This is a genomic window from Aureimonas sp. N4, assembly GCF_001463925.1.
Lineage (GTDB): Bacteria > Pseudomonadota > Alphaproteobacteria > Rhizobiales > Rhizobiaceae > Aureimonas > Aureimonas ureilytica_A.
Genome location: NZ_BBWS01000036.1, coordinates 1 through 115163 on the forward strand (window position 1 = coordinate 1; position 115163 = coordinate 115163).

Sequence of the window (115163 nt, forward strand, 5' to 3'; positions counted from 1 at the left end):
GTCCTGGACCGAGCGGCGCTGGTGCGGCGAGAACTACGGGGCCGAGACCGGCGAGATCGACGACATGCCGGGCAACGACCCGTTCTATACCTGGGGCGCGATGCTGCCGCTGATGGCGGTGGGCGAGATCATGGACATCAACCCCTGGGACGGCTGGGAGCTGGTGAACGACGGGCAACCCGTCCGCCTCGGCCCGCTCGCCAGCCCCGCCGGGCCGGTCAGCGTCGAGGTGGCGGATGGTCGGCTCGCCCTCCATGCCTCGGGCGGCGCGCTCCTCTTCGCGACGGATTATCCGGGGCGTCTTGCCCATGTCTGCGTCGAGGACGCCGTAGTCTCCATCACCTTCGCGGAGGGCTCGACCACGCCCGTCACCTTCCGCCTCGGCCGCGAGGCCTCCGCCCGCCTCGTGCTGGCTCGCCTCGGCGATCAGGAGATCGAAGCATGGCTGGAAGACGGATGCGCGGTCGCGGAGTTCGCCAGCGTCGAGGCCGGCGCGCGGCTCGACTGGCATCTCACCCCCGCGAGCTATTCCTGGCCGCGCCCTGGCCCCGCCGAACCCGCGCGCGCACCCGCGCCGGAAGCCGTCCGGGTGCGGTCCTGGCGGCCTCCGACGCGGTAGGTCTCGGCCGCACCGCGGATGTAGCTCTTCGACCGATAGGCGCGTCCGCTCGAAATCAGCGGATGCGCAACGCGCCGAGCACGGCGTCGGCGATCATGCCCTTGTGCCGGGCGCGGCGCGTGGGCTCCGACAGATTCACATCGAAAATGGCCCCGAACGTGTGCTGGTTCGAGACGCGAAAGAAACAGAACGCGCTGATCATCAGATGCACGTCGATCGGGTCGAGATCGGCGCGAAAAAGACCCGCCGCCCGGCCCCGCTCCAGAATGGCGCCCAGCATTCCCGTCACACGCTCGTTGATCTGCCGGATGGCCGGCACGTCCACGATATGTTCGGCCCGGTGAATGTTCTCGATGGCGACGAGACGGATGAAGTCGCCATGCGCGTCGTCATTCTCGAAGGTCCGGTCGATCAGGGCGCGCAGCGCGCTTTCGGGGTCCAAACCGGCCAGGTCCAGTTCCGCTTCCAGAGCGCGAACCTCGCCATAGGCCTTTTCCAGAACGGCGAGATAGAGGCCCTCCTTGGAGCCGAAATAATAATAGATCATCCGTTTGGAGGTGCGCGTGCGCTCGGCGATCGCGTCCACCCGCGCGCCGGTCAGCCCGTTGGCGGCAAATTCCGCCATGGCGACCTCGATCAGCTCCGCCTTGGTTCGCTCGGGATCGTTGGTGCGCGTACGCTCGAGGCCGGAGCGGCGCGGCAGCTTCTCAGCATCCATGACAATGCCCCGTTCGGCGCTGGCGACCCAGTGCTCTTCCCCCAATCGAACCGGATCGTTCAATCATGTTTAGGCCGATGCGGAAAGCCTCGAATGCCCCTCTCCTATCCATAAGTCTTCGCAACAAACGATAGGAGAAACCGGATATGATCGTAAGTTATTCATAGACACTTATTTCGCCGACTTGCGAACAACTCTCGATCCAGTTTGCCTTACAAGATTTTTTCAAGTCTAATGAGCGATGATGCCGCAGGGACGCATGAGCGCCATCAACCTCATCATGGGAGTGGTGATCGATGCATAGGGCGGGATCAGCGGCGTGACGTTCAAGAGCGGCAATCCGGAGGTATTCCGGCTTCTCGGCGAACATGCCGGCGTCGGCCTTTGGGATTGCCTCGTCGTCGACGGCGATCCGCTCGGGCCCGACTCGTTCTGGAGTTGGTCCTCGGAATATCGACGTCTGACGGGCGTCACGATGGAAGAGATGCCGGACGGGGTTCGCCCGCGCAGCCATCGATATCACCCAGACGACGCTGAGGCCACGACGGCCGCCTTCCTGAACGCCGTCGCCGATTCCGGGCCGATTTCCCGTTACGATATAAACTTTCGGATGTTGCATGGCGACGGAGCCTATCGCTGGTTCCGTGCGATCGGCAACGTCACCCATGACGCGGCCGGCATCGCAACCCGAATCTGCGGGGTGCTGATCGATGTTCACGAAAGTGAAACGGCAGCGGAACTCCAGCGGCACGCGAACCGCGAGGTGAAGCGCCTGGCGCAGGCCCATGCCGCCAGCCAGGAGCGCTTCCGCCAGATCGCCGCAACCTCGCCGGACGCCATCGTCTGCACAGACAAAAACGGGATCATCACCTTCTGGAACGACGCGGCCACACGCGGCCTCGGCTTCACCGCGAGGGAGATGATCGCGCGAAATATCCTGATCCTCGTTCCTCCCGACATGAGAAGCGCAAGCCATCATCTGCGCCGCCAGCTCATGGAGTCCGGCAAGGTGCACGAACTCGACGCCCTGCATCGCGACGGGCGGCGGATCAGCATCGATATCTCCCTTTCGACCTGGCTCGAAGACGACGAGCCCTGTTTCGGCTTCATCGGCCGCGATGCGTCCGAACGTAAAGCCAAAGAAGCCCTTCTGGCCGATCTCGCTCGCCGCGATCCTCTGACGGAGCTGCCCAATCGCGCGGCGCTCGACTATTGGATCGAGGCCCGTCTGGCGGAAGGCTCGCCCTTCTGCGTTCTGATGGTCGATCTCGACGGCTTCAAGGAGGTCAATGACACGTTCGGCCATGAGGCCGGGGACGCGGCGCTGAAAATCGCCGCGGAGCGAATGGCCGCCTGTTTGAGGGACGGCGACCTGCTGGCACGCTTCGGCGGCGACGAATTCGGCATCGTTCTGACCGACGGCGACGAAAGCCGCGCCGCGTCGGTCGCGGGAGCGGTGATCCGAACGGTGTCGCTCCCGATGGAGATCGAGACCATGCAGGTTGCGATCGGCGCAAGTGTCGGCATCGCCGTCGCGCCCAGGGACGGACGCCACGCAGCCGCGCTTCTATCGGCGGCCGATGTGGCGCTCTACGCCTCCAAGAAAGGCGGACGAGGATGTTTCCATCGCTTCACGCCGCAGCTTCGACAGAGGGCCGTCTTCAACGACTCCATCCAATGCCAATTGCGCCGCGCTGTCTCGAATGGCGAATTCGAGCTTTTCTATCAGCCGCAATATCACATATGCGATCACCGGATGATCGGCGCCGAGGCGCTTTTGCGCTGGCGCCATCCCCGCGAAGGACTGGTTGCGCCCAACAGCTTTCTGCCGAGCCTGGAGCGAAGCGTGTTCGTCTCGCATGTCGGGGATATCGTGCTGGAGAAGGCTTGTCGGCAGGCTGCGAACTGGCGCAGGCTCGCGCCCGACTTCCGCATGGCCGTCAACCTGTTCGCCGTGCAGCTGCGCGATCGGAACTTTCCCGGGCGGGTGAGCGCCATCCTGGCCCGGCATGGCTTGCCCGCCGCCGCGCTCGAGCTGGAGCTGCCCGAAACGCTGCGCCTCCACATGACCGCCGATATGACCGCCGTGCTGTCCGAGTTGACGGAGATGGGCGTCGGGATCGCGCTGGATGATTTTGGCACCGGCCACGCCTCCCTTTCCCATCTTCAGCATATTCCGCTGACGCGGCTCAAGATCGACCGCTCCTTCGTGCAGGGCATGATGAGTTCCACGGTGGACGCCGCGGCAGTGGAGGCCATTCTCCTGATCGGCCGACGCCCGGGCGCGAGCGTCGTCGCCGAAGGAATCGAAACGCAAGAGCAGGAAGAACAGCTTTTGATGGAGGGCTGTTCGGTCGGCCAAGGCCATCTCTTCGGTCGTCCGATGCCCGCCTCGGACTTCGCGGCCCGTTTTCTGTCGCAGAGCCTCAAACATAGCCCTTCGGATCGGCCGACCGAGTCTATCCTCGGTGCTGAGGACAACGCCGCTCGCCCGGGCAGCGGGCAGCTGCCCCCCTCCTGTCTCGTCCTCGACGCGCGCTCGCTTTTCCAATGAGACAGGCTGCAGACGGGTGAACCGTTCGGAATCGCACTTCCCCACGCTCGCTGGCAGAGCGGAGCGAAGGCAAGGGCTCCACCGACTCGCCGAGTTTTCCAAGCAAGACCGAATTCTCGGTAAGACTCGGCGTCGGACAGTGAGCGCGCCTCGCCGGGGCAGATGGTGGATTGCCGCTTCCGCCCAACCGGTAGCGTCGCGTGTTTTGAGAATCCGAGACGTTCATCACCGATGCCCTCGCCGCATACGAAAACTAGCGAGGCCGACGCACACGACTTCGGCCTTGCCTGACCGGCATCATGCAGTTCTGACAGGCGCTTGAAAGTTCTCTTTCCCGGTGGCCCGCAAGGGAGGAATGCCGTGATAGAAGCCGGTTGACGCACGTTCGAAAGAGTGGACCGAACCGATGGACGGCTTCGCTTTGCCGCGATGAAGGCGCTCAAAGGGGCACTCCGCTCCGTGGCCTATCCCCTTCCCCGTGATCTCGACCTCGACCGGCCTCTTGCCTCGATCTCCTCCGCCCTCCCTTTCGGAACGCTCGGCGTTTCATTGATCTCGGCAACGAGGCGAAGACGACGCCGATCTCCAGCCCCGCGCCACTGGCCATCCTCAACGCAGCCGGCCTCTCACACCAGAAGCCCGCAGCGGTTGCGAACTCGAGACGCCCAACTCGGCTCGGCGGATCATTTCGCCCTGCGCCACAGCACCGGCCCAGCGCAGCGGCGAGAGCCGCACACGCCCTCAACCGAACCCACACCCCCGCTTGCGTCGCAGCGGGCCGACCGTCCGCTCAGAAACGCGAGCGATGGGACAGCCGTGCTAAAGCCGTACGCGCGGCGGCACCGGCCAGAAATAGACCGGCGAGCGCCCCGACCTTCAGAGCGTCGACTTGGCTGCGCGTCAGAAACTCGTGCCGGACGCGGTGCGCACGTTCGGTGCTCGGACCATCGATCCGCGCCGGCCCGCTTCCCGGCTCAACCAAATTGCCGTCACGCGGCGCCATGGGCTCGCCCAACTGCGCCTGCCGCATTCCGGCGGCCTTTCGATCCGCGAAGCCGGGCGCCAGGCGCTGAGCCAACGCCATCATCCACGTGGAGCGGCCGACCCAGATCTCTCGCTGAGGGTTGCAGACGGCCGAGTAGACCGCCTCGGCGCAGAGGCGCGGATCGAACAGCGGATCGGGGATAACCTGCGCGTGGCCCGTCTTGTTGCGCGCCCAGGTCGGCTGGGGCGTGTTGACGCCGGGAAGATAAATGACACTGAGCGTTACGGGAGACCGCTCCGCGATGAGTTCGGCGCGCAGCGAATCCGTGAAGCCGCCAACGCCCGCCTTCGCCCCGCAATAGGCGGCCTGCAAGGGCGCGGACCGAAAGGCCAGACCGGACGAGACCTGCACGATGGCGCCCCGCCGCGCGGGACGCATGACCCGAAGGGCAGCCAGCGTTCCGTAGACCTGCGAAAGATAGGTGGTGGCGGTCACGCGCGCATATTCGTCCGGCGTGATGTCCCAGGCCGGCGCGACGACGGTGGACATGGCATTGTTGATCCAGGCGTCGATCCCGCCGAACTGCGAAACAATCCGATCGGCCGCCGCATTCACGGCGGCAGCATCGGCCACGTCGGCCGGCAGGATCAGGACCGTCCCGCCCTGCGCTTCCAGTTGCCGCTTCGCGTCCGCTAGTCGTTCGGCCCCTCGGGCGATCAGCGCGACGCGCCAGCCGGCGCGTACGAAGCGCTCGGCGATCGCCAGCCCGATCCCGGCGCTCGCGCCCGTGACAACCGCAGTCTTCATTTCGCATTCCCTTCGCGACGATGGCCTCGGCGTGAGAATGCGCGGCACGGCCGTCCGTTGCGTCCTGTAGGGAGAGACGCGGCAGCGGAGTTCCGGCCTCCCGATTCGCCCGGTCGCCACGGTTGTCAGGTGACAACGGGGAACCGATTCTTTTCTGTTGAGTCGTTGATCGCTCGGTCCGGGATGCCGCATCTTGGCCGAAGATGCGTGTCATCGACGACACGAAGCCCTGTGATTTTGCTGGATTTTCGGCTGTCAAGCCCATCCACAGGGGTGACTTGCGACTCGGAATGAAACATGAGCAAATGCCAGACGGAAAAATGCCGTCTGACGCCGGTATTCCGTCTGAGATCGAGAGAACCATGAAGCCCGCCCGGCCTGCTCCTGTACCGCCGTCCAGCGCGACGCAGCGAATCACTGATCACGCCGAGCTTCTTTCGGCGCAGTTGCGCTCGATGCGCGATGCCATGTTTCCGCCGACAGCGCAGAAGAGTTTGCGCTCTTTCACATCTGGCGAAGTCGCCAAATTCGTCGGCGTGTCAGACGGTTACCTTCGTCAGCTCTCGCTCGATGGCCTCGGACCTGTCCCCAACTTATCCCCGGGTGGCCGGCGCTCTTATAGTCTCGCTCAGATGAACGAGCTTCGAACCTTCCTCTCCCAACATCGCCCCAAGGAAGCCCTCGGCTTCCTGCCGCGCCGTCGCGCGGGCGAGAAGCTGCAGGTCCTGGCCGTCGCCAACTTCAAGGGCGGCTCGGCCAAGACCACGACCTCGCTTTACCTTGCGCAATATCTGGCGCTGGCGGGTTATCGGGTTCTGGCTGTCGATCTCGATCCGCAGGCATCCCTGTCCGCCATGTTCGGATATCAGCCCGAATTCGACATCGGGGAGAACGAAACGCTCTACGGCGCGATCCGCTACGACGACGAGCGCCGTCCGCTGACGGACATCATCCGCCGAACCTATTTCGACGGGATCGATCTCGTGCCCGGCAATCTCGAACTCATGGAGTTCGAGCACGAGACGCCGCGCGCGATGATGCGCGGCGATCGCGGACGCGACATGTTCTTTCGGCGGGTGTCCGGCGTCATCAACGAGGTCGAGGCCGACTATGATGTCGTGGTTATCGACTGCCCGCCGCAGCTCGGCTTCCTGACCGTCGGCGCGCTGAACGCGGCCACGGGGCTGCTGGTGACCATCCATCCGCAAATGGTGGACGTGGCCTCCATGAGCCAGTTCCTGCTGATGACGGCGGATCTGATGAGTGTGGTTGAGGATGCGGGCGGGCGGCTCGATCTCGACTTCGTTCGCTATGTCGTCACGCGCCATGATCCGAACGACGTGCCGGAATCGCAGATCGTGGCGCTGCTGCGCGGTCTCTTCCGAGAGGACGTGCTCGCCGCGACCGCATGGAAATCCACCGCGATCGCCAATGCCGGCCTCACCAAGCAATCGCTCTACGAGCTGGATCGCGGCTCCGTTGGCCGCGCGGCCTATGACCGCGCGCTGGAGAGCGTCAACGCGGTGAACGCCGAAGTGGAATCCTTGATCCAGGGAGCCTGGGGTCGATGAACAAACGCTCCAAATCGATCGCCTCGATCTTCGCCACGCGGCCGGACGCGGCCCCGTTGTCATCTGACAACGAGGCGCGTCTGCCGCGCGTCTCGTCCGGCTCGGTGCGCTCCATGAAGGAGAGCTTCAGCCAGATCGAGCGCGAGAACGAGACGCTGCGCCAGAGCCTGTCGGAAGGCGCGCGCATCGTCGAGATCGATCCGTTCCTGATCGATCCCTCGCCCTATGCCGATCGCTATCCGGACGACGAGAACGCGGAATCCTTCGAGGCGCTCGTAACGTCGATGGCGGAGAACGGGCAGGAAGTGCCGGTGCTCCTGCGCACCCATCCGCTCGATGCCTCGCGGTTTCAGACGGCCTTCGGCCATCGCCGCGTTCGCGCCGCGCGCACGCTCAATCGCCCAGTGCGCGCCATCGTGCGTGAGATGGACGACGAGGCGCTGGCGCTGGCGCAGGGCATCGAAAACTCGGCGCGCCAGGATCTGACTTTCATCGAGCGGGCGGTGTTTGCCGCGCGGCTGGAGGAGGCCGGCCAAAGCCGGGCGGTGATCGGCCGGGCGCTCAGCGTCGACAAGGCCGAAGTGTCCAAGCTGATTGCCGTCGCGCGCTCCGTGCCCGAACCGGTGCTGCGCCAGATCGGCCGCGCGCCCAAGGTCGGGCGCACGCGCTGGCAGGCGCTGGTCGAAGCGCTGAACGGGGAGGGGGCGATCCAGCGAGTCGAACGCCTCCTGTTCGATCCATCGCCTGGCCTCTCGTCCGACGAGCGCTTTGCCGCGGTGCTGGAAGCGGCCAAACGACGGCCGACGCCCGCCCCGGTGGAGCGCAGCATCATCGCCCATTCCGGGCGCCGGCTGGCGCAGCTCTCGGCCAAGGAGCGCGACACGAAGCTGGTGATCGATCGCGATCTCGGCCTCGGCTTTGCGGATTTCATCGCTCGCCACCTGCCCGATCTGTTCGACGCCTATGAGCGCGAGCGGGGCAATAGCGAGAACCCGGCAGACGCCGGCCCCTCGGAGGATCGGTCGTGACGCGGCGGCGCAGCGGGCGGGAGGGCAAGGTGATGTCACCTGCCAACGCGCCCCTGCGCCGCGCGGCGACGGATTCCAGCAAGGGCTGGGCTGACACAGGGATTGCGGCGGGGAGCGTGATGCGCGCCCTGCCGCATCGGATCGTCAACGAGGAGACGCCATAGGCAAAGAAAAAGGCCCCGAAGCGGGAGCCGCCGGAGCCTTCATCTGTATTCGTCGCTGTTTGCAGGTTTAGCTCTCTCCGATCTCATCGTCAAGCAGAAACGCGGCTTCCCGCCACGGGCTCGCTTTGCCTCGCGCAAGGAGAGAGACCATGTCGGAGGAACATTCCCGCACGCCCCTGAGCGTGCGAGGGTCGGCGCTTGCCCTTTTCAAAGGTCGAGCTGTCGAAACGATGGCGCTTGGCCCGATGAATGCTTTCGAGGACGGGGAGGGGGCCGCGCTCCATCCCGACTTCCTCGCTCGTGCTGCGGTTTGGCGCGACCACAAGGCTGGCCTGATCTCGCTGGGTGAAGCACGCCGACGCTCGGAGCTGATCGGGGCGGATCCGCAGCCACGGCGCCTTGCGACGTCAGCCACGGCCCGCATTCAACACCCCCGCGCAAAGCCTACGACTGCGCCTCGCCATGCCCGCTCGGCGCCACGCGAAAGCCGGCAGTATTCCGGCGCGATGGCGACGACCGCCGCGCGCGACGACCGGCTGACGCCCCATGCCAAGGCCTTTCTCCAGGTTCTGCGCGCGCGCTGCGGCAAGTCGCGACAGACAGCCATTACCAAGGGAACGATGGGCGCGGTCATGGCCCGCTCCGCTCGCACGATCCGGCGCTACCTCGCCGACCTCGTGCGCTTCGGCTATATCCAGCTCGCCGTGCGACGCAACGCGCGTGGGCTGCACCTTGGGCTGACCGTCACGCTGACCGATCTCGTGATGCCTTTCTACGAGGACGCCAAGGGCCTCGCGCGTTGGCTCGCTGAGACGCCATCCGCCGCGGCTCTGCCGTTCAAGGCCGTGCTGTCGCCCGCTCAGACAGGGGTGACAGTCCTGTCATCCAATAACCAATCTCAAATGAATCTTTCTCTCATCCTCGGCCAAGGCAGCAAACCGAAGAGCCTGTTGGCCAAAGAAGGGCTCGGGAGAGAAGCAAGAAAGGCGATCTTGCTGGCCAGATAAGCGGTTCATACGTCGCCAGATGGCAGACGACGCCAGGGGAGAGGCATGATGCCTCATCTCATGGATGACTCACGTTTTGCCAAAGCTGAGAGAAAAATCGAGCAAACAGGCAGTCATGCTCGCTTTTACGAGATGACGCCTTGCTGAAGCCTGAAAGCTCTCTATGTTGTAATTTGAGGGAGCCGCATAAGCCTTCACGATCGATCCGCCGAGCTTTCAACGGCCGGGACGATTTCAAGCTCCAGAACCCGCACAGTCTTCGTTCCTGACCTCATGCTCCGGCCGTCACAGGCTTGGCCGATGCTTGTCGTCGTGCCGCCGTGATGCCTTCCAAAACATCAAACCCCTTCGCCGTCGAGCAATCGAGGTCGAGAACGGCAGCAGCGATAAAAAACGTTGCAGTGCCGGCCTTCAGAAAGACCGTCCCATGACCACATCCAACACAGCCCGCGCCAAGGCCAACAGCTTCTTCAAGCAGGACAGCGCAAAACAGCCGGGGGCCACGACGTTCGAGTCCGTCACGCAGGCTGCCCAGGCGACACGGACCAAAGCCGCTCTTCTGCGCGAAGCCCGCCGCGAGCGCGACGATCAGGCCGCCATTCGCCTTCCCGATCTCACGCAGGCGACAAAGCGATGAGCGCGCCCTCGCTGCCCATCGATTTCGGGCTGCAGGCCGATGTCTTCTGGTCGCAATCGGGACGCCGCCTCGCGCCCAAAGGGGCCATTCGGTACCGCCGCTTCGCTTCGTTGACCGAGGCCGTGCGCTTCGTCGTCCTGGATACCAGCGAGAAGCGCTTCCACTGCGCGATCGACACGCCGGATCATCGCTATGATGGGGCAGAGATCGACGCTCTCTATCGCAGCGCAGGATTTCCCAAGACGCAGGTTCTATGAGGATGGCTGGCCGCTGCCATACGGCTGCGCGAGGCTTCTGGGGCGGCTTGTTCTCAGCCGCGAGAAAGCCGCTTCCTCAGCCCTCCCTCTATGAGGTGAGACACGAGGGTGAGAAGAGCTGGGCGGTGATCCTCTCTTCCACCGGAAACATCATGGTGGTGAACCGCAGACGCATGACGCAGATGCGCCGGGAAGACGCCGAACGGATGGTCGCGGTTCTCGACGGGGCCGATGGTGCGGATATGCTGGCGGTTGGGCCCTGACCGAGGCATCGTCGTCAGCCCTCGCTGTGAATGGCTCTGATTTCCGCGGGGGAGGGAGATCACCTTCCAGGAGAAGCAGGCGGCTAAAAAATTGAACTATAACAGATACTTATGGGGAATTAGACGCGCAAACGCCAAGCCCCGGCGGCAAACCGCAACGGCCCGACATTCGCGCGTGAGATAAGACAGAAACGTCCGTGAGCTGAAGTCAGCTCCGCCAGCCCCAACGGTCGGCGAGGTCGAGGCAGGCGCGCCAGGATTCCACCGTGGCCGTGGTGCCGACATCGCGCAGCGAGGCGGCGGCCGTGGCATGGGCGAGGCGCAGCGCATCGCCCACGTCCCAGCCCTCGTGCAGCGCATAGACGAAGCCGGCGGCAAAGGCGTCGCCCGCCCCGTTCGCGCCCTTCACCTCCGATTGCGGCACGGAGACGGAGGGCCGGTGCGTGACCCCGCCGTTCCGCTCGAAGGCCAGCGCGCCGAGCGGGAAGTGGATGGCGAGGGTCTGCATCGAGCCCTGTTCCATGACCCGCGCGCCCGCCGCCCGGCAGGCCTCGACATCCGTCGCGCCCTGATGCGTCGTCACCGTTCCGGTGATCGCGCCGACCTCGAAATCATTGATCACGAGAAGGTCGAGCGCGCCGAGGCACGGCTCGACAATGGCGCGCAGGCGCTCGGGCGCGATCTGCAGAAGCTCCAGATTGGTCTGGAGCCCGGCGCGCCGCGCGGCCTTCAGCACATGGAGCCAGCCATTGGCCTCGCCCTCCCACGGCCCGTCCATCTTCGCATGGATGCCGGGCAGGCCGAGATGCAGGATGCGCGCGGTGGAGGCGTAGAAGTCGAAATGCTCCGGCGAGAGCAAGGCGCTCGTGCCCTGATGGAAGAGATGCGTGCGCCGCCCGGTGGAGCGCACGCTGTAGGCGTCGGTGAAATTGGTGCGCCCGCCCGGCACGACATGGAAGCCGGCAATGCCGATGCCCGCCGCCACCGCCTGTCGGCGCAGGATCTGGCCATTCTCGTCATCCCCCACCACGCCGATCGTATCGACGGGCATGGCGGGGTCGAGGCGGCGAATGTCGATGCCGAAATTGCAGGCCGACCCGCCGCCTTCCACGTTTTCGGACAGGATCTCGACGACCATGTCCTCTTCCGGCCAGCGCTCGACCAGCTTGTTATGGTCGGCGCACCAGGTTCCGGCCGTCAGAAATCCTCGTCTTGCCGCCTCCATAAGAACTCAGGCTCCCATCTTGAGTGAGGGATCGGTCACTTCGAGATCGTCTTCCAGAGACTTCTTGGAGCGGATGCCCTTCTTCTGGAGGGCGTCGTGATAGCGCTTGGTGGCCTCCTCGGAGGAGACGTCCTCTTCGATCACCAGGCGCATATGGCGCACGATCTCTTCGCAATCCTCGGCGAAGAAGATCTTGCGGCCGAAGAGCGCGACGCGCGCGCCGTATTTCTCGGCCTGCTTGACCATTTCCAGCGTGTCGCGCGTCGTGGACGAGGCCCCGCCCAGAATGCCGACGATGAGATTGCCGGGGTCGTAGGAGGCCAGCTCTTCCGTGGCGCGCGGCCCGTTATAGACGACCTTCAGGAATTCCGGCCGGTCGATCGAGGAGACGCCAGCAAGGCACCGGGCGATCGCGTCATTGTTGTAGGTCGCGAAGTCAGAGCCGGAGGTCTTCACCTCGAACTGCGGATTGAAGACTTCGAGAAAGTGGCGCACGCCCGCCGCCTGCGCTTCGTCGCGGAACTGGGCATAAGCATCCAGCGAGCGGCGGTCCTGATCGAGATCGTTGAAGAAGGTGAGGGCGTAGAGGCCGAGATCGGCTACGGGCTTCACCCGGTCGAGCCGCGCGGTGCGGAAGGGCACGGTCGGCAGGTGCTTGTAGTTCGCCCCGCGCCAGTGCCAGATATCGCTGCCGTCGTTGAGGCGCACGGCGGCGGTCACGTCCGAGCCGTTATAGACGCCCTTCCTCGTCAGATATTCGGCCGAGGACAGCGAGGTCAGCATGATGTCGATGAGGCCGGAAGCCAGCATGCGCTCCATGCCGTCGCGATAGACCTGAAGCGGGCGCATCCGCCCGGTGGGCTGCCCGTCGGCATCCAGTTCCGGCCCACCCGTGCCGGTGCCGAGTGCCATGTCGCCATCCTTGGCGTCGGCGATGATGAAGTCCTTCGGGGTATAATTTCCCTGGCGAACGCGGGTGAGCTTTTCGTCCATGCGCTTGGCGGCGAACATCGGAATGCCTTTCTGAGGAGGGGAGGACGTGGGGGCCGTCAGGCGGCCAGGGCGTCCGTGGGAGGGGTGGCCGCGCCGGTCATGAAGGCGACGACGTCGGACATGGTGAAATCTTTGGGCCGGACCACGGCGAGGCGGCGGCCGAGACGGTGAATGTGGATGCGATCGGCCACTTCGAAGATGTGCGGCATGTTGTGGGACACGAGCACGACCGGCAGGCCGCGTCGCTTCACATCCAGAATGAGATCGAGAACCCGGCGGCTTTCCTTGACGCCGAGCGCGGCGGTCGGCTCGTCCATGATGACGACTCGGCCCCCGAATGCACAGGCGCGCGCCACCGCCACGCCCTGCCGCTGGCCGCCCGACAGGGTTTCGACCTTCTGATGGATGTCCTGAACCGTTGTGAGGCCGAGGCCGGCGAGCTGGCGGCGGGCCTCGGCTTCCATATGGGCGAGGTCGAGATGGCCGAAGAGGCGGCCCGCGAGGCCCTTCTGGCGCACCTCGCGCCCGAGAAACAGGTTCTCCGCGATGGAGAGGGCGGGGGAGAGGGCGAGGTTCTGGAACACGCTTTCGATGCCGGCGCGCCGCGCGTCCATCGGCGTGCGGAAGCCGACCGGCTCGCCGTCGATCAGGATGCGACCCGTGTCGGGCCGCACCGCGCCGGCCAGCGCGCGGATCATGGTGGATTTACCCGCGCCATTGTCGCCGATCACGGCGAGGATCTCGTCCGGCTTCAGATCGAAATCCACCCCGTCCATGGCCACGACCCGGCCATAGCGCTTGCGCAACCCTTGCGCTTCGAGGACGAAGCGGCTCATGCCGAAACCCTCCGGATCCACTGGTCGAGACCGACTGCGACGATGATGAGAAGGCCGACGGTGAATTCCTGCCAGAGCGCGTCGAGCCCCGCGAGCGCCAGACCGTTGCGGAACACGCCGACGATCAGCGCGCCGACCAGCGTGCCGACGATGGAGCCGCGCCCGCCGAAAAGCGACGTCCCCCCGATCACGACGGCGGTGATGGAGTCGAGATTGGCCGAGCCGCCCGAGGTCGGGCTGATGGCTCCGATGCGCCCGATCAGCACCCAGGCGCCGAGCGCGCAGATGAGGCCCGAGATCGCATAGACCGAGAGAAGCGTGCGCTTGGCGTCGATGCCGGAGAGGCGCGCCGCTTCCGGGTCGTCGCCCACGGCGTAGACATGGCGGCCGAAAGCGGTGCGGTTCAGCATGTACCAGACGGCGGCCGCGATCACGAGCATGAGCACCGTGCCAACGGTGAAGCGCGCGCCGGCCACGGTCACGGCCGCGCCCGTCCATTGCAGGAGCGGCGCTTCGCTCGCCACGACCTGCGAGCGGATGGTCTGGCTGCCGGAGACGTAGAGGAACAGCGCGCCGAAGACGCTCCAGGTGCCGAGCGTCACGATGAAGGGCGGCAGGCGCAGATAGGTGACGAGCACGCCGTTGATCGCCCCGCAGCCGAAACCGACGAGCAGCGCCGCCGCGAAGGCTGCCTCCTGCGGCATCCCGAGCGAGACGGCCAGATGCCCCATGACGATGGTGCACAGGATCATGATCGCGCCGACCGACAGGTCGATGCCCGCCGTCAGGATCACCAGCGTCTGCGCGATGCCGAGAACCGCGATGATCGTCACCTGCTGGAGGATCAGCGACAGGTTGAAGGGCTGGAAGAAGCGCGAGCCCACGATCAGGCTGAAGACGACAAGCCCGACGCCGAGCACCACGAAGGGCACGATGGTCGGGTAGCGATGCAGGAGATGTTGCAGCCGGCGGAGCGGCGTGCGGCCCGCCTCCTCGAACTGCGCGAAGCCCTCGCTCGCGGCGGCGGGCGCGGGGGAACCCTCGGAAGCACTCATTGGGAAGCACTCATTCGCTCGGGTCTCCTGACGGAGGGGAGGGGAAAGGGCCGGGCGGCACGGGGGCCGCCCGGCGGCCGACGCTTGGGCCTTGGACGCTGGGAGCCGGGCAAGGCGCGCCGGCGAGAGAAGAAAACAGCGCGAGGCGGTGGCGGCTGCGGCGGACTGGCGGTCGGCTCGGCGTCGGACCTTGCGATCCGACGGCCTCACGAGCGACGGTCGAAACCTCGCGGCGGCCGACTCTCGGCGTGTTGGCCGCTGGGCGGACGGGCGAGCCTGGCGCCACGCCGCCCGCCGGGGGCCGGGGGCCTTTACCGAGCGCTCTCTGCGCGATGCTTAGGCAGCGCTCGGGTCGGACGGCGATACGACGCTCTCAGCCCCAGCACTTCTTCAGGGCTTCGGCGGAGGTGATCGAGTCGAGACCCTGAACCGGCTTGTCGGTGACGAGCGTCACGCCCGTGTTGAAGAAGTCGAGACCGGGCGTCGGCGCGGGCTTCGTGCCGGACTTCTTGAACTCCACGATCGCCTCGACGCCCTTGGAGGCCATGAGCAGCGGATATTGCATGGAGGTCGCGCCGATGACGCCGGCCTTGACGTTCTCGACGCCGGGGCAGCCGCCGTCGACGGAGGTGATGAGGACGCCGCTTTCCTTGCCCGCCGCCTTCAGCGCTTCATAGGCGCCGGCAGCCGTCGGCTCGTTGATCGTGTAGACGACGGACAGGTCCGGGTCCTTCTGGAGAAGCGTCTCCATGCCCGTGCGCCCGCCCTCTTCGGAGCCGTTGCCCCAGTAATGGCCGACGATGCGCTTGTCGTCCTCGTCGAGATAGCGGCTGGGGTCCTTCACGTCGATGCCGAAGCCCTTCATGAAGCCCTGATCGCGCGCCACGTCCACGGTCGGCTGGCTTTCGATCGCGTCGAGAAAGGCGACCTGCGCGCTTTTGGGGTCCTTCACGGTCTTGGCCGCCCATTGGCCGATCAGCTCGCCGGCCTTCACGTTGTCGGTCGCGAAGGTCGCGTCGGCGGCATTGGCGGGGTCGAGCGGGGTGTCGAGCGCGATCACCAGAATGCCTGCCTTGCGGGCCTGCTCCACCACCGGAACGATGGCCTTGGTGTCGCTGGCGGCCAGAAGAATGCCGCTGACGCCCGACGAGATCAGGTTCTCGATGGCGGTGACCTGCGTGTCGTTGTCGCCGTCGAACTTGCCGGCGAAGCTTTGCAGCTCGACGCCGAGTTCCTTGGCCTTGGCCTGCGCGCCCTCCTTCATCTTGGCGAAGAATGGGTTGGCGTCGGTCTTGGTGACGATGCCGATCTTGATCGGGTCCGCCGCGCTGGCGCCAGCTGTCAGGCCGAGGCCGAGGCCGATCAGCGCCGCGCCGGCCATGAGACCGACGAGACGGCGCGCGCGCGAAGGGTTCGATCGAAAATGTTTCGATGAAAAGCTCAAGTCTTCCTCCCCAGGATGACGAACGCGCGCCAGGGCCGAGAGGCCCGGATGGACGCGTCCCCGACCTGCCCCTGACCGGCGGGCAGGCATGCCGTCTGCGATGTCGGGGCTTGGCCCGCGCTTGTGTTCGCGCGGGGACAGGCCCTGTCTCTGTGATGTCGCCGCACGGCCGCGAGGCGAGGCGAGCCCGCCGCGTTCGGACATGCTGATGGGGTGGGGCATCCGCCATCGTGGCGGGCGCCCGGCCGTTGGTCCTCCGGCGGCGAGGGGCTCGCCGCCATGCTCCGGCGCTCTTGTCGGGCCGGTTCGCGCGGCCGCCGTCCGAAGACGCCGGCTGGTATAACGAGATGTTAGGATCGGTTGCCGAACGATTGCAAGCGTCTTTTGTCTAGATTCAGACAAAAGCATGTTGCGCCGCACTGGCCGACGGATTGTCACTGGCGCGACGCCGCCTCCGATTGCATAGTCGAGGCTTCAAGGGCGCACGGCCCTGTTTTGGAAAGACGGATTCTGAGCCTCGCAGCCCCACTGTCCGACACATCGCTCGCCAGTCTCACCGCCTGCGGCTCGGTTCTCAGCACGGTCGCGGCGGCCGGGGAGGGGATCTCGCGCGCGGCCTTGGCCGAGGCGACGAACCTTTCTCGCATGACGCTGGCGCAGCGCCTGTCGGTACTTCAAGCCGCTGGTCTCGTGCGCGAGGAGGGAAGCGCCGTGCCGAGCGGCGGGCGGCCGACGCGGCTGCTCGGCCTCGACCCCGGTGCGGGCGTTCTCCTGACCGCCGACATGGGCGAGACGCATATGCGCTTGGCCGTCACCGATCTCGCGCCGGCGGTGCTGATCCAGGAACTGGTGCCCTTCTCTATCGCGGACGGGCCGGAGGCGGCGATGGAGCGGCTCGCCATGGGCTTCGGCCGGCTTCTGGCCAATCTCGGCGGGCGGCGCTTCGTCGCCGCCATCGGCCTCAGCCTGCCCGCGCCGGTGGATCATCGCCTCGGGCGCGTTTATGGCCCCTCGATCCTCACCGGCTGGGACGATTTTCCTTTGGGAGACTGGCTGCGTGTGCGCTACGACGCACCGGTGGCGGCCGAGAACGACGTCAACCTTCTGGCCATCTTCGAGCATCGCCGGCTGCCCGAACGGCCGGACGATTTCCTCTTCGTGAAGATGGGCACGGGCATCGGCTCGGGGATTGTCGCCAATGGCCGGCTTCAGCGTGGCGCGCGCGGCGCGTCGGGCGATATCGGCCATATGCAGTTTCTGGAGCCCGGCGCGCCGCTCTGCCGCTGCGGAAAGATAGGCTGTTTCGAGGCGCGCGCGGCGGGCTGGGCCCTGGCGCGGGACCTGCGCGCCCAAGGGCTGGAGGCGCGCGACGCGCGCGACGTGATCGCCCATGTCGAGGCCGGGCGGCCGGAGGCCCTCGCGCTGGTGCGGGCGGCGGGGGCGGCGGCCGGCGAGGCGCTCGGCCATGTCGTCGCGGTGCTGAACCCCGAACGCATCGTCATCGGCGGCACGCTGGCGCGCGCGGGTGAAGTCCTTCTGCGGCCGATCCGCGAGACGGTGGCCCGGCGCTGCCTGCCGCTCGCCGTGCGCGATCTCACCATCACGGCGGCGCTGCCCGTGCCCGAAGCCTCGCTGATCGGCGCGGCGCATTGCGCGCGCGAGCTGGCGCTGAGTTCTGCCGGGGTCGACCCGTTCCTAGTCCGCTATCGGCAATGGCTGGAAGCGGCCTGACAGGTTTCCCCAGAACGATTTCGTTTCCAGCGAATCGGGTTGGCCGCTGACAACTCGATTCGCTGATGGGTTCGCCCGCGCCCGCTCAATCCTGAAAGAACATCGCCTCCAGCGCGGGATAGAGTTCGGGCGAGGCGACCACGAGCGCGTTGCCGTTCCAGAGGCCGTCATCGGCCAGGAAGTCGTTCGACTGGCCACCCGCCGCCTCGATGACCGCCAGCGCGCCCAAGCAATCCCAGGAATTGATGTGCCGCTCGACATAGCCGACGAGCCGACCCGCCGCGAGATAGGCGAGCGAGAGCGCGCCCGAGCCGTCGCGGTAGAACATGCCGCCGGCCTTCAAGAGGCGCTCGAAGGCGGGAAGGAAGGTTTCGGGCGGAAGGCGGGTGGAATAGCCGGCGGCGACCAGTCCTTCCTTCACCGAGCCCGCGCTTTTGACGCGGATCGGGCGGCCGTTGAGCTGGGCCTCATGGCCCTCGCCGCCGGTGAATAGTTCGTCGCGCGCCGGGGCGTAGACGAAGCCCATGCGGTTCTTGCCGCCTTGCACGAAGGCGATGGAGACGCACCAGCTCGACATGCCGCTCACGAAAGGCTGCGTGCCGTCGATCGGGTCCACCACCCAGATGCCCTGATCCCCGGCGAACTCCGTGCGCCCGGTTTCCTCGCCCAGGAACGCGTCCTGCGGAAAGGCGTCCGCGATGCGCTCGCGGATCATGGTTTCGACGCCGACATCGGCCTCGCTCGCCATGTCCTGCAAGCCCTTGGAGCGGATGGTGAGGCTTTCGAGCCGGCGGAAATAGTCGAGCGCGAGCGCGCCGGCCTCGCGCACCAGAGCTTCGGCGAAGACAAAGCGCGCGTCGAGTTCGGAAGGCGTCATGGAATTCGGGTCCGTTGCGGGAGGATGAGGAGAACGAGACGAAGCGGCGCTCAGCCGTCCTTCCAGAGCCAGGCGGCACCGCGCACACCGCTGGCATCGCCGTGCCGCGATGGGACGACCGGCGTGTGGAAGACGGTGGAGAAGGTATAGCGCGCGATCATGGGCGGCAGTTCGTCGTAGAGTTCGGGCACGTTGGACATGCCCCCGCCCATGACGAAAATATCGGGGTCGAGCGCGTTGACGACGACGGACAAGCCGCGCGCCACGCGGTCCACATAGCGGGTCCAGAGCAGGCCGGCGAGCCGGTCTCCGCCGCGCTTCATCTCCATGATCTCGGCCGCCTTGCGCTCGGTGCCCGTATGGAGAGCGAACTCCGCCTCGAAGGCGCGGCCCGAGACCCAGGTCTCCAGGCAGCCATGCTTGCCGCAATAGCAGGGGCGGCCGGGCAGTTCGGACTGGTTGGGGAAGGGCAGGGGGTTGTGGCCCCATTCGCCGCCCGAATTGTTCGGCCCGTGATGGGCGCGCCCGCCGACCGCGATGCCCGCGCCCGCGCCGCTGCCCAGGATCACCGCGAAGACGACATTGTGCCCCGCGCCCGCGCCGTCCACCGCTTCGGAGGCAGCCAGGCAGTCGGCGTCGTTCTCGACGCGCACCTCGCGCCCCAGCCGCTCGGTCAGGTCCTTCTCCACCGGGCGGCCGAGCAGCCAGGTGGAACTCGCGCCCTTGCCGAGGCGCGATTTGGGCTCCAGCGAGCCGGGAATGCCGATGCCGATCGTGCCGCGCTGGCCGGTCTTGGCCTCCATGTCGGAAATGATCGCGCCGATCATGTCGATGCAGCCGAAATAGTCGTGGCGCGGCGTGTCGCGCCGCTCGCGCGCCAGCTCGGTGCCATCGGGCAGGAGAGCGACGCCCTCGATCTTCGTGCCGCCCCAGTCGATACCGATCAACATGCGCCTGCCCCACCTCCCCGGTTCGAGCCGGCTCCCGCTGATCGGCCGCACCCTCCTCCCGAAGGCGCTCGCCGGGGAATCCGATTCGCCGGGTGGAGCCTAAGCGAGGCATGGCCGCGCGCAAAGCGCCAAACGCGAAGCGTCCAACGGAAAGCGCGCGAGGCCAATGCCCGCGCACGGGATCTCCAGCGCGGTGATGCGAAACGGGGAACCGGATGCCGTCCGGTGGGGACGGACGGCATCCGGGGGGATACGGAGGCCTCAGGCAGCGCGCGAAGCGCACGTGCGATAGACCTCCGATTCGAGTTCGAGATAGAAGCCCACCGAGGCGGGATCGGCGAAGGGCAGGATCTGCGTCGCCCAGAAGCCGCCGATGCCGTTCTTCCGGTCGATCCAGTAATAGAGATTGGCAAGACCCGCCCAGGCGAGCGAGCCGGCGGGGCGTCCGGTCGGGGCGTCCTCGTCGTTGATCATGAAGGTGAGGGCCCAGGATTTGGGCATTCCGGGAAAGAACTCGGCGTCGTTCGACAGGCTTGGGATCACGCCCGGCAGCGCCTTGATCTTCATGTCGCCGAGCCCGTTGCGCTCGGCCATGGCGACCGTCTCGGGTTTCAGGACGCGCCCATGCGGGCCGTCGCCGTCGTTCAGCCACATGCGGATGAACTTGGCGTAGTCGAGCGCGGTCGAATACAGGCCGTGGCCGCCCATGTGGACTTCCGGGTCCTGCGGCAGCTCGAAATCGCCGAGCGGCGTCAGCACGCCCGAACTGTCGCGCTGGTGCATGGTCACGCGACGCTCGCGCATGGCGGGCGTCATGGTGAAGGCCGTATCCTCCATGCCGAGCCGTTCGAAGACGCGCGTCTTCATCACGTCGCCGAGGCGATAGCCGGTGATGCCTTCGATCACCTGCCCCGCCCAGTCGATATTGGTGCCGTATTCCCAAGCCTCGCCGGGGTCGAACAGAAGCGGCGTGCGCAGCGAAGCGAAGGAGGAGGTGATGACGCTGGGTTGGCCCTGTTCCCTGGCGAGGCGGTGATAGGTCTCGTTGAAGAAGTCGTAGGCGAAGCCCGCCGTGTGAAGCAGGAGCATCCTCGTCGTGATGTCGCGCTCGGGCGCGCGCAGCCGGGGCGTGCCGTCGGCCTCGAACCCTTCGATCACCCGAAGCTCGCCGATGGCGGGCGCATAGGCCCTGGCCGGAGCGTCGAGGTCGAGCCGTCCCTCTTCCACGAGCTGAAGCGCCACAGTGCCGGTGATCGCCTTGGTGGTCGAGAAGATCGCGAAGACGCTGTCGGGCGTCATGTCGGCCTCGCCGCCCAGCGCCCGCTTGCCCGCCGCGCCCTGAAACAGATTGCCCGCGCGATCGGTCACGACGGCAGCAACGCCCGGCACGCCCGGCTTGGAGGCGACGGCACTGGTGAGCACGGTCCCAACGGCTTTCTGCAATTCGGTCATGATCATTCTCCCTTCATGCCGATCGTCGAGGACCGCCGCCCGACGCCCGCTCGGCGTCCTGGGAAACGGCTTCGACAGAGCGCTTACGCTTACGTCAGTCGTGCGCACCGCTCTGTCGGAAACCGGCAGATCCTGTCGATGATCGGCAAAAGATGCCTCTCCGGCTGATCGTCCGGACAACCCTGCCGGTTTGTTAAATACGCTTTCAAGCCGGAGTTGCCGCAGAACCCGTTCGTCCGTTAGCCTGCAAACGATCGAGGTTCGGATTGGAGAAAGGACAGTCCATGTTGCGCGATGCCCTTCTGTTCGACGCGCATGGGCGGGCGATCCGCCAGCACCATAAGGTCTTCTCGAAGGACTGGGACGAGATCGGCGAGTGGTCGCGGCGGGTCTATATGCCCTACGACGTCTCGCCCACCGGAAAGCTGATCCGCCCCCAATCCACCATGCATTCGGCCATGGTCGGCCGCATCATCGTCACGCGCTTCGCCTATGGTATTCCCGTCGGGATCCGTGACTGGTCGCAGGAGGCCGGCAACGCGGTGGTGCTGACCACGATCGGCGGCAATGCCAGCCATCGGCTGGACGATGGCGGCGCGGTGAACACGGGCTACGGCGAAAGCTTCGTGGTGGATTGCAGCCGCACCGACTATCACGTCGATTTCGACCCCGCCCATCTCCAGCTCAACCTCACCATTCCGCACGCCGTTCTGGAACAGGTCTGCCACGACTGGTTCGGCTTCGTCCCGGGCGATGCGCTGTGGCGCTTCAAATGCGGGCTGGGCGGGCAGGGGTCGAGCTGGCTGATATTGATGGACTATGTGATGCGCTGCATCGCCGAAGCGCCGGACCGGCTGGCGCACGATCGCGTGGGGCGCCACCTCGAACAAACGATCTGCGTCCATCTTCTCAACGAATGGGCGTCGCGTGCCGGGCTCGACCTGTCCGACCCCCGCCATGCGCTGGCGCCCCGCGTGGTGCGGGCGGCCGAAGCCTATATGTCCGAGCACGCGGCCGACCTTCCGACCATGGCCGAGGTCGCGCGCGCGGCCGGCACCAGTCTGCGAAGCCTGACGGAAGCCTTTCGCCGGTTTCGCGGCACGACGCCCAGCCAATTCCTGCGCGAGCAGCGGCTCCAGCGCGTCCGGCGCGATCTCGAAACCGCCCTGCCGGGCCAGACCGTGGCCGAGATCGCCGCCGCCTGGGGCTATATCAACAAGGGCGACTTCGCGCGCGCCTATCGCCAGCGCTTCGGCGAAACACCCTCCACTACGCTGCGGCGCTGACGGGATCAACGTCAGGCGGTCACAATCTCCAGCCCGGCGGCGCGCAAGGGGGCGAGTTTCTCATCGCAGACGCTCGCCTGCGTGACGAGGCTTGTGATCTCATGGATCGGCACGATGCGATAGGGCGAGGCCGCGCCGAGCTTTTCCCCCGTGGCGAGCACGATCGTCTCGGCCGATTGGCGCGCGATCAGCCGCTTGATCGATGCTTCTTCGCTGTCGCCCGTGGTCGCGCCCGCCTCAGGGTGCAGGCCCGTGACGCCCATGACATAGACATCGGCGCGAATGCGGGAGATGGCCTCGGCGCAGGTCGCGCCGACCGCGACGATCGAATGCTTGAACAAGCGTCCGCCGATCAGCTCGACCTCCACGAGCGGATGCTGAACCAGCTCGACCGCGATGCTCGGGCTATGGGTGACGATCGTGGCGCTGAGATCGCGCGGCAAGTGGCGCGCCAGCTGCACATTCGTCGTGCCGCCATCCAGAAACACGATCTGCCCCGGCCGGATCAGAGCGGCCGCCGCGCGCGCCAGCGCCAGCTTGGCGGCCGAGCCGCTTTCCTCGCGCCGGGCGAAATCGGCGACGGCCGGCGAGGCCGGCAACGCCCCGCCATGCACGCGCTGCAACAGTCCCTCGCTCGCCAGTTCGCGCAGGTCGCGCCGGATCGTGTCCTCCGACAGGCCGAGTTCCTGCGCGAGGCTCTTGGCCACCACACGACCGTCCCGCAGCAAAACCGCCTGGATCAGCGCCTTGCGTTCGCTCGTCAGCATCGCATCCGCTCGTTGCACGAAATTTCTTGACTCCGCACGATATTGCACGAAACATCGCGCCATTCCAGAGGGCGAGGCGTCCCGCTTTCGCCGCAGCCGGAGACCCGAGCCCCATGAGCATCGCCCATCGTGTCCGCGTGGAGGACGTCACGCTCCTGTCGGACGACTGGTTCGTTCTGAAGAAAACCGTCCTGTCCTACCAGCGCGGCGACGGCAGCTGGCAGCGCATGGCGCGCGAGACCTACGACCGGGGCAATGGCGCGACGATCCTTCTCTACGACCCGGAGCGGCGCACCGTGATCCTGGTCCGGCAGTTCCGCTACCCAGCCTTCGTCAACGGGCACGACGATTTTCTGATCGAGACTCCCGCCGGGCTTCTGGATCAGGCCTCGCCGGAAGAGCGCATCCGCACTGAGACCGAGGAGGAAACGGGTTTTCGGGTGCGCGATGTCAGAGAAGTCTTCGACGCCTTCATGAGCCCCGGCTCGGTGACGGAGCGCCTGCATTTCTTCGTGGCGCGCTACGAGGCAGGCGACCGCGCGTCCGAGGGCGGCGGCCTCCTGGAGGAAGGCGAGGATATCGACGTTCTGGAACTCACCATCGAGGAGGCGATGGGCCTGATCGCGGCGGGCGCGATCCGCGACGGCAAGACGATCATGCTTCTGCAATATGCCGCGCTGAACCTTTTTTCCGCCACGGCGCAGGCCGCGTAATAGCGGGTGGTCACGGGCGGCCCTGGCTCGCCCGTGTCCCTTGGTTTTTGGTGCGCGATCGAAGCGACGCCTACATCATCTCCGGCCGCTTCACCGCCGAACCATCGGAAAAGCGGTTGAAGCGATAGGCGTCGATCTCGATGAAGGGCGTCTCGTTCGTCACCATCTCGCTGGCGAGCCGCCCCGCGCCGGGTCCGAGGGCGAAGCCATGGCCGCTGAAGCCGGTGGCGATGGTGAGGCCGCGGATCGCGTCCGAGTTGGAGACGACGGGCACGAGATCGGGCGAAGTATCGATGAGGCCCGCCCAGGCCGAGGCGACGCCGACGCCCTGCACCGAGGGGAAGTCGGCCACGAAAGCCCGGATCGCCTCCTCCACCAGATGCTTCTGGGGCGCGGGGTCCATGACGCGGGTCTTCTCGAAGGGCGAGATCTTGTCGAAATCCCAGCGGCCCCAGGCATCCGGGCCGTTGAAGAACTGGCCGTTGAGCCGATACTCGATCTTCTTGGCGATCTTGGCCTTCATCATTTCGCGGAATTTCGTGGCGTAGCGAATGCCCTGCGGGGCCAGATTGACGACGCCGTGGCCGGGCACCGCGATCGTGTAGCCGCCGTCGAGGCGGCGGCGCAGCGCGTATCCCGCGCCCGTGATGCAGCCGGCATCGGCCACCTCGGGGATCGGCGTCGTCCAGACCGCCGTGCCTTCGATATTGGCGACGGGCAGGTCGATGCCGTGGCGGCGCAGAAAACGCGAACTCCACGCGCCGCCCGCCAGCACCACCGCGTCCGCCTGGATCAGCCCGCGCTCGGTCCAAACGCCCTTGATCTGTCCATTGGCGATGTCGAGCCCGCGCACGGCGCAGGATTGATGCAGGAACGCGCCCTTGGCCTTGGCGCCCTCGGCAATCGCCGGCGCGGCCATGCCCGGCTCGGCGCGGCCGTCCGTATCGGTCCAGATGCCGCCGATCCAGGCATTGGTGCTGCCCCTCATGCGCTCGCGCACCTCGGCCTGGCTCAGCATCCGGTTGGTGAAGCCGAGGCCCTTGGCGTCGGCGCTCCACTTTTCCCAGCGGGCGTATTCGTTCGGGTCCTTGGTGGCGTAAAGCGAGCCGGTGCGGCGGAAGCCCAGATCCGCCCCGATCTCCTCGCCCAACTCGCCCCAGCGCCGGAGGCTGTACATGGCCAGCGGCAATTCGTGCAGGGCGCGGTTCTGCTGACGCACCCAGCCCCAGTTGCGCCCCGACTGCTCGCCGGCCACCATGCCCTTTTCCAGAAGCGCGACCGAGATTCCCTTGCGCGCCAGTTCATAGGCGGTGGACGCGCCGACAATGCCCGCGCCGATCACCACGACATCGACGCGAGCGGGAAACTCTGCGCTGTTGTGAACCCGTTGAACGTCAATCGGCATGGCTGGTTCTTTCGATCGTCATGGCTATCGCGGCAGCCGCAATGCGGATGGCTCAGTTTGGCCCGCCCATGCCGCTGGATGAGGCCGAATGCTTCTCGAGAACGGCAGGAAATGCCGAAGCGGGGCGTCTAGCTGGCGTCTCGCCCCGCGGCCCCTCGGGGAACGCGCCACGCAAGACCCGCCCACGCGCTTGCCGGGCCTGCGGGCGGACGATCGCAGGGCCTGCGTTCTCCCGAAACAAGTCGCCTTGCGACATGCGACAAAACACAGCGCCGACTGTCCCCCGATGGTTTGCTCAATGCAGCAAACTTTAAGCTCTGCGTTACGTCTCACCCAATATATCGTCGGCAAACTGTTCGCAGGCGGCAAAACCGCCGACGACTCGAGATTCCAAACTCAACCCGGAATGTTCAAGAGCTGATCGCAGCATGATGACCGTCATCGGATGTATATACTATCAGCATAACCTTTGGTTGGTGTTGATAGCTGCTGTCATCTGCGGCTCCGGCTCCTGGGCCATGGTGCGTCTGTTCCTGCGCGCGGCCACGGCGCGATCGATGGAGAAGGTCGCCTGGATCATGCTGGCCGCCTTCGTGACCGGCGCGTCCATCTGGTGCACGCATTTCGTCGCGATGCTCGGCTACGAGCCCAGGCTGCCGATCAGCTTCGACCCGGTTCTCACCATCGTGTCCCTTCTGATCGCCATGGCGGGCTCGGCCCTCGGCTTCCTCGCAGCGACGGGGCGGGGCGGGGCCGCGCCGGCCTTCGGCGGGGCGATCGTCGGCCTGTCGATCGTCTTGATGCACTATATCGGGATGCTCGCCTACCGGGTTCAGGGGATCGTGACCTGGGACCGATCCTTCATGATCGCTTCGATTATCCTGGCCTGCGTCCTGGCAGCTGCGGCGCTCGATACGGCGCGCCGGCTGGAGCGCGAGAGCATGGGGTCGCATGGGGCGACCGCCCTGTTCTTCCTCTCCATCATCAGCCTGCATTTCACCGGGATGACAGCGTTCCAGGTGACGCCCATGCTGGTGGACGGTTCCTTCTCCGATCCCGACGCCATGCGCGCGCTGGCCGTTTCGGTCGCCAGCGTCGGTCTCATCATCGTCTGTTCCGGCTTTGCCTGCAGCTTCATCGACACCAAGGCGCGCGCCACGGCCGCCGATGCGCTCGCCAATATGTCGAACGGGCTCGCCATGCTCTCGCCCGGCGGCGTCCTGACGCTGGTCAACGAGCGCGTCGGCCAGCTCTTCGGCCTGACCCCAGGAGCGCTCAAGACCGGCATGTCGCTGCGCGACTTCCTCTCCACGATCGGAGAGCGCAGCGGCTGGGACGAGGAGCGCCTCGCACGCGTCATCGAGAACCATCATGCCTGGATGCGCAAGGACACGGTGACGCGCCTCGAACAGAATCTGGCGAGCGGCGTCGTGCTTAGCATCGTTTGCCAACCCGTGCCGCGCGGCGGGGCGATCCTGACCTACGAAGACGTGACGCAGATGCGCAACGGGCAGAAGACCATCGCCCATATGGCCTTCCACGACGCGCTGACCGGCCTCAAGAACCGGCGCATGTTTGCCGAAAGCGTCGTGGACTTCTTGGAGCGTGGGGAGGTCACCATGCTTTCGATCGACCTCGATCGTTTCAAGAAGGTGAACGATCTGCTGGGCCATACGGTCGGAGACGAGCTCCTGCACAAGCTGTCGGCCCGGCTGGAATCCTGCCTGCGGCCCGACGAACTGGCCTTCCGGCTGGGCGGGGACGAACTCGCCGTGCTCCTCAGGGCACCATCGGAGCGGATCGCGGCGCTGGCGCAGGACATTATCATCCAGGCGGCGCTTCCCTTCGACATCGCGGGCCATGCCGTCACGGTCGGCTGCACGATCGGCATCGCGACGGCCGCGCCGGGCGACGATGCGATGGTCCTCCAGCAGAAGGCCGATCTCGCGCTCTACTCCGCCAAGACGGCGGGCCGCAACCGCTTCGAAGTCTATCAGGACGGAATGCGCGAGCAGGAGGTCGACAAGCGGGCGCTGGAACAGGACCTGTCGCTCGCCGTCTCGCTCGGTCAGTTCGAGCTCTGGTATCAGCCGCTCTACAGCCTGCCCGGCCGGATGCTGTGCGGCTTCGAGTCCTTGATCCGCTGGCGTCATCCCGTGCGAGGGCTGGTGCCGCCCGTCGACTTCATTCCGCTCGCCGAGCGCTCCGGGCTGATCGCGGAGATCGGCGCCTGGGTGATCGAGGAGGCGTGCCGGCAGGCCGCGCTCTGGCCGGCCCCGCTTTATGTCTCGGTCAATGTCTCGGCGTTGCAACTGCGCTCCGCCACGCTTCCCGCCGAGTTCGCGCAGGCGCTGGCGCGCCACCGCCTGTCGCCCTCGCGCATCGAGATCGAGATCACCGAAACCGCCATGGTGGAGCATAGCGACCAGATCGCCATGACGCTCACCAGCCTTCGCGCGCTCGGTCTGCGCATCGCCATGGACGATTTCGGCACCGGCTATTCCTCGCTCGCCCATTTGCGCGAGTTCAAGATCGACCGCCTCAAGATTGACCGCAGCTTCGTCGCCGCGTCCGGCGAGGATGCCGGGGAGGATGTGGGTTCCGCGGCCATCGTGCGCGCCGTTCTGTCCATGGCGCGAGAGCTCGGCATCGACACGACGGCCGAGGGCATCGAGGACGAAACGCAGCTCCAGCGCCTGACCGAGCTTGGCTGCGGCACCGCGCAGGGCTATCTCCTCGGCCGGCCCCTGGACGAGCGCGCCGTCGAGGCGCTCCTGCGCGAGCATGTCGAGGCGACAGCGCCCCTGCCGATCGCCGTCTGACCCGCCGCCATATGACCTGCCGACGAACGCGCCTTTCGTCAGGCGTTCTCTTGCGCGGCGCTCATGGCGCGCGGGCCGAGGCCGCTTTCACAGACCAGGCTTCGCGATCTGAATTGCCCGCACGACCCGAGGCGAAGCCTGTCCGCCGGCATGGGACGGGCTGATAGCGACGCCGCCGCGAGGCACCGGCTACCGGCCCAGCAGCCCATCGCGGCGCCGCGCAGGTAGCGCCTCTTCTGTGATCGCCGGATCGTCTTTCGCGTCCAGGCCATTCCCCCTCGCCAGAACACGGAGCCGGACGCTGCGACGTCCTGTGCGCTGATCCGCTTCCAAGGCCCCGCCCAAACGGGGAGCCGGGCCGGGACAGCACAGGCCACTGCGGCTTTGCCCCTCGCATCGCCCAAAGCGGCGACCCCGCCCCCCAGAATCCCGCAGGATCCCGGCCGGCGCGCCGCCGGTCTCTCAGTCGGCCCGCCCTTGCGCCCTGTTCCCGGCGCATGGGCGCGGCGCGAAGCGCGCGTCCCTCTCTCCCTCTTGTCCCGTCGTTTGCCGCCGCCCCGAGGCCGGAGCAGCCGTTTGCGCGAAAATCAAATCTTAACAAGGGGTTAAAGTTTCTGTCCCGTGAGACGGCGTGCGAGTTTTCTGAGACGCCATGAGTGTAAATATAAAATTAAAGTCAAGTATAAAATTAGGATTTGAGCAAGTTTTTGAAGTGAATATGGCGTCAGAAGCAGATGAAACCCGAGCAACAGCATGATGCTGCCAAGTATTGCTTCATGTCCTTTCCCTGTTCGGAACTTTAGGACATTCTCATGACCAGCGTGAATACCAACATTGCCGCAATGACCGCTCTGCGTAACCTGCAGGCGACGCAGTCCCTGCTGGAGGGAACGCAGAACCGCATCTCGACCGGCTTCAAGATCAACGACGCCAAGGACAACGCCGCCTACTGGTCGATCGCCACGACGCTGCGCTCGGACAACAAGTCGCTCTCGACCGTGAAGGACGCGCTGGGCCTCGGCTCCGCGACCGTGGACACGGCCTATCAGGGTCTCAATAAGGCCAAGGACGTTCTCGACGAGATCAAGTCCAAGCTGACCGCCGCGAGTCAGGACGGTGTGGATCGCTCCAAGATCCAGGCCGAAATCGCCGAGCTGCAGAAGCAGCTGAAGTCGATCGCGGCGTCCTCGACCTTTTCGGGCGAGAACTGGCTGTCGGTCGACTCGGCATCCCCGAGCTACAACGCCAACAAGAGCGTCGTCGCCTCGATGTCGCGCGACCAGAAGGGCGCTGTCACCATCGGCACGATCGATGTAGACACCAGCGCGGTGAAGCTGTTCGACGCGAATGCCAACGCGGACGGTATCGCCGACAGCAGGTTGAGCCTGACGACGGCGACCGGCGCGGCGCTCAATGTCGGCGGTTTCGTTTCAGCAGCCCCTCCGTCGATCGCCGGCCTCGGCTTCACCGGCACCGCGACGGGTTCGGCCGGCACGACGGCCGCAGGCGCCGTAGCGACGCTCGGAACGCTGAATATGGCTGCCGTGACCAAGGGCGACGTGATCACCTTCAGCCTGACGGTTGATGGCACGAATAATACGGTGCGTCTCAAGACCTCCGATCTCGCCGCCGACGGCAGCGATTTCGTCTCCAAGCTTCAGCTTGCCGTCACGTCAGCGGTTGGTGCCGGCAAGGTCACGGTCAGTGCACCGTCGAATGTCGTCACTCTGACGGCCGGCAGCGTCGGTACGGCCTCCCAGATCACGGTCGGGGCTGTGACCACGGTCAACGGCGACGGCGCCGTCACCGACACGGCCGGCATTCTGACGGCTGGCGCGCTTCCTGCTCCCGCCTTCGGTTCGTCCTTCGGTGCTGTGGCGAAGATGAACACGACAGCCTACACCGCCCCAACCGCAGCGGGTGGTGCCATCGCCTCCACTGCGATCGGCACGGTCACCTCCGTCGGCTCCGACGGAACGATGACCTTCGACATCACGTATAACGGCGTGACGAAGACCGGCATCACGACGGGTACAATCACCAAGGATGCGTCGGCCGCTACTCAGGCTGGCAACATGAAACTCGCCATGCAGACGGCGATCGACACCGCCTTCGCCAACACGGTCTCAACCCAGAACGGCCGGGTGTATACGGCGGGCGATATCACGGTCGGCGGCACCGGCGCTAACCTGACGATCACGACGGCCAACAAGGGTTCGGCCGAAACGGTGAAGATCGGCAACCTGTCCGGCACCGGCGGCTTCGCTGCCGCGAGCAATGCGGTTGCGGGCCTGGCCGTGGCGGGCGTGACGGCGACGGGTACGGGGCAGGGCGCAGGTATCGTCGCGGGCGACACCTACTCCTTCAATGTCCAGTACGGCTCGACGGTCAAACAGATCTCGCACACGTTCGCGGCGTCCGACTTCGTCGTCAGCGGTGGCGTCGCCGGTATCGCATCGGGCTGGACGACCAAGGGGCAGCCGACGGCCGCCGAATGGGCCACCTTCCTGCAGACGAAGATCGACACGGCTTTCACCGGGACAGGCTTCAACGGCAATGATGCCAGTGGCAACCCGATCGGCACCGTTTATAGCGCCTCCAACCATGACATTACCGTCACGCAGACCGGCGGTATGTTCGAACTCTCGACCCGTAACAAGGGCGCCAATATGGCGGTCGGCATCAGCAGCGTGTCCGGCTCGATCTATGGCGTGACGACCGGAGCGGGCAGCCGGCTGGGTCTCGATGCGAATTCGACATCGTACTACTACGATGCGACCAACACGAAGACGTTGGGCTCCGGCACTGTGGGCTACGGCAAGGACTCGCAGCCGCTGCTCGACATCGGCACGTTCTCCGACACCAACCTGCTGGCGAACGACACGATCTCTTTGTCGGTCAATCTCGGCGGCACGCAGAAGACGATCTCCATCTCGACCGCCGGAATGCTGGCGGCCGGAAACACGAATGCCAACGCGGCGACGTTCCAGACGAAGGTCCAGAACGCTCTCGATAGCGCCTTCGGCACGGGCCCCAACAACACCAAGCTGGTGACGTTCCTCGCGCAGGACTCCAACAACTCCAACCACATGACGATCAAGGCCACGGCGGCCGGCTCCACCAGCTACATCGCCGTGTCGAACGTCACCGCGCAGGATGGAGACAATGTCACGTCCTCCACCGCCGGCCTGACCGCCGGAGCAACGAATACCGGTCTGACGGCCAACGGGACGAATGTCGCGGCCGCGAGCACGGCAGTCCTCGCCAGCACCGGCGCCTTCACGGGGCCGCTGACCTTCGGCGTCAACGACTCCATCACGCTGAACCTCTCGGTCGATGGCAACGCCAAGTCCGTGACGATCGCGCAAAGCGATGTGAAGGCGGCGCTGTCGGGTGCGGCGACCATCAACACGGCGACCGATTACGCCGCCGTGCTGAACGCAGCCTTTACGGCAGGCAATGTCGGCGTCACCGTGACGGCTCCGTCAAACGTCCTCACCTTCACCCGTGCGGGCGGCGCGGGCGCGGGCTCCGTTCAGGTGACGAGCGTCACACCCAGCGGCGGTGCGAGCACCATGTCGGTCGATAAGATCGATGTCTCGGACGCAACGCTCTCGACCTTGAACGTCACCAGCGCCAACCGCAAGGACGTGCTGTCGGCCTATATCTCGCTCGTCAACACGGCGATCAACAAGGTCAGCTCTGCCGCCTCATCGCTGGGCTCGGTCGCCTCGCGCATTCAGATGCAGCAGTCCTTCGTGAACACGCTGATGGACACGATCGACAAGGGCGTCTCCAACCTGGTGGACGCCGATCTGTCGGAAGAGTCCACCAAGCTCCAGGCTCTGCAGACCAAGTCCCAGCTCGGTATGCAGGCGCTCTCGATCGCCAACCAGTCGGCCCAGAGCATTCTGGCGCTCTTCCGCGGCTAAGCGGTTGAACATCTGAGACCGGGTCGCCGCGGCGTCACGCTGCGGCGGCCCTTTTCGTGATGCGAGTGGGTGATCGAAGCCGCGCCGTTCGGTTCAAACCCGTAACGAGAAGATATGCGCAGTTTTTGTCAACGGACCACCATTGTGCCGTGTGACCCTGCGACTTAAGCCTAGTTAACAGATGATTGTCGTAAGTAAGGCTGAGTAGAAGCGTTCTTCGGCAGTATTACGCAACGTAATGTCACTGGTGAATGTGGTGGGTCCATTGATCGATTGCGTCGAAATGCACCATAATGGAGCGCAACAGGATCGGGATTCGGCAAGGCTTTGGGATGAATGGCGCACACATGTTTCGCCTTTCTTCGATCTGGCGGAGCGGGACGAAACCGATCTGTCCCAACCTGTCGCGATGAAGACCTTCCATCTCGGCGCGTTGCTGGTGGGAAATGTCGTGGCGCCGGCACAGGATCTGGTACGTGAGGCGCGCAAATCCGCCCGGCAGGGCGTCGACCACTTGCTCATCCAGTTCTACACCAAAGGCCGCAGCCGCATCGAAACGCGTCAAGAGCGGCTTGCCACAGGCGGCGGCGCGGTGATCTACGATCTGTCGCAGCCCGTCACGGTGCGATCCGATCAGGCGGTGGACGCGGTGAACATCCTCTTGCCGCGCGTGCTGCTTTCCAGCGAGCCCCTGCGTGTCGAGGCCCTGCATGGCCAAGTGGCGGATTTCCGCGCGGATGCGGCCGGGCAGATCGCCTTCACCACAATCCAGGGTATTATGAGCTGCGCCGATCGCCTGACGCCGCAACACCTGCCGGCGCTGACGGCGGCGGCCGCGCGACTTTGCTCCGGCTTCCTGAGCGGCGCGCAGGCGCAGGGCGAGGAGGTGGAGTGGCGCGCGCGGCTCGAAATCCGCCATTTCATCCGCAGCCATCTGCACAACCCCGACCTAGGCGTCGAGCTTCTGCAACGCCGCTTCGGCCTGTCGCGCGCCGCGCTCTACCGGGAATTCGCGGGGGAGGGCGGGGTGCAGACCTTCATCCGTGAGCGGCGTCTGGCCGCCGCGCTCCGCCTGCTGACGCGTCCGAGCGCCCGAGGGGGCCGCCCGCGCGTGTCGAGCGTCGCCTATGCCACGGGCTTCATCGAAGACAAGAGCTTCAGCCGCGCGTTCAAAACCAAGTTCGGCTTTCTGCCGAGCGAGGTCCGCGCGGGCGAAATGCCTGCGATGGCGGGCGACGACAAGGCGGGACGGCTTCTGGCCTGGCTGCGCGATCTCACCGGCGAGCCGGCGCCGGAGGCGAGACTGGCCGGATGAAGAAGTTTCATCATGACGACCTGACAGCAACTGACGCCTCGCAGGGTCCGTGCGAACCGGCCGATCGCGATCGCGCGGCTTTGGCCTCGACCTCCGACACCACTGACGACGAAACGATCCCGCTTCGCTCGGCCGAGGAGGTGTTGCACCATCCCTTGTTTCCGGAGGTGCGCGCGGCTCTCAACCGTGGAACGCTCGACCTCTACACGACGCAGAACTTTCCCGGCGGTTTCGCGGTGGATGCCTGGAGGGTCATTCTGCTCGGGCAGATCATGGGACTGGACGGCGACGATATCGAAGGGGGAACCGCCGCGACACCGACCGAACTGAAGCAGCGCATGGCCACGTACGGTCTCTACAGCGCCCGCCAGATCGACGCCTATCTCAGTCGTCTCATTCAGACAGGCCATCTGGAGGTCGTGGTTCATCCGCGCGATAGACGCGTGCGGCTTCTGCGTCCCTTGCCGCCGCTCGTGTATTGGCACTGGTGCTTCGTGAAGCTGTATTGCGACGCGTGTCATGCGCTCTTTCCCGAAGAGAATTTCGACCTGATCCTTCGTCGCGAGGACAAGTTCCTCCCTTTCGTGGCCCGTGTCGGCGCGGGCAAGATCGCCATGGCGACGGCTATGGAACTCTTGATGCGCGACCCTGACCTTGCGGCCTTCTTCGGTCGCGGCGGCGCCACGCTCGTGCTGCATGCGGCGATGCATGAGACCTCGGCCGATCCCACGCGCCCTTTGCGCGAATCCGACCTGGTCTCCTACGCCGAGATGTTCGGCCGCTCGCGCTCGCATATGCGCAATCTCATCGCCCTCGCCATCGAGAGGGGCTTTTTCGAAGAGGTCGGCCGTCGTCCGCAGACGCTGCGCGTCACGCCCCGGCTCATCGAAACGCTCAGTCGTTACCTCGCCGATACGATCCGATCGAGCGAGCGAACCTATCGCCGCGCCGAGCGGGCCTACGGTGAAAGCTCAGCGCCTCGATAAGTCATGTATAGCTTACGAATTATCTTGGCGGACAAGAAACGATACACGTCTCGATCGATCACGTTTCTGTGAGAAAAAGTTTATTTACTCTCGAAGGATGGTCGGGAACTGCGGCGACAAGCCCCACTTGCCGTGTGACGCACCGGAATGGCCGCTGGGACAAACCTAAAATTCACGACGCGAGGCTGTTTGTTCGTTAATCTTAAACTGATCGATGATGAAATGTTCGAAAGGTTGCCGTAGGGGAGCATCGGAACATGCGACTGTCGATCAGATTGAAACTCACAGTCGCGTTCGCGGGAATTCTGGGGGTCATGGGCGCGTCGGGCTATTATGCCGTTCGCAGCCTGCAATCGACCAACGAGAACATGAAGTCCTTCGTCGCCCGTCCCTTCACGCAGACCAAGCGGGTCAGCGATGCGGCGCGTGGGATGCAGGATCTCGGGCGCACCATCAATCGGATGCTCGCCTCCACCAACGACGCGGAAATGGCCAAGCTTCGCGAGGATATCGAGGCGGGCGTCGTGCGCGAGCTTCAGGTCATGGCGCAGTATCGCGCGGACCTCGCCCCCGATATGACCGAAGCCCTCGCCACCGTGGACAAGATCGTCGCCGCTATCGAAGTGTGGCACGGCATGGCCGTCAAGACGATGGACCTCGTCCAGCAGAACACGACCACGCGCGCCAACGAGCTTTACTCGCACGACGCCGTTCCACTGATCGACGAAATGACCGACGACTTCACCAAGGTGCGTGAAGCGTTGGGCGCGTCCGGCGTTTCGGGGCCGCTGCGAGACACCGCCTCAACTGTGCGGCTCGCCCTGCCGCAGATGATGTATCGACTGATGGCGGCAACAGCCGAGTCGGATCAAGCGCGGTCGATGGAATTGCTCAAGGTCTTCGAGCAACGCAAGTCGGTTCTCGATCAAGGCATGACGGCTTATCGGGATGTCGCGGCCGGCACGTCCATGGCCGAGGCGGTGAACGAGCAGTTCGAGGACTGGACGCGCCTCAAGCCGATCGTCGATAAGATTGCGACGCTCGGCACCACGAACGCGGCTGAGACGGCCAACAAAAACTATTCCGCTGAAGGGCGGCCCTATCTTCTCGATCTGATCCGGCAACTCGACGAGCTGATCGCGGCCGAAACGCGTGTGGCGGAAGGGCTGGCGGGCAGCACCCAGGCCGAATACGAATCCACGCGCGACCGGATGATGATCCTCGTCGTGCTGGCGGTTCTGGCGGGCGCGTTCGCGGCCTTCTGGCTGGCGCGCTCCATCGCGCGAGGTCTCGATCTCGCCCAGCACCACGCCCGCCGGATCGGCGAGGGCGATATTTCCCAGCCCATTCTGGTGGCGCGCAACGACGAGATCGGCGATCTCCTCACCACGCTCTCCCAGATGCAGTCCAAGCTGAACGACACGATCGCCTCGATCCGCGATTCCTCCGCGCAGGTCGCCTCGGGTTCCTCGCAATCGGCCGCGACGGCCGAGCAGCTCTCCTCGGGCGCGACGGAGCAGGCTGCGGCGTCCGAGCAGGCGTCCGCCGCGATCGAACAGATGGCGGCCAATGTCCGGCAGAATTCCGAGAACGCCAACACGACCGAGAAGATCGCCGCCCAAGCCTCCGCCAACGCGCAGAAGAGCGGCAAGGCGGTCGGGGCCTCCGTCGAGGCCATGCGCACGATCGCCGAGAAGATCGCGGTGATCCAGGAAATCGCGCGCCAGACCGATCTTCTGGCGCTGAACGCGGCGATCGAGGCGGCGCGCGCCGGGCATCATGGCAAGGGCTTCGCGGTGGTCGCCTCCGAGGTGCGCAAGCTCGCCGAGCGCTCTCAGGTCGCCGCGCAGGAAATCGGCGAATTGTCGGCCGAGACCTTGCTGACCTCAGAAGAAGCGGGCCGGATGCTGGACGCGCTCGTTCCCGACATCGAGCGCACGGCGGAACTGATCACCGAGATTTCGGCGGCCTGCCGCGAACAGTCCATCGGTGTCGAGCAGATCAATCAGGCGATCCAGCAGCTCGATCAGGTCACGCAGTCCAACGCCGGCGCGGCCAACGAGATGGCGGCGACCGCCAGCCAGCTTTCGGCCGAGGCGATGCGGTTGGACGAGAACGCGCGCTTCTTCAAACTACAGGGCCGCGCGGGCGCCGCCCCGGTGCCCAAGCAGGCGCGCGAGGCGACGATTGCCGAGTTGCGCTCCAAGGTGAAGGATTTCGGCGACACCTACAGCCAGCGCCCGGCCTCCGCCGCGCCGGCCCGCGCCTCCGCGCCAAACCCGGCGCCCGCTCCCGCGCGCCCGGCAGCGAGTGGCCTCGACCTCGATCTCGACGGCGGTTTCGAACGCCTGAGCGCCTGATCGGGCGTCGGAACGATCTGACATAGGGCGCGGTGGGCTCGCAGTTCGGCGGGCCCCTTTCGCATGGGCGAAGCGCTAGGGCGCGAACGGCTGCGCATGGTGCAGCGGAAGCGTGCCGGGAGCCTTCGCCGGGCCAGCCCCCCGCTCGCCTCATTCTTTTGGCAGCGCCGATGCCTCCTCTCGCATAGACACGGCTTCGCTCTGCGGGAGGGCGCGAAAATCCGGCGTGTCGTCCGTGGCCGGACGTCTTCGACGCGCGAAAGGGGGATGGCCGCGAAGAACTTGGCTGTCTCACCTTGCCCTTCGGCGCTGCGAAGACAGATCGTCGCATGGTCCGCTTTGCACGCGCCGAGAGATCGGCTGTAAGGGCGGGCGCTCGGTTCGACGCTGCCCAGGAGCCTTTCGTGATCTCGCCTCGTCTTGTCGCCCTGCCGCGCCGGCTGTCTGACGCCTCATGGGCCAAGCGCCCATGAGCGCCGAAATCTTCGACACCGAAGAGGGCCGGCGGCTGCGCGAGGCCGAAAGCGCCGGCTGGCGGCGCTGGGGACCGTATCTCAGCGAGCGGCAATGGGGCACGGTGCGCGAGGATTACAGCGCAGACGGCGATGCCTGGGCCTCCTTTCCGCACGACCACGCCCGCTCGCGCGCCTATCGCTGGGGCGAGGACGGGATCGGCGGTTTCTGCGACGCGCACCAGCACTGGTGCCTGTCGCTCGGGCTCTGGAACGGGGCCGACCCGATCCTGAAAGAACGCATGTTCGGCCTCACCAATGCGGAAGGGAACCATGGCGAGGACGTGAAGGAGGTCTGGTGGTATCTCGACGCCACGCCGACGCACTCTTTCCAGCGGATGGTCTATCGCTACCCGCAGCGCGCTTTTCCCTATGCCGAGCTTCTGGCCGAGAACGCGCGGCGGCGCGGCACGCCTGCGCCGGAATACGAGTTGGCCGATACCGGCATTCTAGCCGAGCGGCGCTATTTCGATGTCGAGATCGCCTATGCCAAGGCGGGACCGGACGATATCCTGATGCGCGTCGCCGTGCACAATCGCGGGCCGGAAGAAGCCGCGCTCCATGTCCTGCCGCAGCTCGTCGCGCGCAATATCTGGAGCTGGGGCGACGGCGTGGAGAAGCCGCGCCTCGCCCAATGGCAAGCAGGGCAGGGCGTGCGGGCCGAGCATCCGGGCTTCGCGCCGCGCCGCTTCGCCAGCCTCCAGCCGGCGCGGGTTCTCTTGTGCGAAAACGAGACCAACCATCGCCGCCTCTATGGCGAGGGGCCGGACGGCGCGTTCAAGGACGCAATCGGCGAGCATGTGCTGGGCGGCGGCGCGTCGACCCTGCCCGAGGCCGGCACCAAATGCGCACTCTGGTCGGAGCATCGCATCGGCCCCGGCGAGGCGCTGACCTTGCGCTATCGCTGGTCGGCGGACGGCGCGGCCGAGATGGACGAGGCGGCGTTCGACGCGCTCTTCGCGCAGCGTCTCAGCGAAGCCGACGTCTTCTACGCCGCCCTTCAGAAGGACGTGCCGGACGCGGATGCGCGCCTCGTGCAGCGCCAGGCGCTCGGCAGTCTTCTCTGGTCGAAGCAGGTCTATCATTACGACGTCAAACGCTGGCTGGACGGCGACCCCGGCGCGCCCCCGCCGCCGCGCGAGCGCCTGTCGGGCCGCAACGCGGACTGGACGCATCTTTCCAACGCCGACATCATCCTGATGCCGGACAAGTGGGAATATCCTTGGTACGCCTCCTGGGACCTCGCCTTCCATGCCATGTCGGTGGCGATGATCGACCCCGCCTTCGCCAAGAGCCAGCTCCTGCTTCTGACGCGCGAATGGTACATGCATCCGAGCGGCCAGCTGCCGGCCTATGAATGGTCGTTCGGGGACGCGAACCCGCCGATCCAGGCCTTCGCGGCGCTGCGCGTCTATCGCATGGACGAGGCGCTGACGGGCCGGGCCGACCGCGACTTCCTGGAGCGCGTCTTCCACAAGCTGATGATCAACTTCACCTGGTGGGTGAACCGCAAGGACGCGACCGACCGCAACCTCTTCCAGGGCGGATTTCTCGGGCTCGACAATATCGGCGTGTTCGACCGTTCCGCGCCGGTGCCGGGCGGGGCGAAGATCGAGCAGTCGGATGGCACGGCCTGGATGGCCATGTATGCGCTCAATCTCATGCGCATGGCGCTGGAGCTCGCGCGCGAAAACAAGGTCTACGAGGATGTCGCCAGCAAGTTCTTCGAGCATTTCCTCGCCATCGCCTCGGCCATGACGCATGTCGGCGGCAGCGAGGCCGAGAAGGGCGGGCGCGGTCTCTGGGACGAGGAGGACGGTTTCTTCTACGACGCGCTGGTTCTGCCCGACGGCGGCGAGACCACGCTGCGCGTGCGCTCGCTGGTCGGGCTCATTCCGCTTTGCGCGGTGGAGGTTCTGGACGCCGGGACCGCCGAACTCTTCCCGGCCTTCGCCGAACGCCTGCGCTGGATGCTGCACCATCGCCCTGATCTGACGGGGCAGGTCTCGCGCTATGGCGAGACCGGCCAGGACGCTCGCCTGCTCCTCTCGCTCCTGCGCCGCCAGCGCATGACGGCGCTTCTGAAGCGCATGTTGAATGAGGGCGAGTTCCTGTCGCCGCATGGGCTGCGCTCGCTCTCCAAGGCCCATGATGCCGACCCGTTCGAGTTCGACTGGGCCGGCCAGCGCTACGAGGTGCGCTACGAGCCGGGCACGTCGGACGCCGGCATTTTCGGCGGCAATTCCAACTGGCGCGGCCCGGTCTGGATGCCGCTGAACTTCATGCTGGTGGAAGCGCTGCTGGAGTTCGAGCGCTTCTACGGCGAGGATTTCGCGGTGGAATGCCCGACCGGCTCGGGCCGGATGACCGGCTTGCGGGATGTCGCTGACGACATCTCCCGCCGCCTCTGCGCCCTGTTCCTGAAGGACGCCTCCGGCACCCGGCCCGCCATGGCGGGCGATGGCGCACGAGACGAGGCGGACGACGACCGGATCAGCTTCAACGAGTTCTTCCACGGCGAGACGGGCCAGGGGCTCGGCGCGTCGCACCAGACCGGCTGGACCGCGCTCGTCGCCCTCCTGCTCCAACCCCGCCACACCGTGCGCGGACAGGCGCTGCCGGTTTCGAAGCCCTGAGAAAAGCTTGGCATTCCCGGCTCGGGCGGACTGGCGCTCGCCGCCCGGAATCGTAAACTAGCTCCCGCGTCGCAATAAAACCGGCGCGGCGAGATTCTGTTCGAAAGGAGCGTCCGATGGCCTATCATTTCGATCGCGGCGGCCGACGCCATATCTTCGCGGACCTCAAGACCCTGCTCGCCAAGGCGACGCCGGAGCGCTCGGGCGATACGCTGGCCGGCGTTGCGGCTGTCGACATGGAAGAGCGCGCGGCGGCCCAACTCACGCTGGCCGATGTTCCCCTGAAGACCTTTCTTCAGGAGGTCGTCGTTCCCTATGAGAGCGACGAGATCACCCGGCTGATCATCGACACGCACGATCTCGCCGCCTTCGCGCCCGTCTCGCACATGACGGTCGGCGAGTTCCGAAACTGGCTCCTGTCGGACGCGGCGGACGAGGCCGCGCTGACGAAGCTCGCCCCCGGCCTGACGCCCGAAATGGTGGCCGCCGTCTCGAAGATCTGCCGCAATCAGGACCTGATCCTGATCGCCCGCAAGTGCCGGGTGGTCACGAAATTCCGCAACACGATCGGCCTGCCCGGCCGACTTTCGACGCGCCTTCAGCCCAACCACCCGACCGACGATGCCGCCGGCATCGCGGCGTCCATCCTCGACGGGCTGATGTACGGCTCGGGCGATGCGACCATCGGCATCAACCCGGCCACCGACAGCGTGTCGGCGGTCACCACCCTGGTGCAGATGCTGGACGAGATCATCCAGCGCTATCGCATTCCGACGCAAAGCTGCGTGCTGACCCATGTCACGACCTCGATCGAACTGATCGACCGGGGCGTGCCGGTCGATCTCGTGTTCCAGTCGATCGCCGGTACGGAAGCCGCCAACCGCTCCTTCGGCATCGGGCTCTCGACCCTGCGCGAGGGCTATGCGGCCGCCGCCAGCCTGAGGCGCGGCACGATCGGCGACAACGCCATGTATTTCGAAACCGGGCAGGGCTCGTGCCTGTCGGCCGGCGCGCATCACGGCGTGGACCAGCAGACGCTGGAAGCGCGGGCCTATGGCGTGGCGCGCGTTTTCCGTCCGCTTCTGGTCAACACCGTGGTCGGCTTCATCGGGCCGGAATATCTCTATGACGGGCGGCAGATCATCCGCGCCGGGCTGGAAGACCATTTCTGCGGCAAGCTGCTCGGCCTGCCGATGGGCTGCGACATCTGCTACACCAACCATGCCGAAGCCGACCAGAACGACATGGACACGCTGCTGACACTCCTGGGCGTCGCCGGCATCAGCTTCATCATGGGCATTCCGGGCTCGGACGACATCATGCTGAACTATCAGACGACCTCGTTCCACGATGCGCTCTATGCGCGAAAGGCGCTGGGCCTCGAAGCCGCGCCGGAGTTTCAGGCCTGGCTGGAAGAGGCCGGCATCGTGGAGCGCGGCGCGCCCTTCCGGCTCGGCGCCGATCTGCCGCCCGCCTTTGCGCGGGCGCTGAGCGTCGCGAAGGGTTGAGGTTTCCATGTCGTCCGACGATCAGCCCGCCACCCCCGTCGTTTCCAACCCCTGGGCCGAGCTGCGCCGTCACACGGCGGCGCGCATCGCGCTCGGTCGCGCGGGCACGAGCCTGCCGACCGCGCCGCATCTCGAATTCCAGTTCGCCCATGCCAAGGCGCGCAACGCCGTGCAGCGCGAGCTGGACGCGGAGGCGCTGGCGCGCGCCATCGCTGGCCTCGGCCAGAAGACGCTGCCGCTCGCCAGCCGCGCGGGCGACCGCGTGACCTATCTTCAGCGCCCCGATGCCGGGCGCAGCCTCGACGACGCCTCGCGCGAGATGCTGCTCGCCCATGCGAGAGCGGCCGAGCCGGTGGATGTCGCGCTGGTGGTAGGCGATGGGCTGTCGGCCCATGCGATCGAGGAAAACGCCGTGAGCCTTCTGGCCGAGCTTCTGCCTCTGCTCGCCCGCCATGGCCTGACCGTCGCGCCCGTTGCGATCGTGCGTCAGGCGCGCGTGGCGGTGGGCGACGAGATCGGCCATCTCCTTGGCGCGCGCATGGTGGTGGTGCTGATCGGCGAGCGGCCGGGCCTGTCCTCGCCCGACAGTATGGGCCTTTACCTGACGCTCGACCCCAGGCCGGGCCTCACCGACGAATCCCGCAACTGCATCTCGAACGTGCGGGCTGAGGGCATCCAGCCGCCGCGCGCGGCACAGAAGCTCGTCTATCTCATGCAGGAGGCCTTCCGCCGCAATCTTTCGGGCGTTCTCCTGAAGGACGAGGAAGACGCCCCCGCCAGCCTCGCCGCGCCCAGCGGCCGGAATTTTCTGACGGCGGGGGATTAGAAGCCGGCAAGGAACGGCGCACGGTCGGCCCGCCGACTCGTTCCGCCGATCGGCGTCGTTGCTGCTTGCGCTGGCATCGGCTCCGCTCACAGAACGGGCATGGCGCCTCATGGCGCCTGTCTCCGGTTCGCAGGCTTCCCGGTTGCCGCGTGCAGATCGCGCCCTGCGACCAGCCGCCGCAACGGCCCGTCGGGCTAGGGTAGGCAATTGTTAACAATGTTCGTCATCGAACTGCGTCAACTTAGACGAGTTTAACGCCCGGCTGCGATGCTCCTTTCATCCGATTTCTCAGATCGCTGGAAGGAGTTCCCCCATGCGATGGTCCGTGACCGCGAAGCTCCTGATCGCTGCCGGCATCAGCATTGCGCTGACCGTCGGCGCGACGATGACCTATCTCGCCCTGATCTCGAAAGAGCAGACCCAGGCGATGGTCGCCGCCTCCATTCGTTCGGAGGCGCGGGCCGTGGCCGGGTTGGTGACGGCACCCATCATGGAACTGGCCGGTGCGGCCCGGTCCATGGCCGGGGCGATCGGAGAGAGGCATGCGTTGGGCGACCGGGATCGCAAGGGGGTCATTCAAAGCCTCAAGCCCAATCTCATGGACAATCCGCTCACGGTTGGAAGTTGGTTCGGGGAAGACGCCAGCCGGCCCTTCGATGGGCAGAATCTCGCCAATGTGCCGGAGCTCGCCGGCGACTCTCAAGGCCACTTCAATCCGACCTGGACGCGCGCGCCGGACGGCACGATTGCCTTCGGATCCTTCGAGAATTCGTACCAAGAGGCGTTCTGGACCCTCACGGCCAAGAGCCGCAAGGGCGCGATGACTCCGCCCTATCTTGATACGTCGACGGCTGTGCATCAGTCCATGGTCAGCGTCACCTTCCCGGTCGTGTCGAACGGAACGTTCCTGGGCGTGTCGGGCATCGATATCGGCCTCGGCAGGATTTTGGAGTCGCTGGCAAGCCTGCGGCCCTTCGGCGGCCGGGTCACGCTCCTGTCGGGCGAGGGCAAGTGGATCGCCCACCCCGATGCGGCCCACCTGAACCAACCCTATACCAGCGCGGTCGGCAGAAAGGCCTTGGAAGACGCCCTTGCGACGGGGCAGCCGCAGCAGGCGTCCGGCACCTTCACGACGCTGAGCGAGCCCGCCGAGCGCATCTTCCTGCCCTTCGATCTGCCGGGTCTCGATGCTCGCTGGATCGCGGTGGTGGATGTGCCCGCGACGGTGATTTCGGGCCCCGCGCGCGAACAGGCCAAGATGATGCTGCTCGGAGGCGGCGCTATTCTGGTGGCGACGCTGGCGCTTCTGGCTGTCATCGTCGATCGCGTTGTGCGCCGTCCGATCGCGCGCTCGGTGGAACTGGCTGAAGCCATCGGGGCGGGCGACGTGACGCAGCGCGCCGAGGTGCGCTCGCGCGACGAAGTGGGCGTGCTGCTTCAAAGCATGAATCAGACGGGCGAGCGTCTGACCTCCATTGTCGGCGGCGTTCTGAACTCCGCCCGGCAGGTCTCGTCCAATGCGGCGTTGACCTCCGAGGCCGCCGAGCGTCTGTCTTCGGGCGCGACCGAACAGGCTGCCGCGTCAGAGCAGGCCTCCGCCGCAGTGGAGGAAATGAGTGCCAATATCCGCCAGAACGCCGGAAACGCCGCCGAAACCAATGCCATCGCCCGCGCGGCCAGCGCCAGCACGGAACGCACGGCCGAAGCCGTATCCCGCTCCGTCGAGACCATGCGCACCATCGCGGACAAGATTCGCGTGGTGCAGGACATCGCCCGCCAGACCGACCTTCTGGCGCTGAACGCCGCGATCGAGGCCGCGCGCGCCGGCTCGGCCGGCAAGGGTTTCGCGGTGGTGGCTTCCGAAGTGCGCAAGCTCGCCGAGCGCTCGCGGGTGGCCGCCGAGGAGATCGCCGGCTTGTCGGACGAGACGCTGAACGTCGCCGACGAGGCGGGCCGGATGCTGGATCGGCTCGTGCCCGACATCAAGCGCACCTCCGATCTGGTGGCCGAGATCGCCGCCGCCTGTCAGGAACAGTCGGTCGGCATCACGCAGATCAGCCAGGCCATCGTGCAGCTCGATCAGGTGACACAGGCCAATGCCGGCGCGGCCGGCGAGATGGCGGCGACGGCGGAGCAATTGTCGGACGAGGGTCGGGTGCTGAACGAGCGGGTCGGCTTCTTCAAGCTCTCGGAGGCGCCGCGCGGGGCCGAGGATCCCGAGCCGGCCTCCGCCGTCGCCTCGGATGGCGTTGAGTTCCAGACGGCCCCGCTGCGCAAGGCCGCCTGATCGGGTTCTGTCAGCGGCGTCTGACGCGCCGCCGCCAGCTGAGATTGGCGGCGGACACGGCGAAGACGGCGAGCAGCACCAGCGCGCTCGCCGGCACCAGAACCGCGAAGGGCGCGCGTTCGAGATAGGGCATCCCTTCGGCCAGAACGAGGCCCCATTCGGGCGCGGGCGGGCGGGCGCCGAGGCCCAGAAACCCGAGCGCGGCGAGTGCCAGCGCGATGCCGGGCAGGCGCAGCATGGCATGGCGCAGCGCCGGGCCGGCCACCGCCGGCAGGACATAGCGCAGCGTCAGGCGCAGCGGGCCGACGCCGAGCAGCGGGGCCATGCGCACATGCGGCTGGGCGCGCGACTGCCGCGACAGGGCGGCGACATGGGCCGCGAGCGGCGCCCAGGCGACCGCGAGCACGGCCAGCATCGCGCCGCTGGAGCTTGCACCCAGGATCGCGGCAACGAAAAGGCCGGAAATGACCGGCGGCGTCGCCTTGGTGATCTCGATCGGCCCGGCCATGAGGCGCGGGAAGCTGCCCGCCACCAGCGCGATCAGGAAGGCCAGAAGCGTGGTGACGAAGGCAAGGCCGATCGTCGTCGCCGCGCCGTGCGAGACGCGCGCCAGAAGATCGCGGCCCGTCCCGTCCGCGCCGAGCGGCAGGGCGAGACTGGGCGCTTCCAAGCGCAGATAGGCCGAGGTGAAGGGATCGCGCCCGAGCCCGGCCAGCACCAGCACCACCAGAAGCGACAGGGCGAGCCCCGGCACGACGAACCCGCCGCGTGGGGTCTCCGGCTCCTGCGCCACCGGAAGCGAGCCGCTGCGGATCGCAGGCCGCAGAAGCCATGCGCCGGCGAGCGTCGCCAGACTGCCGATCATGATCGCGAGGGTGAGAAGGATCAGGAGGCCCATACGCAGCGTCGGCAGATCCTGCGCCGAGGCCGCGCCGAGCGTCGCGCGCCCGAGGCCCGGAATGGAGAAGACCTTTTCGACGGCGACCGCCCCGCCTGTCAGTGCGATCAGCACCATGCCAACCTGCGGCAGAAGGCCAGGCAGCGTGCGCGCGATCACCGCCCCCGCGATGCGCGCGTTCGAGAAGCCCGCGACGCTCCAGGTCGTGACCCAGCGCTCGCTGAACGTCGTGGCGAGCCCATCGGCAAACAGGCGGCCGAGCAGGCCGCCGGCGGGCAGACCGAGGGCGAGCGCGGGCAGAACCGCGTGGGTCCAGCTCGTCCAGCCATAGGGCGGAAAGGCGCGCAGCCACACCGAAAACACCACGAGGAGCACGGTGGCGAGCACGAATTCCGGCAGCGCCGTCAGCGCGGCGGGCACGGCGCCCGAGCCGCGACGCGCCTCTCCCCGCAACCCCGCGCGCAGGACCGGCGCGCAGATCAGGCCGATCACCGGCAGAACCACGAGGAGCGCGGCGGCCATGAGTGTCAGCGACACGCCCGTCGCCTGCACCATGCCCGGCAGGACCGGCGCGCCCGATACCCACGAAACACCTGCATCCCCCTTCAAGAGACCGTCGGCCCAGACGAGAAGCGAGGTCCATGGCCCGTCCCCAAGCCCCAGCTGCGCGCGGATGGCGTTCAGTGCTTCAGTGGTCGCCTCCTGCTCGCCGGAGCGCGCGCGCAGAATGCTGAGCGCGGGATCGCGGCCCGAAAGCCAGGGCAGGAGGCCCGCCAGAACCAGAACCGCCAGCAGCGTGACCAGCCGCGACAGCGCCGGCAGCAAGAGTGCGAGGCGCGCGACGGCGCTCCCGCCCCTTGCGCTGCTCTTCGCAGGGACGCGCGATGGCTTCCCGGCGAGGTTGGGCGAGGCGTCCGGTGTCACTGACCCGCGCTCGCCAGGGTCGTGGCGGGGCGCACCAGCTCACGCTCGCGCGGGTCGCGCGCGGCGGCGTTGACGCCATCAGCCTCGCCCTGCATCACCCGCTCGTGCAGCATGGGAACCGCCGCGCCTGTGGCCAGGATCGCGGCTTCCGCCGCCATCACCGCGCGATGGCGCTCGTCCCCGGCGGGCGCGGCTGCGGCGCGGCGGAGCGCTTCGTCCACGCCCTCGTCGCAGAGCTGCGCGATATTGAAGGAGCCCTTGCAGGAGAAATCCGACACCATGTAGCTGACCGGATCACCGGAATCGAGAACGGTGGCGCGCGACAGGATGAAGGCGTCGAAACGCCCGGCCAACGCATCGGCTTCGATATGGGCGTATTGGCGCACGTCCTGGCGCACGCGGAAGCCGGCGGCGGTCAGCTGCTGCTCCAGAAGCACGGCGACCTCCGGCAGTTCGGCCCGGTCGGTGAAGGTGCCGAGCACGATCTCGGCCCCATCGGCCTTGCCCTCGGGCGCGAGCGCGGCGGGCTCGCCGCGCAGCGCGGCGGCCCAGGGGAGGGCCGGGCCGAGAAGGCCCTTGGCCGCGTCCGCCCGGCCCTCATAGACGGTGCGCACCAGCGCGGCGCGGTCGATCGCGGCGGCCGCGATGCGGCGCAGGCGCGCGTCGGCAAAGGGGCCGCGCCGGGTGTTGAGATAAAGCGTGTTGGTGCGCGGCATCGGCACTTCGTGGATCAGCTGGGGGTCGAGAAGCGCGGCCTGCGACACCGGGATCGCCTCCACCACGTCGGCCGTCCCGGTGCGCAGCGCCGCCGCGCGGGCCGTGCCGTCGGGCACATAATCGGCGTCGATGCCGGCAAGCCGGGCGCGCTCGCCCCAATAGGCGTCGAACCGGTCGAGCCGGGCGCTGGTCGTGCCGTTGATCTCCTTCAGGACGAAAGGCCCGGTGCCGGCCTCGATCGGGTTGACGCGCCCGTCCGCGCCATAGGCCCGCGCGGCGAAAATCGCGAGCTGCGGGCTCGACAGGCGGTTGGGCAGGAGCGGATCGCTGACGGCGCTGCGCACGAGGACCGCGCGCTCGCCATCCGTCTCGATCTCCAACTGCACGCCATCGAGAATGCGCGGCTTGGGCACGGCCTTGGTGGCCGCCGTCAGCGAGGCGGCGACACGCTCGGCGGTGAGCGGCGTGCCATCATGAAACAGCACGTTGTCGCGAATGTCGAAGCGCCAGGTCCTCTCGTCCACGCGTGTCCAGCCTGTGGAAAGAAGGGGCTGCGGCGTGCCGTCGGTATCGAGCCGCACCAGCGTCTCGGCCGCGCTCCAGCGCGACAGCTTGAAGGCGTCGTCGGTCAGAGGGTTCAGCCCCGAGCGCGGCGGCTGGAGCATGGCGAGGCGAAGGCGCTGTCCCGCTGTCGCTCCCTCCTGCGCCATCGCGCCGGAGGGCAAAACAGCGGCGAGGGCGAGAAGGCCGGCGAGAATGGGGCGGGGCGAGAGACGGATGCGAGACATGGAGGGCGTCCTTGACGGTCAAGCGGCGCGCGGCCGGGGAGGGGAAGGGATCACGGTTGGAAAACGGAGAAGCGCTGGTCGGCGGCGTCACAGCCGCTCGCAGCACCAGGGCGCGGGGGAGAGGCCGGGCTGCGTCGCCCGCGCCGCCTCCACCAGGGCTCGCGTCGCGGGGTGGCGGGGCGCGGCGATCAGCTCGCGCGTCGGCCGGTCCTCCACGATGCGCCCCTCGCTCATCACCAGAATGCGCGAGCAGAGAAGCGCCACGGCGGCGAGATCGTGCGAGACGAGAAGCAGCGCGGTTCCCTCCGCTTCGGAGAGATGGCGCAGCACTTCGCCCACCTGTCGGCGGATCGGCAGGTCGAGCCCGCTCATCGGCTCGTCGGCGATCACGAGCTGCGGCCGGGGCGCGATGGCGCGCGCGATCGTCACACGCTGCGCCTGCCCACCCGACAATTCGCCGCGCCGTCGATCGTGAAACTCCAGCCCGAGCCCCACAAGCGCAAGAGCCTCACATGCGCGCGCTGCCGGAGCGCGCTCGTCGCACAGGCGCAGGAGCGGCTCGCAGATCTGCCGAAGAACGCTCATGCGCGGGTCGAGCGAGGCGGCGGGGTCCTGCGGAATATATTGCACCGCGCGCCTGTACCAGCGCAGCGCCGCCGTGCTGCCGGGGTAAACCCGGCGCGACTGGCATTCGATCTCGCCATCATCCAGCGCCTCGATCGCCAGGAGCGCGCGGAGCAGGCTCGTCTTGCCCGAACCGGAGCGCCCGACCAGCGCCACGCGCTCGCCCGGCGCGATGGAAAGATTCACATCGGACAGGGCGCCCTGCCGTTCGGCCCGACGCCACAAGCCGACCGGCGCGCCATAGCTCAGCGCCAAGGCGCGCGCGCTGAGGAGCGATCCGTCCGGGTTGAGCGGAGGCTGTGCCATCGGGCGTTACGCCGCCTCGAGTTCGGCCGGGGCGAAGGGGCGGGCCTCGGCCAGCGCGCAGGCGACCAGCTCGCGCGTGAAATCGTGGCGCGGCGCCGCGAAGAGGTCGTCCATCGGCCGGTCCTCCATGATGCGCCCTTCGGCCAGAACCAGAACGCGCTCGCAGGCCATGCGCGCGGCCGACAGATCGTGCGTCACGAGCAGCAGCGCCGGCCCCTGGTCGCCCGTGCGCTCGCCGAGCAGGCGCAGAACCTTGGCTTGCGTGACGAGATCCAGCGCGGTGGTGGGTTCGTCGGCGACGATCAGGCCCGTGCGGCAGGCGAGCGCCAAGGCGATGCACACGCGCTGGCGCTGGCCGCCCGACAGATCCGCGGGGCTGGTTTCGAGAAAGGCGGGGGTGGCCGGCAGATCGACCGAGCGCAACAGCGCCAGCGCCGCGTCCCTGGCCGCCTCGCGCCCGAGCCCGCCGTGCCGGCGCAGCGGCTCCACCAGCTGCGCGCCGATCGACACCAGCGGATTGAGCGCCGATTGCGTGTCCTGCGAGACCAGGGCGACGCGTGCATCCTTGGGTCTTTGGGGCGCGCGCTGGCGCAGAACCTCGTGCCCGGCCACGCGCACCGAGCCCTCGCTGTGGAAGCCGGCCGGCAGAATGCCGGTGATGGCGGCGGCCGTCAGCGACTTGCCGGAGCCCGACGCGCCGAGCAGGCACACCCGCTCGCCCGCGCGAAGCGAAAAGCCGATCCCATCCAGAAGAACGCGCCCACCCATGGCAACGCGCAAGCTTTCGATCTCCAGCATGGCCCATCGCACCGCACTCGTTTCCTGAGGGCGGTCCATAGCGCGATCGTTATAACATTACAAATCCTTCATGCTGATAGGAACGGGTTGATTCTGGGCGTGCGGAGGAGCGCGCTTGCGCGAAGGGGCTTTCGGCGCGACCATCCGGCGAGCCCTCATGACGCGGGCGGGAGGTTCGAATGCCGGTTCTCGGTCTCGATCACGTTCAACTGGCCATGCCCGTCGGCGAAGAAGCAAGAGCGGTCGCTTTCTACGCGGGCATCCTCGGCATTCCCGAAGTCCCCAAGCCGCGTCATCTCGCGGCAAGGGGCGGATGCTGGTTCGAGAGCGGCCATCTCAAAATTCACCTGGGCGTCGAGACGCCCTTTCGGCCGGCGGGCAAGGCGCACCCCGCTTTCATCGTGGATGATCTGGCCCCGCTGATCGCTCGATTGGAAGCGGGCGGCTATCCCTGCCTCGAAGACCAACCGCTCGATGGCTACCACCGATGTTATGTCCATGACCCGTTCGGAAACCGGATCGAACTGATGCAAAAGTCTTATGGCCCGGTGGCCGGCGCGTCTTAAACGGATAGGCGAACTGACGATGGACCGATATGCGGGCGGGTGTTTGTGCGGCGATCTCCGCTTCGTGGCGACGGGGCGACCCCATCGCGTCGGCCTGTGCCATTGCCTCGACTGCCGCAAGTTCCATGGCGCGCTGTTCCACGCCTCGGCCGTCTTCGACCAGGCAGCCGTCACGGTCACGGGCGAGGCGAAGGACTATCAGGGCCGATGCTTCTGCCCCCGTTGCGGATCGTCGGTCTTTTCGCGCAGCGGGGACGAGATCAATATCGATCTGGGAAGCCTCGATGCCCCGGATCAGCTTCGTCCGACCTACGAACTCTGGACCGTACGCCGCGAAGCCTGGCTTCCGGCGTTTCCGGTCAAGCATCAATATGAGCGGGACAGAACTGGGACCGACCGCAGGGAGGACTGAGCGCTTCGGGGCTGCCTCCGGCGATCTCGGTTGGAGGAGCAGCTTCAACCAGCCGACAGCCGCTTCTCGCCCATCTTGAACCAGGCTTTCACGATCTTGCCGTTCTCGATCTCGTAGAGGCAGACGACGTCCACCTCGCCGACGCCTTCGGGAAAGCTGCGCCGTACCGTTTCGTGATCGATCACGAGGTTGCCGACCGTCAGGCGGTGCAGCAGGCGTCCCTGCAGATCCGGCTCGCGGAAGCGCTCCACGTGGCGTCGGCGGATCGCCTGCGCCCCGTCCGCCAGCAACGTGTCCGGGAAGGCATAGTAGCGGCAGTCCTCGGACCACCACATCATGAAAGCTTCGATATCGCGCGCGTTATAGGCCTCGAGCTGCATCTGCACGGGATAGGCGGGGTCGAGGGTCTCGCTCATCGGACGCACCATGGGTTCGCGAGAGGGAACGCCCGTCTGTGGCTGCGCAGCCGGCTTGGGTCAAGCATCGCCCCATCCGGCCGCCCCCGCCCACCATCTCGACGCAATGGGCTGCTAATCGGTGCGAACGGGGCCGAACCGTGGCGGCTTTCCGGCGTGAGGCCTGAGCCAAACCGACGCGGCCGGGAACGCGCGGTGGGCACTGGTGCTTGCGGGGAGGGAACCGGATGGTTCGCTTCGCGCCGGAGGATGAGAGTTTGACATTGGGGAGTCTGATCATGGCGGCTTCACTGGGTCTGGCGACCCTTTCGGCGCTGGGGCCGACATCGACGGGTCCCGACGGGTTCGTGCATGTCGCCGTCTATCGCGGGCCGGCCGGCTGCGAGGGCTGCTCGGAAGCGGCCCAGCGCGCCATCGAGGGCAGCGACGCGCGCTACCGCGTCGATCTCGTCGGCCCCGACGAGGCCATCGACATCTCGGCCGAGACGCTGGCGCGCTACGATCTCTATGTGCAGCCGGGCGGCGGGCAGGACATGGACGCGTCCTTTCACAGCTTCGGCGACGAGCGCGTGAACGCGATCCGCGATTTCGTGGCAGGGGGCGGTGGTTATCTCGGCCTTTGTATGGGCGCCTATCTCGCGGGCGGTTCGCATCTCGGCCTCGTGCCGCATGAAATGGACAGCGAAGTCGGCCGGCCGGGTTTCCCGATCCAGACGATCGAGGATGCCGCGATCGACCTTACCTGGGCAGGCCGCGCCAACACGATATTCTTTCAGGACGGCGCTTATCTCCTTCGCTCCGACGACGACCCCGAGTTCCGCACCATCGCGACCTACGAGAACGGCGACATCGCTGCCGCGCGCTACGGGTTCGGCCGGGGAATCGTGGTTCTGAGCGGTCCGCACCCGGAGGCCGATGCCGGCTGGTTCGAGGGCGCGCATCTGCCGCTCGAACGCATGCACCAGGGCCGGCCGATGGACGATCTCCTCGCCGCCTTCCGGCGGAACAGTCTTCAGGCCGCAGCCACCCGCTAGGCGGAGCGTGACACCGAGGCGAGACGGCAAACGCCGACGAAGCCGGGGAAAATTCGCCAGGATGGACCACGAAGCGGATCGACGAACCGCAGCCAATGCGCCAGCCGCTTCTCGTTGCCGGACCTGAGCGCGGCGAGCCTGTGCGTCTTGACGGCGAGGTGGTCGGGGTCGAACCGGGTTTCGAGCGAGAGTGCATAGCTCCCCATCGGATCGAGCGGGGAGAGGCTGCGTCGGAGATCGCATCCATGCAGTCCGATGATGGCCTCATGGGTCGCGTCGTCGACGCGCATCTTCCTCAAGGCCGCGCCCTGAACGCCCATGGCCACGGGAGGTTCGAACAATCCGATGGAATGCGAAGGCCACTTTCCCTCGTTCATCCTTGGCGCGGTTTGAGAACCGGGGACGGACCCATCGGGCGGAGGGCGGGCGAGAGATTGTGTCTGCCGGCAACGATGCTCGATGGGAACAAACCCCGGTCGGTCGACCCGAAGAAGTCATCCCCATGTCTTGAGGACTTGCCTGGGAAGGGCGCTTTCGGCGTCGAAGCCTGCCATGGGGCGTGCTGCAGACCCTGGGTACACCCATAGATCGATGCGCCGGCCGCGACCGTTTCGGTCGGGCCGGCGCTGTGTCGAGGATGGCTCGCTCAGCCGTTCGGGGCGAAGCGGTAGAGACTGCGGTCGGTGCCGACCACCACGAGCCAGCGGGCGCTGGGGGCTGCGACTTGGAGGCCCTTGCCCATCGCCTTGGTCCAGGTCCCGTTGTTGTCGTCCGTTGTCTTGCGCCAGATCTCTCGTGTTGTCGTGTTGACAACGCTGATGGAGCCATCGGCCGAGGCGGCGATGTCGGAGATCGTGACGCCCACCTTGTTCCAGTTGCCGTTGCCGTCGTACCGGTAGACCTTGCCGTCCGCGCCCATCGACCAGAAGCGGTTGGCGGCGATGGCGACGACCTTGGCGCTGGTGCCGTTGACGCGCGTCCAGCCGTCGTTGAAATCGTCGGCGTTCTTGCGCCAGATCTCGTTCTTGTCGTTGGTGATGACGACCGTGCCGTCCGACGCGGCCGAGATCGTGCGGCCCCAGCCGCCAACGCGGGTCCAGGCCGTGCCGGTCCAGCGATAGATCGCGCTGTCGGTGCCGATGCCGTAGATCCGGTTGGCGCCGCCCGCCGCGACCTCCTTCATGGCCTGTCCGTTCAGCGCCACCCAATTGTTGTCGCTCTGGTAGCGCCAGACGGTGCCGTCGCCCGAGTTGACCGTCAGCGTCGTGCCGTCGGCGGCCGAGGCGATCTTGGCGCCCTGCGTGCCGATCTGGGTCCACTGGGTCGGCGCGTTGGCCGTGACATCGCCCGAGGTCGCGCCGCCGCCGGTATTGCCGTTGGCGGTATTGCCGTTGCCGGCCGCCGTGCCTGTCGTCCAGGCTTGGTTGGCTTGTCCATTGCAGGTCCACTGGAAGACCTGCGCGCCGGACTGCATGGAGACGCCTGCAACATCCACGCATTTGCCGGTCTGCTTGGACATGAGCGTCAGGCCCTGGGCGGTCTGGGTCGGCTTCCAGATTTGGTTGTCCCCGCCCCAGCAACCCCATTGAACCAGCGCGGCGCCGTCGTCGGTCTTGAAATTATAGACGTCGAGGCACTTGTTGGTTTGACTGTTGACCAGGGTGTAGCCGCCATTGGCCTGCTTCCACGTCCATTTCTGGATCGCGCTGCCATTGCAGGTTTCCTGCAGAACCTGTGCACCTTCCGTATCGCCCCCGCCCTGAACGGAGAGGCAGAGGTTGGAATGGGACGCGATCAGCGGTGTCGCGTTTCCGTCAGCGGGCATGGCCGCGCCGCCGGCATTGGTGCCGCCGGCATTGCCCGCGTTGCCGCCCGTGTCTGCGACGACGGGGCCGAGGCCGCCGGTCTCGCCGTTCTGGGCCGGCGGCGGCGTGTCGCCATTGTCGGCCGTGGGCGAGGGCAGGCGCATCATCTTGCCGATCGAAGGCACGCCCTGATCGTCCAGAGCGAACAGCATGTAGTAACCGGGCGTCGCCTCCAGCGCATTGCCGGTCAGCGTCAGCGCATAGCCGTCGCCCGACTTCGTGAAGGGCACCTCCAGAAAGCGCTGGTCGGTGTTGAAACTATGCGTGACCGCGCCGGTCTTGACCATGGTGAAACGCGCGATGGGCCGGTTGCCGGTGGCCGAAACCTGGATCGTCTGGCCGAGCCGCACCGTACCGGGCTCGCTCGAGATCACCGGGCGCGTGGCCAGATTGCCGTCCGCGCCGAAGAGATAGGGCGGCGAATAGACCTCCACATTGTTGCCGGTGACCGGGCCCGGCGCACCGCCGCCGCCCACGAGAACGCGCCCGTCCGGCAGCAGAAGCGCTGTGGAATGATACAGGCGCGGAACCTTCATCGAGGCTCCCGTGCGCCATTGGCCGCTCTGCGGATTCCAGATTTCGGCGGCATAGGCCACGTTCTGGAGCGTGTTGTTGCCCTCCGCCCCGCCGGTGGCCAGGACCTCGCCCGTCGGCAGGACGGTGCCCGTCACCCAATGGCGGCCATAGGCCATCTGGCCGGTGTCCGAGACCTTGTAGGGGAAGGTCGAGAAGTCGATGATGCTGGCATTGCGCGAGCCGGCGGGGGCCGACTGGTCCTCGTTGAAGGTGATGCCGCCGCCGAACTGGAGAATCTTGTTGGGCGCGAACAGCACGGTCGAGGCGGTGCCGCCCCAGTTCGGCCCGTCGAAGGGTTGCACATCGCCGAACGAGCCGTTTCCGTCATAGCCGATCCGGTACATGATCTTGCCGGCCAGCACGAAAATCTTGTTGTTCGCGGTCGGGAAGACACGCGGATACCAGTAGCGGCGCTCGTGGTCGTCCGCCCCCTGCCGGGCCTGCGTGGTTCCGGTGAGCGCGCGCCAGCCCTGGCCGGGCGTGAACAGCTCGGCCGTCGTGCTGGCGTCGGCCGAGTTCGAATAGGGCTTCACGCCCCCGTTCACGATGATGCGCCCGTCCGGCAGCGTCGTGGTGGTGGCGTACCAGCGGGGATAGGCGACCCGCTGCAGGGCGGTCAGCGCGCGGGTCTTGTAGGAAAAGCTCGAGGTCTTGTAGGTGTTGTCGTCGTCCGCATTGTTCGATCCGCCCACCATCAGCAGCTCGCCGCTCCAGGCCTCTATGACCTGACCGGTGCAGAAACTATCGACGTTGATGCTGTTGGGCAGGGTCACATGCGCATCGTCCCCCAGGCCCAGCTTGGGGTCCCAGATGTCGATGTCGAGCCCGCCTTGATTGTTCTGCGGGGTCGCGCCGAAGGTCACGACCTTGCCGTCCGGCGTCAGCGCGGAATGAATGGGAATGCGCGGCCAGGCGGACACGTCGCTCCAGCGCCCCTCCATATTGGGCGCGCCCGCCAGAACCGGAGAGGCGCAACCCAGCGCCAGCGCGATGGCCGCCGTCGCCAGCAGGGTCTCGCGGCGCCAGCGGATGTTGGGAGCGGCAGGGAGGAAAGAGCGTGCCATGGAAGCCACCATTCATCGGGTGAAAACGGGAAAGAGCGTCGAGAGGGCGGTCGGGCTCAGCCGCCGGGAGCGCGAGCGGGCGCTGCGGCCATATGCGCGGCCATGCGGCGCGCGACCTCGTGAAAGTCCATCTCATAGGGGAAGCGCTCGACCTCCCGGCCATCCGGGCCGAAGAGAAGCACCGAACTCGTATGATCCACCGAATAGTTCGCGCCCTGATGCACGTTGCGCACGGCCACGATCCGGTGCCGGAAGGCGAAGCGATCCACCGAGGTCTCGTCGCCGCTGACGGTCACGAAGCCGTGGCCCAGCGGCTGAACATAGCGCGCCATGACTTCGGCCGTGTCGCGCGCCGGATCGAGCGTGACGAAGACAGGCGTAATTTCGGCGCGGCTCGCCTCCGGCAGAAGATCGAGCGCGGCCGTCATCTCGAACAGCGATGTCGGGCAGATGTCCGGGCAGTTGGTGTAGCCGAAATAAACGAGATGCCAGCGGCCCCCGAGCGCGGCCTCATCGAAGGCACGCCCGGTCTGGTCCACGAGCCCGGCGGCTGCGGCGGGCAACGCCGCCCAAAGCCCGAGCACGGCGACGAGCGGTGCCAGCGCGCGCGCGATGGTTCGTAGCGTCCTGCAACAGGGCTTCATGATCGGCCAAAGCCTCCAACTGAAATTCCGGCCCAGCTAACGTAGCGGAAGCTAAAAAAGGCTTGAGATCGGCCCACCACGACGGACTGGCGCGAGCGAGGCTGAATCAAGTGTGTGCGAACTCGCAGAAAGGCGCTCGGATGCCTTTGGCACCCGTCCCCGCGCAGAAGATGCGCAAAGCCCGGCGCAGGCCGCGAGGACCTGCGCCGGGCTGATCCGAAACGATCGTCGTCGGTTATGTGCGGGCGGCGCGGGCCAGTTCGCGGGTCACGTCCTGCTGGTCGAGGAAGGCTCCGACATCGGCCTCGCGCATGGGCTTGGAATAGAAATAGCCCTGGATCAGCGAGCAGCCGATCCCTTGCAGGATGTCGAGCTGTTCGCGCGTTTCGACGCCTTCCACCACGCAGGCCAGCGCCAGATCGCGCGACAGGGCGCTGACGGAGCTGACGATCTTGCGGCTGGCCTCGTTGCTTTCGAGATCGCGCACGAAACTGCCATCCACCTTGATCTTGTCGAGCGGCAGCTTCTGGATCTGGCTGAGTGAGGAATAGCCGGTGCCGAAATCATCCAGCGAGATGCGCGCGCCCGTGTTCTTGAGGAGGTGGAGGTTGGCGAGCGCCTGATCGAGATTCATCATGATGGCGGTTTCCGTCACCTCGAACTCGACGCGGCGGGGCGAGATGCCGCTGCGCATCAGGATCGCGATGAGGTTCAGGACCTTTTCGGGCGCCACGATGTCGTGGCCCGACAGGTTGAAGGAGATGCCGACCTCTTCCGGCCATTGCTTGGCGGCCCGAAGCGCCTTTTCCAGAAGCACGGGGGTGAGCGTCGAGATGAAGCCCGACTGCTCGGCCACCACGATGAACTGGCCGGGCGAGACGAAACCGAGCGTCGGGCTCTGCCAGCGCGCCAAGCATTCGAGAAGCATCGTCCGGTCCTGGTGGGAATCCACGATCGGCTGGAAGGTCAGGAAGAATTCCGCCTCCAGATCGGCCGAGCGCAGCGAGCGCTCGATCAGTGCCGTCTGGCGCACGCTGCGCTCGTGCTCCTCGTCGAACACCACGGTCTTCAGGCGGCCCGTGCGCTTGGCGTGGAACAGGGCGTAGTCGGCCCTGTCGTAGAGATCCTCGGCATTGTCGGCATTGCGCGGGCAGCTGGCAAAGCCGATCGAGCCGCCGAGCAGGAGGCGCAACTCACCCACCTGAATGGGGGAATGAACGCTGGCGATGAGGTCGTTGCCGATCTGGAGGAGATACTCCGGCGCGTCCTCCCCGACGATGATGAAGGCGAATTCGTCGCCGCCGAGGCGATACACATGGCCGCGACTGCCCAGCGTCGTGCGAACGCGCGCCGCCATGGCATGAAGGAGCCGGTCGCCCACGACATGCCCGTTGCTGTCGTTAACGGCCTTGAACCCGTCGAGATCGAGAATGCCGAAGGCCAGCGGCCGGCCTGTCCTGGCGGAGGTTTCCCAGCGCCTTTTCCAGATCGTGGAAACAGCTGCGCCGGTTGCCGATGTCGGTCAACACATCGGTGTTGGCGAGCGCGAAGTTCTTTTCGCTGAGGGCCTGGATTTCCTCCGCCTTGGCTTCCAGCGTCAGGCGCGAGGACACGAGGCTGCTGAAGTCGCTGAAATAGGCACGGGCGACGAGCGCCAGACCGGCGAAGCCGAGGGTGAGGACGGCCGCGATCGCCAGAGCCCCCTGCAGGGAGCCGATGGTGGAGCCCAGATACATGAGGCCGAGGGCGCAGAAGGCGCCGGAGACCAACGAGGCTCCCCGAAGCTGAAGCAGACCGAACAGGATGAACACCATCTGGCCGGCCATGCAGAGCATGAGCACCACCAGTGTTTCCGTATTGCCCCATTGGGAGATATAGGCTTCCCAGCCGACGATCACCGCTATCCAGGCCCCGATCTCCCACCCGAGAAATCGCAGGGCCTTGGTGCAGTCCTCGTCCGACGGGATGATGTTGCGCTTGCGATACCACATGACGGCCCAGATCAGGGCCTTGGGAACGAGAACGCTCGGCAGGATGAAGCAGGCCCACCACGGCGCGGATGCGGCGTGGACCAGAGCCACGGCCAGCATGTCGCCGACCAGGGCGACATAGAGCGCGGGCCAGATCCGCGCCAGCGCATGGAACCGCGCCTGCTCGACGGAGCCTGCTCCCTTGAAATGATCGCCACTCAAGAACGCCTCCCTTCGGTCTCCGACCGCAACCGGCCTTGGCGACCCGTTCGCCCGAACACCTCGCCCCTTCCGCGACGGATCGTCGATCGGCAGAACAGGAGAAACCGGACAGACTCGATGACGCGGAGCGTCGATCGTCCGCCTCTATGGTGATCTGATGGAGCGTAGCGTCCGTTCGTAAATAACATTCTAACAACGAAAATTATAAAGGAAAAAAGGGAGGTAAATTAGGACTGGATACTTATCTTATTTAAGATGATGTCGTAGAATTTCGTGATTTTTATATTGAAATTTCTACCGGATTCGCGAACGTTTCGTTTGTCTACGGTATCGATCCTTCTGGTCGCGCGCTGGGTGGCATCGTCGATCTCTCGACCCGGCGGCTGAACCAGTCCTTGAGTCAGCGCACGGTCGATGCCGCTTCGATGGCCGTCGCGAAGGCGCTGGAATGGGGTATCGAGGACGATGCGCGCACGGCGATCCACGCCTGTGCCAAGTCAATCTTCCCCCGACTTTCGCCCCGTTGGCCGCCGTCGGCACCATCCGTGAGAAGGCCGGTCTGGACCATCTTCTTTTGCTTTCGGACGAGACCAATCTCCGGCCCCGTTACAGTATCGAGGTGGCTTCGACTGGCTGCGACCCGGTACCAGAGGGTACATTATAAGGCATTCGTATCGTCTTTGAGATTGGCGCAAGCTCCGGTTGTTAGCTCTGGGAGAACCGGGAGTCCCGGCACCTGTCGAGTGCAACTGGCGATCTTGATGATGAAAGCAGCTGATTGGCCGAACTCTGGGCCCCGCCTTGCCGGCGCTCGGTCTCGCCTGAGAGCTTTCCGGTCCGGCATCGCGAGCAAGCCGATAGGGGGCGGGCTGCTTGCACTCGCGCTTCTGTCGGGCTGCGCCGCGCGCGGCGAGATCGATCGCTTTTCCACCGTGCGGGACGTGGCGCCGCGCGAGGCCTTCGTCTTGCCGGCGGCTGGCGGCCCCTCCATCGTCGGCGTGCTGGAGCAGCGATACAGCAACGGTGTCGAGCAGGAGATCGTCCTGTCGGGCGGGGGCGGCGCGGCCGGGCAGAACCGGATGCGCGTCCAGTTCATCGGCCCGGTGGACGCGTCGACCTCCGGGCGCACGGCGCTCTCGGAGCGCTCGCTGGCGCGCGCCGACATCGCGGGCGAATTGCGGCAGGAGTTTCCCGGCGTCGCGATGCGCCGCTCGGCGCTCTATGTGCAGAACCGCTACGGCCCCTTCGGCTATGCCACGGGACAGGTCGGCGGCACGACCTGCCTCTATGCTTGGCAGCGGCTGAGCGGCACGGACCACGCGACGCTGATCCTGCGCCCGCGCGGTATCATCAATCTGCGCCTGCGCCAATGCGAGGCGGGGGCGAGCGAGGCGCAGCTTCTGGCGACGCTCTACGGGCTCGGGGTCAACGCCTTCCTCAACCATTTCTCCTGGATGCCCTATGGCGATCCGCCCTCGCCCTCGCCGACGCTGGGACAGGGCGGCGCGCCTGTTTATCCCGAGCCGCTCCTGCCTGCGAGCGCCGGCACAGCGCCGGCCGCGCCCGTGAGCGAACCCGCCCCGCCGCCTCGCGCGCACCGCGCCGCGCCCCGGGCGGCCGTGCGGTCCGTGCCGAGGCTTCAGCCTGCGCCGCCCGCCGCACTTGAGCCCTTGCCGCAGCCCGTCGGCCCCCCGGTGCCCCCGCCTCCGGGCGTCACCTCGCTCGACGCTGCAGGGGTCAGCGCCGCCCTCGTTCCCGCGCCCCCCGGCACCGCGTCACCCGCCGCCACGCCGGCGCGTCCCGTGGTGGCTCCGCCGGCGATCTGCGCCGACGGTCGCCTGATGGGAGCAAGCGGCTGCTGACGCGCGGGTGCGACGATTGCGCGCAATGCGGGTGAGGATGATATAACCCTGAATTTTATTCGGACTTCATTAACGCCGCGCGCGATGTTCTGGTGACGGGCAGAGGGGGGGACGTTTCGCCTCGGGCGGCTCGCCTTCGATGAAGCGTAAGATGACCTGGGGTTGCGGGCCTGCCTGGGGTCCGCTCCAGAGCATGTCCAGCGAAAGCCGGGTCGGCTTTCGCGTCCGGACAATGCGAGACGCCAAAATCCTAGAGCCCATCCCTCGAACCGGTGTTCGAGGGATGGGCTCCAGATCGGGAGAGTGCATGTTGCGAGTGGGAATGACGCTTCTGTGGATCCTGGCCTCGATCCTGGCGATCGGGGTGATCACGCTGCCCGTCAGCCTTCAGGCGCAGCTCTTCGCGGTGCTCTTCGTGCTCGGCGTCATGGTGATCCTGAAGACGCTGGATCTGGGCGGCGTCTGGCGTCTCGTGGCGCTCGCGCTCGGAACCTCGATCGTCCTGCGCTACGTCTATTGGCGTACGACCTCGACCCTGCCGCCGGTCAACCAGCTCGAAAACTTCATTCCGGGTTTTCTCCTGTATCTTGCCGAGATGTACAGCGTCTTCATGCTGGCGCTCAGCCTCTTCGTGGTGGCCGCGCCCGTGCCGCCGCGCCCCTCGCGCACGCTCACGCCGGGCCGCAAGCCGCCGAGCGTGGACGTCTTCGTGCCGACCTATAACGAGCCGACCAAGCTGCTCGCCAATACGCTCGCCTCCGCGCTCGCCATGAACTACCCCGCCGACCGCTTCACGGTCTGGCTGCTGGACGATGGCGGCACGGACCAGAAGCGCCAGTCCGACGACATGGTCTCGGCGGAGGCCGCCGAGCGCCGCCACGCCGAGCTGAACGTGCTCTGCGAGGCGCTGGGCGCGCGCTATCTCACGCGCGCGCGCAACACCTCCGCCAAGGCCGGCAATCTCAATCACGGGATGACCCGGTCCACCGGCGAGCTGATCGCGGTGTTCGACGCCGACCACGCGCCCGCGCGCGATTTCCTGGCCGAAACGGTCGGCTATTTCGAGGACGATCCGCGCCTGTTCCTGGTGCAGACGCCGCATTTCTTTCTCAATCCCGACCCGCTGGAGCGCAATCTGCGCACCTTCGACAAGATGCCCTCCGAGAACGAGATGTTCTACGGCATCATCCAGCGCGGGCTCGACAAGTGGAACGCCGCCTTCTTCTGCGGCTCGGCCGCGCTTCTGCGTCGCGAGGCGCTGATGGAAACGAGCGGCTTCTCGGGCATTTCCATCACCGAGGATTGCGAGACGGCGGTCGAGCTGCATTCGCGCGGCTGGAACAGTCTCTATCTCGACAAGCCGCTGATCGCGGGCCTGCAACCGGCGACCTTCGCCTCCTTCATCGGCCAGCGCTCGCGATGGGCGCAGGGCATGATGCAGATTTTGCTGCTGCGCGCGCCGCTCTTCAAGCGCGGGCTCTCCTTCCCGCAGCGCCTTTGCTACACGTCCTCGACGCTGTTCTGGCTGTTTCCCTTTCCGCGCCTGATGTTCCTGATCGCGCCGCTCTTCTATCTCTTCTTCGGCCTGCAGATCTTCACGGCGTCGTCCGGCGAGTTCGTCGCCTATACGCTGACCTACATGGCCGTGAACTTGATGATGCAGAATTCCATGTATGGCTCGTTCCGCTGGCCGTGGATTTCCGAGCTCTACGAATATGTGCAGAGCGTCCATCTCCTGCCCGCCGTCGTTTCCACCATGCTGCATCCGCGCAAGCCGACCTTCAACGTGACCGCCAAGGACGGGTCGATTGCCGAAAGCCGCGTGTCGGAAATCGGCCTGCCCTTCTATGTGATCTTCGCCGTCCTGCTTCTGGGGCTGGTGGCCACCGTCTGGCGCGTGATCGACGAGCCCTACCGCGCCGATCTGACCATGGTGGTCGGCGCGTGGAATGTCCTGAACCTCGTGATCGCGGGCTGCGCGCTCGGCGTCGTGTCGGAACTTGGCACGCCGACGGCCAACCGACGCATCGCGGTGAAGCGGCGCTGCGACATCCAGATCGAGGGAACACTCTTAGCCGGCACGATCGAGGATGTTTCGGTTTCGGGTGTCTCGGTGCGCGTCACCGGCGCGCTGCCGCCCGAGGTCGAGCGCGGCACGAGCGCGACGCTGCGGGTGCGCACCGAGCTGGAAAGCGGACGCGACACGATTCCGCTCGTGTTCAAGCGCATTCAGCGCGGCGAGGGCAGCACGGTGCTCGGCTGCGCCTTTGCCGCCGACAGCGCGCATCACAACCGGCTGATCGCGGATCTGATCTTTGCCGATTCCGGGCAGTGGCAGCAGCTTCAGCGCGCGCGCCGGCGCAATCCCGGCATTCTGCGCGGATCGTTCTGGTTCTTCGGCGTGTGCCTCTACCAGACGTTCCGAGGGCTGGGCTATCTCCTGCGCGGTATCGGCAGCAAGCCAGCCGCGAAAGCCAAGCCGGCGGAGGCGCGCGGATGAAACGCACCGCCGCATCCGCCCTCGCGCTTCTGGCCGCCGCCATCGCTTGGCCGGGCTCCGCCGCCGCGCAGCCTGCGCCCTTCGACATGAGCGGCGAGAGACCCGCCGCGCCCGCCCAGCCGCAGCCGCAGCCGCAGCCGCAGCCGCAGCCGCAGCGCCCGGCCGGCCCGCCAAGCGCCTCGGCCACGCCGAGCCCCGTAAGGACCGAGGCGCCCGCAAGTGCCGCGCCTCCATCCGCGCCACCGGCATCCGCATCGAATGCGAACGCCGCACCCGCCCCCTCCACCGGCTGGCGTCGCCACCTCATCGCCGGGCCGGAGCTGGCTCTGTCGGGCGAGATCGATCGGCGGCGCTGGTCGATCACTTTGACGCGCGAGGAAGCGGAAGCCGCCGCCCGGCTCAACATCGCCTATCAGAACGCCATTCTGGTGTCTCCCGAAGCGTCGCGCCTGCGCCTGCTCGTCAACGACATGCCGCTGATCGACGCGCCCGTCGCCTCGTCGGACGGGTTGAGCGATCTCACGGTCGCCGTGCCGGCCGGCCTGCTGCGCCCCGGCCTCAACACGATCGGTGTCGAAAGCACTCTGCGGCACAGGACGGACTGCACCGTCGCCTCCACCTACGAACTCTGGACGACGCTGGCTTCGGGCCGCACCTTTCTCGAATTCGCCGGAAGCGCCGCCGATTTCGCGCCGCGCCGTCTGGAGGACGTGCGCGCCACCGGTCTCGACGGCGAGGGGCTGACGCTGATCCGCCTCGCGCTGCCCGCCGGAGACCTCAGCGACGCCGCCCCGGCCCTCATGCGCCTGTCGCAGGGGCTGGCGCTTCTCACCGCCATGCCCAACCAGAGCGTCGAGATCGTGCAGGGCAGCGTGCCGCCGGCCCGCGCCGGGACGCTCGACGTCGTGATCGCCCCGGCCGACGCCTTCGGCGCGCTAGCGGGGGCCTTGAGCGCAAGCCCGAGCGGGGGCGCGAGCTTCCTGCGCCGCGCCGATGGATCGAGCGTTCTGACTCTTACGGGCTCCAACTGGGACGAGGTGGCGGCGGGCGCCGAGCGCATCGTCTCCTTCGTGGACCGCGAGGGAGCCGCCCCGCGCCCGGCGATCCTCAACCCCGCGCTGCGCACGCCAGACGCGCCCTTGATGCGCGAGGGCGGGGCGCTGAGTTTCCGCGAACTGGGCGTCGTCTCGCAGGAGTTCGCCGGGCGGCGTTTCCGAACCGAGTTCGCCGTCGCGGTGCCCGGCGATTTCTTCGCCGAAGCCTATGGCGAGACCGTGGTTCGGCTGGACGCGGCCTATAGCGGCGAGGTTCTGCCGGGCAGCCTCGTCAATCTCTATGTGAACGGCAATATCGCGACGACCCTGCCGATCGGCGGCGGGGGCAGCGGCGCGCTGGACGGCTTTCCCTTGCGCATGACGATGCGCCATCTCAGGCCCGGCGTGAACACGATCGCGCTGGAGGCCAATCTTCTGACAGAGGCCGACCGGAGCTGCCGGCCGGGCACCTCCACCGGCGGCGCGCCGCGCTTCGCTCTGTTCGATACCTCGCGGCTCGAAGTGCCCGATTTCGCCCGCATCGCGCGGGTGCCCGATCTCTCGGCCTTTCAGGGCGTCGGCTTTCCCTACAATGTCACGCGCGATCCCGTGGATGTCGTGCTGCCGGACGACCGGGCGGAGGGCCTCAGCGCCGCCGCGACCTTTCTCGGCCGCATCGCCTTTTCGGCCGGCCATGCCATTCCCCTGCGGCTCGCGCCTGCGCCGACCGGCGCCCTCGGCTCGCATGCGCTCTTCATCGGGCCGACGCGTCAGCTGCTGCCCGAAGCGCTGACGCGCGCCCATATCGACCCCGCTCGCGCGGCCGAATGGGGCGGGCAGGCGCCCGGGCCGGCCACAGCCCCCGCGCTGACGCTGGAGGGCTGGCAGAAGCAGTTCGGCACGGCTTCCGGCTGGCGCGCGACGCTCGCCGACCTGGAAGGCTGGCTGCGCGAGACCTTCGATATCGAGGCTGGCGGGCTTCGGCTGGTGCCCGCCAGCCAGCAGCCCTTCGCGCCCGGCGAGGATGACGGGCTGGTGGTCGGGCAAGGCGAGGGGCCGGCGGGCGTCTGGACCGTTCTCACCGCGCCGAGCACGGCAGCCTTGAGAGAGAATATCGCGCTGGTCGCGCGCGAGGCGAACTGGGTGCAGCTCGTGGGGCGCGTGTCGGCCTTCGACCCAAAAGAGAGCACAACCGCCAGCCAGCTCGTCGGCGCGGCGTCCTTCGTACCGACGCAGCCCTTTTCCTTTTCCAATATGCGCCTGATCCTCGCCAACTGGCTGTCGGAAAACGTCCTCGCCTATGCCTCGCTGATCGTGGTGGTGGCGCTTCTGCTCGGCATCGCCACCACCGCCTTCGTGCAGACTTTGGGGCATCGCGAATGAGATCGCTGAAGCCTCTCTTGTACGCGCTTCTTCTGGTTTGGGGATCTCCCGCCATGGCCGCGTCCTCGCTTCCAACCGGCGCGTGGGAGAGCTACCGCGCCAGCTTCCTCGACGCGTCGGGGCGCATCGTCGACACCGGCAATCACGGCATCAGCCATAGCGAGGGGCAGGGTTATGGCCTGCTTCTGGCCGTGATGGCGGATGACCCAGCCAATTTCGACCGCATCTGGAGCTTCACGCGCACGCAGCTTCTGGTGCGCGACGACGGGCTGGCCGCGTGGCGCTGGACGCCGGGCTCCGAGCCGCCCGTCACCGATCTCAACGATGCCAGCGACGGCGACATCCTGATCGCGCTCGGCCTCGCGCGGGGCGGGGCCAAATGGCAGAGGTCCGACCTGACAGAGGCCGCCGCGACGCTGGCGGGATCCATCGGCGCTCGCCTCCTCTTCACCCATGACGGGCAGACCTTGCTGCGGCCGGGCGTCTCCGGCTTCGACCGGGGCGAGCGCGCGGACGGGCCGGTGGTGAACCTGTCCTATTGGGTGTTCGAGGCCTTCGGCGAACTCGCCGCGCTCGCGCCCGGCCATGACTGGAGCGGGGCAGAGGCGGGCGGTCGGCACCTTCTCGCCAGCGTCCTCACCGACGCCGCCCTGCCGCCCGAATGGCTCTCGCTCGCCCAGCGGCCCAAGCCCGCCGCCGGCTTCCCGGCGGAGTTCGGCTACAACGCGCTGCGCCTGCCGCTCTATCTCCTGCGCGCAGGGGAGGGCGATCCCGATCTCCTGCGCAAGCTCACCGCGGGCATGAGCGACGCGAACGGCAATTTGCGGATCGTCGATCTTTCGACCGGCGCGACCAAGGAAACGCTCAGCGACCCCGGCTATCGCATCATCCCGGCCGCTGTCGCCTGTGTGCTGGACGGAACGCCGGTGCCGCAGGACCTGCGCGGCTTTAAGCCGACGCTCTACTATCCCTCGACCCTGCACCTTCTCGCCCTCGACGCGCTCAACGAGAGGCATCCCGAATGTCTGCGCTGAAGACCCTTGCCGCGTTCTCCGCGATTGCCGGCCTGTCCGTCACCATGCATGGCTGGCGCGAGGGCTACGACCTGTCGCCGCCTACCGCGCCGAGCACCGCCATGGCAGCCGAGCCGAGCGGCGCGCTCGTCGCGCAGGCGCAGACATCGAACCCGGCGCAGGCTCCGGTTCCGGCGCAGGCCGCGTCGCCACCGCCCGCATCGTCTCAACCGGCCTCCAACGAGCCAGCCGCCGCGCCGCCGCAGGTCGATCTGACGGCGCTGCGCTATTTCGCCCAGCAGGGCGATACGAGGCGTCTGGAAGCGGAAATCGCGCGGCTCAAAAGCCTGTATCCCAACTGGCAGCCGCCCGAGAATCCGTTCGATCTGCCGGCCGCCGCCCCGGCCGGCGACCCCGAGCTGGACCGCATCTGGCAACTCTATGCGCAGGGACGCCTGGGCGAGGTGCGCGAGGCCATCGCGGCGCGGACTGAGAGCCAGCCCGGTTGGCAGCCGCCCGCCGATCTTCTGGAGCGGGTCGCGGTGGCGGAAGCGCGCCTGCAACTCGTCAACGCCTCGAATCTCCAGCAATATGAAAGCGTCATCCGCATCGCGGCCTCGACCCCGAGCCTCCTGACCTGCTCGGAGGTGGACAGCCTCTGGCGCGTGGCGCGCGCCTTTGCCGAAATCAAGCGCCCCGAGCGCGCGAAGGACGCCTATCTCTACGTCCTCACCCATTGCGACAATGCCGGCGAGCGGCTCGCCACGATCCAGATGGCGAGCCAGCGGCTGGCCCGCGCCGATCTCGACCCGCTCTTGGCGGCCGAGCGCATCGGGCCGGACGGGGTCGGCGAGTTCGCCGCGCTGCGCGCCGATCTCGCCCGCGCGAGCCTGGCCAAGGCGGCGGACGATGCATCGGTGCAGGTCTCCGACGCCGATCTCGCGTTGATCCGCAAGCTGGTCGATGCGCCCGAAGGCCGGGCGTCCGATGCCGAGCTTCTGGGCTGGTACGCGCTGCGCCGGGGCGATGCGGCGGGTGCCCTGCCGAATTTCGAGCGCGCCCGGGCCAGAGACGACAGCGCCACGATCTCGCAGGGCTATGCCCTGTCCCTCATTCCGCTCGGCCGTTTCGCCGAGGCCGAAAGCGCGATGGCGCGATGGCGCACGGCGTCGGATGGGGCGCGGGCGGTCTATCTCGCGGCGGCCGCCAATCTGCTGGCGGCGAGCGGGGGCCAAATCATCCAGCCCGATGTGCTCGCGCGCATCACCTCTGCCGTTGGGCAGGCGCGCGACGCGGCAAGCGCGCAGCAGCTCGGCTGGTATGCCTATGGCCTGAACCAGTTCGCGACCGCCGGCCAATGGTTCGCGGCCGCGCTCGACTTCCGGCGCGGCGACGAGCCGTCCGCCTATGGTCTGGCGCTGGTGCGCCAGCGCCTCGGCGATCAGCCGGGCCTCGCCGCCCTCCAGCGCGCCTTCGGCCCCCGCTCGCCGCGCATCGCCGCGATCGGCCGCCCCGATCAAGCAGAGGTCGCAGCCGCCCAGGCCGCGCGCGACGGCGGCACCGTTCCCCCCACGGCCTATGCCGCCGCGCAGCCAGGCGCATCGGCGCAAGCCATGGCCGGGATGGCGGGCGCGGGGGCGTCTTATGCGGGCGCGCCATCCGGCACCTCCGCGCAGCCGGGCGGAGCGATGGTCGGTCCAGCCGGGGCGAATGCGCCCGCTGCCGGTTCTGCCGCCGCGCAGCTGAGTTCCTCCATGAGCGGTGCCCCGCAGATGGCGGGCGCAGAATTGCCTGCCGCGGGTGACGCGGGCTCACAGCCCGGAGCTTCGATGCGGGTGGGACCTGCGGCTGCGATGGCCAGCGAAGCGGGAGCGGGTTCGTTCGTCTCCGCCTATGCGGGCGTGCCGTTCGCGGCAGTGATGGGAGCCGGTGCCGGCTCGCAGGGGATGTCCTCCACCTCGCCGCAGCCGGGCAGCGCCATGGCGCAAAGCCAGACGCCGCCTGCGACACGCCGCGCCCACGTCGCGCCATCCGCCCAATCCGCGCCCGCCGCCAGCGCCCCGCCTGCACGGCGCGCGGCGTCTAGGTCCGCGCCCGCAAGGGGATGCGGCGCCGCTGAGATCGATCCATCGACGCTTTCGCCCGACGCCGCGATGGCACGCGGCTGGTGCCTTCTCGGCCTCAACCGCCCGCTGGAAGCAGCCGGCGCGTTCGAAAGCGCGGCGCGGCGGGGCGAGGGGCGCACGCGCCAGGACGCGTCCTATGGCGAGAGTCTGGCCTATCTGCGCCTCGGCGTCGGAGACCGCGCCGCCATCGCGGCCGCACGCTCGTCCCAGCCCGCCGCGCGCCGCATCGAGCTGGATACCGCGATCCTCTCGGCCCGCGCCACCAGCGCCTTCGAGGCCAAGCGCCCGGTGGAGACCCTGCAGGCGCTGGACGAGCGCGCCCGCATCGCGCCCGAGCGGCTCGACCTCATGGTTCTGCGCGGCTACGCCTATCTGGAACTGCGCCGCTGGGCCGATGCGCGGCAGGTCTTCTCGGCCGTCGCGCGCACCGGCAACCGCGAAGGCGTTCGGGGCCTCGCCGCGCTCGATCAGGCGCGGGGCCGCTTCCCGAACGACGGCTGAGGCGAGGGGCTGTAGCTGATCGCCTTCGGGCGGCGGTGGGGCGCACGGAGGATGGCGGCTGGTGTCATGCCTGCTCGCCAACCGGGTGTTCGGGCCGTGAACCGCGCTCTCCTCGCGGCCGCTTCCACGCCCTTCAGGCAGCACCGGATGAAAGCCGTTCCCGGCCCTCGCTTGCGAGGGCTCGGAACAGGACGTCAGCCCCCAACCGTCTACGCGTCCGTCGCGGCGCTGCCGAGGCGATCGAGCATTCGAATGAGATCGGCCAGGGATTTCGCCTGCATCTTGCGCATGGCATGTCCGCGCCGAACCTTGACGGTGATCTCGCTGAGGCCGAGTTCGCCGGCGATCTGCTTGTTGAGAAGACCGCGACCGACCATCACCATGACCTGACGCTCGCCCGGCGACAGCGACTGCCAGTTGCGATGGAGATCCGCGAGCGCGCCGTCGGCTTCGAGCCGCGCCCGATCCCGCTTCAGCCCCTCCTGGATCGCGTCGATCAGGTCCTGGTCGCGGAAGGGCTTGGTGAGGAATTCGATCGCCCCGTTCTTCATGGCGCGCACCGACATTTCGATGTCGCCATGGCCGGTGATGAAGATGACGGGCATCCGCAGGCCCTTCGCGCCCATATCCTTCTGGAACTCGAGGCCGCTCTGGCCGGGCATTCGGATATCGAGCACGAGACAACTCGGCACGCTCGGCTGCTCGGCGGCGAGGAACTGCGCCACCGAGCCGAAAGAGCGCGCTTCGAGATCGACCGAGGCCAGGAGATCGGCCACCGCCTCGCGCACGCTCGGATCGTCGTCCACGATGAAGACGAGGGGCGCCTGCGGGGGCGGGTTCATGCGTGCTCCTTTTCGGGCAGGGGCAAGGTGCAGCGGAATACGGCGCCCGGTCGCGGCTCGGACGTCACCCAAATGCGCCCACCATGCGCTTCCACGATCGAGCGGCTGATGGTGAGGCCGATGCCCATGCCCCCTTCCTTGGAGGTCCAGAAGGAATCGAACAGATGTTCGAGCGCGTTCGCCCCGAGGCCGACGCCCGTGTCGGTGATGGAAAAGCCCAGATGCCCGAAATCCTCGCGGAAGGAGGCGATGGCGAGTTGGCGCCTGGTGGGGGGCACCGTGCTCATCGCCTCGATGGCGTTGAGAAGCAGATTGGCGGCGACCTGCTGCATCTGCACCTCGTCGGCGAGGATGGGCGGCAGCGCGTCAGTGAGATCGAGCGTCACCGCAATGGCGTTGCGCTCGATCTCGGCTTGCGCCAGATCCAGCGCCGTCAGGAGCATGGCGTTGAGGTCGAGCCGCGTCTTGCGCGGCTTTTCGCCCTTGGCGAGGCCGCGCACGCGCAGGATCACGTCGCTTGCCCGGTTGGCCGCGTCGATGACGCGATGGAGCGCCGCGCGCGCGCGCTCGGGCTCGGGCGGCTCGCGGTCCAGCCAGCGGTGCGCGGCCTGCGCGCTGGTGGTGATGGCGGCGAGCGGCTGATTGACCTCGTGCGCGATCGAGGCGGTGAGTTCGCCGAGCTGCGTCAGCCGCGCCATCTGGCCGAGCTTGGCTTGCGCGGCGAAGACGGCGGCCTTGGCGGCGACGAGTTTCAGCGAGAGATAGGTGGTGACGGCGATGGCGAGAACGCTGATCACGCAGTTGGCGAGGCCCGAATCGAAGGCCCCGGCGCGCGTCAGGAACAGGCTCAGCACCGTCAGAAAGGCGCAGAACCACGCGAGCGCCACGACGCCCCGCACCGACAGCGCATCGACAGCCAGAAGGATCACAGCCGTGTAGAACACCGCGACGGCGATCTCGAAATGCGTGGCCGTGTCGGCGATGAAGATGAGGGCCGTGAGAACAGCCAGCGCGGCCAGACGCCAGCGCGGCCGTCTGGCCGCCTCACGTCTCGTCTCTTCCGCGCCCGTCTGCATCCCGCTCGCCCTCATGCCAGCTTTCGAAACTTCAGACGCGCTCGAACCGCCAGCGCGCGGAGGTGACGAGCGGCTCCAGGCTCAGCCGCCCGATCATCTGCTCCACCAGGCGATCCTGTCGCTGGTCGGCACGCATGATCGCGTTGACCTCCACCCGGTTGGAGTCTTCGATATCGGTGCTTTCGATTTCCTGAATGTGAAGATGGGTCCCCACATCGCGCAGCAGCAGGCCGCGCACATCGGCCTCCCGCTCGCCATGGCAGACGATCGAGATCGTGTAGAGGCTCTTCAAGTCGGGCGCGAGCGGCAGGCGCAGTTCGATGGCGCGCACCAGCGGGCGCAGAAGCAGGTTCACGCAGATAACGAAGAGCGTGCAGACGGCGGCATGGGGATAGAATCCCGCGCCGCACAGCGTGCCGACGCCCGCCGAGCACCAGAGCGTGGCGGCCGTGTTGAGGCCGCGCACGTTCAGCCCTTCCTTGAAGATGATGCCCGCGCCCAGAAAGCCTATCCCTGAGACGACCTGCGCGGCCATGCGCGTCGGGCTGGATTCGCCGGGAAAGAGCGCGGCGAAGGTAACGAAGATCGCCGCGCCGATCGCCACCAGCGTGTTGGTGCGCAGGCCCGCCATGCGCTGGTGCCATTGCCGCTCGAAGCCGATCGCGCAGCCCAGCACCAGAGCCGCGAAGAGATTGAGCGCCGTTTCCGGCAGATGGTCGAACATGGGTGTCGGTCCCGAAGAAGGGGAAGGCGGGATGAAGCTCATGGCAGAGCTTCATCACAGGCGCGTGTCGGGCCCGTTGACGCTTCCCTTCAGCTGGGATTGTCCAAGCTGAAGAGGTCCGCGCCTTCGTCATAGGCGAAGGTCTCGGCATAGCGGCCCCACTGGATGATCGACTTCAGCGTCTGCGCGGCGTCCTCTTCCGTCATCGTGTCCTCCAGCTCGTCGCGGAAGCGGCGGGCCGGTGCGTGGTGGGTCGGCCGGTCGTCCAGCACCCGGCGCACATGGGCCGCCAGCGGCACGTAGCTCAGGAGATGCTGGGCGAAGATCTGCTTGCGCTGGTCCACCTCCGCCTCGACATAGCGCCGCCCGGCGACCAGCAGCCTGATGTCGCCATTGCCGAGTTCGGCAAAGCGCAGGAGCTGGAGCACTTCGGCGATCGGGAACAGATCGTCCGCCTCGTATTGCAGCTCCGCCGCGAGTTTGGGCAGGTCGGCCTCTCCGTGATAGGGCGGGGCGGCGATGGCCTCCATCAACCCGGCGAGCGAGTTGGTGGAGACGCGCGGCAGCGCCATGCCGATGCCCGTGCCGGGGAAGAGCCCTTCCTTGTGATGGTCGGCCTCGTGGCGCGTCGTCATGCGCACATAGATGTCCTCGACCATGGCGCGGAAGCTCGGGTCCTGCCGGTTGCGCGGCTGCGGCAGGTCCACCTTGATCTCGGCGATGACGCAGCCGGGATTGGAGGAGAAGACGCAGATGCGGTCGCACATCAGCACCGCTTCCTCGATATTGTGCGTCACGATCAGGATCGACTGGATCGGCATCCGCCCCTCGCACCAGAGGTCGAGAAGATCGGTGCGCAGCGTTTCGGCGGTCAGCACGTCGAGCGCGGAAAAGGGCTCGTCCATCAGGAGGATCGCCGGATCGACCACGAGGGCGCGGGCAAGGCCGACGCGCTGGCGCATCCCGCCCGAAAGCTCCTTGGGATAGGCGCTCTCGAACCCGTCGAGGCCGATCAGGTCGATCGCGGCGAGCGCGCGCTTGCGCCGCTCCTCGCGTGGCACGCGCTTGGCCTCCAGCCCCGCCTCGACATTTTCCAGAACCGTGAGCCAGGGAAAGAGCGCGAAGCTCTGGAACACCATGCCGACGCTGGTCGGGCCGTTGGCCTTGGGAAAGGTGACGCTGCCCACATTCGGCTGGATCAGCCCGGCGATGGACCGCAAGAGCGTGGACTTACCCGAGCCCGAGCGGCCGAGCAGGCCGACGATCTCGTTGTCGTAAAGAGTGAGGTTCACGTCGTCGAGGACGAGGGTTTCGGCGCCGTTCGCCTTGCCATAGGCATGGCGCACGCCGCGCACTTCGACGAGGGGCTGGGTCTGGATCGCGTTCATGGCGCGCACTCCCGCTTGGAGATCAGTTGAGGCGAAGGTGCCGCTCGGCATAGCGGTACATCGGCCGCCAGACGGTGCGGTTGAAGAGGATGACGAAGAGGCTCATCATGGCGATGCCGAGCGCGACGCGCGGATAGTCGCCGGCCGCCGTGGCATTGGCGATATAGGAGCCGAGGCCCGCCGCCTCGAGCTTGGTGTCGCCCCACGAAACTGTCTCGGCCACGATGCTGGCGTTCCAGGAGCCGCCCGACGCCGTGAGCGCGCCGGTGACGAAATAGGGAAAGATCGCCGGCAGTGCGAGCTGGCGCCACCATTGCCAGCCCCTGATGCCGAAAATGCCGCTGGCTTCCTTCAGGTCGGTCGGGATCGCGGTCGCCCCGGCGATGACGTTGAAGAGAATGTACCATTGCGTGCCCAGCACCATCAGGACCGACAGCCAGATGTTGGGGTCGAGATGCAGCGTCGAGATGGCGACCACGGCGAAGGGAAATAGGACATTGGCGGGGAAGGCCGCGAGAAACTGCGCCGCCGGCTGCACCCGCTCGGCCCATTGCGGGCGCAACCCGACCCAGACGCCGATCGGCACCCAGATCACGCTGGCGATAACCGTGAGCACCGCGACACGGGCGAGCGTGGCAAGGCCCAAGAGAAAGGCTTCGCGGATATCGCCCATCGTCAAACTGTCGGTGATGAAGGACGCGAGTTGCCACAGCCCCCAGGCGCAGCCCAGAAGCACCAGCCCGACCCAGGCCCGGTCGATCGCCCCGGCCGTGGTGCGCCCGATCGCGGGAAGGCGGGGGTGGGGCAGGGACGGCAGGCGGAGGGTTTCGGCCAAGCGGAAGGGCGCGGCGAGCACGAAGGCGAGCTTCTTCACGAGGCGCGTGCGGCGCACGAGATCATAGGCCCAGCTTTTGGGCCGGGTCTGCGAGGCCGTCTGCTCGAAGCGGAACTTGTCGGCCCAGGCGACGATCGGCCGGAACAGGAGCTGGTCGTAGAGAAGGATCACCACCGCCATTGCGCCCACCGCCAGCGCCACCGCGCCGAAATCCTTGCGCTCGATCGCGACCGCCAGCCAGGAGCCGATGCCCGGCAGCGTCACGGTCTTGTCGCCGACCGTGATGGCCTCGGACGCCACCACGAAGAACCAGCCGCCCGACATGGACATCATCATGTTCCAGACGAGACCGGGCATGGCGAAAGGCAGGTCCAGCCGGATGAAGCGCCGCCAGGCCGAGAAGCCGAACTGGCGCGACACCTCGTCGAGATCGGCCGGCACGGTGCGCAGCGACTGGTAGAAGCTGAACGCCATGTTCCAGGCTTGGCCCGTGAAGATCGCGAAGATCGAGGCGCATTCGGCCCCGAGCTGCTGACCGGGAAACAGGCCCATGAAGAAGGTCACCGTGAAGGTGAGAAAGCCTAGCACCGGCACCGATTGGAGAATGTCGAGGGCTGGAACGATGATCAGTTCCGCCTTGCGGCTCTTGGCGGCCAGCGTCGCGACCGTGAAGGTGAAGAGGAGCGAGGCGGCGAGGGCTGCGAACATGCGCAGCGTCGTGCGCAGCGCATAATCGGGCAGGCGGGCGGGATCGAGCGTGATCGGCACCTGTTGCAGCATGTCGAGCGGCTGGCGCGCCTCCTCCGCGCCATGCACCACCATCACCGCCACACCGGCCAGCAGCACGAGCGCGGCGGTATCCGCCCAGATGCTGGCCCTGCCCAGCGACGACACGATGCCCGTCGCACCGCCGACGCGGGAGGGCGCGAGAAAGAAAGCCATGATCCCACCTCCTTTGGGCCCCTCGCGCCCAAACGCCGGCGACCCCGCCAGCCAGCGGCTGGGGGCGTGTCACGTCAGGAATGGACGGTTCGAGCGGTCGATTGGTCGCGAGCGCTCGGACCGCGGGGGCGGCGAGGGCGTTCGCGCATGAAGAGCCCGCAGCGCGCCTTGCGAGGCCGGTTTGCCGGAGCATGGAAGCCCTGTGCGGGCGGCTTCGTCCCTCGGCAACCCCACCCGACAGGCGCGTTGCAGCTGGCGAACGTCTAGCACCGCGTCCGGCCCCGGCCGAGCCGGCATTGGGTCAATCCGACTATACGTCGGTATATCCGGCACGGCATTCAGGCGGAGGGCATCGCGCCCGGACGCCAAGGTCTCCGGCCGGCCATCCGTCCGCGAACGTGCGCTTTCAATTCCCCAGACGGCGCGCCAGGGTCTGAGCGGCCGCGCGAATGTCGGCTCCGAGCTTCTCCAGAGTCGGCGCGTTCGCTTCGCTGCGGATGAGGCTGACGGCGATGCCGACGATGGCGCGGCCGGAATGGTCCCGGATCGACGCGCCCAAGCAGATCATGCCCTCGCGCCGCGGCCATTGTCATCGCATAGCCGCGCTGCCTCGAGAGCTCGGGCTCGCCCGCCATTTGGCTTTGGACCCCCCGCTGCTCTCGGTCCGGCCGAGGAAACCGCTCGCCCAACGCATCTGCCAAGGGCCGGGACGAGACCGCCCGCTCGCAGCCGCGTCGCCAGATCGAACTCAGGGCATGGTTGCAGTCGGCCTATAGGCCGAGCTTTTGATGAGGCCCAGTTCCCACGCAATATCGGTCGCCGCGAGCGGCTTCGACGCGCTTTCCGGGGAGGCCCTGCACCTTGGCTGGGCGTCGAAGCGCCAGCGATTGCCGGGTTGCCGACCTGCGACAAAGCGCGCGACCCCGGCTTGACAATTCCTTTCATGGCAAACAGTATCGGTTCACAGAATGGAGCTTTGTTCCATTAGTCGAACTTGAGTGTCGAGTCAGCCGGAGGTTCCCTTGGTTCAGCTTCGATCTCCGCATCTCTTGCGAGACGCTTGCCTCATCGATGGCGCTTGGTCGAGGGCTTCGAGCGGTGCCACGATCGAGGTGCACGATCCCGCCGATGGGTCGCTGATTGCGCGCGTTCCCTCGCTGAGCGCGGCGGAGGTCAGCCAGGCGGTCGAGGCGGCGGGCAGGGCTTTCAAGTCCTGGGGCGGGCTCGCCGCGCAGGAGCGCGCCAGGATCCTGCGCCGTTGGTTCGAACTGATCGTGGCGAATGCCGACGATCTCGCAGCGCTGATGACGGCCGAACAGGGCAAGCCGCTGGCGGAAGCCAGGGGAGAGGTTCTCTACGCCGCGTCCTTCATCGAATGGTTCGCCGAGGAGGCCAAGCGCGTCTATGGCGAGGTCATTCCCGCGCCGCAGGCCGACAAGCGGCTGATGGTGCTGAAACAGCCGGTCGGCGTTTGCGCGGCCATCACGCCCTGGAACTTCCCCGCCGCCATGATCACCCGCAAGGCCGCCCCCGCGCTCGCGGCGGGCTGCGTCATGATCGTGAAGCCCGCCGAGCAGACGCCGCTGACCGCGCTGGCGCTCGGCGTTCTGGCCGAGGAAGCGGGCATCCCGGCCGGCGTTCTGCAGATCCTCACGGGCGAGTCGCGCACGGTCGGCGGCGTGCTGACGGGCAGCGACACGGTGCGCAAGCTCTCCTTCACGGGCTCGACCGAGGTCGGGCGCATCCTGATGGCCGAGTGCGCGCCAACCATCAAGCGCTTGTCGCTGGAACTGGGCGGCAACGCGCCTTTCATCGTCTTCGACGATGCCGATCTCGACGCCGCCGTGGAAGGCGCGATCGCCTCCAAATACCGCAATGCCGGCCAGACCTGCGTCTGCGCCAACCGGCTCTACGTGCAGGCCGGCGTGTTCGACGTCTTTGCCGAGAAGCTCGCCGCCCGCGTGGCCGCGCTTCCCGTCGGTCGCGGCACCGAGCCGGGCGTCCTGATCGGCCCCTTGATCGACGAAGCGGCGGTAGAAAAGGTCGAGAGCCATTTGGCCGACGCGCTGGCCAAAGGGGCGCGCCTTGTCACCGGCGGCAAACGCCATCCGTTGGGCGGGCTCTTCTTCGAGCCGACCGTGCTCGTGGGCGCGACATCGGAGATGCGTGTCGCGCGCGAGGAAACCTTCGGCCCGGTCGCGCCGCTCTTCCGCTTCGAAACCGAGGAGGAGGTGATCGCGCTCGCCAACGACACCGAGTTCGGCCTTGCCTCCTACTTCTACACCGAGAATGCCAAGCGCGCATGGCGCGTCGCCGAAGCGCTGGAATACGGCATGGTCGGCCACAACACAGGCTTGATCTCCAACGAGGTCGCGCCCTTCGGCGGCGTCAAGCAGTCCGGCCTCGGGCGCGAAGGCTCGCATCACGGCATCGAGGAATATCTCGAGGTGAAATACTGGTGCTCGGCGCTGCGCTGAGACGCGCCGCACCAACATCCGTTTCGAAGCGCTGCCGCCGGCCGAGCGGACGGTCGTGGCCGCGCTGAACCCATCGGTTGGGAGGCCTTGATGACCATCAACAGTTTCGAATTTCGCACCGTGCCGGCTATCCAGGTCGAATGGTCGGGCGCGCAGCATCTCGGCCAGCGACTGGGCGACCGCTTCGCGGCGCGGCGCGCGTTTCTCGTCACCGATGCGGGGCTGGTGAAGGCCGGGCTGATCGCTCCGATCGCGGCCGATCTCCAAGCCGCCGGCTTCACCGTTACGATCTGCGACGCCGTGGTGGCCGATCCGCCGGAAGCCGTTCTGCTGGACGCCGTGGCAAAGGCCAAGGCGGCGGCTTGCGACATCGTGGTGGGGCTCGGCGGCGGCTCCTCGCTGGACGTGGCCAAGCTCGTGGCCGTTCTCGCGGTGTCCGAGCAGCCTCTCTCGGAGCTTTACGGTATCGGCAACGTGAAGGGCTCGCGCCTGCCCCTCGCCTTGGTGCCGACCACGGCGGGCACGGGATCGGAGGTCACCAATATCTCCATCCTGACCACCGGCGAGACAACCAAGATGGGCGTCGTCTCGCCCCAGCTCTATGCCGATTACGTTCTGCTCGACGGCGAATTGACGGTCGGCCTGCCAGCGATCCACACGGCCGCCACCGGCATCGACGCCATGGTCCATGCGATCGAGGCCTATACGAGCCGGCACAAGAAGAACCCGCTCTCCGACGCGCTCGCGCGGGAGGCGCTGCGCCTGCTCGGCGCCAATCTCGTGGCCGTCTGCCGCGACGGCTCCGACCGCGCGGCGCGCGAGGCCATGCTGCTCGGCGCGATGCTGGCGGGGCAGGCCTTCGCCAACTCGCCGGTCGCGGCGGTCCACGCGCTCGCCTATCCGCTGGGCGGCCATTACCATATCCCGCACGGGCTTTCGAACGCGCTGATGCTGGGGCCGGTGCTGCGCTTCAACGCGGCAGCCGCAGCGCCACTTTATGCCGAGCTGGCCGATGTTCTCGGCGTGCCGGGCGCGGGCGATGCCTCCGCGCGCTCCGACGCTTTCGTTGCCGCCATGCAGAGCCTGATGGACGAGAGCGGCGCGCCGCGTCGCCTGCGCGATGTCGGCGTCACGCAAGACAGCCTGCCGCTTCTGGCGTCCGACGCCATGAAGCAGACGCGGCTTCTCGTGAACAATCCGGTCGAGGTCACGCAAGCAGACGCGCTCGCGCTCTACACCGAGGCGTTTTGACGCCTGTCTCCAACACCCATACACCGTCTCCAGGGAGGAAATGAATGACGGACATCCGGCTCTACATGCTTCAGTCGGGAACGCTGAAGTGCAAGGTCCACAACATCAAGATGAACCAGGGCAATGGCGCGGATTACGAGATCCCCGTTCCCTTCTTCCTGATCACCCATCCCAAGGGGCATACGATCATCGACGGCGGCAACGCCATCGAGGTGGCGAGCGACCCGCGCGCCCATTGGGGCGGCATCTGCGATGTCTATTGGCCGGTCTTGGACAAGGACCAGGGCTGCGTCGATCAGGTCAAGGCGCTGGGCTTCGACCCCGCCGACGTCCGCTATGTCGTGCAGTCGCATCTCCATCTCGACCACACCGGCGCGATCGGGCGCTTTCCCAACGCCACGCATATCGTCCAGCGCTCGGAATACGAATATGCCTTCACGCCGGACTGGTTCGCGGCGGGCGGCTATATCCGCAAGGATTTCGACAAGCCCGGCTTGAAATGGCAGTTCCTGAACGGTGAGGCGGACGATTATTACGACATCTATGGCGACGGCACGCTGACCACGGTCTTCACGCCGGGCCATGCGCCGGGACACCAGTCCTTCCTCGTCCGCCTGCCGCAGTCGAAGCCCATGCTGCTCACCATCGACGCCGCCTATACGCTCGACCATTGGGACGAAAAGGCGCTGCCGGGCTTCCTCGCCTCCACCGTGGATACGGTGCGCTCGGTGCAGAAGATGCGCACGCTCGCCGAGCGAACGGGCGCGACGGTTGTGACGGGGCACGACCCGGACGCCTGGCCGACCTTCAAGCACGCGCCCGACTACTACGCCTGACCGGCGAAGCATCGGGCTGACCCGCCGCGTCGCCCTCCCGTTTTGGGGGGCGATGTCGTTTGACGGCAATGACCGTCTCACGGCTGCATTCAGCCAAAGCGGCGTTCCAGTGTGGCGAGGACGCCCGTCTCCGCGATGTCGGACACTGCCTCTCGAAGCGCGGCGGCGAAGCTGTCGTTCTGAATGAGATCACGGCCAAAAACGGCTTCGAAGCCGAGAAAAGCCTTGGCTTCCTCAGGGGGCGCGAGTGGCTGGTTCGGGCGGCCAGCCCAGGCCATCAGCGCGGGATCGCTGACCGGATAGGAGGTGCCCACGTCGTTGACTCCACCGCAGGATCGCACCCAGGCGGCCAGCGCGCAGGTCAGCGCCTCCACGCTTTCGCCCCGCGCCAGCCGCTCGCGCAGGGGCGCAACGAGGCGTTGGGGCACTTTCAGCGAGGCGTCGGTCGCAATCTGCGCGGTGCGATGCGGCAAGGCCGGATTGGAAAAGCGCGGCAGCAGCGCCTCGCGATAGGCCCGCGCGATGGCGGGGTCGATCGAAAGCGTCGGCTCGACCTCCGCCCAGAAGCGCGCGAGGAACGCCTGAACGGCGGGATGCCGCACGGTTTCCGGCACGGTCTCGAAGCCCGCCAGCCGCCCGATCGCGGCAATCGCGGTATGCGCGCCGTTCAGAAGCCGCAGCTTCATATGCTCATAGGGCTCGACATCGCTCACGAAGCGCACGCCGCTCGCCTCGAAGGGCGGGCGCTCGCCGGCGAAGCGATCCTCGATGATCCAGTCGAAGGCCGGCTCGGCCAGAACCGGCCAGGCGTCGTGCAACCCTGTCAGCGCGCCGATCGCCTCGCGGTCGGCCTCTGTCGTCGCGGGCACGATCCGGTCCACCATGGAGGAGGGGCAGGCGATCTCGCGCTCGACATAGCGCCCGAGCGCTTCGTCCTTCTCGGCGGCGAATTCGCGGAGAACGCGGTGCAGCATCTCGCCATTCTTCGGCAGGTTGTCGCAGGAAATGAGGGTGAGGGGCGGCGCGCCGGCCCGCCGACGCCGGTCGAGCCCGGCCGCGAGAAAGCCCAGCACCGTGGAGGGTATGGCGCCGGGGCGAAAATCGGCTGCGATGCCTGCATCCGCCCGGTCGAGCCCGCCGGTCGCGCGGTCGATGCCATAGCCCTTCTCCGTCACGGTCAGCGTGACGATTTTCACATCCGGGTCGGCCAGCGCGGCGACCAGCGCCTCCGGGTCTTCGGGCGCGACGAGGATGCGCAGAAGCGAGCCGATGACGCGCGCCTCGACCTTGGCCCCGTCTCTCAGAGCGAAGGTGTAGAGCCCGTCCTGGGGCGCGAGCGCGTCGCGCGTGTCCGGTGAGCGCAGCGAGGCGGCGACCACGCCCCAGCCCATATCGCCCCGCGCCAGGGCGTCGTCCGCGAAGACGGCCTGATGGCCGCGATGGAACGCGCCGAGGCCGAGATGCACGATGCCCGCCCGCGCCGCGCCCCTCTCATAGGCGACGCGCCCGATGCCGGGCGGCAGAAGCGGCAGCGTGGCATCGGACAGGCGGGGGCGGTCGGTCATGGCGATCTCGGCAGGATGAAGGGAAACGGCGGCAGGCGAGGGTGCTCAGCCGAATTCCATGCCGCCATTCATGTCGATCACCTCGCCGGTGATGAAGCCGGCGAGCGGCGAGACGAGGAAGGAGACGGCATGGGCCACTTCCTCGGGCTGGCACAGGCGGCCGACCGGAATGGCCTTGCGCTGGCGCTCCAGCGCCTCGGGCGTCAGCTGATCGAGGATCATGGGCGAGACGACATAGGCGGGCGCGACGGCATTGGCCGTGATGCCGGAGCCCGCCAGCTCGCGCGCCAGCGAGAAGGTGAGCCCGACCAGCGCCGTCTTGGACACCGAATAGGCCGTGCCGGCGGTGAGCCCGCCCGACTTCCAGGCATAGGACGAGATGTTCACGAGCCGGCCCCAGCTCTTGGCCTTCATGCCTGGCACGAAGGCCTGAGAGAGCAGCAGCGCCGCGTCGAGATTGACCGCCATCAGCGCGTGCCAGTGCTGGAGCGTCACGGCGTCCAGCTTGTCGGGCGAGAGGATGCCCGCATTGTTGACGAGAATGTCCACCGTGCCGAAGCGCTGGAGAATGGACGATGCGCCCGCTTGAACGGCTTGCGGGTCGGCGAGGTCCATGGCGAAGCCCTCGGCCTCGACGGGAAGCTCGGCGCACAAGGCGGCAAGGCTCGCGGCCTCGCGGTCCACCAGCGCCAGACGCACGCCCGAGGTAGCCAGCGCCTGAACGATCGAGCGCCCGATGCCGCCACACGCGCCCGTGACCACCGCCACCTTGCCGTTGAGTTCCATAGGCTCGCGCCCTTCCTGGTTGGATGAGGTCAAGGTTCGAAATGCCGACGTTCCTCGTCGGGCATGTGTTCGAACAGGATGAAGATCTTGTCGAGATGGGCGGTGAGCGCCGCCTCCGCCGCGTCGGCATCTCGCGCGCCGAGCGCCGCGCCGATGCGCCCGTGCTCCTCCACCACGACGGGCAGGCGCTCCGAATTGCCGGAAAAGCGGATGAAGCGCGTGAGCTGCGCCTTGGTCGCCAGAATATGGGGCCAGACGCCCTCGCGCCCGGCCTCCACGGCGATCAGCTGATGGAAGCGTTCGTCCTCGCGGTGGAACCCGTCCACGTCGCCCGCCGCGATCGTCTCTTCCTGCGCGCGCAGGATGGCGCTAAGGCGCGCCCCGGCCTCCGGCGTCCAGCGCCTGGCGGCCTCGCGCACCAGCGCGATTTCCAGCGTGCGGCGCACGAAATGGCTGTCGTGGATGCCGCCGATCTTGATGCGCGACACGAAGCTGCCCTGCTGGGGGAAGACATCCACCAGCCCTTCTTCGGACAGGCGCTGGATCGCCGCGCGAACCGGCGTGCGCGACACCTCGAACTGACGGCAGATCGAGTTCTCGCTGATCGCCGCGCCCGGCGTCAGCGACACGTCGAGAATCGCCTTGCGCAGCGCGGCATGGACCTGATCGGCCACCGAGCCGCGTCGGTCGAGCACGAGCGCGAGCTGGCCCAGGCCGCCATCCTGCGGCGCGCCCGAGGGCCGTTCGGCGACCTGTTGGCCGGCTGTCGAGCGCGTCATGAGAAAATCCCGTTGCAGCTTGGATACAAGGATACTAGGATTGCAGAGTGAGATGCAAGCCGGTTCGGTGGGCTCCGGGAGGCCGGAGTGGAACGGGGCAGCGACCAAGAGACGTCAGGGAGATCGATCATGCGCCATTTCAATCGCTGTCTCATGGGAGCGGCTTTCCTTCTGGGCTGCGGCTCGGCCGCTTTGGCCGCCGACGATAGCCGCATCGGGCTGGTGCCGGGCGGCCCTCATCCGTATTTTTCGGCCTGGGATCAGGCGGCCAAGGACGCGGCGAAGGATTTCGGTCTGGCCGGCGCGGACTACAAGGTTCCCCAGAAATGGGAGCTGAGCCAGCAGAACCAGCTGCTCGAAAGCATGTTGAGCCAGGGCTATAACGGCTTCCTGATCTTCCCCGGCGACAGCGTCGGCACGGCCTCCACCGTGTCGGAACTGGTCGGCAACGGCGCGCCCGTCGTGACCGGCGCGGGCTGCCTGAAGGACCCGTCGGAAGCCGCCTTCTGCCTCGGCACCGACACCGGCAACTCGGCCTATCTCGGCACCAAGGAGCTTCTGAAGGTTCTGGGTCCGGGCAAGCGCATCGCCCATTTCACCGGCTTCCTGGTCGACCCCAACACCCAGCTGCGCATCGACGCGGTGGAAAAGGCGGCCAAGGAAGGCGGCGCGACGGTGGTTCAGGTCATCGCCGATATCGACGCGCCCGAGCCCGCCGAAGAGAAGATCAACGCCTATCTCGCGGCGCACGCGAGCGAGGTGGACGGCATCGTGACCACCGCCTGGGTGCCCGCCGTCGTCGCCTCCAACGCGCTGCGCAAGATCGGCGACAAGCGCATCAAGATGGTCGGCATCGACCATGACGAGGTGGTGCTGAAGGCGATCAAGGACGGGTTCGTGTCGGGCACCATGCTCCAGAATCCCTATGGCCAGGGCTATATCGGCGCCTTCGCGCTCGACAAGCTGCGCAGCGGCTGCACGGTCAAGGCCGACGCGCCCTTCAAGGCCAACGCCCTGACATCGAAGTTCATCGACTCCGGCACGATCTTCGTCGCCGCCGATCAGGTGGACACCTATGTCGACGCCATGCGCGACAAGACCAAGACGCTGCTCGCAGACTTCGCGACCACGTATCTGACCTGTCCCTGAGGTCAGTGCTCCGGCGGGCGGGGGAGGGGCGAATGCACCTGATCCGGCCCGCCGCCTGAAGCGGGCGATGCCAAGCGCTGTTGCCGCCGAGGCATGATCTCGCCTTCGCCGCGAGAGGCGGCGGAGGTTTGATGAACGCGCCTCCGCCCTCCCGCTCCAAAGCTCCCAGCCGCTTTCGCCCCCGCCTTCCGGCGCGGCCCCGCCTCCCATCGGCGCGGGGGCCGCCCGCCGACCGAATTCATCTTTCGCAGGAGCCACGCGATGACTCTCGACGACGCCAAGGCCTTGAGCCCCCCGAGACCGCGAACCGGCCCCGGCCTGCTTCTGTCCAACGAGTTCGGCCTTCTCGTCCTGATCCTCCTGTTCGGCTTAGGGTTCGCGAGTTTCGCCAACGGCTTCCTGTCGCCCTTCAATCTCTTCACCCTGGGGCGCACGGCGGCGGTCGGCATCGTGATCGGCCTGTCCATGATGGCCGTGATCGTGACGGGCGGGCTGAATCTCGCGGTCGGCGCGATCGGCGTCTGCGCGGCCATGAGCTTCGGCTTCGCGGTGGAGCGTCTCGGCCTGCCCTGGCCGCTGGCGGTTCTCGTCGGGCTCGGCACCGGCGCGGCGCTCGGCTTCGTCAATGGCTGGACCGTGGTGCGAACGGGCCTGCATTCCTTCATCATCACGCTGGCGACGATGAGCATCTTCTTCGGCGCGATGATCTATCTCACTCGCGCCGAATCCTTCCGCCAATTGCCGCCGGACTTCCTCGCCCTCGGCCGCGCCAAGATCGCCGGTTCTGTCTCGCCGCTGCTTCTGGTGACGCTCGCGGTCATGCTGACGCTCGTCTATCTCTATCGCTTCACCGCGCTCGGGCGCGAGATGCTGGCGGCCGGCGCGCGGCCGGAAGCCGCCGAGCTGTCGGGCGTGCGGGTCGGGCGCGTCTTCATTCTCTGCCATGTCCTGTCGGGCGTGTTGGCGGCCGCCGCCGCCTTGATGCTGGTCGCGCGCAACGGCGCGGCGATCCCCTCCATGGCCGGCCAGCTCGGGCAGGACTGGCTCCTGCCGGCCTTTCTCGGCCCCGTGCTCGGCGGCACGCTGCTCAACGGTGGCAAGGTCTCGGTCACCGGCACGGCGCTCGGCGCGCTGCTCGTCACGCTTCTCACCAGCGGCCTGCTTCTGCTGCAACTCGGCGAATTCTGGATCCAGTCCTTCCTCGGGCTGCTGCTTCTCTTCGCCGTGCTGATCGACAAGTCCCGCCGCTCCTTCCTCGCGCGGAGGAATCTCGCATGAGCCTGTCTGCTGCCTCACCGCAAACCGCGGCCTCGCGCCTCCTGCGCGCCGACTGGTTCGGTCCCGCCGCGGTGCTCCTTGCGACCATGGCTATCGCCGGCGCGCTGGCCCCGTCCTTCCTGTCGCCGCTCAACATTCAGGTTCTGCTTCTCGCCGTCGCGGTGAACGCGCTGATCGCCTTTTCGCAGATGATCATCATCGCGATCGGCCAGATGAACCTGTCGATCGGCGCGATCGGGGGCCTCGCCGCCATCACCTTCGCCGGGCTGATGGACCAGTTCGGCGTTCCCGCGCCGCTGGCCGCGCTGGCGGCGCTGGCGCTCGGCCTCGGCTGCGGGCTGCTCAACGGGCTTTTCATCAACTGGACCGGCATTTCCGCCTTCGTCATCACGCTGGCGAGCCTCTCCATCTTCAAGGGCATCAATCTCGGCATCACGCGCGCCGAGCCCTTCTATGGCGTGGCCGACAGCGTGAAGAGCTTCGGTCAGGCGCTTCTGATCGGCCCGGTGCCCTGGCTGATGGTGCCGACCATCCTCGCCGCGCTCGGCCTCTGGTATGTGCTCTCGCGCCTGCCGATTGGCCGTTTCATCCTGGCGGTCGGCGGCAACAGCCACGCCGCCGAACTGTCGGGCGTCTCGGTCGGGCTGACGGTGACGGTCGCCCATGCGGCCTCGGGGTTTCTGGCGGCGCTTGCCGGTGTTCTTCTCGTCGCGCGGCTTCAGATCGGCCAGCCGACCATCGGTGACGATTGGCTCATTCTCTCCTTCGCCGCGCCCGTGATCGGCGGCGCGGTGCTCTCGGGCGGGCATGTCAGCGTCGCGGCGACGCTCTTCGGCACGGCCATCGTCGCCGTGATCACGCAGCTTCTCGTTCTCTTCAACTTCGACCCGTTCCTGGTGCAGATCGTGCTCGGCGCGATGATCCTCGCGGCGGTCGGCCTCAATCGCCTGCGCGAAGCGCGCCTTGCACGGGCTTTGAAAGGGGGCGCACGATGAGCGCGGTGTTCGAGGCGCGCGGCGTCGAGAAGTCCTTTCCCGGCGTCAAGGCGCTGAAGGGCGTCTCCCTCTCGCTGGAGACCCATTCGATCCATGCGCTGCTCGGCGAAAACGGCGCGGGCAAATCGACGCTGATCAAGATCATCACCGGCGTTCACCGGCCCGATGGCGGCGCGCTCGTGCTCGACGGACAACCCGTCAGCTTCGGCAATCCGCGCGAGGCGATCGCGAACCGGATCGGCGTCGTGCATCAGGAGCGCAATCTGATCGGGCGTTTCTCGGTGGCCGAGAACATCCATCTGGAACAGATCGCGGGCTTTCTCGTAAAGCCCGTGGACTATGCCGCCCTGAACGCCCAGGCCGAGCGCTGGTTGGAGATGCTCGGCCTCGACATCGACCCGCGCACGCCCGTCTCCCGCCTCAGCGTCGCGCAGATGCAGATGGTGGAGATCGCGAAAGCCCTGTCGTCCCGTTCGCGCGTCCTGCTCCTGGATGAGCCGACGGCTTCGCTCACCTCCAACGAGACCGACCGCTTGTTCTCGTTCCTCAAGAAACTGCGCGATGGCGGCGCGAGCCTCGTCTTCGTCAGCCACAAGCTGGAGGAGGTGCAGGAGATCTGCGACCGCGTGACCGTGCTGCGCGACGGCGAGAATGCCTGCCCCAGCCGTTCCATGGAGGGCATGGGCCGGCAGGACATCGTGCGCCTGATGATCGGGCGCGCCGAGCGCGAAGCGCCGCGCCGCGCGGAAGCCACCCAGCGCCGCACGGACGCTCCGCTCCTGCGCCTTTCGGGCGTGTCCACAGCGCTCGGCCATCGCGACATCGACATGGAGGTTCGGCCGGGCGAGATTGTCGGACTTTACGGGCTGGTCGGCGCGGGTCGCACGGAACTCGCCCATTGCATCATCGGCCAGTCCGCCATTACGGCCGGAACGGTGGAAGTGGCCGGCGCACCCGTCCATATTTCGCATGTCTCGGAAGCGATCCACCAACACGGCATCGGCTATGTCAGCGAGGACCGCAAGGGCAACGGCCTCGTTCTCGCCCATTCGGTTCTGGACAATGCCGGCATCGCGATCTGGCGCCGGCTTGCGGGGCGCTTCGGCTTCCTGACGGATGCCCGCGTGCGCGAGGCCGTCGAGCCCTTCATCACCAAGCTGGAGGTGAAGACGCCGAGCCTGTCGCAGACGGTGGGCAATCTGTCGGGCGGCAACCAGCAGAAAATCAGCGTCGCCAAATGGCTGGCGGCGGGCGTTCGCATCCTGATCGTCGACGAGCCCTCGGTCGGCATCGACATCAAGACCAAGGCCTATCTGCACGATCTCCTGCGCGAACTCGCCGATGCCGGCACGGCCGTGATCGTCATCACCAGCGACATGCCGGAAATGATCGCGCTGGCCGACCGCATCCTCGTCATGGACGCCTATCGTTTGCGCGGCGAGGTGCCGAATGACGGCGATTATTCCAGGATGAGCGAGGCGATCATGGGGCTGATTCACCGCACGGATTCTGTGCCGGGCGTCGCGGCATAGGAGAGCGCGTGGGCCGACCGGGACGACGCGCGACCTATCGCAGCTTGCCCTTGCTGGACCATGTCGGAAGGCCGGATCGGTCCTTGCCGCGCTCGACCTGCGCCGAGCGCACGCCGGGGCGCGTGGCCAGAACGGACGTGCGGCCGCGAATGGCTTGCGGCGCGACACGCACGAGATGCAGGAGGAGATCGTCCTCGCCATCCGGCCCGAGTGTCTGGGTGATGCGCTTGATCTGGCCGTTGCGCACGCGCAGACATGTCTTGATGTCATGCAGCGACAGGGCGCCCCGATCGGCCTGGATATGCACGAAGCAGGCTTGCAGCCTTGTGCGGTACATGTCCTCCAGCGGCTTGATGCCGGCGAGGATGATGAGAATGATGGCGGTCGCCATGAAGGCCGCCACATAAAGACCGCCGCCCGCCGCGAGCCCCAGCGCCGCAACGGCCCAGATGCTGGCCGCCGTGGTCAGGCCGCGAACGACATTCCCTTTCAGAAGGATCGCGCCCGCGCCCAGAAAGCCGACGCCCGAGACGACCTGCGCGGCGATGCGCGAGGGATCGAGCGTGACATGCTCCATCGCGGTGGCGTTCTGGAAGCCATAGGCTGAGACGATCATGATCAGGCAGGCGCCGACGCAGACCAGCATATGCGTTCGGATGCCCGCCGACCATAAAAGGCGCTCGCGCTCCAGTCCGATCAGGCTGCCGAGCGCGGCGGCCGCGAGAAGCCGCAGGAGGATGTCGCCGTTCGAAATCATACCTGGCTAATGGTCGCGGGTTCGTGAGGTTCCGAACTCGGCGCTCAGGGGAAGAGCTTGTGCTTCTCCCACTCTCCCAGCGGGATCGGTGTCTTCGAGATGACGTCGTAATGGAGGTTTTCGACCTGGAGGCGGTCCGGCGTCACCGCGCACCGGAAGCGAAGCCGGAACCACTGCCCTTTGTCCCGGAAGGCTGCGCCGTCGGCGCGCAGCGAACGCCCCTCGATCTCGCCGCGCGAGAAGGCGTCCATCATGACGCGGTCGACATTGCGATAGGCGGTCTCGCGGGAGATGCGGTCTTCGAGCTTCAGAAAGCAGACCTGGATCATGCGGTCGGTGGGGGTCAGCTGCTTCATCTCAGCCAGCTCCCGCGCGCTCAGCGCGTAGGCCGGGGTGAGGCTGATCAAGAGAACGAAGCCAGTCAAAGCGAATGCCGAACGGACGGTTCGGCGGGCAAGAGCGGAGTTTGAAGTCATCCGCTTTAATAAGTTAGGCGAAGCAATAGGGGCAACCCCTCGCCGTTCCAACAAAGCGCGAGAACAGGGCCGCGTCGCCCCGCCAGTCGCGCTGCCGGCCAGGTCGAAGCGAGGACTGGGGCGGTGCGCAGCAGTTGGTTGCTGCGCGACAGTATAGTTTTCCAGAATTCAGACGATCGGAATGTCACTTCTGCAAAGTAACTTTAATGGAATGGTAATGAAACTGCGTTCTCACGCCGATGTTATTCCCTCGAACTCGATGACCACGGAATTTCTGGTCGCAACGGAGTAACCACGGGTTCAAGTCATTCGATAGGAGAAGCACGATGAAAGCGTATCAGGTTGTTGCCGCCGTTTTGCTGGCCAGCACCGCCGTTGGGGGCGCTTATGCCGCCGACCAGGCCGCCAAAGCCGAGCCCGCAGCCGTTGTCGCGGCGGAAAAGACGGCGGACAAGGATGTCGGCAAGCTGTCGGCGGACGGGGCGCAGGCCTTCCGGGATATGCATGACGCGCGGCTGGCCATCTTCAATGCCGATCCGAAGGACGCCAAGACCCTGATCGCCAAGGCCGAGAAAGCCATCGACAAGGCCAAGACCGACGATGCGGTGTTCTGGAAGGCCGAGAACAAGCTCGACGCCAAGCTGAACCAGATCGCCGAAAAGACCAAGGGCTCCGCCAAGACCGCGACCGATGACGTGACGCAGGAGGTCGCCTGGTTGCCGATCGACGGCCAGCTCGTCTTGGGCGAGGATTTCGTGGCGACGCCCGAGAAGGCCGCAGCCATCAAGAAGGCCAACGAAAGCGTCCAGAAGGGCGACCGCAAGGCCGCGCTGGAAACATTGAAGCTGGCCGATGTGAATGTCGGCTTCTCCATGGCGGTGCTGCCGCTGGACAAGACGGCCCATGACATCGGCGAGGCGGCCAAGCTGATCGACGGCGGCAAGTTCTATGAGGCGAACGCCCTTCTGAAGGGGACCGAAGAGCGCATCCGCTTCGATGTTCTGGACGTGAACGCCGTGCCGGTCGCGCATCAGGCCAAGGCGACGACGGCCGACACGAAGGAAACCACGTCTTCGACGGTTGCCACCACCACCAAGTAAAGTTCCGCCTCGCTCCAGGGCGGCTGACAAAGAGGGCGCGTCCGTCGCGCGCTCTCCTGAAAACCGCTCTCGTCAGCCGGTCGCAGTTTCCCCCTGCGGCCGGCTTGCGGCGTTGAGATCGGTTGCAGGCCGCGCTGCCGCCGATGCAGGGGCCTGCGAGTTGGCCTCTGACAACTCGCGCTTCGCTGGCGAGCGCAGCGCGCCTGTCAGGCGCCGGCTATGGCTGTCGCTTCGACCCTTTGGCCGGTCGCGCTGTCGAACAGGTGAGCCCGTGCCGGGTCGCCCGCCACCGACAGGCGCTCGCCCACCTGAACCGAGCTGTCGCGCGGGAACTCGACCGTGATCGGGCGTTCGCCGCCGGCTTCCAGATATCCGAAGGTCTGGCTGCCCAGACGCTCCACCATCGCCAGTTCGCCGGTGAACCAGGCCTCTTCGGGCGAGGACAGGCGGAGGTCTTCCGGGCGGATGCCGAGCGTCAGCCGCTCCGGCGCGGGGAAGGCGAGGGCAAGCGGCAACTGGATTTCGCGCTGGGGAAGACGCAGGCGCAGCGCGCCCGGCCCCACGACCGGCGCGCCGCACTCCAGCGTGTTCATGGTCGGGCTGCCGATGAAGCGGGCGACGAAGAGCGTCTTCGGCCGATGGTAGAGTTCGAGCGGCGGCCCGACCTGCTCCATATGGCCGCCATTCATCACCACGATCCGGTCTGCGAGCGTCATCGCCTCGGTCTGGTCGTGCGTCACGTAAACGGTCGTCGCCTTCATGCGCCGGTGAAGCCGCGCGATCTCGAGGCGCATCTCGACGCGGAGCGCGGCGTCGAGATTGGAGAGAGGCTCGTCGAACAGGAAGGCGTCGGGCTCACGCACGATGGCGCGGCCCATGGCGACGCGCTGCCGCTGGCCGCCCGAAAGCTGTGCCGGGCGCCGATCCAGAAAGGATTCGATCTTCAGGATGCCGGCCGCGCCCTTCACCTTGGCGTCGATCCCGGCCTTGTCCGCGTCCCGCATCTTCAGGCCGAAGCCCATATTCTCCTCGACGCTCATATGCGGGTAGAGCGCGTAATCCTGAAACACCATCGCGATATTGCGCTCGGCCGGGGGCAGATGGCCGACCGCGCGCCCGCCGATGGACAATTGCCCGCCCGAAATCTCTTCCAGCCCCGCGATCATGCGCAGAAGCGTGGACTTGCCGCAGCCGGACGGGCCGACCAGCACCACGAACTCCCCGCTCGCGATCGACAGATCGACGCGGCGGATCACGTTGACCGAGCCGTAATCCTTGCGCAGCCCGTCAAGCACGATAGCGGACATTCGTTTCCTCCCCAGCCTCTCCCAGGCCGCTTGATCTTTCCCCGATTATCAATAATGATATTGATAGTGTGAAGCAAGGAGGTCGATGTGGAAGAGGTGGAACAGAGGGACGCGCGCCCGTCCGGCTCGGCCCGTCGCCCCGCGACAAGCAAATCCGCGCTCGCCTTCACCGCGCTCAAGCGGGAGATCATGCTGGGCGAACTGCCGCCCGGGCGCCTTCTGGTCGAGCTGGAACTCGCGACGCGCTTTGGATGCAGCCAGGGGACGGTGCGCGAGGCCCTGCTTCAGCTCCAGGACGAAGGGCTGGTGCAGCGCAATGGCTATCGCGGCACGCAGGTCTCGCCCTGCACGCCGGAAGAGGCGGTGGAGCTGTTCCGCATTCGCCAGTCGATCGAGTGTCGCGGCATCGTGCATGTGTTGCGCCATCCCAGCCGGACGCTGGTTTCCGATCTGAAGGAGATGCTGGCGGGCATGGTGGACGCGGCGGGGCAGGGCGACGAGTTGCAACTGGCTGCCATCGACCGCGATTTTCACGCCCGCATCTTCGCGGACGCGCGGCTCGACGCGCTGGACCCGATCCTACGCCGCTGCCTGATCCACAATCACCGCTTCAAGATCTCGCGCAGTCTGGAGCCGCGCGACCTGTCGCAGACGGCGCGCCGGCACGAGCCCATCGTCGCCGCGATCGAGGCGCGTGATCTCGAAGCCGCCTCGTCCGCGCTTTTCCACCATATCGCGACGATCGTCGATTTCGGGCCGAACGTCTTCCCGGAGCAGCTGCAGTGAGTGTCCTGTCCACCGACCTCGCGCCCGACATGGCGGTGCTGATGGAGCGCATGGCGCGCGAGGACGGGCCGCAGCCCGACCCGACGACCCTGCCGCCAGCCGAGGGGCGCGCCTTGGCGGAGGCGGGCAACCGCCGCTGGAACGTCGATATGCCCGAGATGGCCGAGCGTGCCGAAGCCTTCGTGCCGGCCGACCCCGCGCTCGGCTCGGCGCGCACGCGGCTTCTGGTTCTCGTGCCGCCCGGCGCGCGTGAGGGCGCAATCCTGTTCGTGCATGGCGGCGGCTTTGCCTTTTGCAGCCCTGAGACGCATGAGCGCTGCGCGCGGGTGCTCGCCGTCGAAACCGGCCTGCCCGTGGTGCTGCCCGATTATCGCCTTGCGCCCGAGCATCCGTTTCCGGCGGGGCTTCTGGATGTGGTCGCCGCCTGGCGCGGATTGTTCGAGGCGACGCGCGCGCTCGGCCTGCGCGAGGGGCCGCTGGTTCTGGCCGGGGATTCCGCCGGGGCCGGGCTCTGCCTGTCGGCGCTCGTGCATGAGGCGGGCCGCACACAGGCCGACGCCGCGCTTCTGTTCTACGGCGTCTATGCCGCCGATTTCGCGACGGAGGCTTACCGGACCTTCGCGGACGGGCCGGGCCTGACGCGCGGCAAGATGCAGCGCTACTGGGACTTCTATCTGAAGGACGAGGCCGCGCGCGCCGATCCGCTGGCATCGCCCGCGCTCGCCAGCGAGGCCGCGCTGAAAGCCCTGCCGCCGCTCCATCTGATGGCGGCGGGCGTCGATCCGCTGCTGGGCGACAGTCTCGACCTGGAGCGCCGCCTGCAAGCGTTGGGCCGCCCGGAGCGGCTGGAGATCGTGCCGGGGGTCGTTCACGGCTTCCTGCAGATGACGAACGAACTGCCCCAGGCTCGGGAGGCGCTGGGGCGGGCCGCGCAATTCGTGCGCGGCCTGATCTGAACGAAAAACGGGAGGAACAATCATGACCAAGCTGAAGGCGCTCGCCAGCGCGCTCGCGCTCATCACCACGCTCGGCGCAACCGGGGCGCAGGCCGAGACGGTGCGCTTCTGGTACCATTTCGACAATCCCGAGAACCCGATGTCGGCGCTCGTGGACAAGTTCCAGAAGGCCAATCCGGGCGTCACGATCGAGGCCGAGAACGTTCCCTGGAACAGCTATTACGACAATCTCTACACGGCGCTGGTCGGCGGCAACGCGCCGGACGCGGCCATGGTGAAGCTCTTCGCCCAGCCGCGCCTTCTGGAAATGGGCGCGCTGGAGCCGCTGGGCGCGCGGATCGACGCCTGGCCCGGCAAGGCCGAGCTTCTCGACAATCTCTTGAAGCTGAACGCCGGGCCGGACGGGCAGAACTACTACCTGCCGATCCAATATGTCGTTCTCTATCTTTATTATCGCACGGACCTGTTCCAAGCCGCCGGCCTCCAGCCGCCCAAGACCTGCGAGGAATTCCGCACCGCCGCCAAGACGCTGACCAAGGCGCCCGAAACCTATGGCTTCGGCTTCCGGGGCGGCAAGGGCGGCTGGGACCAATGGGGTAAGTTCGTCTTCTCGCGCGGGGCCGAGCTCAAGCCCGGCGGGCTCGACAACCCCCAAGCCATCGCCGCCAATCAATGGCTGATCGACATGTTCGCGCAGGACAAGTCGATCCCGCCTTCCTCGCCCAATGACGGGTTCCAGGAGATCATCGGCGCGTTCAAATCCGGCAAGACGGCGATGACGATCCACCATATCGGCTCGTCCAAGGATCTGGTCGCCGCGCTCGGCGACAAGGTGTCGGCCGTGCCCGTGCCGGCCTGCGACGGCAAGGCGTGGACATCCTACGGCGACGAGTCGCTCGCCATCTTCTCGCAGTCCGAGGCCAAGGACGCCGCGTGGAAGTGGATCTCGTTCCTGGCCGAGCCCGAAAACAATGTCGAGTTCGTGAAGGCCACCAACCAGCTTCCGGTGACCAAGACCGGCTCGGCGGGCTGGACAGGCCATGAAAAGCGCTTCGTGGATGCGACGCTCGCCTCGCTGCCCTTCGCGGCCGTTCTGCCGCAATCCTCGGCGACCGCCGACTTCGTCAACACGACCTGGCAGCCGATGATGCAGCAGGCCATGACCGGGCAGATTAGCTCGGCCGAGATGATGAAGCGCCTGCAATCCCTGTTTGCGCAGTAAAGAAGCTGCTCTTCGACGGGGGAGGGCGCATTCTCCGGCTCGCCGCCAAGCGTGAGCCGCAAACATGCCCTCCGCCCGCATCGACCCGTTCGGGTTGCAAGCCTCCGAGGCTCGGCCGCGCCGCCTTCCGTGCGATCCGCGTTCGGGCGGCGGCGCGCCTTTTCTTCGAGTGCCGTAGGTAGACATCCGCCCGGCCAGCGAGGTTTTCCGATGTCCAGTCTTGACGATCTGGCCGCCCTGGAGGGCGCGCCCCGCACCCGCCGAGCCTTCTCGCGGGCGCGGCTCATGCCCTATGCACTTTTGGCTCCGGCGGTTCTCGTGGTGCTCGTCGTCGTCTTCCTGCCGATGATCGAGGCGGTGGTGACGAGCTTTACCGATCTCGTGCTGTTCAAGCCCAATGCTAGCCGGTTTGTCGGGCTCGCCAATTACGTCAAGCTCTTCGCCGATCCCGTCTTCTGGGAAGCGCTCGGCAACACCGCGATCTGGATCGGGCTGACCGTGCCGCTCCAGATGGGGCTCGGGCTGCTGACCGCGCTGCTTCTCAATCAGGAGTTCGCCTGGCGGGGTCTGGCGCGCGCGCTCGTCATCATCCCCTGGGCGCTGCCGAGCGTGGTGATCGCGCTCATGTGGCGCTGGATCTACGATCCCAATATCGGCGTGCTGAACGATCTGCTTCTCTATCTCACCGTCATTACCACGGCTGTTCCCTGGCTGGCCGATCCCGGCGTCGCGCTCTACGCCATCATCGCGACACTGACTTGGCAGGGCTTTCCCTTCTTCGCGGTCATGATCCTTGCCGCGCTCCAGGGCATACCGAAGAGCCAGTACGAGGCGGCCGCGATCGACGGGGCGAGCGCCTGGCGTCAGTTCCGCCACATCACCCTGCCCGGCATCGCGCCGGTTCTGGCGACGGCGGGTCTCCTGCGGGTCATCTGGGTCGCGAACTCGATGGACGTGATCTTCGTCATGACCGGGGGCGGGCCGGGCTATTCTACCACGACCCTGCCGCTCTACGCCTTCGTCAAGGCGCGGCAGAATCTTGACTTCGGCTATGGCTCGTCCATCGCCGTCGCCTTCACTCTCATCCTCGGTTCGATCGTCGCGGTCTATATCGCGCGCACCATGCGGGAGGTGGAACGATGAACCGCTCCAGCTTTCTGAAGCGCCTTCTCACCATTCACATCCCGGCGGCGCTGGTCGTGCTGCTCGCGGTCGGCCCCTTCGCCTGGATGGTGCTGACCTCGCTCACCCCCTCGGCCGAGATCGTCGCCCGGGGCGTGTCGCTGACGCCGGCAGGCTGGAGCGCGGACAATTACGCCCGGCTTCTGGGGCGCACCTCGTTTCTCGCCAATATGGGCCACAGCTTTATCGTGGCGCTCGGCACGGTCGCGCTCGGCCTTCTCGTCTCGGTGTCGGCGGCCTATGCCTTCTCGCGCTTCCGCTTTCCGGGGCGGCGCTTGTTGATGCTGCAATTCCTGCTCGTCAACATGTTCCCGATCGTGCTCCTGATCCTGCCGCTCTTCGTCCTAATGCGCCGGTTCGGCATTCTCGACACGCATCTCGGCCTCATCATCGCCAATGCGACGACCGCCATTCCCTTCGCGGTCTGGATGCTGACGAGCTATGTCGGGGCGATCCCCAAGAGCCTCGACGAGGCGGCGATGATCGACGGCTGCTCGCGCCTGTCGGCCATGCGCCGGGTCGTGCTGCCGCTGGCCCTGCCGGGCATCATCTCGACGGGCATCTACATCTTCATCACCGCATGGAACGAATATCTGTATGCGCTGACGCTGGGCGGGCGAAATGTGCGCACCGTCACGGTCGCAATCCAGACGCTGATCGGCGAGTTCCAGATCGAATGGGGCCTGCTGGCCGCTGGCGGCGTCTTCGGCGCGCTGCCCGTCACCATCCTCTTCCTTCTTGTTCAGCGCCGGCTCGTCGGCGGTCTCACGCAGGGCGCGGTCAAGGGCTGACCCATCCGCACCCCTCCCTTTCACGTCGCAGGAAAGACGCTTCCATGAACCCGGTCGGGTTGATCTCCATGCAATATGCAAGGCCCTTCGGGGCCGAGCATTGCCCGCTCTTCGGCAAGATGAAATCGCTCGGCTTCGACTTCGTCGAGCTGCTGGTCCCTGAGCCGGGCGAACTCGATACGAGAGAAACCGCCAAGGCCTTGGCCGACGCCGGGCTCGGCGTGGTGCTGGCGGCCCGCGTCAATCTCCAGCGCAATCTTTCCTCGGCCGAGAAGCCGAACTGGCAGGGCGGCGTCGACTATCTCCGCTATGCTGTGGATACCGCCGTGGAGCTCGGCGCCACGATCGTCGGCGGCCCGCTGACCGGCAATCCGCTCGTCTTCGCCGGGCGCGCGCCCGCGCCGGTCTCGGAAGACGAGCGCCTGGGCCGCAAGGCGCGCTGCGTCGAAGGGCTCCAGATCGCGGGCGCGCACGCGGCAGGCTCGGGCGTGACGCTTGCCGTCGAGCCGCTGAACCGCTTCGAGAGCGATGTCCTGTGTACCACTCAGCAGGCCATTGAGCTGCTTGACGCGGTGGATCATCCCGCCATTCAGCTCATGCTCGACACGTTCCACATGGCGATGGAAGAAGCCTCCATCGCCGAGGCCATCCGGCTCGCCGGCTCGCGCCTCAAGCATTTCCAGGCCAACGAGAACCATCGCGGCTTTCCCGGCACGGGCTCGGTGGACTGGGTGTCCGTCTGCCGCGCGCTGCACGAGGTCTCCTACACCGGCCCCGTCTCGCTGGAGCCCTTCCGGCGCAATGACGATCGGTTCGGCGTCCCCTTCGCGCAGTGGCGCGCGCCGCACGAGGACGAAAGCGCCCGGCTGGAAGCCAGCGCCGCCTTCATCAAATCCCATCTCGCTTTGACGGAATTCAGACGATGACACTTCGGATCGGTTGGATCGGCTGCGGCATCCACGCGACGCAGATGCTCTTGCCCCAGCTCCTGCGCCACGATGTCGAGATCGCGGCGCTCTGCGACATCGACGGCATCAGGCTCGCCTCCGCCGGGCGGCAGTTCGGCGTTCGCACGCTGACGCAGGACGCCGAAGAGTTGATCGCAACGCCGGGGCTGGATGCCATCGGCATGGCGGTCGGCCCAGACCAGCATCTCGCCTTCGGCCTGAAAGCCCTGGAGCGGGGCCTGCCCGTCTTCATGGAAAAGCCGCCATCGGGCTCGGCCGATGGCGCGCGCCAGCTCGCCGCCGCGTCCGAGCGCGCCGGCAAGCCGCTTCTGGTCGGCTTCATGAAGCGCTATTCGGTCGGCAACAAGATCGCCCACAACGTCCTGAAGTCAGGCCGCTTCGGCGATGTGCTGGGCCTCACCGGCTATTACATGACCGCGCCGGGATACTTCGAAGGCAATATCGATTACACCGGCTTCCTCTTGCATCACTGCGTCCATTACATGGACCTCGTGTCGCATCTCGTCTCGCCGGTGACGAGGATCGCGGCGCGCAAGGTCGAGAAGACGCCGGGCCGCATCCTCTTCCATGTCGGCTTCGACTTCGAATGCGGGGCGATCGGCACGGTGGTCATGGGCACGGTGCAATCACGCGGCACGCCGGTGGAGCGCATCGAGATCATGGGCGATCATCAGCGGCTGGAGGTCGAGGACGTGGTGGAAGTGCGCTGGCACCGCAACCCGCCCTTTAAGGTCGCCGACCCCGCCGCGACGCTTCTCGACAACGAAGACACGCTGACGTGGAAGCCGAACTTCACCGCCGCCGCCAACGAGGACTACAAGGGCTATCACTCGCTCCTGGCCGATGTCGTCCCCGCGCTGCGGGGCAAGGCGACGCCCGCGCCGACCATTCATGACGGCGTGGTGGCGATGGAGCGGCTGGAAGACATGCGCCGGCAGCTCGCCATCTGAGACCGGAAAGGCCGCACGATCGACCCGAGGATCGTGCGGCCGATCTTCAGCCCCGGTGCGGACTGGCCGACGTGACGCCCGGCTGGAAGGGCAGGAACTGCACATGCGGGCGCGAATGGTGCGGCGAGGCTTCGACCCGGGCGTCCACCGCGAAGACATCGCGCAGCAGGCGTTCCGTCATCACCTCGTCCGGCGACCCCGAGGCGACGATACGGCCCTGGTTCATGACGATCAGCCGGTCGCAGAACATGGCCGCATGGTTCAGGTCGTGCAGCGACACGATGCAGGTGAGCGACAGGCTGGAGATCAGCTGGAGCAGGCTGATCTGGTGATGAATGTCGAGATGGTTGGTCGGCTCGTCCAGAAGCAGTTCCGTGGGCGTCTGAGCCAGCGCGCGTGCGATATGAACGCGCTGCCGCTCGCCCCCCGACAGGCTCTGCCAGCGATCATGGCGCTTGTGCTCGAGGCCCGCACGCGAGATCGCCTGGTTCACCGCCGCTTCGTCGGCCGCGCCCCAGCCGGCAAAGGGCGAGCGATGGGGAAAGCGGCCGAGCTTGACCACATCGATCACGCAGAGATCCGCCGTGGTGTTGGCGTGCTGTTCCACGAAGGCGATGCGCTGGGCCAGCGCCCGGCGGCCGATGGTGCGCATCTCCGTGCCGTCGAGGCGCACCGACCCTTCGTGCGGCTGGCGCAGGCCCGACAGAATGCGCAGCAGCGAGGTCTTGCCCGAGCCGTTGGGGCCGAGAAGTCCCAGGACCTTGCCGGGCTCGGCCCGGAGCGACACGCCGTCCACCACGGTCTTCTTGCCGATCCGCCAGGAGATGTTGTCGGCAAGGATGCTCATGAGGGGCGCTGAAACCGATAGAGGATGAGGGAGAAGAAGGGCACGCCGACCAGCGCCGTGACGACGCCCACGGGCAGGACCTGATGCGGGATCAAGGCGCGCGAGGCCGTGTCGGCCAGAACCATGAAGATCGCGCCCGTGATGGCGCAGGCCGGCAGAAGGCGCGTGTGGAGCGGGCCGGCGAGGAAGCGCGCGGCATGGGGCACGACGAGGCCCACGAAGCCGATCGAGCCGACCATGCTGACGATGGTCGCCGCCATCAGCGCCGTTCCCGCGAACAGGATGATCCGGGTGCGGCCGACATGGATGCCGAGCGCGGCGGCGGCGTCATCCCCGAAAGCAAACGCGTCCAAGACGCGCGCATAGAGAAGGCAGAGGACCAGACCGGCCAGCACCACCACCGAGACGAGCTGCACGTCAGGCCAGCGCACGCCGCTGAAATTGCCGAGCAGCCAGAACATGATGTCGCGCGCCTGCTGCGCGTCGGCCGCCGTGGTGACGATATAGGAGGTCAGCGCGTTGAAGAGTTGCGAGGCGGCGACGCCCGACAGGATCGTTCGATCCGTGCCCCCGCGGGTGCCGTTGGACAGGAGCGCCACGAAGAGAAACGCCACGAAGGCTCCGACGAACGCGCCCATGGAGAGCGTCAGCGCCCCCGCGCCCAGCCCGATCACCACGACCGACACCGCGCCCGTCGATGCGCCGGCCGAGATGCCGAGCACATAGGGCTCGGCCAATGCGTTGCGCAGGAGCGATTGCAGCACCGCACCGCACAGCGCCAGCCCCGCCCCGCAGAAGGCCGCCGCGAGCGCCCGGCTGAGGCGGTAATCCATCACCACGCTTTCGTGGATGCGATTGAGCGGAACATGGGTCCAGCCCAGGCTGTTGGTCACGGCATAGAAGGTCGTTTCCGGCGAGATCGGCAGGTCGCCCGTGCGCACGCTCAGCGCGATGGCGGCGAGCGTCAGCACGGCGCAAAACGCAAGAAGCAGGCCGAAACCGGCCTGCTGTCTGAATCCTGCCAAGGCGGATGATATCACTTCGAGTCTGCCGACAGGGCTTCCAACTGCTTCTCGACCTGCTCGGCGCCCCGGATCGTGCGGATCGTGGGGTTCATGGCCTGTCCGTCCATTACTACGATGCGCCCCTTCTGGACCGCGTCGAGCTGGCTGACGGCCGGGTCGGTCTTCAGGAATTCGATCTTGGCGGCCGGTTTGTCCAGCGCCCAGCGGTTGCGATCGAGATCGGCCACGACGATCACGCCCGGATTGGTGGCGATGATGCCCTCCCAGCCCATGGTCGGCCATTCGGCTTCGCTCTCGACGGCGCTATGTCCACCCAGAAGATCGGCGATATAGCCGCCGGGTCCGAGCTTGCCGGTGAGATAGGCGTCGGCCGACGGGGAGGGACTGGAGAACCAGAATAGGTACGAATAGTCCTTACCGCGCGCCTTGGCCTTCTCGCGCAGCGCCGCCTCGCGCTGCTTGAAGTCGGCGATGACGGCCTGTCCCTTGTCTTGAACGTCGAAGATCCGCGAAAGATCGTCGATCTCCTTGTAGACCGCGTCCATGTTCCAGAGTTCGGAACGGCTGCCGTAGATGTCCTTGGTGTCCTGCTTGTTGGCGCAGGTGCTGGGCGAGAGGTAGGTCGGAATGTTCAGCTTGGCATAGTCCTCGCGCTTGGCGACCTTGCTCTCGGGCCCCATCAGAAGCACGGTCTGCGCGGCGATGAAGTCGGGCTCCTCGGCCAGCACGCTCTCGAAGGTCGGGATCTCGACCGTGAGCACCTTCACCTTCTCGTTGGCGGCGGCCAGCTCCGGCATGACCTTGCTCGGCCAGAAGGCGCTGGCGACGAGCTTGTCCTGCACACCGAGAAGGAGCAGGATTTCGGCGCTGTTGGCGCCCAGCGCCACCGTGCGCGTCGGCGCCTTGTCGAACGTGACTTCGACGCCGCAATTCTCGATCTTCAGCGGGTATTGCGTCTGAGCGGCCAGGGCAGGGGACGCGGCGGCGCTCAGAAGCGCAAGCAGGCTCGATACGGCGGCGAGGGACGTCCGGGAGACCAAGGTTCGATTCCTTGAGAAGATGAGGTGCGTCCGCTCCCTAAAGCATAGCCCCGCGCCAAACAAGAGTAGCTGGCTCAGGTTCTTTGTTTGTTTTGGAAGACAGCAAAGGCCCGTGGCGCCTATATTAGAAATCTTCTAATATTTCCTTTTACTATCAGGCTGTGGGAATTTCAGGGACGGGATGGATCGATCATCCGGCCGGTGATCCTCCGTCCGTTCCGGCCCGCGGAAGGGCTGCGGGGGGCCAATCCCTCCGCGCCGAAGCGGCCCCGCTCTTGCCCACTCAGGAAGGGGCGACCCCGTTCGGCTCACGCTCCAGCCACAGGGCGAAGCGCGGGTCGAGCCTGGCTTCGCCGCTGTCGCGGACGCGCGTTCGAAATTCCAGCGGCGAGAGGCTGAAGCGCTGTCGAAACAAGCGCGAGAAATGCGCCGGCGACGCAAAGCCCGACGCGAGCGCGACGTCGGCCACAGCGCGGACCGGGCCCGATGGATCCATGAGAAGCATGACGGCGTGGCGCAGCCGCGCATCCTGCCGCATCGCGCTGACGCCGCCTTCGGACGTGGCCAGGCGATACAGGCCCGTCCGTGACAAGCCGAGCGCCGCCGCCATGCGCCCCGGAGGCCACTCCGCATTGGTGGCGCAAGCGTCCAGAAGCGCCCAGAGATCGGTCAGCCGATCCGGTGCGTCCGGCGGCGGCGCTTGGGCCAGAAGCGCGATCGCATCGATCAAGGCGCAGGCTTCCGTTGGGGACAGGGGGGCCGGACTGTCGGCCAGCAAGCGGATCGGAGGCACGATCAGCCCATTCATCACATCCTCCGCCGGAAGATGCCGGCCATGCGGCGGCAGGCTTTCCAGCGGCGTGCTTCGCGGCAGAAAAAGCAGAACGAGGCTGGCGGGGCGTTGGATGCTGAGCCGAAAGGACCGCGCCATGTCGAACAAGGCGATGTCGCCCGAACGCAGCGGCTGGACGCGCTCCCGCACGATGCTGTCGCAAGACCCGGCCGACACGAGCAGCACGAGGCGATGATCCCAGCCGCCGCGCCGCGCCGCGCCCACGGCGCGCTCGAGTTCAAGCGATCCGGCGTCCAGGCGGACCACAAGCCCGCCGCCCGTGGCGCGCGCGTGGCAGCTTATGGAAACGGGGGCGTCGTGCATCAGGGTGAGGTCGAACAGGGGCGCGAGAAAGGCCCGCAACGCCTCGGCTTCGCCTGGGGTCTCGAATTGTCCCCGACGTTCCATCAAGACGGGATGATTCATGCGCCGTCCCAGGGGACGCACCGAAAAGAACCGTTGGACAAAGGTCTATCGTTCGGCCGGGTTTCCGCAAAGGATCGGCCGTCTCGCTTCGTCTTCACGTTCGGCCTTTCGACGCGCGCTTCCAAGGATCGGCGCAGCCGCTGGAGGCCGACTTCTCCCAGTGAGCATGGAGCCAATCGCGGGAGATGTCGATCACGTCTTTTGATGTGTCGGCCCAGACAAGCGTTGGACGCCTCTGGTTTCGAGAACTGCGCTGGCGACCGAGCGTCCTTGTGCCCTGGAATGACGGGCTCATTCTCTGAACTGGGGGGCTGCGACTGGCCAAGGGGTAGGATAACGTGGTCAGGGCGTCGACACCCGCGTGAGAAACCGCGGGCAGACACATAACGCCGCGCCATGCATGGCTGCGCCGACCGAATGATCGTATCGCGCAACTGGTCAGGGCATCGCCGACAAGGAGTCGCCGATCTATTTTTGAGATCGTGAGGCCACGATCATAGCCACGACAGGCGATGTCGAACGGGAGACCAAGAGAATGCCTCGTTGATCATCGTTGTCATCTACATGATTTTCGTCGTTTCAGCCATGCTGCTCATCGGCATCTGGGCGTGGCGAAATTTTCGCGACAGCAGCATCCCTGTTCCCGACGAAAATGAAGCCGTCGCGATATATGCCGGCGGTTCGATATGGCTTGGTTTCCTGGCGCATGTCATCTTTACCATTATGGTGATCTATGCCGTTGTTTCAAAAATTCATACGAATAGAATTTTCCTCGATTTCGTTCTGTTCTGTGCCCTGATCGCCGCCGTCTGCGCTCTCCATACGCTCCCTCCGGCCAAGGCCTTCTTGAGGGAGTTCCTCTTTTACGTGCAGGGACGGCCGATCCTGTTGATGGGGCAAACGTTCCTCACTGACCTGCGAGATGGCAGAACACTTAATCTTGCGGACTATGATCGATACTATTCGTATCGCTCTCTCTGGAGGTTTCGCTCTTCGAAAGACAATGCTTCGAAGCCGGTTGCCATCCAGATTTACAGTCTCGGCTATCGCGACAGTATGATGATGGTTCGCGTCTTACGCGAGGCTCATATCGAACGGGAGAACGGTCGCCCAACGCGGGCGCGCCGATAAGTTCGACGAGAGCGCGAGATCTCCATCACGCATCGAACAGAGAGCGCTCACGCTTTGAGCGCAAGGCCCGCGCGCTCGAAGTTGGCTTGACGCGACGGGCGGGGCGTCGCGCCAGCCGGCTAGAATTTCCGCGTCTCAGCGAGGTGCCGAGGCACGTTGACGAAGCGGCCCCTGAGGGACCAAAGGTAAGCGTGGCGGACAGATCGCGCGGGGCCAGGGGGCCGGCGCTCTGCCGCCTGGTATCCGAAGAGAGCGATCATGAGCGATATGGCCCTGCCCTCGAAAGCGTCTCCCGATCGGGCGACCTTCTCGATCCTCGTGGCGATGAGCGGCTGCCACATGCTCAACGACATCATGCAGTCGCTGCTGCCCTCGCTTTATCCGCTGCTGAAGCAGAACTACGCGCTCGACTTCGCACAGATCGGGCTCCTCACCATGGCCTTCCAGATCACCGCCTCGCTGATGCAGCCGGTGGTGGGTCTGGTGACGGATCGCTGGCCCATGCCCTATTCGCTGCCTGTGGGCATGACGAGCACGCTCTTCGGCCTCATCCTGCTGGCCCACGCCCACAACTACCCGCTTCTGGTGGTGGCCGCCTGTTTCGTCGGCCTCGGTTCGGCCGTCTTCCACCCGGAATCCTCGCGCGTCGCGCGGCTGGCTTCGGGCGGGCGGCATGGTTTTGCGCAGTCGCTGTTTCAGCTCGGCGGCAATGCGGGCACCGCGATCGGCCCGCTGCTCGCGGCCTTCATCGTTCTGCCCTTCGGCCAGTCGAGCATCGCCTGGTTCGCGGCGATCGCGCTTCTGGGCATCGTCATCCTGTCCTGGTCCGGGCGCTGGTATGCGGCCCATCGCAAGGCTCATGCGGGTCGCCCGGCGGCGAGCCGGACGCTGCCCCTGCCACGCGGCAAGGTGCTCTGGGCCCTGGCGATCTTGATTCTGCTGACGGCGACCAAGAACGTCTATCTGGCGAGCCTGTCGAGCTATTACACGTTCTTCGTCATCGACAAATTCGCCCTGACGGTGCGCGAGGCGCAGCTGATGCTCTTCCTGTTCCTTGGCGCGGCGGCGGTCGGCACCTTCGCGGGCGGGCCGATCGGCGACAAGCTCGGCGCGCGCTTCGTGATCTGGTTTTCGATCCTCGGCGTCATCCCCTTCGCGCTGATGCTGCCCTACGCCAACCTGCCCATGACCGCGCTTCTGACCGTCGTGATCGGTCTCGTTCTGGCCTCGGCCTTTCCGGCCATCGTGGTCTTCGCGCAGGAGCTCCTGCCCGGCCGGGTCGGCCTGGTCGGCGGTATCTTCTTCGGCTTCGCGTTTGGCGCGGGCGGTCTCGGGGCGGCGTTCCTCGGCAATTTCGCCGATACGCGCGGCATCGAATTCGTGTATCGCGTCGCCTCCTATCTCCCGCTTCTGGGCCTTGCCACCATCTTCCTGCCGCGCCTGAAACGCTGACGCGCTTCGGGGTCGACCGGCGCGTCTCCGGGAGGGGCGGGGAAGACGCTTCGCGCTCCCCGACGCACAACGTCGCCCACCCGGAGAAGACCTCTCGCGTCGACCTCGTAAGGTTTTCGTTCGGTTCTGTTCAGTCTCGTCCGCCGTCTCCAGTCCGCTTCGAAACGGTCTTTTAGCGGAAAGGGCATAGGGTTCGGGGCCGGAAGAGGAGGGACTGGCATGGACAATGGGTTGGTGATGTCGTCGGTCCCGGCCGACCCATACGCAGCCGCCACGCGGGCTGGCCCGTCGATGCGGCGCGGCGTCGCCGTATCGCGGCGTTTGGCGCTTCCGCAGTCCGCGCCTTTGTTTCGGGCGCTGGGACCGGACGGGCCCTGCTCGGCACGACCGGCCTCCGCCCGCCGCCCTGATCGCTCATCCGCTCAGTGAGGTCGGGTATGGGCGATAGGGGAACGCGCGGCGCTCGTTCCTTCGTGTCACCTTCGGGCTGCGCCCGAAGGGCCGCGCCTGTCGCCGTCTCGATCCTGGCTGCCATGCCGCCTCGTCCGACCGTCTTGCCGTCGCTTCTGGTCGCCCTCGCGCTCCTGCTCACTGTGGAGGCGGCCGAGGCCGTACCGAGCGGCGCTTGGGATTTGCGCGGCTCGCTTCCGCTCGAAATGGCGGCTCATGGCGGCGGGGCGAGCGCGCTGTCCGACTGGTCGTTGCCGCCCGTCGAACTCCGTTCGCTCCTGCGCATGGTGCATCTGATCGGCCTCTGCCTTGGCTTGGGCACCACGCTTCTCTTGGACGGGAATCTTCTGGGCTGGATGCGCGCCGGGCGCGCGCCCGATTATGCGCCGAGCATCCTCGGCGCAGGCGGGCGTGTGGTGATGGTCGGCTTCGGCCTCCTCTGGGCCTCGGGCGCGGCTTTGACGGCGCTCGCCGTATCGAGCGATCCGGGCTTCCTCGCGAGCCCCAAACTCTGGGCCAAGATCGTGGTGGTGACGACGCTGACCGCCAACGCCTTCGTGCTGCACACCCGTGTCCTGTCGCCCTTTTCCCAGTCCCTTGCCCGCGCCATCGACGGGCGCTGGCGCGGGCGCGAGCGGCGCCTGTTCATCGCGTGCGGGGCCGTGTCCGCGACCTCCTGGCTTGTGGCCTTCGCGCTGGGCGTCCTGCGCGAATGGAACCAGGGCGCGGGGTTCGGCGCGATTCTGCTCGTCTGGTTGATCGGGATGCTGGCGGCCGCCCTCGCGATCCGGCTTCTCCTGCCTGCCCCCTCGGCCGCCGCCCCCTATCGCGGTCCCGATCGCCGGCAGCGATCCGCCTTTTGAGGGCTCGATCCGCGTCAGTTCGGTGGAACGTGGCAAGACCATTTGGCGGACGCCCGACGCTTGTCGTTCGTCACCGCCGCCGCGCCGGCTCTTTCCTGCCGACCGCCCGCGGCGGGTTCGAAACTGCCAATCCTCATAGGGCCGTGGGCCACAGACCGGGAATGTCGCCTCGAATGTGGTCGCGGCCGGACGCCTCCAACGTCGTTGATCCAACACGAGTTTTGCCTCAAGGCCCACAGCAAGCCCAAGCGGTCCGACTGCCGTCTCGCGGATAAGGCTGTTCCAGGCGCGGGCTGGTACGGGAATTTCCAGCGTGTCGTGCCCGCCGACATCCGTTCAAGCAAAGCCCGCTCGATCTGCGTGCAAACCAAAGGCTCCGCTGATCCTCCCCGCGCGTTTCGGCAGAGTCCTTGGCTGTGCATTGTGGAGGATATTTCGTCGCGACCGCACCGCCGATGCGCCGTCGCCTCACGCGCGCCTCGCTTCTCGCCCAGACCCCAAACACATCATCGTTCTCGGCCCGGTGGTTTGGCCGGAAATTCGAGGATCGGCGACGGCGGCGGTAGGCAAGCGCTCGAGCGACGGCTCGGAACGATTGTCGGGACGGGGGCTAACGTTGGAACGCGATCGGTCGAAGCCAAGGCGACGACTGCCGTTCCCGCCCTTCATTGCGAATGAACGGCCTCCGCTCGAATCCGCTTCGGCTCCGCCTATCAAGGCCCCGAAATATCGGCGTCCTCGCCCGTGCCGCCGGGTGCGCCATCGCGGCCGAGCGAGACGATGCGGAAGCCGCCGGGAGACACTTCGTAGGCATAGGGTCGGCCCCATGGGTCGGTCAGGCCGCTCTGGTTCTTGAGATAGGGGCCGTTCCAGCCGGGCGAGCCGTCATTCGTCATGAGGGCGGCCAAGCCCTTGTCGGCTTGCGGATAGGCGCCGGTGTCGAGGTAGTAGAGTTCCACGGCATTGGCGAGATTGTGCACCTGCGTGCGCGCGGTGTCGGCCTTGGCGGTGCCGATATAGCCGAGCACGCGGGGGCCGACGAGCGTCGCAATCATCGCGATGATCGCCAGAACCACGAGAAGCTCGACCAGCGTGAAGCCGGCATCGGCGCGATCGTCCCGCGACAACGCTTCGGCTGTCCGATCCTCGTTGCGTGCCATGACTCGTCCCTCGTCGATCCCGATGTGGCCGACCTTAGGCTCCATCGCTTTGCGATCCGGTAAAGCGCGTTGGCTCAAATCCGCCGGTTCCCCAGATCCGGGATCGGGCAGGGGGACGCACCCCGCCGTCAGGGCGGAGGCAAGCGCTTCCCGTTATGCGATCGCCCCCGGCGCGGCGCGTCAGGCTCTCGCCGCCTCCGCGCTCAGCCTGCCGCCACGAACCGCGTCGGGGCGAGCGGCGGGCGGAGGGCGCGCCCGTCCGCGCCGAAGAAACGCAGCTTGTCCGCGCTGGCGGCAAGGCGCAGGTTCGTGCCGCGCTGAAGGGTGACGCTGCCCGGCAGCTTGGCGACAACAGGCTCGTCCGTCAGTCCGACATCCACATAAACCAGCGTCACCTCACCCAGATCCTCGGTCAGCGCCACCTGGCCTTCGATCAGGGCGTCCTCTCCTGCGCCCGCGAGCGACAGGTCCTCCGGCCGCACGCCGAGATGGAATTCGCCGCCTGCCCCGGCGGGGGCCGAGACGGGCACCCGCAAGCGGCTTCCCTTCAAGACCGAGCCGCCGCTACCATCGGCCGCCAGCGGCAGGATGTTCATGGCGGGCGAGCCGATGAAGCGCGCGACGAAGAGATTGTCGGGATCGTTGTAGAGTTCCAGAGGCGTACCGACCTGCTCGACATGGCCCTTGTTCAGCACCACGATCCGGTCCGCCAGCGTCATCGCCTCGACCTGATCGTGGGTGACGTAGATCATCGTCGTGTTCGGCATCCGCTCGTGCAGGCGCGCGATCTCGATGCGGGTCTGCACGCGAAGGGCGGCGTCGAGATTGGACAGCGGCTCGTCGAACAGGAACACCTTCGGATCGCGCGTGATCGCCCGGCCGATGGCGACACGCTGGCGCTGACCGCCCGACAGGGCCTTGGGCAGGCGGTCGAGATAGGGCTCGATCTGCAGCATCTTCGCTGCTTCCCGCACCCGCCGATCGATCTCGGATTTGGACTGTCCCTTCTCCAGCGACAGGCCGAAGGCCATGTTGTCGTAGACACTCATGTGCGGATAGAGCGCGTAGGACTGGAACACCATGGCGACGCAGCGTTGCTTGGGTGTTTCCTCGTTGACGACGCGCCCGTCGATTTCGAACGTGCCGCCCGAAATCTCTTCCAGCCCCGCGATGGTGCGCAGAAGCGTGGACTTGCCGCAGCCGGACGGGCCGACAAAGACCACGAACTCGCCCGAGGGAATGTCGAGATTGATGTCGTGCAGAACCTCCACCGCGCCATAGCGCTTCTGCACGCCGCTCAGCTTGAGATGGGCCATTGGTCGTCCTCCCCCTGTCGATCAATCCAGCTGCAAGAAGGCGGCGCCATGTCGCGCGAGCGCGAGGCGGCCCGTCTCGTACCGCGCGCCGAACGCGCCCGCTTCGCTCAGGAGACGCGCCCCCGGGAAATCCCCATCCACGTCGATCTCGGCTTCGCGACGCGACAGGTTGAAGACGCAGAGCAGCGCGTCCGATCCTTGCCGGCGCGTGAAGGCGAGGCAGTCCGAGCCGAGATCGTGGAAGGCGATGTCGCCTTTCACCAGCGCCGGGTGGCGGCGGCGGAAGGCGAGGAAGTTGCGATAGGTCTCCATCAGGGAACCCGCCACGCCCTCCTGCGCATCCACCGCCAGCGGCAGATGCTCGGGGGGCACAGGCAGCCAGGGGCGTGCGGCCGTGGTGAAGCCGCCATTCGGCACGGCGGCGGTCCAGACCATGGGCGTGCGGCAGCCGTCGCGGCCCTTGATCGTGGGCCAGAAGCGCTTGCCCCAGGGGTCCACGATATCCTCGAAGGGAATCTCGGCCTCGCTCAAGCCCAGTTCCTCGCCCTGATAGAGGCACACCGAGCCGCGCAGCGAGAGAAGCAGCGCGGCGGCGAGCTTCAGCACGGCGTCCCGGTCGTCCTGCCCGTCCGCCCAGCGCGTGGCGTGGCGCGTCACGTCATGGTTGGAAAAGGCCCAGCAGGCCCAGGCGTCCGTGCCCCCGTCCAAGAACCGCTCGATCACCGGGCGGATATCGTCGATCGCGGGCAGCTCCGTGTTCAGGAAGTCGAAGGCGTAGCTCATATGAAGCCGGTCGCCGCCTTCGGTATATTCGCGCATCAGCTCGACACCGCGAATGAGTTCGCCGACTTCCCCGACCGCCGTGGCCGCCGGATATTCGTCGAGCAGGGCGCGGAAGCGCTTGAGGAAGCCGAGATTTTCCGGCCGGTTCTTGTCGTAGAGATGGTCCTGCCGGTTGTAGGGCCGGTCGCGCGGGGCGGTGCGCTCGTTCCAATTGTCGGGATGGAGAGGCGGGTTGTCGCGAAGCTCGGCGTCGTGAAAGTAGAAATTGACCGTATCCAGCCGAAATCCGTCCACGCCCCGGTCGAGCCAGAAGCGCACGACATCCAGCATCGCGTCCTGAACGTCTGCATTATGGAAGTTGAGGTCGGGCTGCGAGATCAGGAAGTTGTGGAGGTAATATTGCTGACGCCCGGCGTCCCACTCCCAGGACGAGCCGCCAAAATTCGACATCCAGTTGTTGGGCGGCGAGCCGTCGTCCTTGGGCTCGGCCCAGACATACCAGTCCGCCCGTGGGTTGGTGCGGTCCTTGCGGCTTTCCACGAACCAGGGATGGCGGTCGGAGGAATGGGAGAGAACGAGGTCGATCATGACCTTGAGCCCGTGCCGATGGGCTTCCGCCACCAGCATGTCGAAATCCTGAAGCGTGCCGAAGATCGGATCGACGTCGCGATAGTCCGACACGTCGTAGCCGAAATCGTCCATCGGCGAGGTGAAGAAGGGCGAGATCCAGAGCGCGTCCGCCCCGAGCTTGGCGATATGGGGCAGGCGCTGGGTAATGCCGGGCAAGTCGCCCACGCCGTCGCCGTTCGAGTCCTGAAACGAGCGGGGATAGACCTGATAGATCACCGCGCCGCGCCACCAGTCGCGGTCCGGGGCGGTGGCCGAATGGATCGCCGCGCTCTCGGTGGAAGTGTCTTGGGTTCGCGTATCGAGCATCGGGACTAACCCTTCACGCCGCCTGCGGTGAGGCCGGAAATGATCTTGCGTTGGAAGATGAGGACGAGGACGATCAAGGGCACCGTGACGACGACGGAGGCGGCCATGATCGTGCCCCAGGGCGTTTCCTGTTCGGACGCGCCCGACAGAAGCGCGATGGCGACGGGCACGGTGCGCGTGTCGTTGTTGGCCACGAAGGTCAGCGCGAAGAGGAATTCGTTCCAGGCGGCGATGAAGGCGAGAAGCCCGGTCGTCACCAGCGCCGGCCACATCAGCGGCAGGAAGACGCGCCGGATGATGGTGAAGGGCGAGGCGCCGTCCACGATCGCCGCCTCCTCGATCTCGACCGGCAGATCGCGCATGAAGGTGGTCAGCACCCAGACCGTGAAGGGCAGGGTGAAGATCATATAGGCGAAGATCAGCGAGAAGAGCGTGTTGTAGAGGCCCATGGCGCGAACCATCTCGAACAGGCCCGCCAGCACCGCGATCTGCGGGAACATCGACACGGCGAGAATGGTGAGCAGCAGGAGCCCGCGCCCCCGGAACGAGACGCGAGACAGCGCGTAGGCGGCGGTGACGGCCAGAAACAGCGAGATCGCCACCACAGAGACCGCGACGATCAGCGAGTTCAGGATGTTGCGCAGGAACGTGCCGGTGGACAGCACGCCCTCGTAATTGGCGAGCGTGATGGCGCGCGGCCAATAGTCGATGCGGAAGAGATCGGTGCCGCTCTTCAGGCTGGTCAGGATGGCGTAGTAGAACGGGAAGACGGAAAACACGACGATGGCAATGACGAGGGCGTAGAAGCCGACGCGGCCGGCCGCGCGCTGGAGGGTTCGAGCGCTCATCACTGGCCTCCTGCAAGATTGAGCCGGGCGGTCTTGATGTAGAGCAGCGTGATCATCGCGATCACCAGGAAGAGCATGGTCGAGGCGGCCGAGCCTTGCGCAAAATTGTCGAACTGGAAGAGGTTCTCCTGCGCATAGACGCTCATGGTCTTGGTCTGCGGGTTGTTGGGCGTCAGCACGTAGATCAGATCGAAGACGCGCAGCGCATCCAGCGCGCGGAAGATGACGGCGACGAGGATCGCCGGGCGGATCAGCGGCAGCGTCACCTTGAAGAAGACCTTGACCGGGTTCACGCCGTCGATCTTCGCCGCCTCGTAGACGTCGCCCGGCACCATCTGAAGCCCGGCGAGGATCAGCAGCGCCATGAAGGGCGCGGTCTTCCAGACGTCCACGATGATCACGGCGATCATGGCCGTGTCGGGCGAGGCAGTCCAGGCGATGGGCGCGGAGATGAGGCCGAGCTTCACGAGCATGTCGTTGAGGATGCCGAACTGGTCGTTCATCATCCAGGCCCACATCTTGGCCGAGACGATGGTCGGGATGGCCCAGGGGATCAGCACGGCGGCGCGCACGAGGGCGCGGCCCTTGAACTCGGCGTTCAAGACGAGCGCGAAAATGAGACCCAGCACCGTCTCGATCGACACCGAGATGATGGCGTAGCGCACCGTGTTCCAGACCGCCTGCCACCAGATGGGATCGGCGAGCAGGCCGAAGGCTTCACCCTCTCCGCCGCCATAGTCCACCCACTCGTAATAGTTGGCGAAGCCGACGAACTGCGCGCCTTCGAGGTCGGACAGGCGAGCGTTGGTGAAGGAGAACTGGATGCTCTGGAATAGCGGCCAGGCCGCGACCAGCGCCAGAACGAGCAGCATGGGCAGAAGGAAGAGCCAGGCGGCGCGCCGGCGCTGGCGCGTCAGGGCCGAGCGGCCTGCCGGAGCGGATGGCGCGCTCGGGGCGGGCAGGCCGGCTTTGGGCTCGGCCTCGAAGCTTTTCCGGGTGGGGGGTGCGCCGGGTGTGGCGTTGGACATCGCAAGCGCCTCGCAAAGGGGAGAGGTCGAGCCGGCGCGCGGCCGGGGTGGCGGCGCGGCGTCGAAAGGGCTCATGCCATGTGCCTTCGCCTCGGGGGCGAAGGCACCGTTCTCTCAGCGGCGGAAGCTTACCAGGCGTTACGCTTCAGACGGCGCAGCTGGCGTTCGAGGTCCTGAAGGTTGGCCGCACCGTCGCCTTGGCCGGCCAGCGTCTTGTTGGCCGCCGTCCAGAACTGCTGCGAGACTTCGTTATACTTGGCCTTGGTGGGCGCGGAGGGGCGGGGCGTCGCGTTTTCGAAGACGCTCTTCCACTTGGCCACCAGCGGCTGCTGCGCCACGATCTCGGGGTCCTCGTAGAGCGAGGGGATAGTGGGCAGGCGCGCGGTGCCGAGCGCGCGGGACTTCTGCGCCTCGGCCGAGGTCAGGAACTTGACCAGCTCGATCGCGGCGTCCTTGTGCTCGGAATATTGCGAGATGGCGAGGTTCCAGCCGCCGAGGCACGCGGCGGACTGGCCGCCCTCGCCCGCCGGCAGGGGCACGGCGTCGAACTTGCCCTTGATGGGAGAGTCGGCCGCGTTGCCCAGCGGATAGGCATAGGGCCAGTTGCGCATGAAGACGGCGTTGCCGGTCTGCCAGACGCCGCGCGACTCTTCTTCCATGTAGCCGAGCACGCCCTGCGGGGCGATCGTGCCGACCCAGCCATGCGCCATATCGAGCGCGGCGGCGGCTTTCGGGTTGTTGACGGTGATCTCGCCTTCGGGCGAGACGATCTGGCCGCCGCCATTGGAGGCGATCCATTCCAGCGCGTCGCAGGTCAGACCTTCATAGGCCGCGCCCTGGAACACGAAGCCGTTCATCTGCGCGCTGCCGCCCTGTCGCTCGGCGTCCTGCACGAACTTGGCGGTTTCTGTCAGCTCGGCCCAGGTCTTGGGAACTTGGCGCCCGTGCTTCTCCAGAAGATCCTTGCGGTAGTAGAGGGCCGGCGCATCGGCGAAGAGCGGCATGGCGACGAGCTTGCCGTCCACGGTCTGCGACTGAATCACCGCGGGCAGGTGCTGGCCAATCACGTCCTTCATCGGGCCGGACAGGTCCACGAGATTGGCGGCGAGCTGGGGCGCCCAGATGACGTCGGTGCGATAGACGTCCACATCCTTGTTGCCGGCCGAAAGCCAGAGCCGATACTGGCCGAACTGGTCCGTCGTGGAGGCCGGCATGGTGACGATGGTCACCTTGTGGCCCGACGCCTTCTCGAACGCGTCGAGCTGCCCGCGCATCTCGTCCACGTCGCGCCCGACCGATCCGAGCGCGATGCTCAAGGTTTCGGCGTGAGCGCCGGCGCTTCCCAGAATCGTGGCGGCGATGAGCCCTGCGGCGAATGCTTTCAGCATATGATGTCCTCCCGTTTCGTTCCGATCAGCGCCGCCTTCCGCCCCGTCGCCCTCCCTGGCGACGATGCGGCGGCTCAGGGTCTCCGCCGGTTCCGCTCCGGCCCTGCATGATCCCACAAATTTGCGTCCCGGCACTGTTTAAAGCGCTTTCATTGAATTTGAAGCGCTTTAAACTCTGTGTCAACATGGCATGGATTGGTTTGTCGCTTGCAGGTTGCGCTCGGGCGGCGTTGATCGTGGAACGGGATAAGTGGCGGGATGATCCGCAATCTCAAGGACCTCGCAGACTATCTCAGCCTGTCGCCGGCGACGGTGAGCCGCGCGCTGAACGGCTATCCCGAAGTCAACGCGAAGACGCGGCACCGTGTTCTGGACGCGGCCCAGCGGCTGAACTACCGCCCGAACCTCTCGGCCCAGCGCCTCGCCACAGGCCGCGCGGACGCGATCGGTCTCCTGTTCGGCATCGCCGACAATATGCTCGACAATCCGATCGTCACCGATCTCCTGACCGGCATCGCGGAAACGGCGGCGGAGCGAGGCATGGCGATCCATCTCTTTCCGACCAAGAGGGGAGAGGAGCGGGCGGCCTGCGAGCGCATCGTGAGCTCGGGCGCGGTGGATGCGCTGGTGCTTCTGTCGCCCATTCTCGACCGGCCCGACACCGCCGATCTCGCCGAGATCGACTTTCCCGTGGTCTGCCATGGGCGACCGCTGCTCGGCCAAGCCGTCGCCTCGATGAGCGTCGACAATCTCGGCGCGTTCTTCAAGGGCACCGCCCATCTGACGGCACTCGGCCATCGCCGGATCGCGCTCCTCAACGGCGAAGAAATCTATGCCTACGCGGTGGACCGGCGCGAGGGCTATGTCCGCGCCCTGGCCGAAGCCGGACTCGCCCCCGGCCCGGACCTGATGGCACAGGGGCCGCAAACCTTCGCGCAGGGTTTTGCCGCCGCCAGCAGGATGCTCGCCTCGGGCGCGCGGCCGACGGCGTTTCTGTGCTCCTCGGTTCTGATGGCGACGGGCGCGGCCCGCGCCATCGCGGCGGCGGGCCTGCGCGTGCCGGACGACATCTCGCTGATGGCCCATGACGACGTGATCGCCGCCCTGCCGAGCGAGATCGCCGCGCCCGACCTCACGGTTCTGCGCTCCAGCGTGCGCCTGGCGGGGCGGCGTCTTGCGGATATGGCGATCGAGCGCCGTCAGGGCACGCCGGCCGCCGACCTCGTGGAGGTCTGGGATGTGCCGCTGATCGAAGGTCGATCCACGGGGCCGGCTCCCGTGGACGCGGGAGGAGACATCGGATGAACGGACTTGAAATGAACGGACTCGACCGAGGCATCTGGCTGAACGAGCCGCCCGCCCATGCGCTGGAACACGGCGTTCTCGATCTGACCACCGGCCCCTCGACCGACTTCTGGCGCGAAACGCATTACGGGTTCACGCGCGACAGCGGCCATCATCTCGGCCTCGACACATCCGATGGTTTCACCGCACAGGTCCGCGTGCGCGCCCGTTTCGAAAGTCTCTATGATCAGGCCGGTCTCATGGTGCGGCTGGATGCCGAGCGCTGGGTGAAGTTCGGCGTCGAGATGTCGGACGGGCAGGCGATGGCGGGCAGCGTCGTCACCGATGGGCGCTCCGACTGGGCAACCGGCCCGTTCGAGGGGGACGCGTCGGATGTCTGGCTGCGCGTGTCGCTGAAAGCCGGCGTGCTGCGCCTCCAGATTTCGCCCGATGGTGAGCGCTGGCCGCTCCTGCGCCTTTGCCCGTTTCCGCGAGCCGAGCGCTACAGCGTCGGTCCCATGGCCTGCACGCCGGAGCGCGGCGGTCTTCAGGTCCGCTTCTCGGACTGGACGCTCCAGCCGCATCTGGGCAAGGATCTGCACGACCTGTCATAGGCTGGCGGGGCTTGCGGGC

General features: G+C 66.8%; 92 protein-coding genes and 1 pseudogene. 49 read left to right on the forward strand and 44 right to left on the reverse strand.

What is annotated here, in order from left to right; genetic code table 11:
* Nucleotides 1-619, forward strand: a pseudogene (locus tag AUL28_RS23005) (hypothetical protein); the annotation flags it as partial.
* Between the two features lie 55 nt (nt 620-674).
* Here AUL28_RS23005 and AUL28_RS10710 read toward each other — a convergent pair.
* Nucleotides 675-1337 (reverse strand): TetR family transcriptional regulator, encoded by a 663-nt coding sequence (locus tag AUL28_RS10710; protein ID WP_062232307.1) that lies wholly within the window; start codon nt 1335-1337, stop codon nt 675-677.
* Nucleotides 1338-1656: 319 nt separating this feature from the next.
* On the opposite strand from AUL28_RS10710, the gene AUL28_RS10715 reads away from it, so the two are divergent.
* Nucleotides 1657-3891, forward strand: coding sequence for a putative bifunctional diguanylate cyclase/phosphodiesterase (locus tag AUL28_RS10715; protein WP_062232309.1), 2235 nt, complete (start codon nt 1657-1659; stop codon nt 3889-3891).
* A 790-nt stretch (nt 3892-4681) separates the two neighbouring features.
* Here the strand turns inward: AUL28_RS10715 and AUL28_RS10720 are convergent.
* Entirely contained in the window at nt 4682-5683 is a 1002-nt protein-coding gene (locus AUL28_RS10720; RefSeq protein ID WP_062232311.1) for an SDR family oxidoreductase, read from the reverse strand.
* A 362-nt stretch (nt 5684-6045) separates the two neighbouring features.
* On the opposite strand from AUL28_RS10720, the gene repA reads away from it, so the two are divergent.
* From repA to AUL28_RS22635, 7 genes are all read left to right on the forward strand, one after another.
* Nucleotides 6046-7254, forward strand: a complete 1209-nt coding sequence (gene repA / locus AUL28_RS10725; RefSeq protein WP_058633972.1) for a plasmid partitioning protein RepA — start codon at nt 6046-6048, stop codon at nt 7252-7254.
* Nucleotides 7251-8282: a plasmid partitioning protein RepB gene (gene repB, locus AUL28_RS10730; RefSeq protein ID WP_062232313.1), complete on the forward strand. Its 1032-nt coding sequence runs from the start codon at nt 7251-7253 to the stop codon at nt 8280-8282. The genes repA and repB overlap by 4 nt, the downstream gene beginning before the upstream one ends.
* The gene (locus AUL28_RS22630) at nt 8279-8446 is read left to right on the forward strand and encodes a hypothetical protein (RefSeq protein WP_156419962.1); all 168 of its coding nucleotides are present in this window, start codon (nt 8279-8281) and stop codon (nt 8444-8446) included. Before repB ends, AUL28_RS22630 begins: the two co-directional genes overlap by 4 nt.
* A 149-nt stretch (nt 8447-8595) precedes the next feature.
* A complete protein-coding gene (locus tag AUL28_RS10735; protein WP_062232315.1) occupies nt 8596-9453 on the forward strand; it encodes a hypothetical protein in 858 nt (285 codons plus the stop codon).
* 427 nt (nt 9454-9880) lie between these two features.
* The gene (locus AUL28_RS10740; protein ID WP_062232317.1) at nt 9881-10090 is read left to right on the forward strand and encodes a hypothetical protein; all 210 of its coding nucleotides are present in this window, start codon (nt 9881-9883) and stop codon (nt 10088-10090) included.
* Nucleotides 10087-10347 carry a hypothetical protein gene (locus AUL28_RS10745; protein ID WP_062218665.1) on the forward strand — a complete coding sequence of 87 codons (261 nt, stop codon included), beginning with the start codon at nt 10087-10089 and terminating at the stop codon, nt 10345-10347. The genes AUL28_RS10740 and AUL28_RS10745 overlap by 4 nt, the downstream gene beginning before the upstream one ends.
* A 125-nt stretch (nt 10348-10472) precedes the next feature.
* A complete protein-coding gene (locus AUL28_RS22635) occupies nt 10473-10610 on the forward strand; it encodes a hypothetical protein (protein WP_156419963.1) in 138 nt (45 codons plus the stop codon).
* A 208-nt stretch (nt 10611-10818) separates the two neighbouring features.
* On the opposite strand, the gene AUL28_RS10755 is transcribed toward AUL28_RS22635, so the two are convergent.
* The 5 genes from AUL28_RS10755 to AUL28_RS10775 all read right to left on the reverse strand — a co-directional run bounded on the left by AUL28_RS10755 (nt 10819) and on the right by AUL28_RS10775 (nt 16100).
* A complete protein-coding gene (locus AUL28_RS10755) occupies nt 10819-11835 on the reverse strand; it encodes a carbohydrate kinase family protein (RefSeq protein ID WP_062232322.1) in 1017 nt (338 codons plus the stop codon).
* Nucleotides 11836-11841: 6 nt separating this feature from the next.
* Nucleotides 11842-12846 (reverse strand): hypothetical protein, encoded by a 1005-nt coding sequence (locus tag AUL28_RS10760; protein WP_062232325.1) that lies wholly within the window; start codon nt 12844-12846, stop codon nt 11842-11844.
* A gap of 38 nt (nt 12847-12884) precedes the next feature.
* On the reverse strand, nt 12885-13664 hold the full coding sequence (locus tag AUL28_RS10765; RefSeq protein ID WP_058601438.1) for an ATP-binding cassette domain-containing protein: 780 nt from the start codon (nt 13662-13664) through the stop codon (nt 12885-12887).
* Nucleotides 13661-14719 carry an ABC transporter permease gene (locus AUL28_RS10770; RefSeq protein ID WP_062232327.1) on the reverse strand — a complete coding sequence of 353 codons (1059 nt, stop codon included), beginning with the start codon at nt 14717-14719 and terminating at the stop codon, nt 13661-13663. The genes AUL28_RS10765 and AUL28_RS10770 overlap by 4 nt, the downstream gene beginning before the upstream one ends.
* Before the next feature lie 373 nt (nt 14720-15092).
* Nucleotides 15093-16100: a sugar ABC transporter substrate-binding protein gene (locus AUL28_RS10775; RefSeq protein ID WP_062232443.1), complete on the reverse strand. Its 1008-nt coding sequence runs from the start codon at nt 16098-16100 to the stop codon at nt 15093-15095.
* A 558-nt stretch (nt 16101-16658) separates the two neighbouring features.
* On the opposite strand from AUL28_RS10775, the gene AUL28_RS10780 reads away from it, so the two are divergent.
* Nucleotides 16659-17894, forward strand: coding sequence for an ROK family protein (locus AUL28_RS10780; RefSeq protein ID WP_062232329.1), 1236 nt, complete (start codon nt 16659-16661; stop codon nt 17892-17894).
* Between the two features lie 85 nt (nt 17895-17979).
* On the opposite strand, the gene AUL28_RS10785 is transcribed toward AUL28_RS10780, so the two are convergent.
* From AUL28_RS10785 to AUL28_RS10795, 3 genes are all read right to left on the reverse strand, one after another.
* Entirely contained in the window at nt 17980-18771 is a 792-nt protein-coding gene (locus AUL28_RS10785) for an inositol monophosphatase family protein (RefSeq protein ID WP_082640390.1), read from the reverse strand.
* A 50-nt stretch (nt 18772-18821) separates the two neighbouring features.
* Nucleotides 18822-19721 carry an ROK family protein gene (locus AUL28_RS10790; RefSeq protein ID WP_062232331.1) on the reverse strand — a complete coding sequence of 300 codons (900 nt, stop codon included), beginning with the start codon at nt 19719-19721 and terminating at the stop codon, nt 18822-18824.
* A gap of 261 nt (nt 19722-19982) precedes the next feature.
* Nucleotides 19983-21173, reverse strand: coding sequence for a serine hydrolase domain-containing protein (locus tag AUL28_RS10795; protein ID WP_156419964.1), 1191 nt, complete (start codon nt 21171-21173; stop codon nt 19983-19985).
* A 284-nt stretch (nt 21174-21457) separates the two neighbouring features.
* On the opposite strand from AUL28_RS10795, the gene AUL28_RS10800 reads away from it, so the two are divergent.
* A complete protein-coding gene (locus tag AUL28_RS10800; RefSeq protein ID WP_062218654.1) occupies nt 21458-22459 on the forward strand; it encodes an AraC family transcriptional regulator in 1002 nt (333 codons plus the stop codon).
* A gap of 11 nt (nt 22460-22470) precedes the next feature.
* Here AUL28_RS10800 and AUL28_RS10805 read toward each other — a convergent pair whose 3' ends face one another.
* On the reverse strand, nt 22471-23226 hold the full coding sequence (locus AUL28_RS10805; RefSeq protein WP_062232334.1) for a DeoR/GlpR family DNA-binding transcription regulator: 756 nt from the start codon (nt 23224-23226) through the stop codon (nt 22471-22473).
* Nucleotides 23227-23339: 113 nt separating this feature from the next.
* Between AUL28_RS10805 and AUL28_RS10810 the strand changes: the two genes are divergently transcribed.
* The gene (locus tag AUL28_RS10810) at nt 23340-23939 is read left to right on the forward strand and encodes an NUDIX domain-containing protein (protein ID WP_062232337.1); all 600 of its coding nucleotides are present in this window, start codon (nt 23340-23342) and stop codon (nt 23937-23939) included.
* Between the two features lie 70 nt (nt 23940-24009).
* Here the strand turns inward: AUL28_RS10810 and AUL28_RS10815 are convergent, their stop codons facing one another.
* The gene (locus tag AUL28_RS10815) at nt 24010-25344 is read right to left on the reverse strand and encodes an NAD(P)/FAD-dependent oxidoreductase (protein WP_062232340.1); all 1335 of its coding nucleotides are present in this window, start codon (nt 25342-25344) and stop codon (nt 24010-24012) included.
* Nucleotides 25345-25823: 479 nt separating this feature from the next.
* Here AUL28_RS10815 and AUL28_RS10820 point away from each other — a divergent pair, with 479 nt between their 5' ends.
* From AUL28_RS10820 to AUL28_RS10860, 9 genes are all read left to right on the forward strand, one after another.
* Nucleotides 25824-28166 carry a bifunctional diguanylate cyclase/phosphodiesterase gene (locus tag AUL28_RS10820; RefSeq protein ID WP_192843436.1) on the forward strand — a complete coding sequence of 781 codons (2343 nt, stop codon included), beginning with the start codon at nt 25824-25826 and terminating at the stop codon, nt 28164-28166.
* 812 nt (nt 28167-28978) lie between these two features.
* Complete coding sequence (locus tag AUL28_RS23275; protein WP_062232347.1) at nt 28979-32098, forward strand: flagellin N-terminal helical domain-containing protein; 3120 nt, start codon at nt 28979-28981, stop codon at nt 32096-32098.
* 238 nt (nt 32099-32336) lie between these two features.
* Nucleotides 32337-33413 carry a helix-turn-helix domain-containing protein gene (locus AUL28_RS10830; protein ID WP_082640392.1) on the forward strand — a complete coding sequence of 359 codons (1077 nt, stop codon included), beginning with the start codon at nt 32337-32339 and terminating at the stop codon, nt 33411-33413.
* A complete protein-coding gene (locus AUL28_RS10835; protein WP_062232354.1) occupies nt 33410-34399 on the forward strand; it encodes a hypothetical protein in 990 nt (329 codons plus the stop codon). Before AUL28_RS10830 ends, AUL28_RS10835 begins: the two co-directional genes overlap by 4 nt.
* A gap of 257 nt (nt 34400-34656) precedes the next feature.
* A complete protein-coding gene (locus tag AUL28_RS10840) occupies nt 34657-36759 on the forward strand; it encodes a methyl-accepting chemotaxis protein (protein ID WP_082640393.1) in 2103 nt (700 codons plus the stop codon).
* Between the two features lie 469 nt (nt 36760-37228).
* Nucleotides 37229-39907: an MGH1-like glycoside hydrolase domain-containing protein gene (locus AUL28_RS10845; RefSeq protein WP_244493486.1), complete on the forward strand. Its 2679-nt coding sequence runs from the start codon at nt 37229-37231 to the stop codon at nt 39905-39907.
* Between the two features lie 116 nt (nt 39908-40023).
* Complete coding sequence (locus AUL28_RS10850) at nt 40024-41415, forward strand: ethanolamine ammonia-lyase subunit EutB (protein ID WP_062232359.1); 1392 nt, start codon at nt 40024-40026, stop codon at nt 41413-41415.
* Nucleotides 41416-41422: 7 nt separating this feature from the next.
* Nucleotides 41423-42241, forward strand: a complete 819-nt coding sequence (gene eutC / locus AUL28_RS10855; RefSeq protein ID WP_062232361.1) for an ethanolamine ammonia-lyase subunit EutC — start codon at nt 41423-41425, stop codon at nt 42239-42241.
* A gap of 313 nt (nt 42242-42554) precedes the next feature.
* The gene (locus AUL28_RS10860; RefSeq protein ID WP_062232363.1) at nt 42555-44528 is read left to right on the forward strand and encodes a methyl-accepting chemotaxis protein; all 1974 of its coding nucleotides are present in this window, start codon (nt 42555-42557) and stop codon (nt 44526-44528) included.
* A 10-nt stretch (nt 44529-44538) separates the two neighbouring features.
* Here AUL28_RS10860 and AUL28_RS10865 read toward each other — a convergent pair whose 3' ends face one another.
* The 4 genes from AUL28_RS10865 to AUL28_RS10880 form a co-directional block, all read right to left on the reverse strand.
* Nucleotides 44539-46251, reverse strand: a complete 1713-nt coding sequence (locus AUL28_RS10865; protein ID WP_062232447.1) for an ABC transporter permease subunit — start codon at nt 46249-46251, stop codon at nt 44539-44541.
* Nucleotides 46252-46346: 95 nt separating this feature from the next.
* Nucleotides 46347-47855: an ABC transporter substrate-binding protein gene (locus AUL28_RS10870; RefSeq protein ID WP_062232365.1), complete on the reverse strand. Its 1509-nt coding sequence runs from the start codon at nt 47853-47855 to the stop codon at nt 46347-46349.
* An 87-nt stretch (nt 47856-47942) separates the two neighbouring features.
* Nucleotides 47943-48785 (reverse strand): ABC transporter ATP-binding protein, encoded by an 843-nt coding sequence (locus AUL28_RS10875; RefSeq protein ID WP_062232367.1) that lies wholly within the window; start codon nt 48783-48785, stop codon nt 47943-47945.
* A 6-nt stretch (nt 48786-48791) separates the two neighbouring features.
* On the reverse strand, nt 48792-49622 hold the full coding sequence (locus AUL28_RS10880) for an ATP-binding cassette domain-containing protein (protein WP_244493487.1): 831 nt from the start codon (nt 49620-49622) through the stop codon (nt 48792-48794).
* Between the two features lie 140 nt (nt 49623-49762).
* Here AUL28_RS10880 and AUL28_RS10885 point away from each other — a divergent pair, with 140 nt between their 5' ends.
* Together AUL28_RS10885 and AUL28_RS10890 are read left to right on the forward strand one after the other, a co-directional pair.
* On the forward strand, nt 49763-50149 hold the full coding sequence (locus tag AUL28_RS10885; RefSeq protein WP_062232370.1) for a VOC family protein: 387 nt from the start codon (nt 49763-49765) through the stop codon (nt 50147-50149).
* A 19-nt stretch (nt 50150-50168) separates the two neighbouring features.
* Nucleotides 50169-50561, forward strand: coding sequence for a GFA family protein (locus AUL28_RS10890; RefSeq protein WP_062232372.1), 393 nt, complete (start codon nt 50169-50171; stop codon nt 50559-50561).
* A 44-nt stretch (nt 50562-50605) separates the two neighbouring features.
* Here AUL28_RS10890 and AUL28_RS10895 read toward each other — a convergent pair whose 3' ends face one another.
* On the reverse strand, nt 50606-50977 hold the full coding sequence (locus AUL28_RS10895; RefSeq protein WP_062232449.1) for a nuclear transport factor 2 family protein: 372 nt from the start codon (nt 50975-50977) through the stop codon (nt 50606-50608).
* 278 nt (nt 50978-51255) lie between these two features.
* Between AUL28_RS10895 and AUL28_RS10900 the strand changes: the two genes are divergently transcribed.
* Nucleotides 51256-52011, forward strand: coding sequence for a BPL-N domain-containing protein (locus AUL28_RS10900; protein WP_192843437.1), 756 nt, complete (start codon nt 51256-51258; stop codon nt 52009-52011).
* On the opposite strand, the gene AUL28_RS10905 is transcribed toward AUL28_RS10900, so the two are convergent.
* The 5 genes from AUL28_RS10905 to AUL28_RS10925 form a co-directional block, all read right to left on the reverse strand.
* A complete protein-coding gene (locus AUL28_RS10905) occupies nt 52008-52352 on the reverse strand; it encodes a hypothetical protein (protein ID WP_192843438.1) in 345 nt (114 codons plus the stop codon). The two genes, AUL28_RS10900 and AUL28_RS10905, sit on opposite strands and share 4 nt — an antisense overlap.
* Nucleotides 52353-52657: 305 nt before the next feature.
* Nucleotides 52658-55516: an RICIN domain-containing protein gene (locus AUL28_RS10910; protein WP_192843439.1), complete on the reverse strand. Its 2859-nt coding sequence runs from the start codon at nt 55514-55516 to the stop codon at nt 52658-52660.
* A gap of 56 nt (nt 55517-55572) precedes the next feature.
* Nucleotides 55573-56160: an SCO family protein gene (locus tag AUL28_RS10915; protein WP_062232378.1), complete on the reverse strand. Its 588-nt coding sequence runs from the start codon at nt 56158-56160 to the stop codon at nt 55573-55575.
* Nucleotides 56161-56395: 235 nt separating this feature from the next.
* On the reverse strand, nt 56396-57649 hold the full coding sequence (locus AUL28_RS10920) for a putative bifunctional diguanylate cyclase/phosphodiesterase (protein ID WP_306302759.1): 1254 nt from the start codon (nt 57647-57649) through the stop codon (nt 56396-56398).
* On the reverse strand, nt 57561-58352 hold the full coding sequence (locus AUL28_RS10925; RefSeq protein WP_062232382.1) for a hypothetical protein: 792 nt from the start codon (nt 58350-58352) through the stop codon (nt 57561-57563). Before AUL28_RS10925 ends, AUL28_RS10920 begins: the two co-directional genes overlap by 89 nt.
* A 761-nt stretch (nt 58353-59113) precedes the next feature.
* Between AUL28_RS10925 and bcsN the strand changes: the two genes are divergently transcribed.
* From bcsN to AUL28_RS10950, 5 genes are all read left to right on the forward strand, one after another.
* A complete protein-coding gene (gene bcsN / locus AUL28_RS10930; RefSeq protein WP_192843440.1) occupies nt 59114-60214 on the forward strand; it encodes a cellulose biosynthesis protein BcsN in 1101 nt (366 codons plus the stop codon).
* 307 nt (nt 60215-60521) lie between these two features.
* The gene (gene bcsA / locus AUL28_RS10935) at nt 60522-62714 is read left to right on the forward strand and encodes a UDP-forming cellulose synthase catalytic subunit (RefSeq protein WP_062232389.1); all 2193 of its coding nucleotides are present in this window, start codon (nt 60522-60524) and stop codon (nt 62712-62714) included.
* Nucleotides 62711-65131 (forward strand): cellulose biosynthesis cyclic di-GMP-binding regulatory protein BcsB, encoded by a 2421-nt coding sequence (locus AUL28_RS10940; RefSeq protein ID WP_062232390.1) that lies wholly within the window; start codon nt 62711-62713, stop codon nt 65129-65131. The genes bcsA and AUL28_RS10940 overlap by 4 nt, the downstream gene beginning before the upstream one ends.
* On the forward strand, nt 65128-66165 hold the full coding sequence (locus AUL28_RS10945; RefSeq protein ID WP_062232392.1) for a glycosyl hydrolase family 8: 1038 nt from the start codon (nt 65128-65130) through the stop codon (nt 66163-66165). The genes AUL28_RS10940 and AUL28_RS10945 overlap by 4 nt, the downstream gene beginning before the upstream one ends.
* Entirely contained in the window at nt 66153-68771 is a 2619-nt protein-coding gene (locus tag AUL28_RS10950; RefSeq protein ID WP_062232394.1) for a hypothetical protein, read from the forward strand. The genes AUL28_RS10945 and AUL28_RS10950 overlap by 13 nt, the downstream gene beginning before the upstream one ends.
* A 209-nt stretch (nt 68772-68980) precedes the next feature.
* Here AUL28_RS10950 and AUL28_RS10955 read toward each other — a convergent pair whose 3' ends face one another.
* From AUL28_RS10955 to AUL28_RS22080, 6 genes are all read right to left on the reverse strand, one after another.
* The gene (locus tag AUL28_RS10955) at nt 68981-69613 is read right to left on the reverse strand and encodes a response regulator transcription factor (RefSeq protein WP_062232396.1); all 633 of its coding nucleotides are present in this window, start codon (nt 69611-69613) and stop codon (nt 68981-68983) included.
* Entirely contained in the window at nt 69610-70689 is a 1080-nt protein-coding gene (locus AUL28_RS10960; RefSeq protein WP_062232398.1) for a sensor histidine kinase, read from the reverse strand. Before AUL28_RS10960 ends, AUL28_RS10955 begins: the two co-directional genes overlap by 4 nt.
* Before the next feature lie 31 nt (nt 70690-70720).
* Nucleotides 70721-71413 (reverse strand): MgtC/SapB family protein, encoded by a 693-nt coding sequence (locus tag AUL28_RS10965; RefSeq protein ID WP_058598679.1) that lies wholly within the window; start codon nt 71411-71413, stop codon nt 70721-70723.
* 89 nt (nt 71414-71502) lie between these two features.
* The gene (locus tag AUL28_RS10970; protein WP_062232453.1) at nt 71503-72801 is read right to left on the reverse strand and encodes an ABC transporter ATP-binding protein; all 1299 of its coding nucleotides are present in this window, start codon (nt 72799-72801) and stop codon (nt 71503-71505) included.
* 22 nt (nt 72802-72823) lie between these two features.
* Nucleotides 72824-74578, reverse strand: coding sequence for an ABC transporter permease (locus tag AUL28_RS10975; RefSeq protein ID WP_082640396.1), 1755 nt, complete (start codon nt 74576-74578; stop codon nt 72824-72826).
* 406 nt (nt 74579-74984) lie between these two features.
* Nucleotides 74985-75137 (reverse strand): hypothetical protein, encoded by a 153-nt coding sequence (locus tag AUL28_RS22080; RefSeq protein ID WP_192843441.1) that lies wholly within the window; start codon nt 75135-75137, stop codon nt 74985-74987.
* Between the two features lie 463 nt (nt 75138-75600).
* Between AUL28_RS22080 and AUL28_RS10980 the strand changes: the two genes are divergently transcribed.
* The 3 genes from AUL28_RS10980 to attM all read left to right on the forward strand — a co-directional run bounded on the left by AUL28_RS10980 (nt 75601) and on the right by attM (nt 79142).
* Entirely contained in the window at nt 75601-77055 is a 1455-nt protein-coding gene (locus AUL28_RS10980) for an NAD-dependent succinate-semialdehyde dehydrogenase (protein ID WP_062232399.1), read from the forward strand.
* A 90-nt stretch (nt 77056-77145) separates the two neighbouring features.
* Nucleotides 77146-78306: an iron-containing alcohol dehydrogenase gene (locus tag AUL28_RS10985; RefSeq protein WP_062232401.1), complete on the forward strand. Its 1161-nt coding sequence runs from the start codon at nt 77146-77148 to the stop codon at nt 78304-78306.
* Between the two features lie 44 nt (nt 78307-78350).
* Nucleotides 78351-79142 carry an AttM family quorum-quenching N-acyl homoserine lactonase gene (gene attM, locus AUL28_RS10990; protein WP_058636216.1) on the forward strand — a complete coding sequence of 264 codons (792 nt, stop codon included), beginning with the start codon at nt 78351-78353 and terminating at the stop codon, nt 79140-79142.
* A gap of 89 nt (nt 79143-79231) precedes the next feature.
* Here the strand turns inward: attM and AUL28_RS10995 are convergent, their stop codons facing one another.
* The 3 genes from AUL28_RS10995 to AUL28_RS11005 are packed head-to-tail and all read right to left on the reverse strand — an operon-like array spanning nt 79232 to nt 82272.
* A complete protein-coding gene (locus tag AUL28_RS10995; protein ID WP_062232403.1) occupies nt 79232-80707 on the reverse strand; it encodes a mannitol dehydrogenase family protein in 1476 nt (491 codons plus the stop codon).
* A gap of 45 nt (nt 80708-80752) precedes the next feature.
* Complete coding sequence (locus tag AUL28_RS11000; protein ID WP_244493489.1) at nt 80753-81526, reverse strand: SDR family NAD(P)-dependent oxidoreductase; 774 nt, start codon at nt 81524-81526, stop codon at nt 80753-80755.
* Nucleotides 81523-82272, reverse strand: coding sequence for a GntR family transcriptional regulator (locus AUL28_RS11005; protein WP_062232405.1), 750 nt, complete (start codon nt 82270-82272; stop codon nt 81523-81525). Before AUL28_RS11005 ends, AUL28_RS11000 begins: the two co-directional genes overlap by 4 nt.
* A gap of 129 nt (nt 82273-82401) precedes the next feature.
* Between AUL28_RS11005 and AUL28_RS11010 the strand changes: the two genes are divergently transcribed.
* From AUL28_RS11010 to AUL28_RS11025, 4 genes are all read left to right on the forward strand, one after another.
* Nucleotides 82402-83421, forward strand: a complete 1020-nt coding sequence (locus AUL28_RS11010; RefSeq protein WP_058636212.1) for a sugar ABC transporter substrate-binding protein — start codon at nt 82402-82404, stop codon at nt 83419-83421.
* Between the two features lie 261 nt (nt 83422-83682).
* Entirely contained in the window at nt 83683-84699 is a 1017-nt protein-coding gene (locus tag AUL28_RS11015) for an ABC transporter permease (protein WP_082640398.1), read from the forward strand.
* The gene (locus tag AUL28_RS11020; RefSeq protein ID WP_062232407.1) at nt 84696-85694 is read left to right on the forward strand and encodes an ABC transporter permease; all 999 of its coding nucleotides are present in this window, start codon (nt 84696-84698) and stop codon (nt 85692-85694) included. Before AUL28_RS11015 ends, AUL28_RS11020 begins: the two co-directional genes overlap by 4 nt.
* Complete coding sequence (locus AUL28_RS11025; RefSeq protein ID WP_062232409.1) at nt 85691-87226, forward strand: sugar ABC transporter ATP-binding protein; 1536 nt, start codon at nt 85691-85693, stop codon at nt 87224-87226. The genes AUL28_RS11020 and AUL28_RS11025 overlap by 4 nt, the downstream gene beginning before the upstream one ends.
* A gap of 34 nt (nt 87227-87260) precedes the next feature.
* Here the strand turns inward: AUL28_RS11025 and AUL28_RS11030 are convergent, their stop codons facing one another.
* Nucleotides 87261-87983, reverse strand: coding sequence for an MgtC/SapB family protein (locus AUL28_RS11030; protein WP_082640399.1), 723 nt, complete (start codon nt 87981-87983; stop codon nt 87261-87263).
* 44 nt (nt 87984-88027) lie between these two features.
* A complete protein-coding gene (locus AUL28_RS11035) occupies nt 88028-88390 on the reverse strand; it encodes a DUF930 domain-containing protein (protein WP_192843442.1) in 363 nt (120 codons plus the stop codon).
* Between the two features lie 395 nt (nt 88391-88785).
* On the opposite strand from AUL28_RS11035, the gene AUL28_RS11040 reads away from it, so the two are divergent.
* On the forward strand, nt 88786-89559 hold the full coding sequence (locus tag AUL28_RS11040; RefSeq protein WP_062232413.1) for a YfdX family protein: 774 nt from the start codon (nt 88786-88788) through the stop codon (nt 89557-89559).
* A 206-nt stretch (nt 89560-89765) separates the two neighbouring features.
* On the opposite strand, the gene AUL28_RS11045 is transcribed toward AUL28_RS11040, so the two are convergent.
* Nucleotides 89766-90866 carry an ABC transporter ATP-binding protein gene (locus AUL28_RS11045; RefSeq protein WP_062232415.1) on the reverse strand — a complete coding sequence of 367 codons (1101 nt, stop codon included), beginning with the start codon at nt 90864-90866 and terminating at the stop codon, nt 89766-89768.
* An 87-nt stretch (nt 90867-90953) separates the two neighbouring features.
* Between AUL28_RS11045 and AUL28_RS11050 the strand changes: the two genes are divergently transcribed.
* From AUL28_RS11050 to AUL28_RS11080, 7 genes are all read left to right on the forward strand, one after another.
* Nucleotides 90954-91652: a GntR family transcriptional regulator gene (locus AUL28_RS11050; RefSeq protein ID WP_082640401.1), complete on the forward strand. Its 699-nt coding sequence runs from the start codon at nt 90954-90956 to the stop codon at nt 91650-91652.
* Nucleotides 91649-92608 carry an alpha/beta hydrolase gene (locus AUL28_RS11055; RefSeq protein WP_244493490.1) on the forward strand — a complete coding sequence of 320 codons (960 nt, stop codon included), beginning with the start codon at nt 91649-91651 and terminating at the stop codon, nt 92606-92608. Before AUL28_RS11050 ends, AUL28_RS11055 begins: the two co-directional genes overlap by 4 nt.
* Before the next feature lie 22 nt (nt 92609-92630).
* Entirely contained in the window at nt 92631-93830 is a 1200-nt protein-coding gene (locus tag AUL28_RS11060) for an ABC transporter substrate-binding protein (protein ID WP_062232416.1), read from the forward strand.
* 285 nt (nt 93831-94115) lie between these two features.
* Complete coding sequence (locus tag AUL28_RS11065) at nt 94116-94973, forward strand: carbohydrate ABC transporter permease (RefSeq protein ID WP_306302760.1); 858 nt, start codon at nt 94116-94118, stop codon at nt 94971-94973.
* On the forward strand, nt 94970-95803 hold the full coding sequence (locus tag AUL28_RS11070; protein ID WP_062232419.1) for a carbohydrate ABC transporter permease: 834 nt from the start codon (nt 94970-94972) through the stop codon (nt 95801-95803). Before AUL28_RS11065 ends, AUL28_RS11070 begins: the two co-directional genes overlap by 4 nt.
* 44 nt (nt 95804-95847) lie before the next feature.
* Entirely contained in the window at nt 95848-96729 is an 882-nt protein-coding gene (locus AUL28_RS11075) for a sugar phosphate isomerase/epimerase family protein (protein ID WP_062232421.1), read from the forward strand.
* Nucleotides 96726-97721, forward strand: coding sequence for a Gfo/Idh/MocA family protein (locus AUL28_RS11080; protein ID WP_062232423.1), 996 nt, complete (start codon nt 96726-96728; stop codon nt 97719-97721). Before AUL28_RS11075 ends, AUL28_RS11080 begins: the two co-directional genes overlap by 4 nt.
* A gap of 46 nt (nt 97722-97767) precedes the next feature.
* Here the strand turns inward: AUL28_RS11080 and AUL28_RS11085 are convergent, their stop codons facing one another.
* From AUL28_RS11085 to AUL28_RS11100, 4 genes are all read right to left on the reverse strand, one after another.
* Nucleotides 97768-98568 carry an ABC transporter ATP-binding protein gene (locus AUL28_RS11085; RefSeq protein WP_062232425.1) on the reverse strand — a complete coding sequence of 267 codons (801 nt, stop codon included), beginning with the start codon at nt 98566-98568 and terminating at the stop codon, nt 97768-97770.
* Entirely contained in the window at nt 98565-99560 is a 996-nt protein-coding gene (locus AUL28_RS11090) for a FecCD family ABC transporter permease (protein ID WP_244493493.1), read from the reverse strand. The genes AUL28_RS11085 and AUL28_RS11090 overlap by 4 nt, the downstream gene beginning before the upstream one ends.
* 44 nt (nt 99561-99604) lie before the next feature.
* Nucleotides 99605-100633 carry an ABC transporter substrate-binding protein gene (locus AUL28_RS11095; RefSeq protein WP_062232427.1) on the reverse strand — a complete coding sequence of 343 codons (1029 nt, stop codon included), beginning with the start codon at nt 100631-100633 and terminating at the stop codon, nt 99605-99607.
* A gap of 283 nt (nt 100634-100916) precedes the next feature.
* Complete coding sequence (locus AUL28_RS11100; protein ID WP_062232429.1) at nt 100917-101891, reverse strand: helix-turn-helix transcriptional regulator; 975 nt, start codon at nt 101889-101891, stop codon at nt 100917-100919.
* 543 nt (nt 101892-102434) lie between these two features.
* On the opposite strand from AUL28_RS11100, the gene AUL28_RS11105 reads away from it, so the two are divergent.
* The 3 genes from AUL28_RS11105 to AUL28_RS11115 all read left to right on the forward strand — a co-directional run bounded on the left by AUL28_RS11105 (nt 102435) and on the right by AUL28_RS11115 (nt 105787).
* The gene (locus AUL28_RS11105) at nt 102435-103022 is read left to right on the forward strand and encodes a hypothetical protein (protein WP_062232431.1); all 588 of its coding nucleotides are present in this window, start codon (nt 102435-102437) and stop codon (nt 103020-103022) included.
* A gap of 267 nt (nt 103023-103289) precedes the next feature.
* Nucleotides 103290-104474, forward strand: a complete 1185-nt coding sequence (locus AUL28_RS11110) for an MFS transporter (RefSeq protein ID WP_062219185.1) — start codon at nt 103290-103292, stop codon at nt 104472-104474.
* A 437-nt stretch (nt 104475-104911) separates the two neighbouring features.
* Entirely contained in the window at nt 104912-105787 is an 876-nt protein-coding gene (locus tag AUL28_RS11115) for a hypothetical protein (RefSeq protein ID WP_156419968.1), read from the forward strand.
* Nucleotides 105788-106500: 713 nt separating this feature from the next.
* On the opposite strand, the gene gspG is transcribed toward AUL28_RS11115, so the two are convergent.
* The 6 genes from gspG to AUL28_RS11145 all read right to left on the reverse strand — a co-directional run bounded on the left by gspG (nt 106501) and on the right by AUL28_RS11145 (nt 113246).
* The gene (gene gspG / locus AUL28_RS11120) at nt 106501-106947 is read right to left on the reverse strand and encodes a type II secretion system major pseudopilin GspG (RefSeq protein ID WP_058598804.1); all 447 of its coding nucleotides are present in this window, start codon (nt 106945-106947) and stop codon (nt 106501-106503) included.
* A gap of 203 nt (nt 106948-107150) precedes the next feature.
* Nucleotides 107151-108263: an ABC transporter ATP-binding protein gene (locus tag AUL28_RS11125; RefSeq protein ID WP_062232435.1), complete on the reverse strand. Its 1113-nt coding sequence runs from the start codon at nt 108261-108263 to the stop codon at nt 107151-107153.
* Nucleotides 108264-108284: 21 nt separating this feature from the next.
* A complete protein-coding gene (locus tag AUL28_RS11130; protein WP_062232437.1) occupies nt 108285-109982 on the reverse strand; it encodes an alpha-amylase family glycosyl hydrolase in 1698 nt (565 codons plus the stop codon).
* A gap of 5 nt (nt 109983-109987) precedes the next feature.
* Nucleotides 109988-110830 carry a carbohydrate ABC transporter permease gene (locus tag AUL28_RS11135; protein WP_058598706.1) on the reverse strand — a complete coding sequence of 281 codons (843 nt, stop codon included), beginning with the start codon at nt 110828-110830 and terminating at the stop codon, nt 109988-109990.
* Nucleotides 110830-111858, reverse strand: coding sequence for a carbohydrate ABC transporter permease (locus AUL28_RS11140; RefSeq protein ID WP_082640404.1), 1029 nt, complete (start codon nt 111856-111858; stop codon nt 110830-110832). Before AUL28_RS11140 ends, AUL28_RS11135 begins: the two co-directional genes overlap by 1 nt.
* Before the next feature lie 128 nt (nt 111859-111986).
* Nucleotides 111987-113246 (reverse strand): ABC transporter substrate-binding protein, encoded by a 1260-nt coding sequence (locus AUL28_RS11145; protein WP_062232439.1) that lies wholly within the window; start codon nt 113244-113246, stop codon nt 111987-111989.
* A 258-nt stretch (nt 113247-113504) separates the two neighbouring features.
* On the opposite strand from AUL28_RS11145, the gene AUL28_RS11150 reads away from it, so the two are divergent.
* Both AUL28_RS11150 and AUL28_RS11155 read left to right on the forward strand, forming a co-directional pair.
* On the forward strand, nt 113505-114551 hold the full coding sequence (locus tag AUL28_RS11150) for a LacI family DNA-binding transcriptional regulator (RefSeq protein ID WP_062232441.1): 1047 nt from the start codon (nt 113505-113507) through the stop codon (nt 114549-114551).
* Entirely contained in the window at nt 114548-115144 is a 597-nt protein-coding gene (locus AUL28_RS11155; protein ID WP_244493491.1) for a DUF1349 domain-containing protein, read from the forward strand. The genes AUL28_RS11150 and AUL28_RS11155 overlap by 4 nt, the downstream gene beginning before the upstream one ends.
* The last annotated feature ends 19 nt before the right edge of the window (nt 115145-115163 follow it).

What these genes read in the sequence shown, in the direction of transcription:
- AUL28_RS10710 (WP_062232307.1), bottom strand. Translation starts at nt 1,337, where the DNA reads ATGGATGCTGAGAAGCTGCCGCGCCGCTCCGGCCTCGAGCGTACGCGC.
- AUL28_RS10720 (WP_062232311.1), bottom strand. Translation starts at nt 5,683, where the DNA reads ATGAAGACTGCGGTTGTCACGGGCGCGAGCGCCGGGATCGGGCTGGCG.
- repA (WP_058633972.1), top strand. Translation starts at nt 6,046, where the DNA reads ATGAAGCCCGCCCGGCCTGCTCCTGTACCGCCGTCCAGCGCGACGCAG.
- repB (WP_062232313.1), top strand. Translation starts at nt 7,251, where the DNA reads ATGAACAAACGCTCCAAATCGATCGCCTCGATCTTCGCCACGCGGCCG.
- AUL28_RS10735 (WP_062232315.1), top strand. Translation starts at nt 8,596, where the DNA reads ATGTCGGAGGAACATTCCCGCACGCCCCTGAGCGTGCGAGGGTCGGCG.
- AUL28_RS10740 (WP_062232317.1), top strand. Translation starts at nt 9,881, where the DNA reads ATGACCACATCCAACACAGCCCGCGCCAAGGCCAACAGCTTCTTCAAG.
- AUL28_RS10745 (WP_062218665.1), top strand. Translation starts at nt 10,087, where the DNA reads ATGAGCGCGCCCTCGCTGCCCATCGATTTCGGGCTGCAGGCCGATGTC.
- AUL28_RS10755 (WP_062232322.1), bottom strand. Translation starts at nt 11,835, where the DNA reads ATGGAGGCGGCAAGACGAGGATTTCTGACGGCCGGAACCTGGTGCGCC.
- AUL28_RS10760 (WP_062232325.1), bottom strand. Translation starts at nt 12,846, where the DNA reads ATGTTCGCCGCCAAGCGCATGGACGAAAAGCTCACCCGCGTTCGCCAG.
- AUL28_RS10765 (WP_058601438.1), bottom strand. Translation starts at nt 13,664, where the DNA reads ATGAGCCGCTTCGTCCTCGAAGCGCAAGGGTTGCGCAAGCGCTATGGC.
- AUL28_RS10770 (WP_062232327.1), bottom strand. Translation starts at nt 14,719, where the DNA reads ATGAGTGCTTCCGAGGGTTCCCCCGCGCCCGCCGCCGCGAGCGAGGGC.
- AUL28_RS10775 (WP_062232443.1), bottom strand. Translation starts at nt 16,100, where the DNA reads ATGGCCGGCGCGGCGCTGATCGGCCTCGGCCTCGGCCTGACAGCTGGC.
- AUL28_RS10785 (WP_082640390.1), bottom strand. Translation starts at nt 18,771, where the DNA reads ATGACGCCTTCCGAACTCGACGCGCGCTTTGTCTTCGCCGAAGCTCTG.
- AUL28_RS10790 (WP_062232331.1), bottom strand. Translation starts at nt 19,721, where the DNA reads ATGTTGATCGGTATCGACTGGGGCGGCACGAAGATCGAGGGCGTCGCT.
- AUL28_RS10795 (WP_156419964.1), bottom strand. Translation starts at nt 21,173, where the DNA reads ATGACCGAATTGCAGAAAGCCGTTGGGACCGTGCTCACCAGTGCCGTC.
- AUL28_RS10800 (WP_062218654.1), top strand. Translation starts at nt 21,458, where the DNA reads ATGTTGCGCGATGCCCTTCTGTTCGACGCGCATGGGCGGGCGATCCGC.
- AUL28_RS10805 (WP_062232334.1), bottom strand. Translation starts at nt 23,226, where the DNA reads ATGCTGACGAGCGAACGCAAGGCGCTGATCCAGGCGGTTTTGCTGCGG.
- AUL28_RS10810 (WP_062232337.1), top strand. Translation starts at nt 23,340, where the DNA reads ATGAGCATCGCCCATCGTGTCCGCGTGGAGGACGTCACGCTCCTGTCG.
- AUL28_RS10815 (WP_062232340.1), bottom strand. Translation starts at nt 25,344, where the DNA reads ATGCCGATTGACGTTCAACGGGTTCACAACAGCGCAGAGTTTCCCGCT.
- AUL28_RS23275 (WP_062232347.1), top strand. Translation starts at nt 28,979, where the DNA reads ATGACCAGCGTGAATACCAACATTGCCGCAATGACCGCTCTGCGTAAC.
- AUL28_RS10830 (WP_082640392.1), top strand. Translation starts at nt 32,337, where the DNA reads ATGTCACTGGTGAATGTGGTGGGTCCATTGATCGATTGCGTCGAAATG.
- AUL28_RS10835 (WP_062232354.1), top strand. Translation starts at nt 33,410, where the DNA reads ATGAAGAAGTTTCATCATGACGACCTGACAGCAACTGACGCCTCGCAG.
- AUL28_RS10840 (WP_082640393.1), top strand. Translation starts at nt 34,657, where the DNA reads ATGCGACTGTCGATCAGATTGAAACTCACAGTCGCGTTCGCGGGAATT.
- AUL28_RS10845 (WP_244493486.1), top strand. Translation starts at nt 37,229, where the DNA reads ATGAGCGCCGAAATCTTCGACACCGAAGAGGGCCGGCGGCTGCGCGAG.
- AUL28_RS10850 (WP_062232359.1), top strand. Translation starts at nt 40,024, where the DNA reads ATGGCCTATCATTTCGATCGCGGCGGCCGACGCCATATCTTCGCGGAC.
- eutC (WP_062232361.1), top strand. Translation starts at nt 41,423, where the DNA reads ATGTCGTCCGACGATCAGCCCGCCACCCCCGTCGTTTCCAACCCCTGG.
- AUL28_RS10860 (WP_062232363.1), top strand. Translation starts at nt 42,555, where the DNA reads ATGCGATGGTCCGTGACCGCGAAGCTCCTGATCGCTGCCGGCATCAGC.
- AUL28_RS10870 (WP_062232365.1), bottom strand. Translation starts at nt 47,855, where the DNA reads ATGTCTCGCATCCGTCTCTCGCCCCGCCCCATTCTCGCCGGCCTTCTC.
- AUL28_RS10875 (WP_062232367.1), bottom strand. Translation starts at nt 48,785, where the DNA reads ATGGCACAGCCTCCGCTCAACCCGGACGGATCGCTCCTCAGCGCGCGC.
- AUL28_RS10880 (WP_244493487.1), bottom strand. Translation starts at nt 49,622, where the DNA reads ATGGACCGCCCTCAGGAAACGAGTGCGGTGCGATGGGCCATGCTGGAG.
- AUL28_RS10885 (WP_062232370.1), top strand. Translation starts at nt 49,763, where the DNA reads ATGCCGGTTCTCGGTCTCGATCACGTTCAACTGGCCATGCCCGTCGGC.
- AUL28_RS10890 (WP_062232372.1), top strand. Translation starts at nt 50,169, where the DNA reads ATGGACCGATATGCGGGCGGGTGTTTGTGCGGCGATCTCCGCTTCGTG.
- AUL28_RS10895 (WP_062232449.1), bottom strand. Translation starts at nt 50,977, where the DNA reads ATGAGCGAGACCCTCGACCCCGCCTATCCCGTGCAGATGCAGCTCGAG.
- AUL28_RS10900 (WP_192843437.1), top strand. Translation starts at nt 51,256, where the DNA reads ATGGCGGCTTCACTGGGTCTGGCGACCCTTTCGGCGCTGGGGCCGACA.
- AUL28_RS10910 (WP_192843439.1), bottom strand. Translation starts at nt 55,516, where the DNA reads ATGGCACGCTCTTTCCTCCCTGCCGCTCCCAACATCCGCTGGCGCCGC.
- AUL28_RS10915 (WP_062232378.1), bottom strand. Translation starts at nt 56,160, where the DNA reads ATGAAGCCCTGTTGCAGGACGCTACGAACCATCGCGCGCGCGCTGGCA.
- bcsN (WP_192843440.1), top strand. Translation starts at nt 59,114, where the DNA reads ATGATGAAAGCAGCTGATTGGCCGAACTCTGGGCCCCGCCTTGCCGGC.
- bcsA (WP_062232389.1), top strand. Translation starts at nt 60,522, where the DNA reads ATGTTGCGAGTGGGAATGACGCTTCTGTGGATCCTGGCCTCGATCCTG.
- AUL28_RS10940 (WP_062232390.1), top strand. Translation starts at nt 62,711, where the DNA reads ATGAAACGCACCGCCGCATCCGCCCTCGCGCTTCTGGCCGCCGCCATC.
- AUL28_RS10945 (WP_062232392.1), top strand. Translation starts at nt 65,128, where the DNA reads ATGAGATCGCTGAAGCCTCTCTTGTACGCGCTTCTTCTGGTTTGGGGA.
- AUL28_RS10950 (WP_062232394.1), top strand. Translation starts at nt 66,153, where the DNA reads ATGTCTGCGCTGAAGACCCTTGCCGCGTTCTCCGCGATTGCCGGCCTG.
- AUL28_RS10955 (WP_062232396.1), bottom strand. Translation starts at nt 69,613, where the DNA reads ATGAACCCGCCCCCGCAGGCGCCCCTCGTCTTCATCGTGGACGACGAT.
- AUL28_RS10960 (WP_062232398.1), bottom strand. Translation starts at nt 70,689, where the DNA reads ATGCAGACGGGCGCGGAAGAGACGAGACGTGAGGCGGCCAGACGGCCG.
- AUL28_RS10965 (WP_058598679.1), bottom strand. Translation starts at nt 71,413, where the DNA reads ATGTTCGACCATCTGCCGGAAACGGCGCTCAATCTCTTCGCGGCTCTG.
- AUL28_RS10970 (WP_062232453.1), bottom strand. Translation starts at nt 72,801, where the DNA reads ATGAACGCGATCCAGACCCAGCCCCTCGTCGAAGTGCGCGGCGTGCGC.
- AUL28_RS10975 (WP_082640396.1), bottom strand. Translation starts at nt 74,578, where the DNA reads ATGGCTTTCTTTCTCGCGCCCTCCCGCGTCGGCGGTGCGACGGGCATC.
- AUL28_RS10985 (WP_062232401.1), top strand. Translation starts at nt 77,146, where the DNA reads ATGACCATCAACAGTTTCGAATTTCGCACCGTGCCGGCTATCCAGGTC.
- attM (WP_058636216.1), top strand. Translation starts at nt 78,351, where the DNA reads ATGACGGACATCCGGCTCTACATGCTTCAGTCGGGAACGCTGAAGTGC.
- AUL28_RS10995 (WP_062232403.1), bottom strand. Translation starts at nt 80,707, where the DNA reads ATGACCGACCGCCCCCGCCTGTCCGATGCCACGCTGCCGCTTCTGCCG.
- AUL28_RS11005 (WP_062232405.1), bottom strand. Translation starts at nt 82,272, where the DNA reads ATGACGCGCTCGACAGCCGGCCAACAGGTCGCCGAACGGCCCTCGGGC.
- AUL28_RS11010 (WP_058636212.1), top strand. Translation starts at nt 82,402, where the DNA reads ATGCGCCATTTCAATCGCTGTCTCATGGGAGCGGCTTTCCTTCTGGGC.
- AUL28_RS11015 (WP_082640398.1), top strand. Translation starts at nt 83,683, where the DNA reads ATGACTCTCGACGACGCCAAGGCCTTGAGCCCCCCGAGACCGCGAACC.
- AUL28_RS11020 (WP_062232407.1), top strand. Translation starts at nt 84,696, where the DNA reads ATGAGCCTGTCTGCTGCCTCACCGCAAACCGCGGCCTCGCGCCTCCTG.
- AUL28_RS11025 (WP_062232409.1), top strand. Translation starts at nt 85,691, where the DNA reads ATGAGCGCGGTGTTCGAGGCGCGCGGCGTCGAGAAGTCCTTTCCCGGC.
- AUL28_RS11030 (WP_082640399.1), bottom strand. Translation starts at nt 87,983, where the DNA reads ATGATTTCGAACGGCGACATCCTCCTGCGGCTTCTCGCGGCCGCCGCG.
- AUL28_RS11040 (WP_062232413.1), top strand. Translation starts at nt 88,786, where the DNA reads ATGAAAGCGTATCAGGTTGTTGCCGCCGTTTTGCTGGCCAGCACCGCC.
- AUL28_RS11045 (WP_062232415.1), bottom strand. Translation starts at nt 90,866, where the DNA reads ATGTCCGCTATCGTGCTTGACGGGCTGCGCAAGGATTACGGCTCGGTC.
- AUL28_RS11060 (WP_062232416.1), top strand. Translation starts at nt 92,631, where the DNA reads ATGACCAAGCTGAAGGCGCTCGCCAGCGCGCTCGCGCTCATCACCACG.
- AUL28_RS11065 (WP_306302760.1), top strand. Translation starts at nt 94,116, where the DNA reads ATGCCCTATGCACTTTTGGCTCCGGCGGTTCTCGTGGTGCTCGTCGTC.
- AUL28_RS11070 (WP_062232419.1), top strand. Translation starts at nt 94,970, where the DNA reads ATGAACCGCTCCAGCTTTCTGAAGCGCCTTCTCACCATTCACATCCCG.
- AUL28_RS11075 (WP_062232421.1), top strand. Translation starts at nt 95,848, where the DNA reads ATGAACCCGGTCGGGTTGATCTCCATGCAATATGCAAGGCCCTTCGGG.
- AUL28_RS11080 (WP_062232423.1), top strand. Translation starts at nt 96,726, where the DNA reads ATGACACTTCGGATCGGTTGGATCGGCTGCGGCATCCACGCGACGCAG.
- AUL28_RS11085 (WP_062232425.1), bottom strand. Translation starts at nt 98,568, where the DNA reads ATGAGCATCCTTGCCGACAACATCTCCTGGCGGATCGGCAAGAAGACC.
- AUL28_RS11100 (WP_062232429.1), bottom strand. Translation starts at nt 101,891, where the DNA reads ATGAATCATCCCGTCTTGATGGAACGTCGGGGACAATTCGAGACCCCA.
- AUL28_RS11110 (WP_062219185.1), top strand. Translation starts at nt 103,290, where the DNA reads ATGGCCCTGCCCTCGAAAGCGTCTCCCGATCGGGCGACCTTCTCGATC.
- AUL28_RS11115 (WP_156419968.1), top strand. Translation starts at nt 104,912, where the DNA reads ATGGGCGATAGGGGAACGCGCGGCGCTCGTTCCTTCGTGTCACCTTCG.
- gspG (WP_058598804.1), bottom strand. Translation starts at nt 106,947, where the DNA reads ATGGCACGCAACGAGGATCGGACAGCCGAAGCGTTGTCGCGGGACGAT.
- AUL28_RS11125 (WP_062232435.1), bottom strand. Translation starts at nt 108,263, where the DNA reads ATGGCCCATCTCAAGCTGAGCGGCGTGCAGAAGCGCTATGGCGCGGTG.
- AUL28_RS11130 (WP_062232437.1), bottom strand. Translation starts at nt 109,982, where the DNA reads ATGCTCGATACGCGAACCCAAGACACTTCCACCGAGAGCGCGGCGATC.
- AUL28_RS11135 (WP_058598706.1), bottom strand. Translation starts at nt 110,830, where the DNA reads ATGAGCGCTCGAACCCTCCAGCGCGCGGCCGGCCGCGTCGGCTTCTAC.
- AUL28_RS11140 (WP_082640404.1), bottom strand. Translation starts at nt 111,858, where the DNA reads ATGTCCAACGCCACACCCGGCGCACCCCCCACCCGGAAAAGCTTCGAG.
- AUL28_RS11145 (WP_062232439.1), bottom strand. Translation starts at nt 113,246, where the DNA reads ATGCTGAAAGCATTCGCCGCAGGGCTCATCGCCGCCACGATTCTGGGA.
- AUL28_RS11150 (WP_062232441.1), top strand. Translation starts at nt 113,505, where the DNA reads ATGATCCGCAATCTCAAGGACCTCGCAGACTATCTCAGCCTGTCGCCG.
- AUL28_RS11155 (WP_244493491.1), top strand. Translation starts at nt 114,548, where the DNA reads ATGAACGGACTTGAAATGAACGGACTCGACCGAGGCATCTGGCTGAAC.